Origin of the sequence: Pseudescherichia sp., assembly GCF_031979925.1 — a bacterium.
GTDB lineage: Bacteria > Pseudomonadota > Gammaproteobacteria > Enterobacterales > Enterobacteriaceae > Pseudescherichia.
Map to the genome: position 1 here is coordinate 169,946 of NZ_DALZFB010000003.1, position 112,445 is coordinate 282,390.

Here is a 112,445-nt window from a genome sequence, read left to right on the forward strand (position 1 = left end):
GTCTATGACAATTTTAATCATTATGTTTATGAATAATTGTTGAATATTGAAGAAAAGCACGCTCTGACACAAAAAAAGCGATTGGCAGGAGATTAGCGCAGTGAGCGCCTTGCAGGTGTTATGGAATGGGCAATGCAGGCGGCCAAAGTTTGCCTTTGGCCGCCCTGGAATCAGGCTTTATGGCGATTATCGGGCAGGAATATAGTTAACATCCCTAAAAGCGGCAGAAAAGCACAGATTTTATAGACTACGAATATATTAGTATGGTCGGCAACCAGCCCCAGCACGGCTGCGCCAAGCCCGCCCATGCCAAAAGCGAAGCCAAAAAAGAGTCCGGAAACCATGCCGATACGCCCCGGCAGCAGCTCCTGGGCATAGACCAGAATGGCGGAAAAGGCCGAAGCAAGGATAAACCCAATGATTGCGGTTAAAATTCCGGTCCAGTAGAGGGATGCGTAGGGTAAAACCAGCGTAAAAGGGGCAACGCCGAGGATAGAGCCCCAAATAACATATTTACGGCCAATCTTATCGCCAACGGGGCCGCCAATCACGGTTCCCGCCGCGACCGCCAGCAGGAACGCAAACAGATGAAACTGGGCGTTTTGCACCGATAAGTGGAATTTTTCCATTAAATAAAAGGTGTAATAGCTGCTGATGCTCGCCATATAGAAGTATTTTGAGAAAATCAGCATTAGCAGGATGCCTACCGCCAGCACCACTTTATTACGCGGCAGCGAACTGCGCTCAATAACGGCTTTTTGCCCCTTATTCACCCGATGCTGGGCAGCATACCAGCGGCTGACCTGCGCCAGCACCACGATAGCCAGCAGCGCGGCCAGAACAAACCAGCCCACGTTACCCTTGCCGTAGGGGGCGATAATCAGGGCCGCCAGCAGCGGCCCGAGAGAGCTACCAAAGTTACCCCCGACCTGAAAGATGGACTGCGCCAGACCATGACGACCGCCGGAGGCCATGCGCGCTACGCGGGAGGACTCCGGGTGGAACACAGAGGATCCGGTCCCTACCAGTCCCGCCGCCAGCAGCACCATGCCGAAGCTGCTCGCCAGCGCCAGCAGCACCAGGCCGAAGAGGGTAAAGCACATGCCGATAGGTAGCGACCACGGCATCGGATGCTTATCGGTGTAGTAGCCCACCACCGGCTGTAAGAGCGAAGAGGCGAGCTGAAAGGTGAGGGTGATCATACCGATCTGCACAAAGCTCAGCGAGAAGTCAGCTTGCAGCAGCGGATAGAGGGCGAGGATCAGCGACTGCAACATATCGTTGAGCAGATGCGAGAGGCTGATCGCTCCCAAAATACCGAACGCAGTACGCGGCGGCGATGCGGTAGCGCCGGAAAGCGCGCCGGTGGATTGATTTATTGCCATAAAATGTCACTTTTTGTCTTTTATTGGAGTGCAGGAGTTGTGAAAACGTCCTGATTATTAGCAAACTAACATACGCGTCCCGACTCTTTGAGGGAAGTCGCAGACATAAAATCCTATTTGTTTATTCTCTGTCCCCGCGCTACTTTTGCGTGTGTTATGTCATCAGGGAGAGAGAAATGAATATGTTAAAGCAGGGCGTTGCGCTGGCGCTTCTCGCCGCGTGGGGGCTCACCAGTCTGCCTGCCCAGGCCTGGGAACAGGATAAAACCTATAAAATAACCATCCTGCACACTAACGATCACCACGGCCACTTCTGGCGCAGCGAAGACCGCGAATATGGTCTGGCAGCACAGAAAACGCTGGTGGACAGCGTCCGCAAAGAGGTGGCTGCCGAAGGGGGCAGCGTACTGGTACTCTCCGGCGGCGATATCAACACTGGCGTGCCGGAGTCCGATCTCCTGGATGCCGAGCCGGATTTCCGCGGTATGAACCTCATCGGCTACGACGCGATGGCGGTCGGCAACCATGAGTTTGATAATCCTATGGAGGTGCTGCGCCAGCAGGAGAAGTGGGCTAAGTTCCCCTTCCTGTCAGCCAATATCTATCAGAAGAGTACCGGCGAGCGTCTCTTTAAGCCGTGGGCTATCTTCAAGCGCCAGGATCTGAAAATCGGCGTAATCGGTCTGACCACCGATGACACCGCCAAAATTGGCAATCCGGAGTTCTTCACCGACATTGAGTTCCGCAAGCCCGCCGACGAGGCGAAGCTGGTGATTCAGGAGCTGAATGGTCTGGATGAAAAAGAGCGGCCGGACATCCTGATTGCCACCACCCATATGGGACACTACGATAACGGCGAGCACGGCTCTAACGCGCCGGGCGATGTCGAAATGGCACGCAGCCTGCCTGCGGGGTCGCTGGCGATGATTGTTGGCGGCCATTCACAAAACCCGGTCTGTATGGCGGCGGAGAATAAAAAGCAGGTAGATTATGTACCGGGCACACCCTGCGCACCGGACCGGCAGAACGGTATCTGGATCGTTCAGGCTCACGAGTGGGGCAAATACGTCGGCCGCGCCGACTTTGAGTTCCGCAACGGTGAGATGAAGCTGGTGCACTATCAGCTGATCCCCATTAACCTGAAGAAAAAGGTCGTTTACGATAACGGCGAGAGCGAACGCGTGCTCTATGCGCCAGAGATCCCTGAGAACGCTCAGATGCTCTCTCTACTGACACCCTTCCAGAATAAAGGCAAGGCTCAGCTGGCGGTGAAAATTGGTTCGGTCAATGCGCCTCTTGAAGGCGATCGCAGCAAGGTGCGCTTTGTGCAGACCAACCTTGGGCACCTGATCCTCGCCGCGCAGATGGCACGTACCGGAGCCAACTTTGCCGTGATGAGCGGCGGCGGGATCCGCGACAGCATTGCCGCAGGGGATATCACCTACAAAGACGTGCTGAAAGTGCAGCCGTTCGGCAACGTCGTGGTCTATGCCGATATGACCGGGAAAGAGGTGGTGGACTACCTCACCGCTGTGGCGCAGATGAAGCCCAACTCAGGGGCCTATCCGCAGTTTAGCCATGTCAGCTTTACGATGGCGAACGGCACGCTTAACGATCTGAAGATCAACGGTGAGCCGGTGGATCTCGCTAAAACCTACCGTATGGCAACCCTCAGCTTTAACGCCACCGGCGGCGACGGCTATCCGCGTCTGGACGATAAGCCCGGCTACGTTAACACCGGCTTTATTGATGCCGAGGTGCTCAAGCAGTACATTCAGCAGAATTCACCGCTGGATGCCGCAACCCTTGAGCCGCAGGGCGAGGTGAACTGGCAGTAACGTTACAACGCCGGGTGAGCACGGCCTGTCTTTTGTAGGCCTGATAAGGCGTCAGCCGCCATCAGGCGTATGTGGGATGCTGAACGCCGGATGGCGACGCAAGCGCGTCTGATCCGGCCTACAACGAGCTAATCCCGGCGGGCGATATCGGCAAATTTTGCGTCCAGCATCTTCGCCAGGTCGCCTGCCGCCAGCTCAATATCCAGCCCGCGTCTGCCGCCAGAGATATAGATCGTCGCGAATCCCTGAGCGGGAGCGTCGATAAGCGTCGGCAGGCGCTTTTTTTGCCCCAGCGGGCTGATACCGCCCACCAGATAGCCGGTGGTGCGTTGGGCAATAGCGGGATCGGCCATATCGACCTTCTTCGCCCCCAGCGCCTTCGCCACCTTTTTCAGATCCAGCTGACCAGCCACCGGCGTCACTGCGACCGCCAGCTGCTTCATATCACCGTTTACCGCCACCAGCAGCGTCTTGTAGACCTGGTCGGCGTTCAGGCCGAGCTTACGCACGACCTCATCGCCAAAGTTAGTTTCATGGGGATCGTGATCGTAGCTATGCAGCTGAAAAGGGATCTTATTCTTTTCGAGTAACTTTACGGCGGGAGTCATAAAAATCCTTCTTACCACAGATGAGCGAGCTATCAGCATACGCCTGACGGCGCTCGCAAAAATAGTACCATCTTGCCGTTTATTGTGGAGAGACGATCGATTCTGTCATGACCCGTTATTGTATGGATAAGCGTCAGCTAACGTTTATATGGCGTTTAAACACAGCAGGGGCACCGGCAAACAGTGTATTTTCCGGAATATGAGATGTGACAACACTATTAGCTGCAATGACGCTGTTATCACCAATAGTGACACCCGGAAGAATAACGACACTTGCACCGATCCAAACGTTATTACCGACGGTTACGGCCTCGGAGACGGTTTCTTTTCGATTTGGTGAGTCCACGGGATGAGTAACGGTACAAATAGTTACGTTAGGTCCCAGTATCGTTTTTTCGCCAATCGTAATCGTTTCGTTGTCCAGCATCGTGCAGTTATAATTAACGAAAGAACCGTTGCCAAGACGTATATTGCCACAGTTGTAAAAGAATGGAGCGTTAATTACTGACTTTCCTAGAAAAACTACGCCTGATTTACGTAACGCTAAATTCCGGTTTTTGCGGGAAAGATTTGAGTTATTAAAAATCCATGTCGCTGTTTTTATTGATAGTTTGGTACCAAAAAATAACTTTAAATAGCTCAGCATGCTTAATTTATCTTGCGGTTGAATTAGTCAAGAGGATAATTTGTAACTTTAAACAATGCAAGTGTTAAAGAGTTTTGGTCAATTCAGGACAATCTTAATAAGACTATTTTTTCGTTGTTTATCCCAGCGTTAAATGCAAAACAGGCTGGGAAATCTCGGTATGCGACATTATACGCTCATTTTCTGCCGCAGAAGCGTTGGTAAATTTCCTTCGCCATAGAGGTGCAGTGCGCCCGCAGCCACCACATAGTGGCCCGGCGGCAGCGCCAGCAGCCGTTTGCACCAGGCCTGGTTGCGCTGATGCATTAGCACATCGTAAAGCGGCTGGCTAAACGTAGAGGGGAGGGGCTGCGACGCCTCGGCAGGGGGACTGTTGAGCCACCAGCTGAGCATCACCTGTAACAGACGGGCATTGGTGTGCCAGTGGGTGAGGGTATCCAGCAGCAGCGCTTTACCATCCTCCGGTAGCTGACAGAGCAGGTTAACCTGATCCGCCGTTCCCTCCAGCTCAATCACTTGCATCTGCCTGTTGTGGGCAGCCTGCAGCATCTGATAGTCGATACCGTAGTCGGGGCGCAGCCCTAAGCGCTGGGCCTGGGTTGCCTGCAATACCAGGGCGATCTTCCATGCGGGTTGCCGATCAAAGCTCTCCAGCGGCAGTGCCAGCTCGTTCAGCACCCGGGATAACTCGGCAAGCTGGGCGGGATCCAGCCGCTCCGCCAGCGGCGGGCGCGGAGGAAGCTCGGAGAAAGGCGAGCCGCTAACGGAGACGTCGGCCTCAACGATCAGGGCGTCGGCCTGCTTAAGCTTGCGCAGCAGCCCGTCCGGCAGGGGAGACATATCGCGGGTGCCCATGTGGATACTGCCGACCAGGTGCAGGTAGCGTCCACCCGGCAGGGTGACATCCAGCGCGGGCCACGAATAGGTGCGGCTGTACAGCGCACCCAACAGCATTTTTAAACGGTTAAACAGGCCCATAGGCTCTCCCGGCTGAAAAGTTCATGCTAGCGCGAGCCGGGAGAAGGTGCAAATCGCTACTCTTTTGGGGTAAAGCGCAGCAGACGGTTAGCGTTGCTCACTACCGTAATGGAGGAGAGCGCCATCGCCGCCCCGGCCACCACCGGATTGAGCAGCGTTCCGGTCAGCGGCCAGAGGATCCCGGCGGCAATCGGAATGCCCAGCGAGTTATAGATAAACGCCCCCACCAGGTTCTGCTTCATATTGCGCAGCGTGGCGCGAGAGATAGCCAGCGCATCGGCAACGCCCATCAGGCTGTGGCGCATCAGGGTGATAGCGGCGGTCTCAATCGCTACATCGCTGCCACCGCCCATGGCGATACCGACTTCGGCCTGGGCCAGCGCCGGGGCATCGTTGATGCCGTCCCCCACCATGGCGACCTGACGACCCTGGCGTTGCAGATCCTGAATTGCGGCGGCTTTGCCATCGGGGAGCACCCCGGCAATGACCTCATCGAGACCGGCCTCTTTGGCGATAGCGTTGGCGGTCACGGCGTTGTCACCGGTCAGCATTACCAGCCGGTAGCCAGCCCGGTGCAGGCGCTGCAACGCCGCCACGCTATCCTCACGCAGCGGATCGCGAATGGCAAACAGCGCTGCCGCCTTGCCGTCTACCGCCAGCAGCACTGGCGTCGCGCCCGTGGCTGCCTGGGCAGCGATATCGCTCTCCAGCGCGGCGGTATCAATACCCTGTTCGTTCAGCAGCGCCTGGTTGCCCAGCAACAGGCGTCGACCTTCGCATTCACCGCTCAGGCCCAGCCCGCGCAGGGTACGAAAGTTAATCACCTCTGCTAATGGTTCTGTTCCGGCCTTATCGATAATCGCCCGGGCCAGCGGGTGACTGGAACCCTGCTCCAGCGCGGCGGCCAGGCGCAGCGCCTGCTCTCGGGAGAGATCGCTGTAGGTCATGACCGACGCTACCTGTGGGCGGCCCTCGGTGAGGGTGCCGGTCTTATCAAACACCAGCGTATCGAGCTGGCTGGCGCGCTGGAGCGCATCGGCATCGCGCACCAGCACGCCAAACTCGGCGGCGCGGCCGACACCGGAGATAATCGACATCGGCGTGGCCAGGCCCAGCGCACAGGGGCAGGCAATAATCAGCACCGTGGTGGCGATCACCAGGGTATAGACGATCTGCGGGGCAGGGCCAAAGAGGTACCAGATCGCCCCGCTCACGAGGGCAATCGCGACCACCACCGGCACGAAGACCGCGGAGATCCTGTCCGCCAGCTGGCCGATCTCCGGCTTGCTGCTCTGGGCCTGGCGCACCAGGCGGACGATCCGCGAGAGGGTCGTATGACTGCCGGTGCGGCTGGCGCGAAACAGCACGCTGCCGTCGGAGACCACCGTTCCCGCATGAATAGTATCGTCACGCTGTTTCTGCTGCGGAACAGGTTCGCCGGTCAGCATCGCCTCATCAAGCCAGGCTTCGCCCTGAACAATCTCCCCGTCAACCGGAACGCGATCCCCGGTGGTCAGGCGCAGCGTCATGCCCGGATGAACCTCGGCAAGGGGAACGGTCTCTTCCCCGGCATCGGTCACCACTCTGGCGGTAGGCGGGGTCAGGTCGAGCAGGCGTTCCAGCGCTTTCGATGAACGCTGGCGGGCGCGAGCCTCCAGCATATGGCCAAGGTTAATCAGGCCGATAATCATCGCGCTGGCTTCATAGTAAAGGTGGCGCGCCTCCATCGGGAACCAGGTCGGCCAGAGGTTGACGCTCATCGAGTAGAGCCAGGCGGCTCCGGTACCCAGTGCCACCAGGGTGTCCATGGTGGCAGTACGGTTCAGCAGGCTCTTCCACGCGCTGCGGTAGAAGTGGCCTCCAGCAAAAATCATCACCCCAAGAGTGATCAGGCCGATGACCAGCCAAAGGCTGCGATTGGCGTCGGTGACCATCATGTTGTCACCCGCCATGCCCCAGATCATCACCGGGATACCCACCAGCAGGGCAACAATCGCCTGCCAGCGGAAGCGTTTCATGGTAGCAACGGCGGTCTCCTGCTGGCGTTCGCGGCGGGTGGCGTCATCGTCAATCGCCTCCGCACCGTAGCCCGCTTTCTCCACCGCGCTCACTAATTCAGCGGCGGAGGCGCTGCCCATCACCAGCGCAGAGCGCTCCGCCAGATTGACCCGTGCCTGGGTTACGCCGGGTACCGCCTGCAAGGCTTTCTGCACTCGGGTAACGCAGCTGGCGCAGCTCATGCCACTCAACAGCAGCTGCTGGCTGTCGTCAGTGTCATCCGCTGCCGGAAGCTCAGTTTCGGCCGCTGTCAGTGCTTCCGACGGAGGTGATGACTCTGCCAGCGGATCAGCCTTTGGGTGGCTAAGCGTCGCCCCGTATCCGGCCTGTTTGACGGTATCGATCAGGGCATCCGCATCGGCGCTGCCGGTCACTTCCGCCCGGTCGATGCTAACTTCGGCGCGTTCCACGTCGGGACGCTGTTCAAGGCTCTCTTTCACCCGTTTGACGCAGTGGCCGCAGGAGAGACCCTCCAGCGCCAGTTCAATTGTTTGGGACATCATCATACTCCTGTGCATTAAGGATTGACTGAGCCGCTGTTTTGGCTAACTGTACATAAGCTTAAACCTTCCATTAAGGGGAAGGTCAAGGGGGAATCATGAACATTAGCGACGTAGCAAAAAAGACAGGCCTAACCAGCAAGGCGATCCGCTTCTATGAGGAGAAGGGGCTGGTGACGCCGCCGCTGCGCAGTGAGAATGGCTACCGCAGCTACACGCAGCAGCATCTGGATGAGCTAACCCTGCTGCGCCAGGCGCGGCAGGTGGGCTTCAATCTGGAGGAGTGCGGCGAGCTGGTCACCCTGTTTAACGATCCGGCCCGGCACAGCGCCGACGTGAAGGCGTACACCCTGCAAAAGGTGGCGGAGATCGAGCGTCACATTGTTGAGCTACAGGCGATGCGCGATCAGCTGCTGAGCCTGGCGAACGCCTGTCCGGGTGATGACGGGGCTGACTGTCCGATTATCGATAACCTCTCCGGCTGCTGTCATCGGCATTCAGCTAAAGAGAGCTAGCGCGCCTTAATGCGTAGGGTAATGCCTTCAACCGCCACCACCTCCACCGGCGTACCGGCGGGCAGATCGTCGTCGGCGCTCACCGGCCAGGTGCTGTCGCCGACGCGCATATGGCCGCGGCCGTTAACGAGAGGGGCGTCGAGGGTAAAGTGTTTGCCCACCAGCTGCATGCCGCGCTGGTTAAGTGCCGCATCAGCGGGCTTCTGCTCGCGCACGCGGCGGGCCAGCCAGCGCCACCACAGCCACGCCGCCAGCAGGGTGAGCAGGGCAAACAGCGCCCCCTGCCACTCCCAGCCAAACGGCAGCAGCCAGACCAGCAGGCCGGTCACCACCGCCGCCACGCCGCTCCAGAGCAGATAGCCGTTGCCGCCCAACATCTCGGCTGCCAGCAGCAGGCCGCCAAGGCTGAGCCAGAAGAGGTGCAGGTGCTGGAGCAGGGAGTCGATCATAGGCCTTTCCGTTCGCTGGCGCTCTCTTTCACCAGCTCGGCGATGCCAGCGATAGAGCCCATCAGGCTGCTGGCCTCCAGCGGCATCAGTACGACTTTGCTGTTGGTTGACGAACCAATGTGCTGGAGCGCCTCGGTGTATTTCTGCGCCACGAAGTAGTTCACCGCCTGAATATCCCCGGCGGCAATCGCCTCGGAGACCATCTGGGTAGCGCGGGCCTCTGCCTCGGCCGAACGTTCACGGGCTTCGGCCTGTAAAAACGCCGACTGCCGCTCGCCCTCGGCCTTGAGGATCTTCGACTGCTTCTCCCCCTCAGCTTTGACGATCTGCGCCTGGCGGATCCCTTCCGCCTCCAGAATGTAGGCGCGCTTGGTTCGCTCGGCCTTCATCTGGGCGTTCATAGAGGAGATAAGCTCGGCGGGCGGACGCACGTCGCGGATCTCAATGCGCGTCACCTTGATGCCCCAGGGATTGGTCGCCTCATCAACAATGTGCAGCAGGCGGGTGTTGATGTTGTCGCGCTGGGAGAGCATCTCGTCCAGCTCCATCGAACCCAGCACGGTACGGATGTTGGTCATTGTCAGGTTAATGATCGCCAGCTCAAGGTTGCTCACCTCGTAGGCCGCCTTCGGGGCGTCGATCACCTGGATAAAGCAGACCGCATCGATGGTGACGTTAGCGTTATCCTTGGAAATGACCTCCTGAGAAGGGATATCCAATACCTGTTCCATCATATTGATTTTACGGCCAATCCTGTCCATAAACGGCACAACCAGGCTCAGGCCTGGCTGTAACGATTTGGTATAACGCCCGAAGCGTTCGACGGTCCATTGATAGCCCTGCGGCACAATCTTTACGCCCGCGCCGACAATCACCAGCGCGACGAAAATCAGTACCGGGATGACGATAAGCATTTACACCCTCCCTGCCGCAATAGCGGTCAATCAATAAAGCAGTGAATAGAGCTTGCGGCGATAGGATGTAGCCAGCGCATCACCGGTCCCCAGCGCGGCGAGGATCTCCTGCAGCATTTTACGCGCCTCGCCGTTAGCGGCAGTGAGATCCTTGCGCAGATGGCTAAACAGCAGCTCCAGCGCCTCTTCGTTGCGCCCAACCTGATGCAGCTGCAACGCCAGCTGCGTCGCCAGCTCGGCGTTCTCCGGCGACTGCTCAACCTGCTGTTGCAGAAGCTGGATCTCTGGAGTATCGGCGGCCTTTTTCAGCAGCTCGATCTGCGCCACCAGGCCCTGGTAGCGGGTATCCTGATCCTGTAGCGGAATGGTTTTCAGCACCGCTTCCGCTTCGTCGGCGCGGTTAAGAACGATCAGCGTCTCGGCCAGCAGCAGACCGAATTCGCCGTTCTGGTTTGAGAGCTGCCAGGCCTCTTTCGCCAGCGGCAGCGCCTCGGCATAGTTGCCTTCCTGAGCCAGGGCCATCGCCTGCTGGGCTTTCAGCTCCTCAGGGCGGGGCAGAACCTTCTCCAGCAGAGCGCGGATCGCCTCTTCCGGCTGTGGCCCCTGGAAGCCGTCCACCGGCTGGCCGTTCTGGAACAGATAGACGGTTGGGATCGCCCGCAGGCCAAACTGCGAGGCCACCATCTGCTCAGCGTCGCAGTCTACCTTCGCCAGAATAAACTGCCCGCTATACTGCGCGGCCAGCGACTCCAGCACCGGGGTCAGCTGCTGGCAGTGCTGGCTACGATCGGACCAGAAATAGAAAAGCACCGGCAGGTTAACCGACTGCTCTAGCGTCTGTTGGAGGTTCGCTTCGGTAATAGTGACAATATTCTGTACGGACATGGCTAATTCTCTGTTTTCACGTTTATCTTTACATGGGGTTGAGAGGCGTGACCTTCAACTCACCCGCGCAAAATTTTATCCATCGCCCGTCCCGGCAGCAGGCGCTTCAGCCAGCAGACGGCGTGGGTGACCAGCGTCACCGGATAGCGCAGCTTTGGACGCTTGCTCTCAAAAGCATGGCGCACTTTTGCCACCACCGCCTCCGGGCCAAGGGTAAACCGTGCGGCAATGCCAGGATTTTCTACCGGGTTATCCTGCTGGGTCTGGTTAACGTTTTTGGTGAAGCGCGTGCGGATGGGGCCGGGCTCGATCAGGCTCACCTGAATGCCGCTGTGGCGCAGCTCCATGCGCAGGGCATCCGACCACGCCTCAAGGGCATATTTACTCGCCGCGTAGGCCCCGCGTCCCGCCGTGGAGATCAGCCCCATTACCGAGGAGGTCATCACGATACGTCCTTCGCCGTAGGGGAGCATTGCGGGTAGCAGGCGCATGGTCAGCTGATGCGCCCCAAAAAAGTTGGCGGAGAACTGCTGCTCCATCTGCTCGCGGCTAATGGTGGCCAGCGGGCCGTAGACCCCGTAGCCCGCGTTATTAAAGATACCGTAGAGACGGTTGTCGGTCCGCGCGATAATCTCATCGGCGGCGCGATCGACGCTCTCCGGGAGGTCGAGATCCAGCAGGATGCCGGTAAAGCCCATCCCATTCATGCGTGAGACGTCATCAGGCTTGCGGCAGGCGGCGAGGATATGAAACCCCTGGCGCTTTAGCTCTACCGCTGCTTCCAGACCGATTCCGCTGGAACATCCTGTTATTAAGACCGATTTTTGCATAACTTTACCCGTAGGCGTCCCCGATTGTTTATGAGTCATGGTTAACTGTCATGGTTAACTAAAGGTGCGAGGCGCGTGGCCATCCAGTCGGTGATAAACGGCTGGGCATCCAGATTGGGGTGAATGCCATCCTCCTGCATCCACTGCGGCTTGAGGTAGACCTCCTCCATAAAGAAGGGGAGCAACGGCACGTCGAACTCTTTCGCCAGCGTGGGGTAGATTGCGCTAAAGGTCTCCGTATAGCGACGGCCATAGTTGGCCGGCAGGCGGATCTGCATCAGCAGCGGCTGTGCGTTAGCGTCCTTAATGGTCTGCAAAATTTTACGCAGGGTCTGCTCGGTCTGCTGTGGCGCAAAGCCGCGCAGGCCGTCGTTGCCCCCCAGCTCTACCAGCACCCAGCGCGGCTGGTGCTGCTTCAGCAGCGCGGGCAGGCGAGAAAGCCCCTGCTGTGAGGTATCGCCGCTTATACTGGCATTAACCACCGGCGGCGTCTGCTGCCATTTATTATTCAGCAGCGCAGGCCAGGCCGAGCTGGCCGCCATGCGGTACCCGGCGCTCAGGCTGTCACCGAGAACCAACAGCGTGTCAGCGGCTGCGGCACGGAAGGTAAACAGAAGCATAAACAGGAAGGGCAAATGCCAGCGGAAAACATTGTTGAAGTTCATCATCTTAAGAAGTCCGTCGGTCAGGGGGAACATGAGCTTTCCATCCTCACCGGAGTTGAGCTGGTTGTCAAACCGGCGCAGACGATTGCCCTGATCGGCGAGTCGGGTTCCGGCAAGTCAACCCTGCTGGCGATCCTTGCCGGGCTTGACGACGGTAGCAGCGGCGAGGTTAACCTGCTGGGCCAGCCTCTGCATACCATGGATGAGGAGGCGCGGGCGGCGCTGCGGGCGCAGAACGTCGGCTTTGTCTTCCAGTCCTTTATGCTTATCCCCACCCTGAACGCGCTGGAGAACGTCGAGCTACCGGCGCTGCTGCGCGGTGAGAACGGTCGCCAGAGTCGCGAGAACGCCAGAACGCTGCTGACCGATCTTGGCTTGGGCAAGCGGCTGGATCATCTTTCCGCTCAGCTCTCCGGCGGTGAGCAGCAGCGCGTGGCGCTGGCCCGCGCCTTCAACGGTCGCCCCGGCGTGCTCTTTGCCGACGAGCCGACCGGTAACCTCGACCGGCAGACCGGGGATAAGATCGCCGATCTGCTCTTCTCGATGAACCAGCAGTATGGCACCACGCTGATTCTGGTCACGCACGATCCGCAGCTGGCGGCCCGCTGCGATCGTCGTCTGCGGCTGGTCAACGGCGAACTGCGGGAGGAAGCATGATTGCCCGCTGGTTCTGGCGCGAATGGCGTTCGCCGTCGCTGCTGATCGTCTGGCTGGCCCTCAGCCTGGCGGTGGCCTGCGTGCTGGCGCTGGGCAACATCAGCGATCGCATGGAGAAGGGCCTTAGCCAGCAGAGCCGCGACTTTATGGCGGGCGACCGGGCGCTGCGCAGCTCCCGTGAAATCCCTCCGGCGTGGCTGGAGGAGGCACGCAAGCGAGGCCTGAAGGTGGGCGAGCAGCTCACTTTCGCCACCATGACCTTTGCCGGGGATACGCCGCAGCTGGCTAACGTCAAGGCCGTGGACGCTATCTACCCTATGTATGGCGAGCTGCAAACCAATCCGCCGGGACTCAAGCCGCAGGCGGGGACGGTGCTGCTCGCTCCGCGCCTGATGGCGCTGCTGAGCCTTAAGCCCGGCGACTATATCGACGTGGGTGACGCCCGGCTGCGCATTGCCGGGGAGGTGGTGCAGGAGCCGGACGCCGGGTTTAACCCCTTCCAGATGGCCCCGCGTCTGATGATGAACCTTGCCGACGTGGCGGCGACCGACGCGGTACAGCCCGGCAGCCGCGTAATGTGGCGCATCAAGTTTGGCGGCACGCCGCAGCAGCTCGAAGATTACGAAAAGTGGCTCCTGCCGCAGCTTAAGCCGGAGCAGCGCTGGTATGGCCTGGAGCAGGACGAAGGGGCGTTGGGGAAATCCCTTGAGCGCTCCCAGCAGTTCCTGCTGCTGTCGGCCCTGCTGACCCTGCTGCTGGCGATCGCCGCCGTAGCGGTGGCGATGAACCACTACTGCCGCAGTCGCTACGATCTGGTCGCCATTCTGAAAACGCTAGGGGCAGGGCGCGCCCAGCTGCAAAAGCTGATTGTCGGCCAGTGGCTGCTGGTGCTGGCCCTCGCCACCATCACCGGGGGCGCTATAGGCCTGCTGTTTGAGCAGGTATTGATGATCCTGCTCAAGCCGGTGCTGCCCGCCGCACTGCCGCCTGCCAGCCTCTGGCCGTGGCTGTGGGCGACAGGGGCGATGCTGGTGATCTCTCTGCTGGTGGGGCTGCGACCCTATCGTCTGCTGCTGGCGACCGCGCCGATCCGCGTCCTGCGCCGCGATGCGGTAGCTAACGTCTGGCCGCTGAAGCTCTACCTGCCGATTGTCGCCGCCGTTGCGGTGGCGCTGCTGGCGTGGCTGATGGGCGGCAGCATGCTGCTGTGGGCGGTACTGGCGGGCGCGGTAGTGCTGGCGCTGCTCTGCGGGCTGCTCGGCTGGATGCTGCTCAACGTCCTCAAGCGGCTGACCCTGAAATCGCTGGCGATGCGGCTGGCAGTAAACAGGCTGCTGCGCCAGCCCTGGTCGACTCTGAGCCAGCTCTCGGCATTCTCTCTGTCGTTCATGCTGCTGGCGATGCTGCTGGTGCTGCGCGGCGATCTGCTCGATCGCTGGCAGCAGCAGCTCCCGCCGGAAAGCCCTAACTACTTCCTGATTAATATCGCTCCCGAGCAGGTGACGCCGCTGAAGGCGTTTCTTGCCGAGCACCAGATCGTTCCCGAATCTTTTTACCCGATTGTGCGTGCCCGTCTGACGCAAATTAACGGTCAGAGTACCGAGGGGAACAAGGACGAGGCGCTCAACCGGGAGCTGAACCTCACCTGGCAGGCGAATCAGCCGGATCACAATCCGCTCACCGCGGGTAGCTGGCCACCGAAGGCGGGGGAGGTCTCAATGGAGGAGGGGCTGGCGGAGCGGCTCAATATTCGCCTGGGGGACAGCGTGACCTTTATGGGCGATACCCAGGACTTCACTGCCAAAGTGACCAGCCTGCGTAAGGTAGACTGGGAGAGCCTGCGGCCGAACTTCTTCTTTATCTTCCCTACCGGCGCGCTGGATAACCAACCCCAGAGCTGGCTAACCAGCTTCCGTTGGGAGAGCAGCAACGGCATGCTAACCCAGCTTAACCGGGAGTTTCCTACCGTCAGCCTGCTGGATATTGGGGCGATCCTCAAGCAGGTCGGCCAGGTGCTGGGGCAGGTGAGCCGGGCGCTGGAGGTGATGGTGGTGCTGGTGACCCTCTGCGGTATCCTGTTGCTGCTGGCTCAGGTGCAGGTCGGGATGCGTCAGCGGCATCAGGAGCTGGTGGTCTACCGTACGCTGGGAGCCGGCAAGCGCCTGCTGCGCACGACGCTGTGGTGTGAGTTTGCGCTGCTGGGCTTTGTCGCCGGACTGGTAGCGGCCATCGGCGCGGAGACCGCGCTGGCGGTGCTCCAGACTCGGGTGTTTGATTTCCCGTGGCAGCCTGACTGGCGGCTGTGGATCACGCTACCGCTCTGCGGGGCGCTCTTGCTCTCAATCTGCGGCGGCTGGCTGGGTACCCGGTTACTGAAGGGCAAAGCGCTGTTCCGCCAGTTCGTAGGTTAATCTCACCTCTCATGCGCGCCGGGGATTGTCCCGGTGCGCAACTTTTCCCCTCGATGATTATTCAGTAAATCCATGCTTTAGCAGCACAAAACAGTAAAAAAGCGCCACCACGGCCATATTAATAAAAGATATTATTTGCGCGCTAAATAGTTAGCTGTCTATTCATCAAGGAAATGGCTCCATGGCAATAAAAATAACAGCGCTGGCGATGACGATCGGCGCAGCAGTGGCAGTGACATCTTTTACTACTCAGGCGGAAATTACGCTCTTAAAGCAGGACCCGACCGCAGGCGATGCGCTAAGCCGCCTCAACTTTGCCGTCGGCGGCAGTATTCGTCCGCAGTTCAACAATATGACCGGCGATGGCGATAAAGGCTCATACAAACGCAACGGTTTTGACGGCGGCACGCGTTTCCGTTTCGCGGCCGATTACTACCTGTTTGATGACATCAACTGGACCAACTACTACGAAGTTGGCGTCAATATTCCGGCAGTTTTTGACTGGGATAATCACTACGCCAAAGGCGCGAATGACACCAGCCGCCGGATGCTCTATACCGGCTTCAAAAGTAAAACCTGGGGTGTGCTGACCTTTGGCCAACAGAATAGCGTCTACTACGATGTGATCGGGGCCAAAACCGATATCTGGGATTACGATATGATCGGTCAGGCACCGGGCAACGGTATCAACGGCGACTATGACGGCTCCTACCGTTCACGCAAAATGCTGAAGTATAAGAAGACCGTAGGCGATGCTGATATCTACGCCTCTTATCTGTTTAAGGACAACTACAACCCGATGAACGGCCTGCGCTATGAGCGTACCGGCGGCGGCTCGTTGGGTCTCGACTACCGCCTCACCTCCGATCTTACATGGGGTACGGCGTGGAACTATACCCGGGCAAAAATCTACAATCCGCGCAGCAACGACAGTAAAACCTGGGATCAAAACATACTTGGCACGGCGCTGAGCTGGTCTCCGGATCGCTGGACGATCTCGGTAGGCGGCGGCTGGTATCAGAACTTTATGACCACTAAAAAAGTCTCTATCGACCACTACTTCGCTGGCGATGCGTGGGGTATTGAGTACTATGCGGGCTATAAAATTCCGGTGGGCCAGTACGCGCTTAAATCCGTGCAGCCGTACGTGATGGGCGATCGTATTGAGTATTTGAACGGTCGCAGCTACCAGCGCACCGACAACGGTGTTGGGGTGACCTTCCAGCTCGATTACGGTTTCCGTGTTGATTACGAGCATGTCTTCACGTCCAGCACCGATAATCTGGGCGATATGAATCTGGTACGTCTGCGCTACGATTTCTAATCTGAGTGCTCCCCGGCGGCGCAGGCGTTTGCCGGGGCATCATTATCTATATGAAATATTTTCAATTACCGCCGCGTCGGGTTTATGCCATCTTAACGCTCTGCGTTATGCATAAATTGTCAAAAAAGCGCGCTGCTTAGTCCGGCGCGTCATACAGCAAACACAATATACTTTGGGAGAATTTATGGGACGTCGTCTCAGCTTTCGTGCCAGCGTTGCTGCACTGCTTCTGGCCTGTGGCCTGCCGTTTGCCCACGCCAGCGATCCGCAAACTATTACTTTCGGCGTTGCGCCGGGTCCCTACGGTGATATGGTAAAGCAGGCCATTGCCCCTTCGCTGAAAGAGAAGGGCTATAAGGTGGTGGTGCGCGAATTTAGCGACTACGTGCAGCCAAACATGGCCCTCGCTAACGGCAGTATCGACGCCAACCTGTTCCAGCACTCGCTCTACTTAGACAAGTTCGCCGCCGATAAGGGACTGAAGCTCACTAAGCTCATTGTCGTTCCGACGGCGGGCATGGGCCTCTACTCTCGCAAGGTCACCAGCGTCGATCAGCTGAAGAAGGGCGATATCGTTACCCTGTCCAACGATCCCACTAACCTGGCGCGCGGCCTGCGTTTCCTCCAGGCAATGCAGCTGATCACCATCAAAGAGAATATCGATCCGACCAAAGCCTCCGAGCGCGATATTGCCAGCAACCCGAAAGGGCTGGTATTTAAACCGTTGGAAGCGGCGCAGCTGCCGCGTACGCTGGACAGCGCCAGCGCCGCGCTGGTGAACGGCAACTTTGCCATTGCCGCTGGCCTCAAGCTCTCCTCCGCCCTTAAGCAGGAGCAGCTGGATGAGAACCTGAAAAACGTCATCGCGGTGCGCACCGAAGATGCCGATAAGCCGTTCGCTAAAGATATCTTGGCGGCGGTGCAGTCTCCGGCCTACCGGGCGGTGATTGACGATCCGCAGAACATCTTCAACGCGTTCCAGAAACCAGAGTGGATGCATGATTGAGCTAACTAACGTCTGCGTCGATTTTCCCGCAGGCAAGGGACCCACGACCCGAGCGGTAGACGATGTCAGCCTGCATATTACGGCAGGGGAGATTTTTGGCATCGTCGGCACCAGCGGCGCGGGGAAAAGTACCCTGCTACGCACCCTGAATGCTCTTCAGCGCCCTAGCCAGGGCGAAGTAAAGGTCAACGGCGTGGCGATCTCCGCCCTGGAAGGCGTTACGCTGCGCAAGGCACGCCAGCGCATCGGCATGATCTTCCAGCACTTTAACCTGATGCACACCCGCACCGTGGCGCAGAACGTCGCCTTCAGCCTGAAGGCTGCGGGCTGGGCCAGCAGCGAAATTGCGCCCCGGGTTAAAGAGATTTTGGAATTAGTGGGCCTTGCCGATAAAGCAGGCCGCTTTCCGGCGCAGCTGAGCGGCGGGCAGAAGCAGCGGGTGGGTATCGCCCGCGCGATTGCTAACCATCCTGACGTGCTGCTCTGCGACGAGCCAACCTCGGCGCTGGATCTGGAGACCTCCGCGACGATCCTTGCCCTGCTGAAAGAGATCAACGTCCGGCTAGGGATCACCATCGTGCTGATCACCCATGAGATGAACGTGATCAAATCGATCTGCGATCGGGTGGCGGTGATGTCCGCAGGCAAGGTCGTTGAGCTGGGCGAGGTGTTTGATATCTTTGCCCATCCGCAGCATCCGTTCACCCAGCAGTTGGTCTCGCACACCCTGAACCTGACTCTGCCGGAGCGGCTACAGCAGGATCTGCCGGGGCAGCTGGTGAAAATTCTGTTTATCGGTGATTCAGCCGAGCAGCCGGTGCTCTCTGAGGTAGCGGTGATGTTTGGCGTGGCGGTCAATATTTTGCATGGCAAAATTGAGTATCTCGGCGAGCGGGCGCTGGGGATCCTGGTGGTGCGCTTAACCGCCGCCGATAATTCGTCAGCGGTCGAGGCCGCCGTCGATCACATCCGTCAGCGTACAGCCCAGGTGGAGGTGCTTCGTGGATGATTTACTGGCCGATCTGAGTCTGGCCTTTGGTGAAACCTTCCAGATGCTGAGCATCTCTACGGTGCTGGCTATCGTTGGTGGCCTGCCGCTCGGCTTTCTGATCTTCGTGACCGACAGGCATCTCTTCTGGCAGAACCGTGCGGTCTATCTCATCAGCTCCGTGCTGGTGAACATTATCCGCTCCGTGCCCTTTGTGATCCTGCTGGTGCTGCTTCTGCCGCTAACCCAGTTCCTGCTCGGCAACACCATCGGACCAATCGCTGCCTCGGTACCGCTCTCGGTGGCCGCTATCGCCTTCTATGCCCGGCTGGTGGACAGTGCGTTGCGTGAGGTGGACAAGGGGATTATCGAGGCTGCCGAAGCCTTTGGTGCCAGCCCGCTGCGTATCATCTGCACCGTGCTGCTACCTGAGGCCAGCGCGGGTCTGCTGCGCGGTCTCACTATCACCCTGGTGAGCCTGATCGGCTACTCGGCAATGGCCGGGATCGTGGGCGGCGGCGGGGTAGGGGATCTGGCGATCCGCTACGGTTACTACCGCTATGAGACGCAGGTGATGGTCGTCACCGTGGTGGCGCTGATTATTCTGGTGCAGGTGGTGCAGATGCTGGGGGACTGGCTGGCGAAGCGCGCCGACAAGCGCGATCGCCATTGATATCGTGGATACGGTAGATTTTGTAGGCCCGGTAAGCGTAGCGCCACCGGGCGGTTACCTGTCTACAATTTCGCACACGCCCATGCGATACCGCTGGCATACTCTGGCGGTAGCAGCGGCACGATCGCTTCCAGCGTTGCGCTCAGGCGGTCGGTGTCGCTGTCGTTGAGGTTCAGATGCCCTACCTTGCGGCCAGCCCGTACCTCTTTGTCATACCAGTGCAGATGCACCAGCGGCAGCTTCAGCCAGTCGTAGTTCAGGTCGCTGCCGATCAGGTTGATCATTACCGACGGGGCATTCACCACCGGCGGCGGCAGCGGCAGTCCAGTAATGGCGCGCAGGTGCAGCTCAAACTGACTAATCGACGCGCCGTTTTGCGTCCAGTGGCCGCTGTTGTGTACCCGCGGAGCCAGCTCGTTAATCAGCAGGCCGCCGGGAGTCACAAAGCACTCCATTGCCATCACGCCAACGTAGCCCAGCTCGCTCATGATCGCGCCCAGCATCGCTTCGGCCTGCGCCTGCTGATCTGCATCAGCCTGCGGGAAAGCCACGCTGGTGCGCAGAATGCCGTCCTGATGCAGGTTATGGGTCAGCGGATAAAATACGGTGCTGCCGTCGTGGCCGCGTGCGCCCACTAGCGATACTTCGCCGCTAAAGTTAATGCCCTGCTCGACGATACACTCCCCGTAACACTCCTCAGGTAGCGTATCAGTCTCACCGGCGCGCAGACGCCACTGGCCGCGGCCGTCGTAGCCGCCGACACGGCGCTTAACGATCGCCAGCTCGCCCAGGGCGTTAAATACGGCAGGCCACTCGTCGGCGCTGGCCAGCAGCTGCCACGGGGCGGTCGCCAGAGAAAGGCGATCGAAAAGCTGCTTCTGGGTCAGACGGTCGGCAATAATCGGGAAGACGTCGCGATTAACAAACGCCGGATGGCGCGCCAGCTCGCGGGTCAGGGCCGTCTCTGGCCAGCGCTCAATCTCGGCGGTGATCACGCTCTGCGCAAAGGGCACGGCTTCCGGCTCGGCATCCAGCCCCACCGGCCAGACGGCGATGCCCAGCGGCTCACCGGCCTGACGCAGCATCCGGCCCAGCTGGCCGTTGCCGAGGACGCATACCTGCTTCATGCCGCACCTCGCGGGTCCGGGTTATCCAGCACCTCGTCGGTCTGGGTTTTACGCCACTCTGCCAGGCGCTGATGCAGTTCGCGGTCATGGGTGGCAAGGATCTGCGCCGCCAGCAGCGCCGCGTTGGCGGCCCCGGCTTTACCGATCGCCAGCGTTCCCACCGGAATACCCCGCGGCATCTGGACGATAGAGTAGAGGCTGTCAACGCCGCTCAGCGCTGCGCTCTGTACCGGCACGCCCAGCACGGGCACCAGGGTTTTGGCTGCGATCATGCCCGGCAGGTGCGCCGCGCCGCCTGCACCGGCAATAATCACCTGATAGCCATTCTGCTCTGCGCCTTCGGCGAAGCTAAACAGTTTATCCGGGGTGCGGTGGGCAGAAACGACTTCAACATGGTGGGGAACGTGCAGGATATCGAGGACTTCAGCGGCGAACTGCATGGTTGCCCAGTCGCTTTTGGACCCCATCACGATGGCGATACGTACCGGATTATTGCTCGAAGACATGCGTCTAAAAACTCCTGTGGGTGTGCGGCATAACGCGTAACAGGGCACAGAGAATAGCATGGAAATCGGGCAAGGAAAACGGTTGCGCGGCTAACCTTACGGGCAAATTGTTAAACGATTAAAACGGAAAAGCGATGAGTTCGACCTGCTGCGGGGTGACTTCAATCATTGAACCTTCGCTATGCCAGGCTCCCAACACGCAGCGAAACGCCGGTTCGCCGTTGGCGGTCAGCTCATGCACGGCAGGGCGATGGGTATGGCCGTGGATAAGCCACTGTACGCTATGGCGTTCCAGGGCATCACTCACTGCCTGTGGGTTCACATCCATAATGGTAAGAGATTTACTGCTGTTGGCGGCTTTGCTATCGGCACGCATCCTGGCTGCCACCTTATGGCGGATGAATAGCGGCAGGGCGAGAAACAGCTTTTGCAGCCAGGGCTGATGAACCTTAGCGCGAAACGCCTGATAGCCCGCGTCGTCAGTACAGAGGGTATCGCCGTGCATAATCAGCACCCGACGACCGTAGAGGTCGAGCACCACCTCTTCCGTCAGCAGGGTCATGCCGCTCTCGCAGGCGAAGCGCTTACCCAGCAGGAAGTCGCGGTTACCATGAATAAAGTAGCAGGGGACGCCGCTGTCGCTCAGCGCCTTCAGGGCGGCGGCAATCTGCTGATGCAGGGGATTGGGGTCATCGTCGCCAATCCAGGCTTCAAAAAGATCGCCAAGAATATAGAGCGCGTCGGCTTCCCGCGCCGTACCGGCCAGAAAACGCAGAAAACCGGCGGTGATCGCCGGTTCTTCTGTACACAGATGCAGATCTGCGATGAAAAGCGTCGCCACGATTACTCGCTGACGGTCACGTTTTCGATAATTACGTCTTCTTTAGGAACGTCCTGGTGCATGCCGCTGCGACCGGTAGAGACCGCTTTGATTTTGTCAACTACGTCCATGCCTTCAACTACTTCGGCGAACACACAGTAGCCCCAGCCCTGCATGTTTTCACCGCTGAAGTTCAGGAAGTCGTTGTCTGCCACGTTGATGAAGAACTGCGCGGTTGCCGAGTGCGGGGCCTGGGTACGGGCCATCGCCAGCGTGCCACGGGTGTTTTTCAGGCCGTTGTTCGCTTCGTTTTTGATCGCGTCTTTGGTCGCTTTCTGATTCATGCCCGGCTCAAAGCCGCCGCCCTGGATCATAAAGCCATTGATAACACGGTGGAAAATGGTGTTGTTGTAGAAACCTTCGCGGCAGTAGTCCAGGAAGTTCTTAACAGTTTCAGGCGCTTTGTCATCAAAAGTTTTGATTACGATATCGCCGTGATTAGTGTGGAAAGTAACCATTTTTGCATCCTGTTCCGGTAGTGTAGAGCATCGACCCTGCTGTGGGTCACGTATAGTCGCTTGTTATAGCATAACCGCAAGGTTCGATCACCTTGCAAAGGGTGCTGCTTCGGTTATCAATTATGGGTATCATACCTCCTTCATTCTCCACACACGTCTTAACGGAACCTTTGATGCTAAAAATTTTTAATACGCTGACGCGCCAAAAAGAGGAATTCAAACCTATTCATGCCGGGAAAGTGGGCATGTACGTGTGTGGTATCACCGTTTACGATCTCTGTCATATTGGCCACGGCCGGACCTTCGTCTCCTTTGACGTGGTATCGCGCTACCTGCGTTTCCTCGGCTATGAGCTGAAGTATGTGCGCAACATCACCGATATCGACGACAAAATCATCAAACGCGCCAATGAAAATGGCGAGAGTTTTGTCGCGCTGGTGGATCGCATGATCGGCGAAATGCACGCTGATTTTGACGCCCTGAACATTTTGCGTCCGGACAGCGAGCCGCGTGCTACCCACCATATTCACGAAATCATCGAGATCACCGAGCGCCTGATCGAGCGCGGTCACGCCTACGTGGCTGATAACGGCGACGTGATGTTCTCCGTGCCGACCGATCCCAACTACGGCAAACTGTCGCGCCAGGATCTGGAGCAGCTGCAGGCCGGGGCACGCGTTGAAGTTGCGGAGATCAAGCGCAACCCGATGGATTTCGTGCTGTGGAAGATGTCCAAGCCGGGCGAGCCGAGCTGGCCGTCACCGTGGGGCGAGGGCCGTCCGGGCTGGCACATCGAGTGCTCGGCGATGAACTGCAAGCAGCTGGGTAACCACTTCGATATTCACGGCGGCGGCTCAGACCTGATGTTTCCGCACCACGAAAACGAAATTGCCCAGTCTACCTGTGCCCACGACGGCGAGTATGTGAACTACTGGATGCACTCCGGGATGGTGATGGTTGACCGCGAGAAGATGTCGAAATCACTGGGTAACTTCTTTACCGTGCGCGATGTGCTGAAGTATTACGATGCGGAGACCATCCGTTACTTCCTGATGTCCGGTCACTACCGCAGCCAGCTCAACTACAGCGAAGAGAACCTCAAGCAGGCGCGTTCGGCGCTGGAGCGTCTCTACACCGCCCTGCGCGGCACCGACAAATCCGTTGCCGCCGCGGGCGGTGACGCCTTCGAAGCGCGCTTTGTCGAGGCGATGGACGACGACTTCAACACCCCGGAAGCCTACTCGGTGCTGTTTGATATGGCCCGTGAGGTTAACCGTCTGAAAAGCGAAGACATGCAGGCGGCGAACGCGCTGGCATCCCATCTTCGTAAGCTGTCTGCCGTACTCGGCCTGCTGGAGCAGGAGCCGGAGGCCTTCCTGCAGAGCGGTGCCCAGGCGGACGACGGTGAAGTGGCGGAAATTGAAGCCCTGATCCAGCAGCGTCTTGACGCGCGTAAAGCCAAAGACTGGGCGGCGGCGGATGCGGCGCGTGACCGTCTGAATGAGATGGGGATCGTGCTGGAAGATGGCCCCCAAGGGACCACCTGGCGTCGTAAGTAACGCACAGGACTTATAGCTTTGTAGGCCGGGCAAACGCAGTGCCGCCCGGCATTACAGAGTCAGCATATCAACGCCCGGTGGCGCTGCGCTTACCGGGCCTACAGGGTCTGCAATCCCTCTATCTTATGCTGATTATGCTGACTCGCGCGTCACCAGCTGTCCGGAGAGGGTGATGCGCTGGGTCAGCAGATCCGGCTCTTTGATTTTGCGGATCATCAGCGACGCCGCCTGGCGTCCGGTCTCTTCGCTTGCTGACGACACGTAAGTAAACGAGGGCGACGTTAAGTTCACGTGCAGCATATCCTCGAAGCCCACCAGCGCCACCTGCTGCGTCAGAAATACATCTTTCCCTACCGTACGCCCTACCTGGTGAATACCGGAGAGCGAGCCGATCATCGCATCAGGCGAATGGCAGAGCAGGGCGGTGATGGTGTTATTCTTCTCCAGCAGCTGTCGGGTAGCGTGGCTGGCCGCGTGGGTACCCTCCATGCAGGCCGGCGTGGACTCCTCCCGGGTCACCAGTCCGTACTGGGTCAGCGCGCTGCGAAACCCGGCCAGCCGCTGCTGGCGGATCAGACTACCTTCCGTACCGCCAATGTAGGCAATACTGCGGTGGCCGCGCTCGATCAGGTAGCGGGTGGCGAGGCTGGCGGCCTGGCGGTTGTCGCGCATCACCAGGTTGCACTCCTCCTCCAGTAGGGATTGCGATACCACAACCAGCGGCAGGGGACAGGTGCAGATGAGCTTGGGCAGGTGTGAGGTGGTAGCATCGGAGGCGAGGTAGATCACCCCGGCCACGCCCTGCTGCTTAAACGAGAGCAGGCAGCGTTCAAGGCTGTCGCTATCGTTGAGGGGCTGGCTGAGAAAAACCATGTAGCCCTGCTTCTCCAGCTCCAGTACGGTGCTGGCCATGACCTTTACCGAGAAGCTGTCGCTAAAGTCGCGCAGGATCAGGCCAATCAGGTTAGAGGTGTTGGCGCGGAGATTTGCTGCTGCCACATTGTGAACGTAGCCGAGCGTGTCGATCGCCTGCTGCACCTTTTCAATCGTGGCGGTCGATATTTTCCCTTTCTGGCGAAGCACCAGCGAAACGGTCGAGACAGAGACCCCCGCCAGCTTCGCGACATCAATAATGCTGACCTTCTTCAAATCCACTCCCTGAACTTAACGGCTATGCAGTCAACGATGAAAAGTCTCCTGTAAGATACAGGAGACCTAATCACCTTAACAGCTTCAGGTTACTTGCCTATCATCCCCGACATGGTCTGGGCGATAAACTGTGCGCGTGCGCCGAAAATCACCTGGATGCCGTTATCGCCAACGAACACCACGCCACGCGCGCCGACGCCGTTGAGGCCATCTTTGTCCACCAGATCGCTCTTCGCCACTTCAAGACGCAGGCGGGTGATGCATGAGCCTACCGAGCTGATATTCTGCGCGCCGCCCAGCAGGGCAACGATCTCGGTCGCCAGCTCGTCATCGGTTTTATCGTTAACGTTAGCGGTGACTTCCGTGCGGCCCGGCGTTTTCACGTCAAAGCGGCGGATCACAAAGCGGAAGGTGAAGTAGTAGATCAGCCCCATCGGGATGCCGACGATAATCGCATTCAGGAAGTTGGTCTGGTAGCCGTTAAACGACGGCAGAATACCGAACGAGATGTAGTCGATCAGGCCCGCCGAGAAAGATTTCGCGATGTGTGCATGCAGCAGATACATGCACATATACGACAGCCCGGCCATGATGGCATTGAAGACATAGAGCACCGGCGCAACGAAGATAAAGGTAAACTCAACCGGCTCGGTGATCCCGGTCAGGAAGCAGGTCAGCGCGGCGGAGAAGAGGATACCGGAAGCGATCTTTTTGTTACGGGTATGCGCTTCATGGTACATCGCCAGACAGGCGGCAGGCAGCGCAAAGAGCATCAGTGGGAACTCGCCCTGCATGAACTTACCGGCGTTCTGGTAGGTGTCGCTGCTGAACGATTTAGTGCCTTCTTCCAGCATTTTGAACCAGATGGTCTGGTCGCCGTGGATCACCTGGCCCGCCTGGGTGGTGTAGTCGCCAAACGAGTACCAGAACGACGGATACCAGATGTGGTGCAGGCCGAGCGGGATCAGCGCACGTTCCACCAGTCCGAAAATAAAGGTCGAGGCGGCCTGGTTATCACCGTTCACTACCACCGAGAGCGCATCGATGCCCGCCTGGATATGCTGCCAGATATAGGGCAGCACCAGCCCGAGCAGGAACGACAGGAAGGCGGTGGCAATCGCTACAAAGCGTTTTCCGGAGAAGAAGCCGAGGAATTCCGGCAGCTGCATAGTGTGGAAGCGGTTATAGCACCATGCGGCCAGGATGCCGCAGATCAGGCCGCCAAAAACGCCCATCTGCAACGTTGGGATGCCGACGACCATAGCGTACTTCCCGCCCTGAGAGGCCATCTCTGGGGTAATCGACAGCACCGTGCCGATGGTCATATTGGTAATAAATACCGAGACCGCCGCAGAGAGAGCAGCGATGCCGGATTCCGAGGCCAGCCCTACCGCAGAGCCGATGGCAAACAGCAGCGGCAGGTTATCAAAGATAACCCCACCGGCGTTCATCATCAGTGGCAGGTGAAACTTGTCACCAAACGCCAACAGCAGGCCGGCGGCAGGCAGCAGTGAGATTGGCAGCATTAACGCGCGGCCAATCATAGATAACTTCGAGAGCGATTTTACGAACCCCGACAGCAGACTCATGCGGTTTTCCCCCAATTATAGAAACCTTGGTGATGGCGTAATTGTTGTAAGTAGAACGTTTTAGTAGAACGTTTTACTTATCGTGATTTAAGCGATTGCGGGCCGCAACAGAAATCTGCTGGGGAGACAGACGAATTTGTTATTCTTTGACGTGGATCGAGCAATGGCCCTTATGGGTTAAGGGCCATTAAGGCGGGATTAATCAGTTACAGTGATACTTTGACCATCAAACGTGACCGTTTGTCCTGCGACGATTTTGCAGCGCTTGCGGGTTTCCACCGCGCCATCGACGCTGACCAGGCCATCGGCAATAAAATTCTTCGCCTGCGCGCCGCTTTCGCTCCAGCCTTCCAGCTTCAGCAGATCGCACAGTTCAACGTGCGGATGTTTACCTAAAGAGAACGTTGCCATTCTTATGCTTCCTCTACGTCGTGATACTCTTCACACGCCTGCAATGTATTCTGAATCAGCGTTGCGACGGTCATCGGGCCTACGCCGCCCGGTACGGGGGTGATATAAGCGGCACGTGAGGCGGCGTCTTCATACACCACGTCACCGACCACTTTGCCGCTCTCAAGACGGTTGATGCCAACGTCAATGACGATCGCCCCCTCTTTGATCCACTCTCCAGGAATAAAGCCCGGCTTGCCCACGGCGACGATCAGCAGATCGGCGTTCTCAACGTGCTGGCGCAGGTTTTTAGTGAAACGGTGGGTGACAGTGGTGGTGCAGCCTGCCAGCAGCAGCTCCATGCTCATCGGGCGACCGACGATGTTGGATGCGCCGATCACTACGGCGTTCAGTCCGTAGGTGTCGATATTGTAGCGCTCCAGCAGGGTAACGATCCCACGCGGCGTGCAGGGACGCAGACGCGGCGCACGCTGGCACAGACGGCCCACGTTGTAGGGGTGGAAGCCATCAACGTCTTTATCCGGCGCGATACGTTCCAGCACCTTCACGTTATCGATGCCTGCCGGAAGCGGCAGCTGAACCAGAATTCCGTCAATCTCGCGGTCGGCGTTGAGCGTGTCGATCAGGGTCAGCAGTTCGGCTTCGCTGGTGGTTTCTGGCAGATCGTAAGAGCGGGAGATAAAGCCCACTTCTTCACACGCTTTGCGTTTGCTGCCAACGTAGATCTGCGACGCAGGGTTGCTGCCTACCAGCACCACGGCCAGCCCAGGAGCGCGTTTCCCTGCTGAAATGCGGGCCTTCACTTTTTCCGCAACCTCAGAGCGCACCTGCTGCGCAATCGTTTTACCATCAATAATCTTTGCGACCATCAGAGAGAAGATTCCATCTGTAAATTGAAGTAGAGGGGATGGTGTATAGTGTGTCAGAAGCGCGCCGCGCTGTCAGTTAACGTTTGCATTATTCATGCGAGAGAGGGGCCTAAAGTGCAGCTCGATGCTCATTTCAACAGCATCTGACGCCAAAGCCATTGACTCACCGAGCGTTGACCGTATAATCCCAGGCGTTTCCACCGTTTAAGTGGAGCATCCCGCGCAATGCGCCCTTAGCTCAGCTGGATAGAGCAACGGCCTTCTAAGCCGTAGGTCACAGGTTCGAATCCTGTAGGGCGTGCCATTTAGAATCAAGCATTACACACGTTTTAAACCTGCCGACTCTCTTTCCTGCATCATGCTTTATACCATGGTAAATACTGTCCTATTTAAGACTTTCTTATAAATTGAAAAGGCAAAGGGCCAAATTTAAACTACAACTATTCCCCTCGAACTTTTTAAGTTCATTAACGTAGAGTGTATTACTGTCAATACGTTTAGCCATAGCACAGGGGGGCAAATATACCTTCAGAGGGGATATTCAATGACGTTTAAATTTACCCAGGGCCCGGAGATTGGCAAAGCAACCAATATACTTAAAGGTATGATGGGGGCAAAGGAGATTTTAGATACGAAAGTCGGACAGGATTATCTTGAAAAGGTAAGACTGTGGGCGTTACAAAAATCTGCCACAGCCCAAAGAATCCTTAAAACTATCGATCGGTTTCCTCATCCGGTTTACGTAGTAGCAATGAAGGGGGGATTCACCTGCTTCGATAATGAACCTGGCCCCGGCGGCGTAATTTATATGGACGTAGATATTGACGTTAGCGTAAGGCCAGGTGGCGCTCGGGGTATTTACGGTGAATTTCAGAAACAGCATCCCTATATCTCATTTCTTCATGAGTGCGGCCATGCCGTTCAAAATATAGAGACTCCTTTACAGTTTGACAACTCCACCAAAGGCCCACGCTTTGCGCTTACCTCTGATATCATGGATGCTGCGCGGAAATACGGTGAACGAAACTTTGGCTCGCGGCCCTACTCAGAGCGCCGGGGGTGGTTTGCCCCTAACGGCTCAGTAACTGGACAACCCTGGAGCGTCCGGCTTGAATACGATAATATCTATCGTCATGAACGCCCTATTTGTCTGGAGGCGGGCGAACCCATCCGCGACCATTATTGTGACATCCGCCAGGGTTGAATAAGCATATTCGTGGATAACCTGGAGCAGGGCAGTTAGCTATCCATCTTCGCTAGCAGCGGCCCTGCACAGCTTTCCGGCGCCGTCATCGCGCGCTGCTTCTCCGCATCGCTAAGCCGTTCCCAGGCATGAAGCATGTCCTTGCCCAGCGACGAAGAGAAGTAAGTTTTCTTCAACGCATAATCCGAATTACCACCTTCTACCATCTGTTCCATCTCGGTCAGTCCACCCGTAGGCGAGCTGCTTTTCACCGTGCAGAGTACGGAGGCGTAGTAGGCTTTATCCTCTTCGCTATGGTGGGGAGTCAGCCACCAGGCCAGCAGCATAACAAGGACAATAAGCAGGATAACAGTGCGGGGTTTAACTCTTTTCATAGCAATAATGGCAGCCTTAACAAATGTGTCGCTAGTATAGCGCTTTTGCTTAAACAGAAGGACTACGGTAATGCCTGCTACACTCGCATAAGGTTATCTTGTGGAGGACACATGAAATTAGGCTTCGCTTGTAAGTTTCTGGACCCGGATTTGAAGCAGCGTTTCCCCTTTAAAGCCACCACCCGTACGCGATTTTTGAGTCTGGAGAGCGAAGAGCGATCAAAGCTGATCTACACGCTGTCAGCGACCAATCTGACCAACCTCTATCTGCTTTTTCAGGAGCTGGCGCAGCTACCACCCGACCTGCGGATGATGCGCATCGGCAGCGATCTGCTGCCGCTCTACACCGTACCCGAGGCTACGGCGTTGTATAAAGAGTTTTTGCCGGAGCTCTATCCGCTGTTCATCAAGTGCGGTGATTTCGCCCGTGCCAACGATATCCGTCTCTCCTTTCACCCTGGGCAGTACTCGGTTCTCGCCTCGGACAATGTGCTGGTGGTAGAGCGCGCGCTGGAGGACGTGGAGTATCACGCCCTCTGCGCGACGCTGATGGGCTACGGCAAAAGCTTCCAGGATTTCAAAATCAATATTCATATGAATGGCAAGGCAGGCTTTGCCGGGTTTAAAAGCGCATTCGGCAAGCTTAGCCCGGAGGCCAGGCGGATGTTGACCGTTGAGAACGATGAAATCTCCTGCTCGCTGGATGATGTCCTGCAGGCGAAAGAGCTCTGCCCGATCGTGGTAGATATTCACCATCACTGGGTAAAAGAGGGGGAGTTTATCCAGCCCAGCGATCCGCGTATCGCGCAGGTTAAGGCATCCTGGCGGGGCGTAAGGCCGGTGATGCACTACTCCATTTCGCAGGAGGGGATTATCCCCGAGCAGGGTTTCCCGGATCAGGGCAGCCTTGGCGTGCCAAAAACCAAGCTCAGGGCGCACTCCGACTTCTTCTTCAACCCAACGTTAAACTATTGGGCGCTGTCGTTTGCGGATTTTGACATCATGTGTGAAGTGAAGATGAAAAACCTCGCCCGCGACCGGCTCTATGAATATGCGATGTCAGGGGCGGAGTAATGTTATAGGGGGAGATTATTCCCCCTCCATCCCTTCGCCGCTTTCGCCTTTCTCCCAGGCCACCCGGCGGTGGAACATTCTTTTCAGGGCGCGACCGACGGTATTAAACCAGCCGGTCGGACGCGGGTCGGCGAGCATGCTCAGGGCGCGGGCATAGTCGAGCACCAGTCCTGGCGTCCAGGCCATCGTCTCTGCACGCTTGCGCAGCTGGAGCGCCACCCACAGCTCCGGGGTAGACATCAGCTTCCCCATCGCCATCCAGAAACCGCGTGCCTGCCACAGCCTGCCAACGGATCCCTCTAGCGCGGCCTCCAGCGCCCTGGCCACGGTGCTGGAGCAGTTACGGTGTGTCAGATTGTAGGACTCATCCTGACGATAGCGCTCCCAGAATGTCGCCAGCCGCGTCTCGCTGTAGTTGCGGATGCGAACCTTGCGCGTTGAGGGACACCACTGCACGGACTCGGTGGCATAGTCTGGCTGAAACTGCCCCGGCACGTCGTTCTCTGACGTTGCGCGCAGAGTCCGGGCAAAGGCATCCGGTGAGCGGTCGATCTGCACGGCGGGGTAGAGGCTGATATAGATGCCGCCGGGAGACTCCAGCGCGGCGTGACCGGTGGAGATGACGCCGTTGCGATCGACGGCAGCAATATAGCGGCTGATGACCGGGCGAGGTACGGCCTCGCTCGCCGCGGAGCCTACCGGCGTCCAGACGTGAACCGTCAGGGCTTTTTCATCGTCGTCCGGCGGCCCATCCCACTCCACGACGGCGGGGGGAGGGATCTCCGTCTCCTCCATAAACTCTTCGCCTTTCAGACCAGGATTAGCCGCGGCCCGCTTGACGCGATTAGCAAGGATAAACAGGTTCCAACCGGCAAAGGCCAGCACCAGACCCAGGCAATAGGGGACGGTGCCCGCATAATTGGAGGGCCAGGGCTGGAAGAAAAACAGGGCCAGCACAATCTCGACAATCCCGCCCCATAGCGCTGGCCGCCAGCGTTGATAACGAACAACAACCGCAGAGGCGATCTGCAGCGCGCCGTCAAACAGGAAGAGCAGACCAAAGATCATCGATAGCAGAAAGTTACCATCGTGGTTCCCGGCGAGGATCAGCACCGCAGCAAGAGAGAACGCCGCGCCCTTTACGTAACGCAGAATACGCTGGCCGCCCATGCCGCTGTGGGCCACCATCAGCGTCGCGCTGCCTTCGAACAGCAGCAGCGAAGCGAATAGCTCAATAGGAAAGAACAGCGCGCCGTCCAGCGCGTCGATAAACAGCACGACACCCGCCGTAAGCGTTACCCAGCCGAAACGACGCAGCCCGCGCCAGTGCGAGCGTAGAAAATCTATGCCAAGCAGGATCATGATTAGCCGCATCATAGGAGAATATCCGCAATAATCTCTCCCTATTTATAACCTGGCCGTTGGCAGCACGCGCTATGAATTGTCTATTTTGTAGCCTTCTCTGGAGGCGACATCACGCTCCTGTCACCCGCTGCGGAAAGCGCTCCAGTAGCCAGTCGATAAACACGCGCAGCCGGTGCGTAACGTGACGGCTCTGCGGATAGACCACATGGAAAGGGTAGGGGGCGGGCCGCCATTCGTTAAGGATCTCTACCAGCGTGCCGTTGCGCAGCGCCTCAGCCGTCGAATAGCTAAAGGTCTGGATAATCCCCAGTCCCGCCAGGCCCGCAGCCAGATGGGCGTTGCTCTCGTTAACCCCGATACGGTGATCGACCTTAATATCCGTTTTTTCGCCGTTACGCTCGAAGCGAAAAGGGAAAGCCCTGCCGTTTTGCGGGGAGAGATAGCTCACCAGCCGGTGGCCATTTTTTAGCTCGTCCGGGTAGGCGGGCGTGCCGAAGGCTTTCAGGTACTCCGGCGTCGCACAGGTGATGAGCGTTGCCGAGCCAATATGGCGGGCAATAAGGGATGAGCTTTCCAGCGGGCCGCCACGGATCACACAGTCTACGTTATCGCTAATCAGATCGACGGCGCGATCGGATACCCCCAGATCGATGCGGATATCCGGATAGCGCATCATAAACTCGGGAAGGAGAGGGATAAGCACGTCGCGGGCGGTAGAGCCGCCGATATCTATCCGCAGCAGCCCACGCGGCTTGCTGCGTACTGCGCTAAAGGAGGTGTCGATATCCTCCAGATCGCGCAGGATTCGGGCGCTCTTTTCATAGTAGTCGCGCCCCTCTGGGGTGACCGTGACGCGCCGGGTGGTGCGCTGAAGCAGGCGCACGCCGAGGTGCGCCTCAAGCTCCTGAATCAGCTTGCTGACCGTGGCATTGGGCATCTCCAGCGAATCCGCTGCTCGGGTAAAGTTGCCTGCCTCTACTACCCGGGCAAAGGCCCGTATCGCCACCAGCTGATCCATTTATAATCCCCGTCTCTAATATTACGGCTGATTATATACGGTTCGTCGCTTCATCCTCATCCGCAATTAACACTACCTTGCCGATATGCGTCCCCTCATCCAGCAGTCGGTGGGCATCAGCGGCTTCTGCCAGCGGGAAGGTTTTGTAGATCTGTGGCTTCAGTTTTCCGGCCTCAATCAGCGGCCAGACGTGGTCGTTAAGCTCTTCAATCAGTTCAGCTTTTGCGGCAGGCGAGCGCGAGCGCAGGGTAGAGCCGATATGCATTAGCTGTTTAGTCAGCATGGGGAACAGGTTTAACTCTTTAGCGGGACCTGCAAGCACGCTAATTTGTACGATGCGCCCGTGCATCGCCGCTGCTTCATAGTTTCGCGCAACATAGTCACCCGCAATAATATCAAGGATAATATCTGCGCCGTGGCCGTCGGTTACCTGTTTGGTGATCTCGACAAAATCTTCCTCTTTATAGAGTACCGCGACGTCTGCGCCGAGCTTGAGGCTGGCCTGGCGGTGCTCGTCGGAACCCACGGTCGTGATGATTTTGGCTGCGCCAAAGGCCTTTGCCAGCATGGTCGCGGTAGTACCAATGCCGGACGCGCCGCCGTGGATCAGGATGATGTCGCCCGCTTTAAACTGACCGCGCTGGAACATATTCAGCCAGACCGTCATAAAGGTCTCCGGCAGCGCTGCCGCTTCGACAAAGTTAAGCCCGGGCGGCAGCGGCAGGGTGTTACTCTCATGAGCAGTGCAATATTCGGCATAGCCGCCGCCGGTAATCAGGGCCGCAACGCGATCTCCCGGCGCAAAACTCTGCACCTCAGCGCCAACGGCAACCACCACGCCCGATACCTCCAGGCCAGGGATGTCAGACGCCCCTGGCGGCGGTGCATACTGCCCTTTGCGTTGCAATACATCAGGCCCGTTCACCCCTGCGGCCACGGTGCGGATCAGCACCTCGTTCTCTTTAGGTTGTGGCATCGGGCGCGTCGTTGCTTGCAATACCTCGGGGCCGCCGGGCTGGGTAATGTCAATCGCGGTCATGGTGTCAGGGAGGGTATAGGCTTGTTCGGACATCGTTTTCTCCTGTGGTCTTTTACCTCATTATGGTTCAAGAACCACAGGTGAGTTTGTTATCGCTTGCTCTTAATCGTAATCCACCACGACTTTGACCCTGCTCTGGACTCTGCCAGCAAACACCTTATTACCATAGCGGGCATAGCGGAGCTGTAGATTGAGCGGGTAAACCGTATTGGTTAGCAAAGCACTTCCCCGACTGGCGAGAGTAAATTTCTCGCTGGAGGGAAAATTAATGGCTTTGTTGTTATTCGTTAGCTCAAATCCCACCTCTCCTGCGCTTCCCTGCTGCGTTTCTAAATCGTTCTTTAAAATGTCGCCCTGGGTGGCGCTGATGGATTCAAAGTGATAATGGATATTGCTGGTCGCGACGCCAGTAATGCTGCTGCACTGTAACTCTGGCTGTTTGGGTCTCGGTGCAGTAAAGCCGTTACTATCAATTTCGTGATAGCTAATATCCGGGGCTGAAATTTCCTGATTTTTAAAGGTGCAGGTGGTGGGAGTGAATTTAACAATTATCGGCACTTCATTAACATATTGCTGCCCACTATTGTCATTGTCATATATGCACCCTATAAAACTACAGGAGGCTGGCTTTAAAATTAATTTATCGGTGAGCAAAGAAGTCTGGTTAACATCTATAGTATTTTTAACGTTACCCGTGTGATTAAATTTGAGGCTATATTTTATTTTGTATTTTAGTTGGTTGTCTAGTTCCGTTGCAGCATAAGCTTTACCTCCCGAAAAGTTGGAACCTCCAGTGAAGTTAGAAGTTTTGGATTTTTCACTAACCAAAGATATTCCAATCACTAAGTTATGAATGTTATTATTTATAGAATAGTATTGTTCCTCACCATTACCCAAGGTCTATAAAGTAAAGATGTTTGAGCTCAAAATGTTGTAGTAACATTTAAACTCAGGAGTGCCGCTAACAAAAGTAATGGGTATCTCTCGGTTGCTGTTAGCTATATCAAGATCAATTTCGATAGGGTTTGCTTTTCTTATTGGCGCCTTGTCATTGCCAGAAATATAACAATACGCCTGTGCCTGAAAAACTGCAAAAACCGTAATAAGTGCCATTAAAATACGCATAGTCATCCCTTCTAGCGGCAAGTATAAACTTTGCTTTCGTCAATTGTTTTACCGAACGTGATAGTACAGGAGAGACCCTGCTGCTTATCTGTGGCGACATGCACAGACTGCGGTACGTTATCGGTACGAATAAACAGCTGGCTGCCCTGTGCGACCACGCCGACGTTCTGGCCCGCCTCATCTTCCACTTCATAGCCAAAGGTGAGCGGTGAACCGTCCGGGCGTCTGGCCTTGAAAAGCCACGGCTTACGACTGTCGGTATCAAACTTAGCCAGCACTACCGCGCCGCGATAGGGCACAACGCCTTTACGGTTGCCGTTTAGCGCCACGTTGCTATCGGTGTGCGCCGTATCGAGCATCAGCGTATTTTCGCGATAAGGCGTTAAGCTACCGGAAATGGCATGACCCTTCCTGTCGGTCGTGTTGTATCTGTTTCCCTGAACGGTAGCTCCCTCCAGCCCCGGCGCATCAATGATGGCAAAGGTCTCGGTAAGGGAGTTGGTCAGATTGACGCCGCCCCTCCACGCGACCACGCCGCCCTGTATGCTGCCGCTGGCCTGATGGTAGCGGTTAGACTGGCTATAGCTGCCGTCCAGAGTAGCAAAGGGAGCGTGCCAGGCAAGGTTCCCACCCGCAGCGGTTTCGTGATCCTCTCGCTGGTGGCTCAGGTTCACGCCGTAGTTAAATTGATCCTTGTCGCCCGCGATGCCGTTAATATTGGTGTTATTTGACTGGTAGCCATCATCATCAAAGGTGGTGCTATTCGAGACGTACAGGTCACGCCTTGGTGTAGCGATACCATCACCCCACGAGAAAGGAATCGAGAAGTAGATATTAAACCGTTTATCCTCCCGGTCATCCTCATCGTAGGACTGGCTGGCTGAGAGGGTATAGGTCACGCGTGACCAGCTGTTCGAATAGCTTAGCTGGACGTCGTTGCGGGTTCCTCCCCGCTGCCAGTAGTCGCGCCATAGGGCGCTGCCGGAGAGCGAGCCCCACCCCGTAGGCAGTGCCTGGTTAACGGCCAGCGAAAAGCTGTTTTTACGGCCAAAGTCGTTTTGATAGTAGTCGGCAATGTCATACACATCGTCATCGTCGCGATGGTAGCTATTTTTACTGTTTGCCCAGACGTGATCGTTAAAGGTACGGTAGTCTTTGGAGGAGTAGCGCCAGGCGGCCATCGATAGCTGGGTGCCGGTGGGTGATAAATACTTACTCCAGGCAAGCTGGTAGCTCTGCCCATCATATGTTGCGCCATCATCCTGGCTGCTGTGGGAGCGGGTAACATCCACAGAGAACGCGCCAAGACGGGTATTCCAGCCGCTCCCGAGCAGAAAGGCATTGTAATTATTCGACAGCATCGTGCCGGTGTAGAGCGTGATTAAATTATTTACGCCATACTGCCAGCTCCCCTGCATAAAATCCGCCTGTTCGCTGGCACCCTCAATATGGCTGCGCCCGGCGGCAACGTCATATTTTACTACGCCCGGCTGGAGCATTTTGGGCACGGAAGAGAAGGGAACCAGATAGTGTGTCGTGGTGCCATCTGCCTCTTTCACCGTAACGTCCAGGTCAGCTCCGCCGCCTGCCAGCTGGAGATCGTCAATGGCAAACGGGCCGGGTGGCACGTCGCTCTGATAGACCACAAAGCCGTTCTGCTCGATGGTGACCAGGGCATTACTCTGTGCGATCCCTCTCACCACCGGGGTGAAATTCTGTTTGGAGTTGGGCAGCATCTGCATATCGCGCCACAGCCTGACGCCCTTAAAGCGAACGGAATCAAACAGCTCACTGTCGGTATACATATCGCCCGCTCGGGCGGTGCTCATAATTTCAGGAATGCCGCGCTCCAGATAGAGCGTATTGCTCTTCCATTTACCCTGGCTATCGTCGGATTTAGTGTAGTTAGCGCTAGAGTGCAGCTGGAAACCCAGCAGGTTCAGGCCGCTGTTGAAATTCACATAGCTGTTCTTACTCGTGCCGTTCTGTTTGTAGTCGCTATAGTATTGGCTGGCATAGTAAGAGGTATAGAAGGCGTTAATCCCGCGATCCCAGGTTTCCGGCGGCATATAGCCGCGCTCATGCGTGGTCACCCAGGCCTGGGGAACGGTGAGTTTGAGCGCAAGCTGGCTTATATCGTAATCGACGCTGCCACCCTGCACGGCGTCATTTAGCGTGAGGCACTGCTCCGTCGATGCATCTTTAAATGCGTCGGTTTTAATACCTATCTGCTGTAGTTGGGAGATGGGTAGGCAGGTTTTATCAGCATCGTCCGCCACAATTACACTATAGCGTCCACGCCATTCATCATTAAGGTATATGTCCAGGTCGTATGCACCGGGCAGGGGTTTATCGCCGTCAAGCTGTAGGTTAGATGTCTTCGTTCCTTTTAATCCACCATGTAAAAAATGGGTATCAAACGTTTCCGCCCTGGCAGAAAGAATATGCAAAAGCAAAGAGGAGACTATCCCCATCGTAATGAGGTTAAGTTTATGCATAGTGGCTTCCCTGACTATTAATTACTTTTGATATTGTCGTGCAGATAATTTCCGTAATCGTCAATAAGCGTGACGGCGTATTTTCCGGTATGAGGTGCGCCAGGTAATTTCAGATTTGCGCGCGGGGCCAGTACCAGCGTCTCTTTATTGATTTTAGCTGCGCCTTTAATTTCTGTGATGGTCAACCAGTTTGCGGAATTATTTTCAACGGTTAGGCCATCACTAGCGCGTTTTATATGTAGTCTGGAGAATGTCTCTTTGTTTACGCTCTTTATGCTGGCAGGGCGATAAATGAGTTTGATTCTGTTTTGTAAGGCGAATTTTAATTTGTTATTTTCACTGTCATGGATTTCATTGGGTGGAATATCAAGCACGTTAAGATAGAAAAGCGACTCACGATCCTGAGGTAAATTCGCCTTTGTAAATTTAATTTTGAGCTGCTGGCCGGTATTACCTTTGACCTTAACCACAGGGGGCGTCAGAAGGAAGGGCACATCCAGCTTCTCCGGTGGCGTCTGCGTATCACCATCGTCAATCCAGGCCTGCACCAGCGAGCTGCGATCGCCCTGGTTCATCAGCTGAACGGTAACCTCTTTTTGCGCTGCCGGGTAGATAACCCGTGTTCCATAGATATAAACGCCGCTCCAGGCGGGCAGTGATGTTACGGCTAGCAGAGCCGCAAAAATCCTTTTCATTTTTCCTGTCTCCGCAAAAAAACCGGCAGTAGCCTGCCGGAAATCTTAATCAGTCTGCTACTACGGTAAGGGTAACAGTAGAATCTACGGCACCTGCTTTTAACGCTTCGTCGGACGCACGAGCGTACTGAGCGGAGATATCAAAAGTATATTCGCCTTCATCATTTTTAGACGTGGCGATTGTCGTATTCCCATTGGTATCAATGCGCTTGCCGTTTATTAATAGCGCATAGCCAACGCCTGTAGCTTTACCCTCACCTTGCTCAATTTTAGTCACGCTATCTTCGCCTTTTACTGCAAACTGATCGGCAAGAAATTTAAGTTTTGGAATCTCAGTGCCGGGCGCGCATTTAACTTTAAAAGATGTAGTGGTTTTATTTTGATAGCCATCGTAGGCTTTGCCTGGAGTAAGATCATCCATTGCATCAAGACCTATTTGATTCATAGGAATGTGCGCCGTCTGGGCAGTGGAAAGAAAATGGCAAGTTGTACCTTTGATTAAGCCATTAATAGTTAAAGTGCCCATATCAGTATCCGCAGCAAAGACAGCAGGCGCGGCAATAGACGTAGCTAAAACTGCGGTAACAATAAGCAATTTTTTCATTTTAATTTCCTTGGCAAGTTAAGATTAAATAAATATGGATTTCCTTTTGTTGATCTTACAATTGCACATGGATTGGCGTGCATCAATAAAAACAGCATATTTTATTGATGCAAAGCAATTTATAGTGCTTATTATATTTGGTGTGATTATATTATTGAGGAGATATTCATTCATTTAATAAATGACAGGAATTAACTGATGAATATATTAAGCGGGCTGGCTGAATTCAGCCCGGCAGGAGAGGTAACGTGCCAATGCAGGGTTAATCCCAGGCCGTGATGATAATCTGCCGATTGTCATCGCCGGGCAAGTTAACCGTTTGAGTAGAGACGCTATGCTGTATAACGCGCTGGCCATCAGGCATAACGGTAAAGCCAGAATCGACAACCTTACCCGAGATAGAGAGCGTCCCGGTATCTGAAGCCTGAGCGTTAAGCGCGTAGGCAAGGAGTGCAGAGGCAACTACAGTCAGAGCTATTTTCATAAAATGTGGGACCACATCAGAAGGCAGGGAATTCCAAAATAGAGCGTTTTTTGTTCCAGGTCAATCTATGCTGAAAAGTGGCAAAACTTATTACGGCCAGGGCAAGCCTGGCCGTAGCGAGCACTTAAGATTCAGGCGGCAACCGCCCCTCCTCGATAAACTCATCGTCCAGTTCGTCGGCGTTGCCCTGGTGATCTTTCCCGGAGAGCAGATTCCAGCAGGCCAGGAACAGCGCGGCGATCAGCGGCCCAATCACAAAGCCGTTAATGCCGTAGATCTCAAGCCCGCCAAGGGTAGAAATAAGCACCAGGTAGTCAGGCATCTTGGTGTCCTTACCGACCAGCACCGGGCGCAGCAGGTTATCCACCAGCCCCACGACAATCACAAAGAAGCCGACGATGAAAAAGCCCTGCCACATCTGATTAGTAGCAAAAAGGAAGATGGCCGCGGGTACCCAAATGATGGCAGAGCCTACCGCTGGGATCAGCGACAGGAAGGCCATCAGCGCACCCCAAAGCACGCTGCCGTCAATGCCAACAAAGTAGAAGCCGATGCCGCCCAGCAGCCCCTGTAATGCACCGATCACCACCGTACCCTTTACCGTCGCACGGGAAACCCCGGCGAATTTTGCAAACAGATGATGCTTTACATAGCGCGATAGAGGCAGCGACTCCAGCGCCTGATTAACGATGTAGGGGCCATCCTTAAGCAGGAAGAAGAGCAGGTAGAGCATGACGCCAAAGCTAATGGTAAAGCTGAAGGTGCTCTTACTAATAAGAAAGGCGCTGCCGGCAAGGTACTGTCCGCTCTTCAGCGCCACCTGCGACAGCTGCTGCTGGATCTGCGTAGCGTTATTTAGGTCGTGATCGGCCAGAAACTGCTGCGCCCAGTCGGGCAGATGCGCGACCAGATCGGCAACCACCACCGGGAACTGGGTATTGTTATCCTGGAGCTTGCTGTAAACCGTATTCGCCTCAAAGGCCAGAGACGAGAGAATGATCGCCAGCGGCGTAAAAACAATAAGGCAGATAATGAGCACCGTCAGGAGAGAGGCAATGCCGTTGCGTCCGGCGATCCTGTCCCGCAGCCGGTTTTTGAGCGGCTGGAATATCACCGCCAGTATTGCTGCCCATAAAATAGCCGAGTAGTAGGGCGTCATGATGTCAAAAAACGCCAGCGTAACGACCAGCAATATCAGGATAAAAAAGCCTTTTGTTAATCCCTTAAATCTCATATTTACTTCTCCGGTATGTGATGCACTTCTCGAAATATAGAAGGTACTGACAAGATTACCATTTTCACTGGTGGAAAGCGGACGTTACGCCCGGCGCAGGCATGCTTCTGGCATCGAATGGCATAAGTGGCTACGCTAAAATAACCACTTCTTTTCTGGAAGAGAGACTATGGCGGACGCAACCGACTCCACCTCTGTTCTGTTACTGGCCGCGAATGATTGGGTGCCGAATAACCCGCATCTGCCCGTCATTCTCTACCGCCAGGTTTTTACCCCTGGTGAGAACGCGGTCGACACGGCGCAGCAGCTGTTTGAAAAAAATGGCTGGCCTGCGCAGTGGGTAGATGGCATCTACCCTTATCACCATTACCACAGCAATGCCCATGAGGTACTGGCCTTTGCTCGGGGTGAAGCGCTGCTTGTGCTTGGCGGCCCGGAGGGGCAGCAGGTGATTGTGCGTGCTGGAGACGTGGTATTACTGCCAGCGGGAACGGGACACTGTAATATTCGCAGCAGCGATGATTTTACCGTGGTAGGAGCATACCCCCCTGGCCAGGAGTTTGATCTCTGTCGCGGGGCACCCACACCGGAGATGCTGGAAGCGATTGCCATGGCCCCTTTCCCGCATCGCGATCCGGTTTTTGGAGGGCAGGGGCCGCTTATCGATAATTGGTTATAAAATTAAGCAGCGCTACGGCAGGATTAAGACATATTTTAATGTCTAAAAAATGTGCTGAGTTTCCTGGTGTTGTTTTTGCTAATAAAATCACAAAAATCATCTCAATAGTTAATATTAAGCGCTTTACAAGTGTAAAACTGTGTAATTATCGCGCGGTCGTAGTCGATATAATCTGAAAATAATGTCGTTTACTGTTTAATACGCTATAACAGGTAGGTGATATATAAGTTCTCATAACAAAGTATGATAGCCAGAGGCCTATATGCAGATAATCTATTTCAAAGTGGAATGCCTATTCCCGGAACTTTTGCCGACCTCAAAAGTTACTCTTAAAGAGGTAGTAATAACAAGAGAGAACGAAGTTATATCAACTTTTTCTAACTTAAAAATTAATAGCTTACCCTTTTATAGCTTCCATTTAGTGCCTGTAGGGTTCAGAAAAATTGAACATGTTATTAAGGGCGAGCCGGGTAAGCATTTACAGTTCTCCTCAGGCTACCTGCCGTCTGGAGAGTATCGGGTTGACACGCCTGCTGGCGAGAAAACCCTTGGCTATGATACGCTTACTGCACTCTGGCGTCTGGTCGATGACAAAGATGAAGAGCGCTATCTGACGACAAATGAATTTGTTTCGCGTGACTTCACAATTATTCGACCCGTAAAATTAGTCTATCGCAATCGCCGGGATATTATTTGCTGAGCAAAATTAAGTCTGCGCTGAAATATAATATATCTTGCCTGCGGGCTATACCGCACGCAGGCTCTCAGCTAACGGTAAAACAGCGGCTAACTTAAGTTCAGAACGAAATAGTGACTCATGTAAAGCAACTTGATTACGTCCACGCTTTTTTGCCGTATAAAGCGCGACGTCGGCTGCGCTATATAAGGCTTCAAAATCGCTGTGCCGAGCGCCAAGGCTAACGCCAAAGCTGGCCGTGACATATTGCTGGGGCAGACAGTCCAGCGGCGATGCATTAAGCGACGCGTGAATATATCTCGCAATAATTATCGCCTCTTCCAGCCGGGCATCAGGCAACAGAATAGTAAACTCTTCGCCGCCTACGCGACCAATGGATGCTGACGAGGGGAGGGCATGACGTATGCGTGAGACCAGAGAGCAGATAACCTTATCGCCCATCGGGTGACCGTATTCGTCATTGATGCGCTTAAAGTGATCGATATCCAGCAGGATCAGCGCCACGTTGCCCTGGGTCAGAGAACGATTGATCTGGTTGATGATTGCGCTGCGGTTGTAGACGGCAGTAAGCGGATCGTGGGTTGCTTCATACTCAAGGCGGGCCGCCAGCTTCTGTAGCTCATCGTTTATGCGCGTTAATTCTCGCTCGGCACGATCGCTGCGCGAGATGAGGCGGTAAGACTGACGAATGAGCCGCTGATAATGTTTCGCCACCGTCCATAGCTTTTCACGACACTCTTCGGCAGGCAGCTGCGCATCGGCGGCGGCTACCCGGGCGTCTTCCAGAATGGCGTACTCCTCCTGGAATAGCTCGTTGATATCTAGCATGCGTTAAGATCCGGCGTTAAAAAGACGGCAAGCGCAGGGAAATCAAGGCGGACCTCCTGACCAAACTCTTCAGAGATATCGTCCTCTGCATCGTAATACCAGTGCAGCTCGCAGATTTTGCCCTGTTTCGCGAAGCCGTTGAGCGACTCGAAAAACTCAAACAGCAGCTTGGTGCTGGAGCTGTTGAAATAGCTCAGCGCAACGTGCAGCTGCAGCGGGGATGAACCCGCAGGCGTCTCCTGCAGCCAGCTCTCAGTGGCCTGTAGCAGCGGGCGGAAGAAGGCCGCTGCGTTCTCCGGATAGGCTTCACCCTTTAACACCAGATGATGCGCCGCAAAATCAAAGTTCACTTCCGGTGTGGCAGAGGTCGCTGCAAGCATAATCGCGGCAGGCAGTGTGGTATCAGTCATGGCAAAAGGTAGCCTTTAAGTGGAAAGCGGACAGCGAGCTGGCCGCCAGAGGATGAATGCGATACTCCAGTGGTTCGCTGGTATCTCGCGCCATGGTCAACAGCCCGATATTGGCCCCTTTACTGGTGGCGGGCGCTTCACTGCGTAAGTTCTGTTTCCAGGCCTGCTTGATTTCGGCCTGGGTCATGGTGCGTAGCACGTCGAGGTTGTTTTGCAGCAGGGAGGACTCTTCGTTACCCACCAGATTAGCGGCTTCGAGATAGTAGTTGGCATGATCGGTATGCAGGCAGAGCGAACCAAAGCGCAGCTCCTCTTTATCCGTGCCGATGTAGCGCTCGTCGCTGGAGTAGCGCACTATGTTCTGGCCCATCTCAATAAATACAGAGAAGAGCCGACGGCGCAGCGGCAGCGAAGATTCATGCTTATCGAGCCAGGCCCGCACCACGTCACCCATTGCCACAATATGCTGCTGCGAGAAATAGCCGGTATAGAACAGCTCTACCGCGCTCTGCCTCTGTAGCGTAATTAGCGGTAGCAGGACCGCTTCCTTGACCTGCAGGTCATTCAATTTCATTTTGTTTCTCACCAGCGAAAACCAAACCACGTCATGTCATCACGCGACGCTTCCTTGCCTTGCCAGGCCTGAAGCCCCTCCTGCAGCGCACCGGAGAGGGCGCTCATCGGCAGAGTACGGTTCTGTAATAACAGGGACTGAATACGTTTCTTACCAAACATAATGCCGCGCTCGCCGCCGATCTGATCCGTCACGCCGTCGGTAACAATCATCACCTTGTCACCAGAGCGCAACGGTCGCTGATAGCGTCGCCACTGCTGATCCGCGGGCGTATCGGTATAGCCGAGGCCTTTTCTGTCGGACTCCAGCACGCTAACCTCGTCATCCTCCGTGCCCAGCATAAAGGCGTGCATCCGGGCGTTAGCCCAGATCAGCTGCTCGTTGGCGTTATCGGCATAAAGGGCAATGGCATCGCAACCATCATTAGACTGGTTGAGGTCGTCGCTGGGATGGAGCTGGCTCAGGGTCTGCTTAATGTGGCGATTGACGATCGCCAGCAGACGATCCGGCTCATGCGCCGGGGCCTGGGAGAGCGCCTTCTCCAGCGCAGAGGCGAAGATAAAGGTCATAAATGCGCCGGGAACGCCGTGTCCGGTGCAGTCAGCAATCACCGCCAGCCAGCCATTTTCGTCGCGCTGAAAAGCGTAGATGTCGCCGCCCACGCAGTCTCTTGGCTGCCAGTAGAGGCACCAGTCTCGCAGGCTCTCCTCAATGCCCTGCCGCGAGCGGCTCAGCATCGACTCCTGGATCACCCGTGCATATTCAATGCTCTGCATGATCTGAAAATGCTGCTTGGCCTGTAGGTCGGAGACCGTCTTGATCAGATCGATGCCCAGGCCAATCCCCAGGTACTGCCCCGCATCGGTGAGGATGAAGCCCTCGGTCACCGCCTTATCGCCGGTTTCGATTACCCGCTCGGCGAGGTACTCCAGCCCGGCGCTGGCCTCAACAATCAGCGGCGTCTTATCCATAAAAGCGATGCAGCTCTTTTGATCGTAGAGTTCGTGAAAGAAGGGGCGGCTCATCTGGGAGAGAAAGATGTGGCGGTTAATCATGCCGAGCGGGCGATTATTGTCCAACACCGGCAGGCCTATCAGCGTCTTATGTTCGCTAAAAAGGGCCATCACCTGCTGATTATTGGAGTCGGGAGTCACATGCGGTACAGCGATGCGTAACATGCCTGCGTTTAACTGGCGCGAGGAGAGTGGTATTTCCATAATGACCGGCGTTTTCGCAACAAGTAAGATTTATCCTAGAATAAATCCGTAATATGACGCTTTTATTTCAATGACTTGCCGAAGGTTACAACGCTATTTTATCGAGCCTAAAGGCAAACTTTAGCGATAACCCTCGCCTATCCGCAGGTGAAAAAAAAGCCCGCGCAGGGCGGGCAGTAAATACTGGAAGCAATGTGAGCAATGTCGTACTGAATACCTGAGTTATTTACTCAACTATTTAGTGATGAGAAAGATAATCTTTATCATCTTAACTTGCAACCCCATCTTTAATGTGGGCGATTTTGTCCATCATTCACGGTGCCGCTGGCGGGCAAAGCTGGCCGAGAGGCGATCCAGCAGGATAGCCATCAGCACGACGACCAGGCCGCTTTGTAGCCCCAGGCCAATTTCAAGCTGCTGGATGCTGCTGAGGATGTCGTTACCCAGGCCGCCTGCGCCCACCATCGAAGCGATAATTACCATCGACATCGCCATCATAATGGTCTGGTTAACGCCCGCCATAATGGACGGCTGAGCCGCTGGCAGCTGCACTTTCCATAGTAGCTGCCACGGCGTACAGCCGAAGGCGATGCCGGCTTCAATACGCGCACTGTTCACCTGGCGAATACCGAGATCGGTCAGGCGTACTACCGGCGGCATGGAGAAGAGAATAGTAGCGAAAATGCCCGGCGGGCGTCCAAGGCCAAACAGAATGGTGGCCGGGATCAGATAGACAAACGCAGGCATGGTCTGCATAAAGTCGAGCAGGGTACGCACCACGCTGCCAACCCGCGCCCGTCTGGCGCTCCAGATCCCAAGCGGGATACCGATCAGCAGGCTGAAAAAAGTAGAGGAGAGGGTAAGGGCCAGGGTCACGGCGGCGTGATCGCTGTAGCCGCTGTAAATAATATAGAGGGTGGCGAGTAGCGCAAACAGGGCGAAGCCTTTACCAATGCGCCACGCGCTCAGCCCCACGGCCAGGATTACCAGCCCCCACGGATTCAGCGCCCCGATCAGCTGCTCAAGGCCGCCGGCAAAGGCATCCACCACCCGGGCAAAGCCATCGAAAAATCCGCCCGCGTGGGCCAGCAAGGTGTGTACCGCGTCGTCGATCTGGCGGCTAAAGTCTAAGGGATAGCTCATGTTACTCCTTACTGCGTCCAGACATCGGCATAGGTTTCCGCCAGCTGCCAGCGCGAAACGTCCACGCCGGAGAAGAAGTGGCGCACGTAGGCGGTGGCGGGGGCGTTGATAAGCTCCTCCGGCTTGCCTACTTGTACCAGCTCGCCTTTCTCCATAATCGCAATGCGTGTGCCAAGGCGCAGCGCCTCCTCCATATCGTGAGTGACAAATACGATGGTGCGTCGGGACTCCGCCTGCAACGTTAGCAGCAACAACTGCATCTCCCGGCGAATGATCGGATCCAGCGCGGAGAAGGCTTCATCCATTAGCAGCACGGTGGGGTTAACCACCAGCGCTCGAGCAAGGCCCACGCGCTGCTGCATCCCACCGGAGAGCTGATGAGGATAGCTGTCGGCAACGTCACCCAGACCAACCTTCTCCAGTATGGCGCGCGCCTGCTGATGGCGAAGCGGACGGGCAGCGCCCGCTACCTCCAGGCCAAACGCCACGTTGTCCAGCACGCTGCGCTCTTCAAACAGAGCGAACGACTGGAAAACCATACCGATATGCTGGCGGCGCATGGCAATCAGCCCTGCTGGTGGCAGGGTGGCCAGCGCCTGGCCCTGAAAAATCACCTCGCCGGAGCTGGCCGGAATGAGGTGATTCAGGGTACGCAGCAGAGTCGATTTGCCCGATCCGGAGAGACCGACAATGACAAAAATCTCACCGGCAAAAATCTCTAAATTAATATTGTTCAGCGCGTTAACGCCGGACGTTTGCGGACGGCGAGAAAAAAGGCGCTTGCCGCCGCCAGGATAATAGTTCTTATTAACCGCTTTGAGCTGAAATATAGGCTGTGACATAGTTTCATCTTAATATTTATAATCCACTACACATTAACGTAATCGCCAGAGAGGCGAAAATCTATTTTGTTTTATTGGATATACATAATAAGCATTAGCTTAGATAATTTCTGGCAAAGCTTTTTCCATGAAATGAAAACTCCATGCCTCATCTAATAACCAGGCTTTTACTTTTTCATGCTGGGCAGTGGTGGACTTGCCGCTGGCAGAAATAAGATAGTAGCCGCGCTCGGTACGCAGCTGCGGCCCGCACTGCACCAGCTGATTGGCCGCAAGGAACGGCGCGATAAGTGGCTGCCAGCCGAGGGCGATCCCCTGGCCCTCAAGCGCCGCCTGGATCACCAGCGAGTAGGCGTTAAAAGTACGCGAGGCAGCATGGCTCTGGCCGTAAACATGGTGCTGGCGGAACCACTCTTCCCACGTCATCCAGCGCTGAGGGCGGGTATCCGGCAGCTTGAGCAGTGGGAATGCCAGCAGGGCTTCAGGCCGTTTATCCTGCTGAAGTTGCTGCATAATTTTCTGGTTGCACACCGGAAAGACCGTCTCGGGAAAGAGCCGCTGGGTCTGGGTTCCCGCCCAGTTTCCGTGACCAAAATAGATAGCCAGATCGGCATTGCTGTCGCGAAAGCTATAGTCATTTGGCGAGGTAGCGATCTGCACCTCTACGCCGGGAATAAGCTGCTGAAGCCGCTCCATGCGCGGCAGTAGCCAGTAGCTGGCGAAGCCCATATCGGTATCGATACGCAGCACGCTGCGCTGGTGGCGGGTTCGCTCCAACTGCTCGCTGATCTCGTTCAGGCTATTACGCACAATCAGGTAGAGACTGTTGCCCGCCTCGGTGAGCTGTACGCCCCGGTGGCGTCGCTCAAAAAGAGAGGCATTGACGACGTTTTCCAGCGCCTGAATACGCTGGCTCACCGCCGGCTGGGAAAGTCCCAGCTCGTGCCCGGCCGCGGTAAAATTACCCAAACGTGCCGCCGCTTCAAATACTACCAGCGCCTGGAGAGGCGGAAGCTGTAATTTTCCTGCCATTAGCCCACCTTATGTCATGATAATGAAATAACCCCTTCACAGGGGTAAATAAGCGTGAGATAAACCTAACACGTTTTTCTTTTTTATTTTATTTTTGGACGCTTTACGCTTATGAATAAACCGAATATCGTTATTCTTATGGCCGATCAGTTAACGGCCAGCGCCCTCAGAACATATGGTAATAAGGTTAGTCTGACACCGAATATCGATAAGTTAGCACGCGAAGGGGTGGTATTTGAATCTGCCTACTGTAATAGCCCGCTTTGCGCGCCGTCGCGTGCGTCGCTGATGACCGGACAGTTTATTTCACGCAATGCGGTATTTGATAACGCTGCCGAATTCCATGCTGATTCGCCCACTTTTTGCCACTATCTGCGCGAGCAGGGCTACAGGACCTGGCTCTCCGGCAAGATGCACTTCTGCGGCCCGGATCAGCTTCACGGTTTCGATGAGCGTCTGACCACCGATATCTACCCGGCGGATTTTGGCTGGACGCCGGACTGGCACCACCCGGAGCGCCGGCTGGACTGGTTCCACAATATGAGCTCGGTGCTGGAGGCGGGGGAGTGCGTGCGTACTAACCAGCTCGACTTTGACGATGACGCACTCTTCCAGGCGCGCCAGCGGCTCTATGATGCAGCGCGGCGGCCCGACGAGCAGCCGTTTATGCTGCTGCTCTCCCTGACCCATCCGCACGATCCCTTTGCCATTCCGAAGCGCTATCTTGACCGTTTTAACGAAGCGGATATCGACATGCCGAAAACACGCAGAGGGGACGTGGAGGACGACGCCCACTCCGCCCGCCTGCGGGCCATGTACCAGCTGGAAGAAGGGATGATCACCGACGAGCATATTCGTCGCGCGCGTCACGCCTACTATGGCGCGATGGCCTACGTCGATGACTGCTTTGGTGAAGTGGTGCGCACTCTGGAGGAGACCGGGCTGGCGGAGAATACCGTGGTGATGGTCATCGCCGACCACGGGGAGATGCTTGGCGAGCGTGACCTCTGGTACAAGATGACCTTCTTTGAAAACGCCGTGCGCATTCCCTTTATTGTGCATAACCCTAAACGTTTCGCACCGCGTCGGGTAAGCCAGAGCGTCTCGCTGGTCGACGTGCTGCCTACTCTGGTGGAGCTGGCCTCCGGCGAAGATCGTAAAACGCAGGCGATTTCTCCCCTCGACGGCAGCAGCGTAGTGCCACATTTGAAAGGCGAATCGGGGCCTGACGATGCGGTGAGTGAATACCTTGCCGAAGGAGCGCTTGGCCCGATGCTGATGATCCGCCGTGGCAGCTGGAAATACATTCACTCCTTTAGCGAAGCGCCGCAGCTCTTTAACCTCGCTGAGGATCCCCATGAGCGCGTCAATCTGGCGAGCCATGCGCGTTACCAGGATCAGGCTCACTCTTTTGCCAGCGAGGTGCGCTCCCGCTGGGATCTGGAGGCGCTCCATAAGCAGGTGCTGGCCAGCCAGCAGAAGCGGCTCTTCCTGACCCGTATCGCCGGGCGCGACGCTATTCCGAAGTGGGACTATCAGCCGTTCCTGGCGGCATCGGAACGCTATATCCGTAATCACCAGACGCTGGATGAACAAGAGGCCTTTGCCCGCTATCCGCGTCCTTTTCAACAACCGGCAGGAAAATAAAATGAAAATGAAGACACTCACGCAATTCGTTCTGCTGGCTGCGGCTGGCTGGCTTCCTCTGAGCAGCATTGCCGCAGAAGAGGCGCGCTGTGACACCATCACCCAGTCCGATCCGGGCTGGACGGACATCGCTGCCACCAACGCACTCTCTGGCGTGGTGCTGAACGCGCTGGGCTATCAGCAGAAGGTGCAGAACCTCTCGGTAGCGCTGGCCTATCAGGGGCTGAAAACCGGTCAGGTGGATGTTTTCTTAGGCAACTGGATGCCTGCCCAGGAGCCGGTTATCAGCAAGTTTACCGCCGACGGCTCGGTCAAGGTGCTGGGGGCTAACCTGCCCGCGGCCCGTTTTACTCTCGCGGTGCCGGACTACGTGGCCGCTGCGGGCGTGAAAGACTTTGCCGACCTGCAAAAGTACGCCGACAAGTTTAATCATAAAATTTACGGCATCGCCCCCGGCGCGCCGGCCAACCAGAACCTGAAGAAGATGCTCGACAAGCACGATTTTGCCCTGCAGGACTGGAATCTGGTGGAGTCGAGCGAGAGCGGGATGCTGGCGCAGGTGACGCGGGCGGTGGAGCGGAAGGAGTGGATCGTCTTCCTCGGCTGGGAGCCGCATGCCATGAACACCCGCTTTAAGCTGGCCTACCTGAGCGGGGGCGATGCTTACTTTGGCGCTAACTACGGCAGCGCAACGGTCAACACCGTCACGCGTAAGGATTTTGCCACCCAATGCCCGAACGCTAACCGCTTCTTCAGCCAGCTGAAGTTTGACGTCCCGCTGGAGAACGCCGTTATCACCCGCGTGCTGGACGATAAGCAGAGCGCCCAGGAGGCTGCCCGCGCCGAGCTGGCTAAGCGCCCGGAACTGCTGGACAGCTGGCTCGCTGGCGTCACCACCCGCACCGGGGAACCGGCGAAGCCAGCGGTGTTAAAAACCCTGGGTCTGTAAGCGATAACGGCAACACTAAAATCCTGTTAAAAACCACGTAACTTTTATGAGGCGAAGCTGCGTGGTTTTTTCTCAACTTTTCAAGGTAATTATTCTTGATTGCATACTCATAATGAGTATAGTTCTCATTCTCTTTAGCGTTTGGTCAGGCCGCTTTTGGCTGGCGCGCTACCTTCCTGATGAATGACTTTGAACGGTTAAGGATGCTCCTGATGAAAATGAAAACCTCTGCCCTGGCCCTCTGCGTGGCAATGGTGCTGAGCGGCTGCAATACCACCCAGTCCGCCAGCGCAAAACCGGCCGCCGAGGCGCAAAAACCGCAGGCAGCGGCAGCGCAGCAGACTAACGTCGTGAAGCGCGAACTGGCGGAGGGCGTCTATGAGCTGGCGTTAAGCCCGGCGGGTGACGCGCTATACGTGGCCAGCGCAGAAGGATTTAAAGATGTGCAGGGCGGGGTGGTCTACAAGCTCGATCCTAAAACCTTAAAAACGATCGGATCGACCCATACCGATCTGAAAAACTTCGGTATGGATATCGCCCCGGACGGTAAAACTGTTTACGTCACCAACTCGCTGGACGCGGGCATCAGCGCCATCAACACCGCAGACGGCAAGGTACTGGCGCGGGCGATCTTCCCGGAGCGTAATAAAGAGGGCTTCCCGTACGGTGCGCGTCAGGTGCTACTGCATAACGGCCTGCTCTACATCGGCGCGGTAGCCGACCCGGCGCTGATGTGGGTGGTGGATGCGAAAACCATGAAGCTGAAAACGCGCATCAAAAACACCGGTAAATGGATGACCGGCCTGCACTACTCCGAGCAGACCCAGCGCATCTATGCTGCCAACGGCGGCGGTGAGATCCTGGTCATTAACCCGCGCACTAACCGTGTGGAAAAACGCTGGAAGCCGCTGGGCGAAAAAGAGGCCCTGCTGCTTAACTTCGCAGAGGACAGTGCCACCGGCCGCCTGTTCGTGACCGATAACTCAAAGGCAAAAACCACCCTGGTGCTGGATATCCATACCGGCAAGGTGATCAAGCAGCTTGACGTCGGTGACTCTCTGTCGGTGAAGTTCAACCCGAAACGCAACGAGATCTACATCAGCCAGCGTGAGTCCGGCAAGCTGCTGAGCCTCGACGGCACCACCTACGCGGTTAAACAGTCGTGGGATCTGCCGCCGAACCCGAACAGCCTGCTGGTCTCTGCCGACGGCCAGACCCTCTATGTCACCGTCAAGCAGGCCTTCAATAAAGATCACTCGACCAACGGTCCGGACAGCGTTGTCCGCATCGCCCTGAATCAGTAATCCAACCGGCCCGGCAACGGGCCATTTTTTTAACCACGCTCTCGTATGAGTTAATGATGCAACCTATAAAAAATAACGCTCTCACTTTGCGCAAGTCCTTGCTTGCGCTGGCTATCGGCGCGGTAGCCCATTCAGCGCAGGCTGAAGCCGCTGACACCAGCAAGACCAATCAGGAAGATACCATTGTGGTGCAGGCAGCACCGGTCAGCGAGTTTACGCCCGGCGGTGATGTGCCGGTTCCTGCTTATCTGGACGGTCAGGTAGCCCATGGCGGCCGTCTGGGGATGCTCGGCGAGCAGAAGGCGATGGACGTGCCCTTTAACGTCATCGGCTATACCGCCAAAGCGGTAGAGGATCTGCAGGCCAAAACCATTGCCGACGTGGTGCGCAACGATGCAGGCGTCCAGCCGGTGCAGGGCTACGGCAACTCCGCCGAAACCTACCGCATTCGTGGCTTTAAGCTCGATGGCGACGACATGACCATGAGCGGCCTGCCGGGCGTGGTACCGCGTCAGGTAGTGGATACCCAGATGATCGAGCGTGTCGAGATCTTCAAAGGTGCCAACGGTCTGCTGAACGGCGCGGCGGGCAGCGGTGTGGGTGGGATGATCAACCTTGAGCCTAAGCATGCGGAAGATACCCCCACGACCCGCGTGGGCGTCGACTACACCAGCCAGGCGATGGTCGGCGGCTCGCTGGATCTGGGGCGTCGTTTTGGCGATAACAACCAGTTTGGCACGCGCATTAACCTGCTGCATCGCGAGGGTGAAGCCCCGCTGGATCACGATCGCCGCCGTACCACGCTGGCCTCGATCGGCCTCGACTACCGGGGCGATCGCCTGCGCACCTCGCTGGATGCGGCCTACCAGAAGAAGACCTTCCACGGCAGCGGCATGGGCGTCAATATTACCGGCGTAGATTTCATTCCCGACGTGCCGGATCCCAGCACGAACTACAGCCAGACGTGGAGCTACAACGACATCGACAACCAGTTTGGTGTGGCCCGCGCCGAGTATGATCTGACCGACGCCTGGACCGCCTATGCCGCTGCGGGTGCGCAACAGGCCCATGAAATTGGAACCTACAGCTCGCCGAAGCTGCTCAACGCCAACGGTGATGCGACGGCAAGCCGTCTGGATACCAACCGCTATATCGATGCTAACAGCGGCATGCTGGGCCTGCGCGGTAATCTCGATACCGGCTTTGTCTCGCATAAAATTAACGTTGGCTATTCGGCGCTGATCAAACGCGACAGAACCGCATGGCGGATGTCCTCCGCTGCTGCCAACCCGACCATCAACATCTACCATCCGAGCGATGTGGCAATGCCGCCTGTGACGAGCTTTGGCGGCAACTATGGCGATCCGCGTACCACCAGCCGGAACCGTACTCAGGGCTGGCTGCTGAGCGATACCCTGGGCGTGCTGGATGACAGCCTGCTCTTCACCGTTGGCGCGCGTAACCAGAAGGTAGTGGTGCGCAACTACAACAACGCCACGGGAGCGGAACAGAGTGACTCCCGCTATGAAGAGAGCCGCTGGATGCCAACCTACGGCGTGGTCTATAAGCCGTGGGAAGAGCTGTCGCTCTACGCCAACCATACCGAAGCCTTGCAGCCGGGCGCCGTCGCTCCGAGAAGCGCCTCTAACTTCGGTCAGAGCACCGGCATTGCCCACTCGAAGCAGAATGAGGTCGGGGTGAAGATCGACTACGGTCGCATCGGCGGTACCCTGGCGCTGTTTGAGATCAAAAAACCCTCTGCCATTCAGTACGGTACGGATGGTCCCTACAAGCTTGACGGTGAGCAGCGTAACCGCGGCCTGGAGCTGAACGTCTTTGGCGAGCCGGTGCTCGGCCTGCGCCTGAACGGCAGCGCCACCTGGGTCAACGCGGAGATGACCAAAACGCAGAACGGACTCAACGACGGCAAAGATGCTATCGGTGTCCCGAGCGTCTTTATGGTGTTTGGCGCAGAGTACGACATTAAGCCGGTAGAGGGCCTGACGGCAACAGCGCGCGTGAACCACTCCGGCTCGCAATATGCCAACGCCGCCAACACCAAAAAGCTGGATGACTACACCACGCTGGATCTGGGCGTTCGCTACCGGACCCGCCTGAATCAGGATGCCAACGAGATGGTGTGGCGCGTGGGCGTGGATAACGTGACCAACGAGAAGTACTGGTCCGGCGTCGAAGATCTGGGCACCTACATCTTCCGGGGCGATCCGCGCACGCTGAAGGTCTCCATGAGCTACGACTTCTAGGTAAAGGAGTCTGCATTGGCGGCGCAAATATGAAGGAATTAAGGATATTCAGGTAAGAAATAAGAAGATTGCGCCGCCATATACAAAATAATAATAGTTATCATTATCATGCTCATTCTCAAAATATGGCAAAAAAATGGAGAAGAGTGGCATGGTTGTAAGTAACCTTTTCAAAAAGCGTCCGCTGGCGCTGGTATTATCCTCCTGTCTGAGCGTTAGCGCCTGGGCGGTAGACGATGTAGCGGTGGACGACGGTGAAGAGATGGTGGTACATGCCACCGCAGAGCAGGAGCTTAAGCAGCAACCCGGCGTGTCGATCATCACCGCCGAGGATATTAAAAAAGAGCCGCCGGTGAACGACCTGTCGGCCATCATCCGTAAAATGCCGGGGGTTAACCTGACCGGCAACAGCGCCTCCGGTAGCCGGGGCAACAATCGACAGATCGATATTCGCGGCATGGGTCCGGAGAACACCCTAATCCTGATCGACGGGGTGCCGGTAACCTCCCGCAACGCCGTGCGCTACAGCTGGCGCGGCGAGCGCGATACCCGTGGCGACAGTAACTGGGTGCCGGCGGAGCTGGTGGAGCGCATCGAAGTGATCCGTGGCCCGGCAGCGGCGCGCTACGGCTCCGGCGCAGCGGGCGGCGTGGTGAACATCATCACCAAACGACCCACCAACGACTGGCACGGCGCGCTCTCCCTCTACACTAACCAGCCAGAGAACGACAAAGAGGGGGCAACCAAACGCGCCAACTTCGATCTCAGCGGGCCGCTGGCAGGCGATGCGCTGACCATGCGCCTCTACGGCAACCTCAATAAAACCGACGCCGATGCCCAGGATATCAATACCGCCCAGAACGGCTCCTACGCCGCCGGACGAGAAGGGGTGCGTAACAAAGATATTAACGGCCAGCTATCATGGAAAATCACCCCCACGCAGATCCTTGATTTCGACTATGGCTACAGCCGTCAGGGTAATATCTACGCCGGTGATACCCAGTACAGCAACGGTAACCTCAGCCCCAACGGGCTGGTTAATACGCTCTACGGCGACGAAACCAACCGCATGTACCGCCAGAACTATGGCCTGACCCATAACGGCATCTGGGAGTGGGGCCAGTCGAAGGTCGGCGTCTACTACGAAAAAACCAACAACACTCGCCTGCAAGAGGGATCTACTGGCCGCGTCGAAGGGATGATCAACAGCGACACCTATGACACCAGCCGTCTTGAGACCTGGCGCAGCACCGGCGAGGTAAACATTCCCGTCACGCTGTGGGTCGATCAGACCGTGACGCTGGGGGCAGAGTGGGAGCGCGAGGCGCTGAACGATCCGGCCTCAATGTCCGCCACCGACGCAACGGGGATCGCAATCGGCAACGTTGCGGGCAACCCGGCCGATCGCGACAGCAAAAACAGCGCCGAGACCACCGCCGTCTACTTCGAGGACAATATCGAAGCCGCGCCGGGGACCTTTATCATTCCAGGCATCCGTCTCGACTACCACAATAAGTTTGGTACTAACTGGAGTCCGTCGCTGAACGTCTCTCAGGATCTGGGGGAAGACTTCAAGCTGAAGGCGGGGATCGCCCGGGCCTATAAAGCGCCGAACCTCTACCAGTCCAGCGAGGGCTATCTGCTCTCGACGCGCGGCAATGGCTGTCCGAATAACATCGCCACCGGCAGCTGTTATCTGCTGGGCAACAACGATCTCGACCCGGAAACCAGCGTTAATAAAGAGATTGGCCTTGAGTTCAGCCGCAGCGGCTACGTAGCGGGTATCACGTACTTCCGTAACGACTATAAAAACAAGATCGTTGCCGGGACGGACGTACTGGGTTACGCCTCTAACGGTTACAACATCCTGCAGTGGGAAAACGGTGGCAAAGCGGTAGTAGAAGGGCTGGAGGGCAACCTGAGCATTCCGCTGGTTGAGGATACGCTGACCTGGCGTACCAACGGCACCTACATGATCCAGTCGGAAAACAAAGATACCGGTAACCCGCTCTCGGTGATCCCGGAGTACACCGTCAATACCATGCTTGACTGGCAGGTCACTGACAAGCTCTCTACCAACGTTAACTGGACGATGTATGGTCGCCAGAAGCCGCGTGAATACGCGGAGATTCGCACTGAGACCGGCACGCTGGCCACCAACGAGGTGGGCGCGTACTCCATCGTCGGCCTGAACGCCAACTACCAGTTGACGAAAAGCCTGCTGCTCAACGGCGGGATCAATAACCTGTTTGATAAGCGTCTCTATCGTGAGAACGAAGGCGCATCGACCTATAACGAGCCGGGCCGCGCCTACTATGCTGGCGTCACTCTGTCGTTCTGATAGCGAGGGCTGGCGGCAACGCCAGCCTTTTCGTCTGCTTGCTACCGGTAACGCTAAGTGTTAAAAGATGCCCCTTTATTAAAATAGACAGGGGTAGGGCGTGAAAAACGCGTCAATCGCATCTGGCCAACAACAGGCAGATGGCGCGTCGGGAAGTGGGCCGACGCTGCAACGGGGTTTGCAAAACCGTCATATTCAACTTATCGCGCTGGGCGGTGCTATCGGTACCGGGCTGTTTTTGGGCATCGGGCCTGCGATTCAGATGGCCGGGCCAGCGGTACTGCTGGGCTACGGCATTGCCGGGATTATCGCCTTTCTGATTATGCGCCAGCTGGGCGAGATGGTGGTCGAGGAGCCGGTCTCCGGTTCATTCTCACACTTTGCCTGGAAATACTGGGGTCCCTTCGCGGGCTTCCTCTCCGGCTGGAACTACTGGGTGATGTTTGTGCTGGTGGGCATGGCCGAGTTGACCGCAGCGGGCATCTATATGCAGTACTGGCTGCCGGACGTGCCGACGTGGGTCTGGGCCGCCGTGTTCTTTATCATCATCAACGCTGCCAACCTGGTTAACGTCCGCCTCTACGGCGAGATGGAGTTCTGGTTTGCGCTGATCAAGGTGCTGGCGATTATCGCGATGATCGGCTTTGGCCTGTGGCTGCTCTTCTCCGGCCACGGCGGCGAACGCGCTACCTTCGATAACCTCTGGCAGCATGGCGGCTTCCTCGCCACCGGCTGGCATGGACTGATTATGTCCCTGGCGGTGATCATGTTCTCCTTCGGCGGCCTGGAGCTGATCGGCATTACCGCCGCCGAGGCGCGCGATCCGCAGACCACGATTCCGAAAGCGGTTAACCAGGTAGTCTACCGTATCCTGATCTTCTATATCGGCTCGCTGGTGGTGCTGCTGGCGCTCTATCCGTGGGTGGATGTCAAAGCCGACAGCAGCCCGTTCGTGATGATTTTCCACGAGCTGGACAGCAACGTCGTCGCCTCGGCGCTGAACTTTATCATCCTGGTGGCCTCGCTCTCGGTGTTTAACAGCGGCGTCTACTCCAACAGCCGGATGCTGTTTGGCCTCTCGGTGCAGGGCAACGCCCCGGCGTTTTTAACCCGCGTTAACGCGCGTGGCGTGCCGGTAAACTCGCTGTTTCTCTCCGCAGGCATTACCTCGCTGGTGATCCTGATTAACTACCTGCTGCCGAAAGAGGCCTTTGGCCTGCTGATGGCGCTGGTGGTCGCAACGCTGCTGCTGAACTGGATCATGATCTGCCTCGCGCACCTCAAGTTCCGCGCGGCGATGCGTCGTCAGGGCCGTGAGACTCAGTTTAAAGCGCTGCTCTATCCGGCGAGCAACTATATCTGCATCGCCTTTTTAGTGCTGATTCTCGGCCTGATGTGCACCATCGACGGCATGCGGATGTCCGCCATCCTGCTGCCGGTGTGGATCGCTTTCCTGTTTATTGCCTTTAAACTGCTGCGCCGCAAGGCACGCTAATCTTCTGCCCGGCTACATAGCGCGCGGTTCTGCCTTTGTAGGCCGGATAAGCGTCAGCGCCACCCGGCGCACCGCTATTGCCCGGCGGCGCTCCGCCTGCCGGGCCTACACATTGCACGGTCTGCCGTTGTAGGCCGGGTAAGCATCAGCGCCACCCGGCGTTCTGGATATAATTTATCGTGACCCCTCTCCCAGATCTCATTTAACCCGCAGGCAAACTGTTTTGTAATCGATTACTTTTCTATTGACCGCTTTTTGTAATCGATTACTTTTCACAGGTGAGGCGATAAAATGGTGTCTACAACCGAAAGTAGCGGAAAAGGGCAGGTGCAGTATCGACTGCTCGTACCCAGACTGTCCCTGATGATGTTTCTCCAGTTCTTTATCTGGGGAAGCTGGTCCGTCACGCTGGGTCTCGTCATGACCCAGCACAATATGGCTCTGCTGATTGGCGACGCCTTTTCAGCCGGGCCTATCGCCTCGATTCTCTCGCCGTTTGTGCTGGGGATGCTGGTGGATCGCTTCTTCGCCTCGCAGAAGGTGATGGCGGTGATGCACCTCGCCGGGGCGGCTATTCTCTGGTTTGTTCCGCAGGCGCTGATTGCCCAGAACGGCGCGCTGCTGATTGGCCTGCTGTTTGGCTATACGCTCTGCTATATGCCAACCCTGGCGCTAACCAATAACATTGCCTTCCATAGTCTGGCGAACGTCGATAAGACCTTCCCGGTGGTGCGCGTGTTTGGCACCATCGGCTGGATCGTGGCGGGGATATTTATCGGCGTCACCGGCATCGCGGCGAGCGTCAACATCTTTATGGTAGCAGCTGCCTGTTCGGTGTTGCTGGCGCTCTATAGCCTGACGCTACCGCATACCCCTGCACCCGCTAAAGGTCTGCCGGTAGCGGTACGCGATCTCTTCTGCGCCGATGCCTTCGCCCTGTTAAAAACGCGCCACTTTTTTGTTTTCTCGCTCTGCGCCATGCTCATCTCCGTGCCGCTCGGTACCTACTACGCCTATACCGCCTCATACCTTGCGGACGCCGGGATAGGGGATGTCAGCACCGCGATGTCCTTCGGCCAGATGTCCGAGATCGTCTTTATGCTGGTCATCCCGCTGCTGTTCCGCCGTCTTGGCGTGAAGTACATGCTGCTGATCGGTATGTTTGCCTGGTTCGTGCGCTACGCCTTCTTCGCCCTCGGGGTAAGTGAAGAGACGCGCTTCCTGCTCTATCTCGGTATTTTGCTGCACGGCATCTGCTACGACTTCTTCTTTGTCGTAGGCTTTATCTATACCGACCGCGTGGCAGGAGCAAAGGTTAAAGGCCAGGCGCAAAGCATGATCGTTATGTTCACCTACGGTATCGGGATGCTGCTTGGTTCGCAGATCTCCGGCGCGCTCTATAACCGGCTGGTGGCTGGGCAGGCCGTGCCCGAGGCGTGGGTGACCTTCTGGTGGATCCCGGCCGTCGCCGCTGCCGCTATCGCGCTGGTATTCCTGTTTACATTCAAATATGACGACAACGAGCGGGCTTAATGGTGGAGGATGGTATGAAAACAGTTCAGGGACCGGGGATTTTTCTGTCGCAGTTTATCGGAGAAGAGGCACCCTTTAATACCCTGGAGGGGTTGGCGGAGTGGGCAGCACGGCTGGGTTACAAGGCGCTGCAAATTCCCTGCAACCATCCGCATATTTTTGATCTTGCGCTGGCCGCACAGAGCCAGACTTACTGCGATGAGATTAGCGGCACGCTGGCGACATACGGACTGGTGATTAGCGAGCTTTCAACGCATCTTGAGGGCCAACTGGTGGCCGTGCATCCGGCCTATGACGCCGCCTTCGACAACTTTGCTCCTGAGCATCTGCGGGGCAATCCCACGGCGCGCCAGGCGTGGGCGGTAGAGAAGGTGACCCAGGCGGCAGTGGCCTCGCAAAAGCTGGGCCTGCGCAGTCACGCCACCTTCTCGGGAGCGCTGGCCTGGCCTTACTTCTACCCGTGGCCACCGCACAATTCCCTGCTGCTCGACGAAGCCTTTGCCGAGCTGGCTCGCCGCTGGCGGCCTATTCTGGATCGTTTCGATCGCTGCGGGGTCGATCTCTGCTTTGAGATCCATCCGGGAGAAGATCTGCACGACGGGATGACCTTCGAGCGCTTCCTTGCCGCCGTGGATAACCATTCGCGCTGCAATATTCTCTACGATCCCAGCCATCTTCTGCTCCAGCAGATAGATTACCTGGCCTTTATCGACATCTACCACGCTCGCATTAAAGCCTTCCACGTTAAGGATGCAGAGTTCCGTATCAACGGACGCAGCGGCGTTTACGGCGGCTATCAGCCATGGGTGGATCGTGCCGGGCGTTTCCGCTCACCGGGGGATGGACAGATAGACTTCGGAGCGATCTTTAGCAAGCTGACGCAGTACGGCTACGATGGCTGGGCAGTGCTGGAGTGGGAGTGCTGTCTGAAGCAGGGCGACGCCGGGGCGCGCGAGGGCAGCGAGTTTATTCGCCGCCACATTATCCCGGTAGCCGATCGGGCGTTTGATGATTTTGCCGCAGGCGGCGGCGATCGGGCCAGCGTACGGGCCATGCTGGGATTAGGAGATGCATCATGATCGGCGTAGGTATTGTTGGCAGCGGTTTTATTGGTCCGGCGCACATTGAAGCTCTGCGCCGTCTGGGGGACGTACAGGTCGTGGCGCTCTGCGACCACTCCCTGGAGTCAGCCCAGCAGAAGGCCGCCGCACTCAACGTGCCTTTTGCTTTTGGCGACATTGACGCCATGCTGGCCCATCCCGGCATCGATGTGGTGCATAACTGTACCCCAAACCATCTTCATGCCGATATCAACAGGCAAATTTTACGCGCCGGTAAGCACGTCTTCTCAGAGAAGCCGCTCTGCATGACGCCGGAGGAGGCAACGGAGCTGGTGGCGCTGGCGGAGCAGGCGGGCGTGGTGCATGGCGTTAGCTTCGTCTATCGTCAGTTTGCCATGGTCCAGCAGGCGGCGAGCCTGCAACGCCACGGCAGACTCGGGCGACTCTTCTCGGTTTACGGCAGCTACCTTCAGGACTGGATGCTGCTGGAAACGGATTACAACTGGCGGGTGGATGCCGCGCTGGGCGGCGCGTCGCGGGCGGTGTCCGATATCGGCTCGCACTGGTGCGATACGTTGCAGTTTGTCACCGGGCAAAGAATTGTCGAGGTGATGGCCGATCTGGCGATCGTCTGGCCGACCCGCAAGGCGCGGCTGGAGGGCGGGGCGACCTTCAGCGCGGGCGGAGACGAGGCGCAGTATGAGGATCGCCCGGTTACTACTGAAGACGGCGGCTCGGTGCTGGTGCGCTTCGCCGACGGCAGCAAAGGCTGCTTCAGCGTCTCGCAGGTCAGCGCGGGGCGGAAAAACCGCCTCAGCTTTGAGATTAACGGCAGCAGCTGCTCGCTGGGCTGGGATCAGGAGATCCCTCAGCAGCTGTGGATTGGGCACCGTCAGCGTCCCAACGAAATCCTTACCGACGATCCGGGCCTGATGATGCCCGATGTCGCCAGCAGCGCGCACTTTCCCGGTGGGCATATAGAGGGCTGGCCCGACGCCTTTAAGAACATGATGGCTAACTTCTACCAGGCGGTGCGGGCAGGAACGATGCCGGAGGCCAGCGCCAGTTCGTTTGCCTCTTTTTATGACGGCGCCGACGTGATGTTCATCATTGATGCCATTATAAAAAGCCATCAGCAGCAGCGCTGGGTGCGGGTGGCCCGCTAAGCCGCTGCCGGTTCGCCGGACAGCGGTTTTATGGTAGCCTGCTGTAATAAGCGTTAACCGCAGGATGTGTCGTCGTTATGTCAATTCAAAAAATCGCTCGCCTGGCAGGAGTGTCGGTAGCGACGGTCTCCCGGGTCATCAACCACAGCGGGTCCGTGAAGCCGCAAAATCGCGAGCGCGTGCTGGCGGCGATTGAAGAGAGCAACTACCAGCCGAATCTGCTGGCCCGCCAGCTCCGCACCGCCCGGAGCTATATGATCCTCGTGCTGGTATCGAATATCGCTAACCCCTTTTGCGCCGAGGTGGTTAAAGGTATTGAAGAGGAGGCGGAGAAGAACGGCTACCGCATCCTGCTGTGCAATTCCGGCTCGGACATGGCGCGCTCCCGCTCGGCGCTGACTCTGCTGTCGGGAAAAATCGTCGATGGCATCATCACCATGGACGCTTTCTCTAAGCTGCCGGAACTGACGACTATGATCGGTCAGGCTCCCTGGGTACAGTGCGCTGAGTATGCCGATGAGGGAAGCGTCTCCTGCGTCGGGATTAACGATATTGACGCCTCCCAGTTCGTGATCCAGCACCTGATCAACCGGGGCCGCCAGCGCATTGCGCTGATCAACCACGACCTGAGCTATAAATACGCCCGCCTGCGCGAGCGGGGCTATAAGAGCGTGCTGGAGCAAAACGGCCGCAGCTGGACGGCGGTGGAGTACGCCAGCGAGCTGAGCTTTAACGCAGGCAGAGCGGCGATGGAGACGCTGCTGCGTGCCGATGAGCGCCCGGATGCGGTGTTTGCCGTCTCCGATACCCTGGCGGCTGGCGCGCTGCTGGCAATAGCTCAGGCAGGGCTGACGATGCCAGACGACATCGCCGTGGTGGGCTTTGACGGCACGCCGCTGGCGGAGATGGTCTCGCCCCAGCTCAGCACCGTGGCGCAACCTTCCCAAGAGATTGGCCGTAAAGCCGTGGCCCTGCTGCTGAATAAAATCGACAACCCCGAGACCCCGGCAGAAAGAGTGATGATGGACTGGCGCTTTATTGAACGCGCCAGCGCCTGAGATCATGACGTCGCGATTGCCGGGCTGCGGTTCAGATGGTGGCGCAGGCCAATGGCCATCGCCGCCAGCAGCAGCATCATCACCGCCTCAACGCCGAGGAAACCGATCATCGCCTGAGGATAACTGCCGTGATGGTGACGCACCAGCACCAACAGCAGCGAGCCGAACACTGCCGGGCCAAGGCCCAGCGTCGCCTGCTGCAGGGTGCTGAGCAGGGCGCTGCCCGCCCCGGCATCGTTGGCAGTGATATCACGCATTCCCACCCGATAGAAGCAGTTGACGATCAGCGCCTGGCCGTAACCAATCAGCGCGGTTGACGGTACCAGCGCCAGGGGGGTTGTGGCCTGGTCGTAGTAATGGAAGGTCTCCATCAGCAGCAGCAGGCCGCCGATCTGTACCGCCAGGCCAGAGAGCAGGATCCGTCCCATGCTATGGCGGGCAATCAACTTCGGCGCATACATGGCCGAGAGGAAGTAGGCCACGCCGAGGGCAATAAAGCTGTTGCCCGATTGCCACGGGGCCATCCCCAGACCGGACTGCATGGTCAGCGCCATACAGAACATAAACCCGGACCAGGCGCTAAAAAATAGCAGGGCGATCACCATGCCGAAGCGAATGCTGGCGAGCTGCAACAGGCGCGGCGGCAGCAGCGGATGTTCGCCACGTCGTTGCTTGCCCAGCGCGCTGGCCCGCATCCATACCAACAGTGGAAGCGTCGCCAGCAGCATCAGCTGCATCGACCACGGCCAGTGCAGCTCCGGCCCCAGCGCCATGGGAAACAGCAGGCAGCAGAGGATCAGGGCAAGGATAAATGTGCCCTGCCAGTCGATGGGCGAATGCGTATCGCGCCGGGTCTCCGGCACGTAGCGATAGCTGAAGGCCAGCACCAGCAGGCCAATCGGCACGTTGATGAAAAAGGCGTTACGCCAGCCCAGCCCGGCGATATCTGCCGACACCAGCCAGCCGCCGCACATCTGTCCGACAATAAATGCGATACCACCAATGCCGCCGTAGAGGCTGATAGCCCGCGCGTGAGCCGTGCCTTTCAGGGTGACGTGCAGGGTCGCAAGGATCTGCGGGACGATCAGCGCCGCCCCTGCACCCTGCAAGGTACGAGCCGCCAGCAGGGCGGTAATTGAGTTAGCCATGCCGCACAGCAGCGAGGCGAAGCTAAACACCGCCACGCCCCACATAAACAGACGGCGGCGACCATAGTTATCCCCCAGCTTGCTGCCCATCGCCAGGCAGACGGCGAAGGCTACGCCATACAGGGCGACGATAAGCTCCAGCTGGGTGGCGCTGGCGTGCAGCGATGCGGTAATTGAGTCGAGGGCGACGTTAGTGATCGAGGTGTCGATCAGGGGCAGCATCTGGCCGGTCAGCAGCAGGAATAGCCCCGCACGACCGGGTGAAACAGGTGACGTTTTCATGGTAGCTCCATTGCGTCATTCAGCGAATGGACGTAGCATCGCTGATTGAATAAACGGGTACCAGTTCCTGATTATACTGGTACTGACACTACCATGCTGAAGAGAGGCCGGAGAGACCATGAGCCTGATGAGCCACAGCGAGCTGGACGTCGCGCAGATACGCCAGGACGATCGCCGTAAACAGCTGGGCGCTTTTCTGCGGGCGCGGCGGGAGAGCCTGGATCCGCAGCGGCTCGGACTTCCGCGCAGCGGTCGGCGACGCACGCCGGGCCTGCGTCGGGAGGAGGTCGCGATGCTGGCTGACGTCGGCGTGACCTGGTATACCTGGCTTGAGCAGGGCAGGGAGGTCAATCCTTCAGCGGTGGTGATGCAGGCGGTGGCCGATGCGCTCCAGTGCAGCCCGCTGGAGACGCGGCATCTGTTCCTGCTGGCGGGTCTGCCGCCGGTTGAGTCGGCAAACGTCACGCCGTGCGAGGGGATCAGTCCCGGCACGCGACGGATGCTGGACAGCCTGCTGCCGCAGCCGGCCAGCATTCAGAAACCCAATTTCGATATCGTGGCGTGGAACGACGCCTTCTGTCGACTAATGGGCGTTGATTTTGCCACGCTACCGGAAGACGATCGCAACTGCATTTATCTCTATCTGACCCATCCGGGCTGGCGTAGCCGGCTGGCAAACCGGGACGTACTGCCGACATTTGTCTCCTATTTCCGCGCGGCGATGGCGGAGCACCGCGGCGAAGCGGCGTGGGAGAACAAGCTGGCGCGCTTTTTCGCCGCCTCCGAGGAGTTCGAGGCGCTCTGGCATCAGCGCTATGAGGTGCGCGGCGTCGAGAACCAGATAAAAACCTTCCATCATCCTGATTTAGGCGAATTTCAGCTTCAGCAGATGTACTGGTACTCCGCGCCGCGTAACGGTTCGCGGCTGCTGGTCTATTTACCGATCGATGAAGCGGGCGAGCAGGTGCTGGCAAGGTTGTAACGTCAAGTTATTGCTCATGCCGGGCGGCGCTACGCTTGCCCAGCCTACAAAAAATGCAAAACTGTAGGCCCGCGCAAGCGCAGCGCCGCCGGGTAGTAGGCTGAAATCTGATTAGATCTCAGTGACCACGGTCTCTTCTGGCAGGCGGGATTTCGGCAGTGCCTTGTTGAAATCTTCCACGCTGTGGTGGCCAACCGGGACGACCACCAGGCTGGTGAAGCCTTTCTCTTTCAGGCCAAATTCAGCATCCAGCACGTCGGCATCAAAACCTTCGATCGGTACCGCATCGAGGCCCATCGCACCCACGCCCAGCAGGAAGTTACCGACGTTCAGGTAGACCTGACGCGCCATCCACTCATGGTCATCCTGGCGATCCTTACGGTGCAGGTCGGCAAAGAAGGTGCGGCCCTTGTGGTTAGCGGCTTTTGCTTCCGGGGTGGCAAAGCGGCCGTCGGCGTCTTCCTGATCCACCACCTTCTCCAGCCAGCTGTCGTCCATCGCGGTTTTCGCGCAGAACACCACGACATGGGAGGCATCCAGCATTTTGCGTTCGTTGAATGAGTAGCCGCCCGCTGCAGATTTTGCTACCCGCGCTTTACCCTCTTCGCTGCTGGCAACGATAAAGTGCCACGGCTGTGAGTTGGTGCTGGACGGGCTATAACGCAGCAGGGTTTTGATCTTCTCTGCTTCGTCGGCGGTCAGTTTTTTGCTGGCGTCAAAAGCCTTGGTTGAGTAGCGCTGCAAGGCGATGGAAACGATATCCATAAATGCTCCTGATAATTTTTTGGGATAAGTTGGGCTGCGCTGTAGCCTACAGATTCAGCGAAGAAAAAATAAGTGAAAAACGTGCGCTTTAGCTGCCGCTGCTGTCCGCCAGGGCGCGCCACATCGCCTCAAAGCCGTGGGCTTTAAAATCGGCTGCCTTCTCGGGTTCGCGGCTGGCGAACTCAATGGTGGTTTCGGCAAGGGAGAGGAACAGCGCATCGCCAAAGGCGTGGAAAGCCTCGGTGAGAAAAATCGGCAGCACCGAGCGACGGCACAGGGTGTGGAGATCCGGGAATAGCTCATCCACATTTTGCTGGGTGGCGCAGGTGATCTTGCCCGACACCGCCAGCTGACGGATCGCCCGGTGACCGACGGGGTGCAGAATACCCCAGTCGATATAGCTGTTCCAGATATAGCGAGTCAGCGCTTTGGCTTCGCTGACGGAGCGATCGAGGCCGTCGAGCATGGCGTGGCAGAGATCGGTTTTAAGCGCGAGATAAACTGCATTAAGCAGGTCGTCTTTGGTGGCGAAGTAGCGAAAGAGGGTGCCTTCCGCAACGCCCGCGTTACGGGCTATCAGGGCGGTGGAGGCGGTGATCCCCGACTGGGCAAACGCTTCGGTTGCCGCTTCCAGTAACGCCTGTTTTTTATCTTCACTCTTCGGACGAGCCACTACACTTTACCTCACACGCTGTTAAACCCTGATTGAAACATGACATCTGCCGCTCCGCAACGGCCTGTGTCAAAGATCGAAAATCATCTTGACGACTTTCTGCCTCTTTCTATAATGAGTGCTTACTCACTCATAATCAAGTTTCAGCGCTTAAAGAGCAGAGAGGAACCACGTATGACCATTTCCGCTCAGGTTATCGATACGATTGTCGAGTGGATCGACGACAATTTGCATCAGCCGCTGCGCATTGAAGAGATTGCGCGTCACGCGGGCTACTCCAAATGGCATCTTCAGCGGCTGTTTATGCAATACAAAGGCGAGAGCCTGGGGCGCTACATTCGCGAGCGTAAGCTGCGGCTGGCGGCTCAGGAGCTGCGTGATACCGATCAGAAGGTGTTTGATATCTGCGTTAAGTACGGCTTTGATTCCCAGCAGACCTTCACGCGCATTTTTACCCGCACCTTTAACCAGCCGCCGGGGGCCTACCGCAAGGAGAATCACGGCCAGGCGCGGCATTAAGCTTCTGTTGGCCCGGCAGGCCTGCGCTGCCGGGCGGTATCACATCTTACCAGGCGTAGCTGACCGTGGCGGTGGCGGTACGTCCGATGCCCCAGAAGCAGGCGCTGTCGCTGGCGCATGACGCAACGTACTTGGTATCGGCCACGTTATTGACGTTAAGCTGCACCGTAGCGCCTTTCAGGCTGCTGCTCGCCTCTCCCAGATCGTAGCTCAGCATTGCATCGTAGAGATCCACCGCCGGAACCTTAAAGGTGTTGCGTGCGTCGCCGTAGCTGGTGCCGAGATAGCGCATGCCAACGCCTGCGGTGAGGCTTTTGAGCGGGCCGGACGGCAGCGTGTAGCTGGCAAAAGCCGAGGCTATATGGGTTGGGATCCGCGCCGGGGTCTTGCCCTGGGTGCCTGCCACGGTGGTGCTGGCGGTCTCCGCGTCGGTATAGGTGTAGGAGCCGATCAGGTTCAGGCTATCAAACAGGGTGGAGTGGATCTCCGTTTCAACCCCCTTCGAGTGCACTTCTCCGGCGTTTTCAAACCAGCCCAGCGAGCTGTTGTAAGTCGGGACGTTGCTCTGCTTGAGATCGTAGACCGCCAGCGTCATCAGGGTGCTCTCCACCGGCTGATACTTCACGCCCACCTCGGTCTGCTTGCCGGTTGTGGGCTTGAACGGGGCCAGGCCCGGTGCGCGGTTGGTTTGCAGGTTCGGCTCAAACGAGGTGCTGTAGCTGATATAGGGCGAGAGGCCGAAATCAAAGGCGTAGAGCAGGCCGGTACGCCAGGTGAACTTATTATCGTTCTGCTGCACGCTGCCGTCATCGGAGGTAAAGTCGCTGGTGCGTACCTCATCCCAGTCGTAGCGGCCGGAGAGCAGCAGCTCCCAGTTGTTCCAGCTCAGCTGATCCTGCAGATAGAGACCCATCTGATCCAGATCCTGCTGCTCGTCGCTGGCGGTGCTGAAGGTGCTCTCATCGACGTTGATACCATAGACCGGATTTAGCCAGTTCAGGTTGTACTGCGCACCCATGCCGCGCTTCAGACTCTGAGCGTCCCGGCTGGATTTGTAATCCAGGCCGCCAAGCAGGGTATGGTTCACCTCTGCGGTGGTGAACTGCGCCTCCAGCTGATTATCGATGCCGAACTCGTCGGTCTGGCGCTCTTCGTGCTGGGCGCGACGGGTCAGCAGCGTGCTGTTCGGTGCGCTGGAGGCATAAACGAGATAGCGGTACTTCTGCTTGATGGTGGCGTAGCGCGCATTCTGGCGGAAGGTAAAGACGTCATCGAACTGATGCTCGAACTCATAGCCCACCATCGTCTGCTCACGCCAGGACTGGTTATAGTTCGGATCGCTGACGTTGAAGTCTAGCGGAATGTGCTGCCCGTCGGCGCTCCGCACCGTGCCGTAGGCGGGCAGGAAGTTGCGATAGCCTGCGTCCGGATCCTTCTGGTAGCTGGTGAGCAGGGTAAAACGCGTCTCATCGTTAGGGTACCAGGTCAGGGCCGGAGCGATGGCCATGCGCTCCTCTTTATAGTCTTTGACCTGGCTGTGCTGGGTGCGGGCGATACCGTTCAGGCGATAGAGCAGGCGGCCATCGTCGCTCAGCTGGCCACCGAAATCGAACGCTCCCTCTGCCAGCTCATCGTTACCGGTGCGGAACTGAACGCGGTGGATCGCTTCGCTGGTGGGGCGCTTGCTGGTCATGCCGATCAGGCCGCCTGGGTTGACCTGGCCGAAGAGCACCGAGGCGGGGCCGCGTACCAGCTCCACGCGCTCCAGCAGCCAGGGATCAACGGTGCCGGTTTGCGACGAGGCGGTTGCCCCGAAGCTCAGACCGTCGAGAAATTTCGGCACGTAGCTGAAGCCGCGCACGAACACCTCATCGTTACGGTTCGAGGAGCCACGATACTCGGTAAAGACCCCGGCGGAGTAGCGCAGCGCCTGCGAGACCGAGGTAACGTCCAGGGCCTGCATCTGATCGCGGGTAATCACCGATACCGACTGCGGAGTCTTCACCAGCTCGGCTGAGGTTTTGGTTGCCGACAGCGTTTTGGTCGCCACCATCCCTTTCAGCGGCGCGGTAGGATCCTCCGCCGCGCCCGTTGTCACTACCAGCGTCTCCTCATTGGCTAGCGCAGGCGTCGCCGCCCCCACAGCCGCTAAACTCAGTAACCACGTCTGCATTATCTTGTTATTTTTAAGCATTATTACCTGTTCCCTTGCCTGTTTGAGATCCCTGCCAGCAGAGCAGAGAGGCTATCATTAACGGCGCGAATGATATTGCAAATTATTACCATTTGCATTAGCGTTGTTGGCAAATTCTGGTAGGGAAACGTGAACAATGAAGATGGCGGTAGGCGGTTTATTGATGGGGCTAAGCGCATTACCTGCGATGGCGGCGACCTGTAATACACCAGCGATGCAGGGCGAGCAGCAGGGGAAATTTGATGCCAGCGGCGAGGTCTGTTTTCAGCTGCCGCGGCTGGAGGAGAACTACGTTGCCGCCACGCTCTATGGTGTAACCGATGCCCGCCTGCTGGATGGCAACAATCGCCGCCTGCGCACGCTGCTGGAGGATGGTCCCCCGGACGGCGAGCAGTCGCTGCTTTTCGCCCTGCCGGTACAGCAGCCTTCGTCGCTGGTGCTGCACGGGGAAGAGGGGATGCGCTGGCGCTTTAACTGGCAGATGCATGAGACCACGCCGCTGCGCCGCGCGCAGGTGCTGGATCCGGTCAGCCCGGCACTCCAGCGGCTGGCGGCCCAGCTTGCAGCCGGAGGCTCCAGCGAGAACTTCTGGCAGGCGCGACAGCTGGCAGGGACGCCGCTGATCGAGCCGGTGGACGGCAGCCATAAGCGCGTGACCTTCCTGTGGCGCGGCGCGCGCAGTAACGTCTTCATCCTCGGCTCACCGGGAGGCAATCACGATCCGCTCTTCCGGCTGGGCAACTCTGACGTCTGGTTCCGCAGCTATGTGGTGCCAAACGATACGGTGATGCAGTATAAGCTGGCGCCGGATGTGCCTCAGCTCGCGGGCAGCGCCGTGCCGCAGCGGCGTGCTATTCTGGTGAGCGCCCAGGCCGATCCCCTCAACCCACAGACCCTTAGCGAGCCGCACAGCGATCGCTGGAAACGCGCCTCGCTGCTCGATCTTACTTCTGCCCGCTACTTCAGCAACGCGGCGATGGCTCAGCCGGTGCGCCACGGCACGCTAACCCGTCACCGTCTGCACAGCGAGTTGCTAAACAACAGCCGGGAGATAACCCTCTACCGACCGCGCACGGCGCAGCCCGCACGCTGGACGCTGATCCTGTTTGATGGCAAAACCTGGCAGGGGGATTATCACACTGCCAGCGTGCTGGACGCGCTGATCGCCCGCCACACGCTGCCGCCGGTTAATGTGGTATTTGTTGACAGCCTTGATGCGGCGCGGCGCGGCAAGGAGCTGCCGCCTAACCCGGCCTTCGCCGACTTTATGGCTCACGAGCTGCTGCCGTGGCTGCGCCAGCGCGGCGTGGCGCTGACGCGAAGCAAGACGGTGGTAGGCGGAGCAAGCTATGGCGGGCTGGCCTCCTCCTGGGTGGCGCTGCGCTATCCGCGCCTGTTTGGCAACGTGCTGAGCCTATCCGGCTCCTACTGGTGGTCGCCGAAAGGGGAAGCTCCCGGCTGGCTGACGCGCCAGTATCAGCAGTCGCCGCGCTACCCGGTGCGCTTCTGGGTAGAGGCCGGACGGTTTGAGACGCAAGGTAAAGGAGGCGGGATCTACCGCGACAGCGCGGAGTTTGCCCGGGTGCTGGACGACAAGGGGTACAGCGTCAGCTTCCACCCCTGGTCAAGCGGCCATGATTATGCCGCCTGGACCGAGGCGCTGGTCTATGGCCTGCGCGACCTAACGGGAGGAGTGGTTCAGTGAGAACCAGCGCCGCCAGATAAAGCGCAGCACGTAGTACTCTATGGTCCCGAGCAGCAGGAACCAGGCGCAAAACAGCAGGGTATAGAGCTGCCCGGCGTCCACCAGATGAAAGGTAGCGATAAGCTGCTGCGTCAGCGCGCCACCCGGCGAAGGGACGGGCAGCAGCAGGCAGGAGAGGAAGGCCAGCAGTAAGATACCTGCGGCCGTCATCAGGGATTCAAGCGGGTGCGTCATGGTGATGTTAATCGTCAGTTAAAACGATATTGTCAGCCATTTGCTATAGGGGCGCAACATCAAGCGGCCTAATTGGCTGCCCAGATCTCCGCGTGCTTCTGCACCAGCCCAATCAGCGAGCCGCCGTCGGCAACGAAATCGCGCATCAGCTGATCCTCACTTTTACCACGCCGTACAAACTGCGCCAGCGCTTCCAGGGCGCTGCTGCCGTTCAGCTTATCGGCGTAGGGGGCAATTTTATCCAGCAGGCGCTGAATATCTTCGCCAATGGTAATCTGCTCACCGGTATGCACGTCGGTCAGCACGCCTGCAAAGCCGTAGCGGCAGGCCTGGAAGCGGTTGAACTTATAGAGCAGATAGTCACGCTCCTGCATCTTGAACGGCCGCTCGGCCAGCAGCCAGTGGGAGATCGCCTGGATAAACCCGGCAATGTTCACCGCATGGCCGAGGGTCAGCGGGGTATCCATCACCCGCACCTCAACCGTACCAAAGTGCGGGCTGGGGCGAATATCCCAGTGCAGATCTTTGATGCTGTCGATCATGCTGGTGTAGCTCAGGCGGCGGAACAGCCCCTCAAACTCTGACCAGTTACTGACCCAGGGAGCGTGACCGTTATCCGGAAACGCAGAGAAGATGTTAAGCCGCGACGAGGCGAAGCGGGTGTCGGTGCCCTGGATATAGGGTGAAGCCGCGCCAAGGGCAATAAAGTGGGGCACGAAGCGCGACAGGCCATGCATCAGATAGATGGCATCGTCGCCGCTCGGGCAGCCTACGTGAACGTGCTGGCCGAACACCGTCGCCTGCTGCACCAGATAGCCAAACATCTCCAGCGTGCGTGCGTAGCGTTCGTCATCGCACACCTCCTGACGCTGCCACGTCTGGAACGGGTGTGTGCCGCCGCCACAAATTTGCAGATGGTGTTCGCTGGCGGCGCGCAGGATGGTCTGCTGCATGGCGGAGAACTGTCCGGCAGCCTGGTGGATATCCCCGCAGACGCCGGTGGCGATCTCCAGCATGCTTTCAGTAATGTCGTGCTTCACCTCGCCACCTTTGACTTCGGCTTTGACGGCGTCAATCAACGTGGAGGAGTCCTGGCTGAGGTCGTATCCTGGCGGGTTAACCACCTGTAGCTCCAGTTCAATCCCCAGGGTAAAGGCATCAGATCGATGAAAGTCAGGTAGAGGCATAGGTAAACTCGCTGTTGTCTGTTTTTATTCAGTATAGAGCGGGTTTGACCCTAACCGAGGCGGTAGCGGGGCAACAGGCGATAAATCAGACAATTACAGCTGCTGTAGCTGCCTCTGTAGCACCTCGACGCCCGGCGCGATAGCCTCAGGGTTAATGGCGTGAAAGCCCATGCGAAAGAAGTTGTCAGGCGGCGCAGTATCCAGGAAATGGCGTGCGCCCGGCTCAATCAGCACCCCTGCGTGGGCCGCTCGCCACGTCAGCTGCTGGGTATTCACCGATGCCGGGGTTCGCAGCCAAAAGGCGTTAGCGTGCTCGCTTCCTGCCATTAGCGAGCACTCCGGCAGAGAGGTGCGCAGCGCAGCTGCCAGCGTCTCCCAACGACGGGCAGAGTCGTCGTGGTAGCGGCGCAAATGGGTTTCGTAGTAGCCCTGAGCAAGAAAGTGCGCCATCTGATACTGAATATTGGCCGGTGGATGGCGGTACATCAGACGCCTGAGTGCGCGCGCCTCGTCAATGAGATCCGGGTCGGCCACCATAAAGCCCAGCCGCAGGCCAGGGGAGAGCGCCTTCGACAGGCTGCTGACATAGATTACCCGCCCGCTGCGATCGTTGGCCTTCAGCGCCGGCAGCGGGTTCTGCATAAAGTTACTCTCTGAATCATAGTCGTCTTCGATAATCACCGCGTCGTGACGAGCAGCGTGAGTCAGCAGCTGTGTGCGGCGGGCGCTGCTCATCGTCACTCCCGTAGGCACCTGATGGCCGGGCGTCACGTAGTAGTAGTCGCAGGGCGCGTCGCCGAGTACCAGCCCCTCTTCGTCTACCGGGTGCGGCACAATACTGGCATCACTGAGTAAAAAGGTGTTGATTGCTTCACGAAAGCCGGGGTTTTCTACCGCCACCCGCGTCTGCCGTGACATCAGCAGGCGGGTCAGCAGATAGAGGGCATTTTGCGATCCAAGGGTAATCAGGATCTCATCTGGGGCGGCAACGATGCCGCGTTTAGGCAGCACGCGGGTGCGGATCTGCTCAATCAGCATCGGCACATCCTGATCGATATGGTCGACCACCCAGGCCGGATCGCGTACGCCGCCGTGCAGCCAGTTTGCCGCCGCACGCCACGTAGTAAGCGGGAAGCGATGGGTGTCCGGCTGGCCGTAGATAAAGGGGTAGCGATAGTGCATCCAGCCGGCGGGCTTGAAAATCGACTCCTGCTGGCTGGGCTGCATCTTCAGCCTTTCGCCCCAGCGTGGTGCATTTTTTACACATTCCGGTGCAGGCGGCTCCAGCTCTCGCGCCGACGTTCCGGGCTGCGGGGCGTGGTAGTCCGGGTGTAGATAGTAGCCGCTGCGCGGGCGACTGATCAGATAGCCCTCGTTGACTAACCCCTCGAAAACCAGCGCCGTGGTATTGCGGGAGACGTTGAGCTGCGCGGCCAGCGCCCGGCAGGAGGGCAGCGGCGCATCAAGCGGGAAAATGCCGCTCAGAATGGCGTCGATTAGCAACTCACGCACCTGCTCCTGCAAACCGCGCTGACTGTCGAAATTAATATGCAGTAAGTGACGAATCATAGTGCGCTCCTTCAGACTCTTTAATGCCATGCAGCAAGTTTTGTACCAGCTTATTTCGTGCTGACACGGACACGTGCCGGAACTGGCTCTATTCAGAATGCCTAAAGCCTCCCTATTGTAAAAACGCATCCCAAGCAACCGGGCGTTACGTTAATTCGGCACGGTTATTGCAGCAACATAAACGTCGCGGCGGTAATCGCCTGGCATATAAATTTAAGGTGGAACGATGAAAAAATTTATCGGCAAATATTGTCTTGCAGCAATCCTGGTGATGGCATTTTCCCACCATGCGGTAGCCAGAGATTTACCTGAAATTGAAAAGTCCGGAACGTTTAAAGTCGCTACCGAAGATGATTATGCGCCGTTTAACTTTATGACCGACGGTAAGAGCGACGGCTTTAACAAGGACATGCTCGACGAGCTGAAAAAATATGCCAAATTCAATATCGACCAGAGTATTTTGCCGTGGACCGGCCTGCTGGCCGCCGTCTCTACTGGGCAATATGATATGGCGCTGACCGGAGCGGTAATTACCGATGAGCGCCTTAACGTATTTAATTTCACGCCGCCGTGGGCTTCTGCCCAGCACTATTTTGTTAAGCGTGCGGGTGACGATAGGCTGAATTCTATTAAAGATCTCAGCGGCAAAAAAGTGGGCGTACAGGCCGGAAGCGCGCTGCTTGCCCGTCTGCCCGAGCTGAAGACGATGCTGGAGAAAGAGGGCGGCAAGCTCGGCCCGGTAGTGGAGTATCCCTCCTACCCGGAAGCCTATGCCGATCTGGCGAACAAACGCCTCGACTACGTGATCAACGTGGTGATCTCGGTGAATGACCTGGTGAAGGCCAAGCCAAAGGTCTTCGCCAAAGGGCTGGCGGTATCTGGCCCAGGTTATATGGCCTGGCCTATCCCGAAAAACTCGCCGGAGCTTTTGGTTTACATGACCAAATTTATCAATCACCTGCGGGAAAGCGGCAGATTGAAAGAGTTACAGATGAAGTGGTTTGGCGAAACCTACGACGATCTGCCTAACGAGCCGATCACCAGCGCTGAGCAGTTCCATAAGCTAGCCGGATCATAAGCGCGTAACTTAACGGAGGAGGGCAACATGGATTCAATGGCATGGCAGTTACTGATTGAAGGCGCATGGACGACCCTCTGGATCTCAGGCCTGGCAATCGTCTTTGGCGTCGTGACAGGTCTGGTCATCGCCTTTATCAGAATGATGAAGATCCCCATCGTCGATCAGATTCTGGTGACCTACATCAGCCTGGCCCGCGCCACGCCGTTGGTGACGCTGGTGCTGTTTCTGTTCCTGTCGCTGCCGACGCTGGGCATTAACATGGATAAAACCCTGGCGGCGATTGTTGCCCTGACCCTCAACACCTCGGCGTTTAACGCCGAGATCTGGCGCAACGCCTTCCGCAATTTTCCCCGCGCCCAGCGGGAGGCCGCCGAGTCGGTGGGGATGCGGCGCTGGACCTACTTTCGTTACATTATGCTGCCGCAGATGTGGATTGAGAGCCTGCCCGCGCTGGTTAACGAGATGTCCTTTTTGATTAAAGGCAGTCCGGCGATTGCGGTCATCGGCGTGGTCGATCTGACCCGTGTCACCAACCGTATCTCATCGGTTACCTACGAGCCGCTGTCGCCGATCCTCGCCGCCGGTCTGCTCTACGTGGTGATTATCGGCCTGCTGCTGAAGTTGCAGAGCATGGCGGAACGCAAAGCTAAACGTCTGGCGCGTTAACAGCAGGAGGATCTATGGATCAGTGGAGTATCGTATGGTCGGCGCGGGAAAGTTTTTTTAACGGCCTGCTGGCGACGCTGGAGCTATTTATTATCGCCGCCGTGGTTGGCCTGGCGATAGGTACTGCGCTCTGCTACGTCATGGAGCATCAGAATCGCGTTGTCGATCGACTTATTATCGGTTTCGTCAGCCTGATGCGCGCCATCCCTTTTTTAATCCTCGCCTACCTGCTCTATTATGGCTTGCCGGAGCTGGGCATCAGCATGGAGGCCTGGAGCGCAGGGCTGCTGGCGCTGGTTATTTATCACGGAGCCTACTTCTTTGAAATATTGCGCAGCCAGCGGCGCATATTCTCTGCTGGCTATATTGAGGCGGCGATCTCTCAGGGCTTCTCCCGCTATAAAATATTCCGCCGTATTATTTTACCCAACATATTTTCATCGTCGCTGCCGCTAATGGGCAATCAGCTGATTATCTGCCTCAAGGATACGGCGTTCCTGAGCATTATTACCGTGCAGGAAATTACCGCGGCGGCTAACGGCGTGCAGTCGACCTATTTTATTCCGTTTAATGCATTTATTGTCGCGATTGGTCTCTACTGGGCCATCAGCATCTTGCTGGAACTGCTGATTAAGCGACTGAGCGTCTACGGTGCCAGAAGAGGAATGACCCATGCATGAGACAACGGCGGTAAGCGTAAAGAATCTCTCCAAGCAGTTTGATAACGTGGAGGTGCTGCGGGATATCAACCTGACGGTGGAGAAGGGCACGGTGGTGAGCATTCTCGGCTCCTCCGGCTCCGGCAAATCGACCCTGCTGCGCTGCATGAACTGGCTGGAGCAGCCGGATCGCGGCGAGGTGCGCATCAGCGGCCAGCGCATCGGCGTGGACGAGCAGAGCGGCAGGGCGATGTCGCACCGGGAGCTGTCGCGCATTCGCGAGCGTGTCGGCATGGTATTTCAGAGCTTTAACCTCTGGCCACACCTGACCGTGCAGCAGAATGTTACCGAGGCGCTGCTGCATGTGAAGGGGATGAGACGCGACGAGGCTAACGAGATTGCCCGCCAGCAGCTGGAGAAGGTGGGGATGGGGCATAAGGCAGATGTTTACCCGATCACCCTTTCCGGCGGGCAGAAGCAGCGCGTGGCCATCGCCCGCTCGCTGGCGATGTCGCCGGAGGTGATCCTCTTTGATGAGCCAACCTCGGCGCTCGATCCGGAGCTGGTCAGTGAGGTGCTGGGGGTGATGAAATCCCTCGCTGCCGAGGGCTATACCATGGTGGTGGTGACTCACGAAATGGAGTTTGCCCGCCAGGTCTCTAACGAGGTGGTGTTTCTGGAGAAAGGTCTGCTGATCGAGAAGGCCTCGCCGGAGAAGTTCTTTACCGATCCGGACTCCGAGCGGGTACGCAAATTTTTGCAGACTAGCCGTTAAATGTACTGTACCCCCGGTAAGTGCAGCGCTACCGGGGTGTCCCATCAATTCAATCCCGGTCAATCGCAAACGGCTGCCAGGCCTGACGCACCGGCATTACCTCTATCCGATTAATATTCATATGGTCCGGCAGGGTCGCGATAGAGAACATCTGCTCGGCAATATCCTGCGCCGTGAGCGGTGTGGTGCCGCCGTAGAGCTTGTCCGAGGCGGCCTGGTCGCCTTTGGTGCGCACCAGGGTAAACTCGGTTTCGGCTATGCCCGGCGCGAGATCGGTCACCCGCACGCCGGTACCAAGTAGATCGCAGCGCAGGTTGTAGCTGAACTGCTTCACGAAGGCTTTGGTCGCGCCGTAGACGTGGCTACCGGGATAGGGCCACTGCCCGGCAATGGAGCCGATGTTAATTATGCTCGCCCCTGCGCCGTGGGCGATCAGCGTTGGCAGCAGGGCGTGGGTGACGTTAACCAGCCCGGTAACATTGGTGTCGATCATCGTCTGCCAGTCCTGCAATTCGACGGCCTGGGCAGGCTGTGGGGCGAGCGCCAGCCCGGCGTTATTAATCAGCGCGGTAATATCCCGGAACGGCTCCGGCAGGCTCGCGACGGCCGCCTTCACCGCCGCATTATCGCGCACGTCCAGCTCAATGATATGTACCGGCACATGCGCCACCAACTCGGCTTTCAGCGCCTCCAGCCGGGCCATACGTCGTCCGCTTAATACCACGCCCCAACCCGCGCGGGCAAACACATGCGCTGCGGCCGCGCCAAAGCCTGATGTTGCCCCGGTAATAAACGCCACTTTCGTTGCTGTTGTCATCTCGTTCTCCTGTTCGGTTCAGGATCCCACTATAGAAACAGCGGCTGGCCCGACACAGGGCCAGTTTTGCCTGCATTTTGTGACACCCTTGTCACAGCGTGATAAGCGGACTGGCTCTATCTGCCCGCTGCGTGTCCGCCGCATGATGAACCCAACGACAACGGTATTAAAGGAGCAGGGCATGAAACTGGCACTTCAGAACGAGATGGCGCTAACGAATAATGACGATGTACGTCAGATGGACCGTTCGTATGTATTTCACTCCTGGTCAACTCAGGGCAACCTCAATCCGCTGGTCATCGCCGGGGCAGAGGGGTGCGAGCTGTGGGACTACGACGGCAACAGCTGGCTCGACTTCAGCAGCCAGCTGGTCAACGTCAACATCGGCTATCAACATCCACGCGTGCTGGCGGCAATGAAGGCCCAGCTGGAATCGCTGGTCACCATCGCCCCGGCGACCGCCAATCTGATGCGTGGCGAAGCGGCAAAGCGTATCGTTGAGCTGGCCCCTGAAGGGTTCAGTAAGGTGTTCTTTACCAACGCCGGAGCGGATGCCAATGAGAACGCCATTCGCATGGCCCGGCTCTATACCGGACGGGATAAAATTTTCTCCGCCTACCGCTCGTACCATGGCAATACCGGCAGCGCTATTGCCGCTACCGGCGACTGGCGGCGCGTGCCGAACGAGTACTCCCGCGGCCACGTCCACTTCTTTAACCCCTACCTCTACCGCAGCGAGTTCAACGCCGCCACGGAAGAGGAGGAGTGCGAGCGAGCGTTGGCCCACCTACGTCGGATGATTGAAGTGGAAGGCCCCTCCTCGATTGCCGCTATTCTGCTGGAGTCAATCCCCGGCACGGCAGGTATTCTGGTACCGCCGAAGGGCTATATGCAGGGAGTACGCGCGCTGGCAGACGAGTTCGGTATTATTCTCATCATTGATGAGGTCATGGCGGGTTTTGGCCGCACCGGGCGCTGGTTTGGCTTTGAACATGACGGCATCGTGCCGGACCTCATCACCTTCGCCAAGGGGGTGAATTCAGGCTACGTCCCGGCGGGTGGGGTTCTGATTTCTGAACCCATCTCCCGCTACTTTGACGACCACTTTTTTGCCGGAGGATTAACCTACTCCGGCCATCCGCTGGCGATGGCAGCGATTGTCGCCACCCTCGACGCCATGAAAGAGGAGAGGGTGGTGGAGAACGCGGCAGAAATGGGTGACGGCGTGCTGCAACCTGGCCTGCTGGCGCTGGCGGAGAAGCATGCTCTGATTGGTCACGTGCGCGGCCGGGGGCTGTTCCAGGCCATCGAGCTGGTAACCGAACGTCAGCGCAAGACGCCGGTGGCCGCCGCTGACATGGGCGCTATCAAGCAGGCGCTGATCGACGGCGGGCTGCTGCCCTTTGTGGTAGAGAACCGTATTCACGTGGTACCGCCGTGCACCATCAATGCGGAGCAGATCCAGCAGGGGCTGGCGATTTTCGATCGCGTGCTGGGGCAGTTTAGCGGTCTGGCGAAGTAATAGTGCGGGCGTCGAGCGCTGACGCCCTGAATCCTCTTTTCATCCCCGCAAAAAAAATTTTCCCGCCTGTTTAATTTTTTCCGATGTGCGCCGCTTTAGTTCTGTACTCAACTGAGATCCATGCATTCAAGGAGCAGAACGATGTTATCTATTAATACCAACGCCGCCTCTATGGCGGCAGTCAACGCCATCAACAAAAGCAACGCCTCACTGAGCCAGTCCATGGAGCGCCTGGCAACCGGCAACCGTATCAACTCTTCAGCGGACGATGCCGCAGGGAAGCAGATTGCTAACCGTATGCAGACCCAGTCGGACGGTATGGCCATGGCGCAGCGTAATATCGCCGATGCTACCGCCATGCTGCAAACCGCAGACGGCATGTTTGACGAGATGAACGATATTCTGGGACGCATGGACGAACTCGCGACCCAGGCATCGAACGGAACGTACAGCGATGATGACCGTGCAGCCATGCAGTCGGAGTTCGACGAGCTGGGACAGGAGATGTCCGACATGCTGCAGAACACCACCAACGGCGGCACTAACCTGTTCAATAAGTCAGAAAACGGCCTGTTCACTAGCGCGTCTGGCGTGACCTTCCAGGTCGGCTCTCAGTCTTCCGATCAGATCACCATTAATATCTCCTCGCAGGTCAGCCAGCTGGCAACGGATCTGGGCAGCCTTAGCGCGGCCTTTAGCAGCGATTATGGTACGGATGGCGCAGGCGGCACCGCCACAGCGGGTACCGAACTGATGACGCTGGATTCGGCAAATGCCACCATCAGCTCGGTGCAGGGCGTCATGGATGAAGTTGGCAGCATTCAGTCAACCCTCGGTGCCACCATGAACCGTCTGAGCAGCACGTCCACCAACCTGCAAAGCATGCAGGACAACACCGAAGTGGCGATCGGTAACATTATGGATACCGACTATGCCACGGAGGCTTCAAACATGTCGAAACAGCAGGTGCTGATGCAGACCGGCATCACCATGCTGAAACAGGCCAACAGCATGTCCGGAATGGTCTCCAGCCTGCTGCAATAAGCGAATACGTTTACTCAACCACACCGCTTTCAGGCGGTGTGGTTGTTTTGCCTGCTATGGCTCCAGGGGAAATAGTCTTTCCCCTACCTGCGGAAGCATTACTTCCCTTTCTGATTAATTAATCTATTAAATTCATGTAGATAAAGTTGGCACTGTTATTGCTAAGCCTGATTGCAACTAAATGGAGCGACGATGATAAATCCGCAAACAATGGCTAAACAATTTGCCCTAATGGATATCTCCACCCGGGCGAGCCAGCTGCAACGCCAGCAAACCGACCTGGACACCGAAAGCTCCGCGCTATCGACGCTGGATAGCGCCCTGACGTCGTTCCAGTCGGCGGTAGATGCGTTGAACAGCGATACCAGCGGCCCGGTGGTGAATACGGTTAAGGCAAACAACGACGCTGCCACGGCGACAGCGAATTCCGAAGCGCAGGCGGGCACCTATACGTTTTATGTGCAGCAGCTGGCGACCGCTCAGCAGAGCACCTTCAATATCGCCAACGGCGATATCCCCAGCAGCGGTACGTTCACGATTACCATGGGCGACAGCGAGATGGATATCGATCTCGCCCAGGCAGACGGCAACGCTGACGGCAGCGTGTCGGTGAGTGAACTCTGCGATGCGATTAATGATTCGGAAGATAATCCTGGCGTGACCGCCACGCTGGTTAACACCGGTGATTCGACAACATTGATGCTTACCGCCGATGAAACCGGGCAAGACCATGCTTTTACGGTCTCTACCAGCGGCATCGATCCCAGCTCGGCCTTTGCCGCCGATATGAGCGCCCAGAAAGATCTCTCTGCTGCGCAGGACTCTGTCATTTATCTCGGTAGCACGCCGGAGGATGGGGTAGAGATCACCAGCGGATCTAACACCTATACCGACCTTATTCCCGGCGTCTCGATCACCTTTGCTGAAACCTCAGAAGCGGATGGTCCCATCACCTTTACCGTAGCGAACGACGCGTCGGCCTCGCAGGAGAAGGTACAGACCTTTGTCGATGCCTACAACACACTGGTGGATACCCTCGATTCGTTAACCACTTTTGGCAGTAACGGCCAGGCGGCGGGGCCCTTTGCTGGCGATGCGGGTATCTCCTCGCTTGAGCGCCAGATCCAGAGCATCACTCATGCCACCTATAACGGCGTCTCAATGCTCGATTACGGCATCGCGCTTGACGCAGAGGGCCACCTGCAGATTGATTCCGAACAGTTTAGCGCGGCGATGGCGGAGAACCCGGAGGGGCTGAATTCGCTGTTCGTTGGCGACGACAGCATGACCGCTCAGCTCGATAGCGTGATGGAGACGTATCTCGACGATAACAGCGGCATCATCATTCAGCGCCAGGACGCTATTAGTGAAGAGCAGGACAAGCTCACCCGCGAAGTTGATCAGGTAAAGGAGACCTACAACGCCTCCTACGAGCGCTATCTGGCGGAGTACACCTCCACGATGGTTGAAATCTACTCGATGCAGGTCAGCATGGCGGCATTTGCCTGAGCAATACGGAAAAGGAGGACTTCACGCTATGTATGCATCCGAAAACGGCTATGGCCACTATAAAGAGATCGATCTCGCCTCCCGCACGGCCTCGGCATCACCGCTGGATCTCGTGCTGGTGCTCTACACCGGACTGCTGGAGGAGCTGGAGCGTGCCAAAAGTCATATTACGCATAAACGCTACGACCGCAAAGCCAAAAGCATTAACAAGTGCATCGACATCCTTAATGCGCTGACCAGCTCGCTGGAGTTTGAAAACGGCGGCGAGCTCGTGCTGAATCTGGCGCGGCTTTATGACCACTGTGTCTATCGCCTCTATGAAGCCAGCAGCGAACTCAATACGCAAAAAATAGACGAGGTTGTGCTGATTTTGAACAACCTGCATGAGGGCTGGCAGGGGCTGGCGAAAAAGCTGGGTTAACCGATGGAAACGCAAACCGTAAATAAGCAGATTGCTGAGCTGCTGGAGGCGATGAACGAAGCGCTGAATAAACAGCGCTGGCGCAGGATGCCTGCACTGCATACCCGCCTGATGACGCTGTTCAATGCGTACTGCGCGAGCCAGCCGCCGGAGGCGGAGCTGGAGGCGCTTAAGGCACGGCTGCGCCAGGCCTACGGCGAGATCATCGCCCGGCGAAGCGAACGGGCAGCGTTGTTGCAGGCGCGGATGGAAAAACATCGCCAGCAGCGTGAAGGCGTGCTGGCCTACTCGCTGGTCAATATCCTGTCGGAGCAGCCATGAATACGCTGAGCTTAATCACCGGTGCGCTGGCCCAGCGTCTCGCATCGGCGTCCATTCAGCCGCGCGAGGAGGGAAGCCCGCAGGCTCAGCTCTTCACGCTACCGGAAGCGGTGCAAAATGCGCTTCGGGAGCGGCTGCAAACGCGGGGCGATGACGCAGAAGAGCATATGCCTGGCGAAAAGCAGACTAAACATGCCCAGAAAGATGAGACGGTACCCCATGCACTGGAGACCCTAATGACCGTGCTGCTGATGCCCGAAAGACCCGCCGCGATAGAGAAGCTGCCGCAGGCGGCGCAGTGGGCACAGCCTGAGGTATCAAAGCAGTTAGCACAAGTCGCACTGCCAACGCAGGCCGCTGCTGTAACCCCGAAGCAGCTAGCGGAGCAGGTCCGTTTGACCGCCGATAATTTACCCGCGATAGCCTCGTTAGGCCGCCAGGCTGAGTCTCCCCGGCCAGAGCGGCCCGCTGCGCTGCACCATGCGCCAGGTGAAAAACGTAGCCATGACAGAGTAGAGCCCGCTTCGCTGGCGGCCCATACCCGCTTTATCGCCGACGATGTGCGCTTTCTACCGGGTAAGATGCAGCCGGAGCGTATGATCCATGTGGATACCCGTGCCGCGCAGTGGGGTGAGGCGCTTGTCCACATGCTTAAAGAGAACATCCATTTTCAGCTCGGTCAGCAGCAGCAGATCTCAACCATCCGTCTCGATCCGCCGTCGCTGGGCAAGCTGGAGATCGCCATTCAGCTCGACGCAGGCAAATTGACGGTGCATATCGGCGCGTCACAGGCGGACGTCTGCCGCACGCTACAGCAGTGCGGTGATGCGCTGCGGGCCCAGCTCACCCAGCAGAACTTTGTGCAGGTAGAGGTACAGGTCTCCCCTGATGGTCAGTCGCAGTCTCAGTCGCAACGGCAGCGCGATAACCAGCAATCTCCCACGCAGATAATCTCCGCCGTCGAGCTGGAGACTGAAGAGGCCGGTTTGAAATCGAGCGACTCCGTATTAATTAAAGTGTGATAAGTGAATGAAAAAAATAGTTTTGGCCAGCCTTGTTGGCGCGGTGCTTTTTATTATCGTGGGCGGTGGTGCGGCATGGATCGTTTTTAATTATATGCAGACGCACAAGCCCGCTGTTGAAAGCCCCGTAGAAAAGAGAGCGACGGAAAAGAAAAAGCAGCATGAAGACGATATTTTCGTTTCATTAAAAGAGTCAGTCATTACGCTTAGCGATGCTGCTGGAGAGGATCACTATATGCTGTTGGCGTTAACAATGGTGGCAGAGAGTGAGGAGGCATCCAAAAAAATCCTTGCCGATGAGCCGCTTTACCAGAGCATTATTTTAACCACGCTGGCGGATATCAAGTATGAGCAGGTACGTGCGCTTAAAATCAGTGAAATAAAATCTCTGCTTGTTACTGCGTTAAATCGTGAACTGAAGAAGAGAGCTACCCCTGGACGCTATACTGATATATTAATTAATAAATTGGTTTTCCAGTAATGAGTGGCATAAACCGGAAAAAAGACCATGCCAGCCGCCTATGAGATGCAGGCGTTTCAGCCCCTGCCACCGCTAACGGCATCCCAGGAGAGCCACTATTTGCAGGCCTATCTGCCGCTGGTTCGTAAGGTCGTCAGACAGCTTGCGCCGCAGTGCAGCTGCGTCATGGAGAGAGAGGACATGCAGCAGATCGCGCTTATCGGCCTGCTGGATGCCCTGCGCCGCTATGGTAAGCCTGATGAGGGGTTTGGCGGCTACGCCGTGCAGCGTATTCGCGGTTCAGTGCTGGATGCACTAAGACGCCTTGACTGGCGCCCGCGGCAGCTTCGGCAAAAGTTTTATCACATTAAAGATCTGATCCGTGAGCGGCGAAAAGTTTTGGGGCGCGAGCCGGAGCCTGCCGAGCTGGAAGCTGACGGCGTAAGCGCTGAAGAGTATCAGGAGTATCTTGCGCTGGAGGGTGCCGACGTGCTGGAGAGCCTGGATGAGCTGCTAAGTGACGGGCATAGCGAACTGCCGCTGCAGGGAAAAGGGCTGGAGGATCACGTTATTACCCAGCATATGTTGAGCCGGGCGTTGCAAACTCTGTCATCGAAAGAGCAGCAGATCCTCTTTTTATATTATCAACAGGATATGAATTTAAAAGAGATTGCCCTGGTGCTTAACCTGACCGAAGCCAGAATTTGTCAGCTCAATAAAAAGATAGCGCAGAAGCTACGCGATTATTTCTTCTCTCATTAACCGTTGCGGAACATTCATGCAAAAAATATTAGGATTATTAATCATATTGGGCTGCGTTTTTGGCGGCTATTTTGTTGAGGGTGGTCAGCTGGTGGCGATCTGGCAGCCTGCAGAAATTATGATCATTATCGGGGCGGGCATCGGATCGATGATTATTGCCAACCCGCTACACGTGCTGCGTGAAATAGCTCACCAGATAAAAGGCGTCATTAGCAAGAAAAAACTCGGCGCTGAATTCCAGCGTCAGCTTTTAATGTGCCTGTATGAACTGCTCGAAATGGTACAAACCGGTGGGCTACGCATGCTTGACCAGCATATTGAGCAGCCGGAGGAGAGTACGATATTCCAGAAATTCCCGCTGATATTAAAACAAAAACGGCTGGTGATGTTTATTGCCGATAACTTTCGTCTGATGGCGATGGGGAAGATTGATGCCCATGAGCTGGAGGGGATCCTTGACCAGGAGCTGGAGACAATTGAGGAGGAGCTGCTGACGCCCTCGCGCTCGCTGCAGCGTACGGCTGAGGCGATGCCCGGGTTTGGTATCTGCGCGGCGGTGCTGGGGATCATCATCACTATGCAGTCCATCGACGGCTCGATTGCGCTAATCGGCCTCAAGGTAGCGGCTGCGCTGGTGGGCACCTTTCTGGGTGTCTTCTTCTGCTACTGCTTTATGGATCCGCTGGCGAATGCGATGGAGCAGCAGGCGCGAGCCGAGCACTCCCTGCTCGAGTGCGTACGCACCGTACTGGTGGCGCAGGCCGGGGGCAAGCCAACGCTGCTGGCGGTGGATGCCGGCCGCAAGCTGCTGCACCTGGCGTCGAAGCCCACCTTTGCCAACCTTGATGCCTGGGTGAACGCCATGCTGGAGGAGGAGGAGTAATGGCGACCGCAAACCGACGCGATCGCGGAAAAAAGACCACGATTATTCGTCGGCAGATCAAAAAGAGCCATGCCGGTCACCACGGCGGTGCCTGGAAAGTGGCCTTTGCCGATTTTACCCTTGCCATGATGGCGCTCTTTATGACCCTGTGGATTGTTAACAGCGTCAGCCAGACCGATCGGGAAGAGATTGTGGCTGCGCTGCATGGACAGTCCATCTTTTTTGGCGGCGGTATGGCCCCGCTCAGTCATCTTCCCCGGAAGGTCGCCACCCTGGCCACCGGTAGCCACGGTAGCGAACAGGCGCGAGAGAGCGATAAAGATCGGCCAGCCCGCAGCGATGAAAATCAGCGGGAAAAAATGCGCGAGGCCAGCAATGCGGCAATGCGTATGAAGCAAAAATCGGCGCGGGAGCTGGGGGAGCTGGCCAACAGCATCAACGAGATTGCTCTGAAGGCCCATATGGAGAGCAATCTTGAGATGGAGATCGTTCCGCAGGGGCTGCGTATTTTGATTAAGGATAACCAGAAGCGCAGCATGTTTGAACGCGGCAGCGCCACTATAATGCCGTTCTTCCGCTCGCTATTGACCGAGCTGACGCCGGTGTTCAACTCGCTCGATAACAAGCTGATTATTACCGGCCATACCGATGCGATGCGCTACAAGGGTGCGGGGTACAACAACTGGAACCTCTCCGGGGATCGTGCCCTTTCTGCCCGGAGGGTCATGGAGCAGGCGGGGATGCCGGAGGATAAAGTGATGCAGGTCAGCGCGATGGCCGATCGTATGCTGCTGGATGCCCATAATCCACAGGGAGCGGACAACCGGCGGATAGAGATTATGGTTCTAACCCACTCGGCTTCCGATACGCTCTATCAATTCTTCGGCGCACAGGGCGAGAAGATCGTTAAGCCGCTGGCCAGCAAGCTGGAACAGGTCTCCCCTCTACGGGCAATGCATGTGCCTGACTAAGCCGCTGCTGGCTGGGCTACTTATCACCGCTATCGTCGCGGCTTCGTTACCGCCGGGTGCAGCAGCCAAAACGACCCCTCGCCAGCGCATGCAGAACCGCCTGTTGTTGGCGAAGGTAAAGGCGAAACGTCCTGCGCCAACGCCGGTGATCCGCGGCGGCAGTGAGGCAAAAGCCGCACTGCGTGCGCAGAACCGTGCCATTTTACAACGCCACCCCGAGTGGTTTGCCACACCGTTTCCAGCAGGCTCCCTGCATCTTCAGTCGGTAGTTGAAAAAGCGATACGCCGTTTACAGGCGCAGCTTGGCAAGCCCTACGTCTGGGGGGGCGAAACGCCGGAGGAGGGCTTTGATTGCAGTGGACTGATCTTCTACGCCTTTAACCCGCTGCTGGCGGCCAGGCTGCCGCGGACCGCCAACGAAATGTATCACTACCGGCAGGCACGGGATGTAGCGGACAACGATCTCAAACGCGGCGATCTGCTCTTTTTTGGTATTCACTCCCGTGATAAAGCCGATCATGTTGGTGTCTATCTCGGCAACAACCGCTTTATCGAGTCGCCGCGCACCGGGGAGCAGATCCACATTAGCGACCTGTCAGACGCGTTCTGGCAGTCGCGCTTCTTAGGTGGGAAGCGCATCCTGCTGAACAGCACCGTCCGTACGCCTGGTTAACTCAGCGTACCGAGAATTTTTAACTCCAGTTCATCCGGTACTTCGTTATAGGAGAGCACCTGCAGGCCGCTGGTAAACAGACGCGCATAACGGGCCAGCAGCGGACGCAACTGTGGAGCAACCAGCAGCACCGGCTCTCTGCCTGCCGCCTTCATCTGCTCATGAACCTGAGGCATATTTTGCTGGAACTGGCTTAGCATATTGGGATCGAGCGGTACGCTGTCGAGCATGACTTTTCCGCTCTGCTGCGCCTGATTAACGACCCCGATCAGCAGATTCTCCAGATCGTTATTTAGCGTATAGACCGCCAGCTCCTCATTACGCACCAGTCCGTGAGTGATGCTGCGGCGCAGGGCGAGGCGCACGTCCGAGACCAGCAAAATCGGATCCTTAGTTACCGCGCTGCTGGCAACCAGCACGGTGGCGATGGTCACAATATCGCGCAGCGAGACGCGCTCGGTAAGCAGCGCCCGGTAGACTTTTAGCACCTGGCTATAGTTCAGGGCACTGGCCAGGTCCTCCGCCAGCTTGGGTGCCAGCGAGGCAAGGCGGTTGTGCAGCTGCGTCACGTCGTCATAGTTAAACAGGTCGGGGATAAAGCGGGTCACAACCTTATTGAGATGGGTGGCGATAATGCTCGCCGAGTCGATAACCTGATAGCCCAGATTGAGCGCTTTGGTTTTTTGTCCTGCGGTAATCCAGGTGACGGGCATTCCATAGGCCGGATCGGCTCCCGGCGCGCCGTCAATTTCGCCATAGGTTTCCGCCGAGGGCAGCGCCATCAGCCTGTCTGCGGGAATATCGCCGCTGTCGGCTTTAATGCCGTTGATATAGATAGCGTACTGGGTCGGCTTGAGGCGGAAATTCTCACGAATACGGATCTCCGGCACCAGCAAGCCGTTGCTCTCGGAGAGCGCCTGGCGTAGGCCGCGTATGCGCTGGGTCAGCGGGCTGCCGTTGGCTTTGTCCAGCAGCGAGACCAGACGGTAGCCAAGGCTCAGGCTGACCGGCTCAATCAGCGGGATCGTCTCCCAGCTAACCTGCTGCTCGTAGGTTTCCGTCAGCGCCTTGCTCAGCGTAGCAAGGCTCTTCTCGTCCGTTTGCGCCGCCTGCGGCCGTTTGCTCTGTCGCCAGCCGGTAAATATCAGCAGGGCGGAGAAGAGCAGAAAGGGGAGATGCGGCATCCCTGGCACGATGGCCAGTACGAACATTACGCCACCGGCGGTGTAGATTGTGGCCGGCGAGGCCAGCAGCTGCGCTTTAACGGCGCTGGAGATATCTCCGCTGTCGCTAACGCGGGTAACGATAATCGCCGCCGCCGTCGACAGGAGCAGGGAGGGGATCTGCGCAACCAGGCCATCGCCGATGGTCATCAGCACATACTGCTGGAAAGCGGACTCGGCGCTCAGATCGTATTTAAAAATGCCGATGCAGACGCCGCCAATCAGGTTGATGGCCAGGATCAGCATCCCGGCGATGGCGTCACCGCGCACAAACTTTGACGCACCGTCCATTGCGCCATAGAAATCCGCCTCGCTGGTCACCTCCTTACGCCGGGTCTGCGCCTGGGTCTGGTTAATCAGCCCGGCGTTGAGATCGGCGTCGATTGCCATCTGTTTACCCGGCATGGCATCCAGGGTAAAGCGCGCCGATACCTCAGAGATACGTTCTGCCCCTTTGGTCACCACGATAAAATTGATGATCATCAGGATGATAAACACCACGAACCCGACCACAAAGTTACCGCCGATGACCACCTGGCCAAAGGACTCAATGACTTTGCCCGCCGCGCCGATCCCCTCGTGGCCATACAGCAGCACCACGCGGGTCGACGCGACGTTGAGGGTCAGACGCATCAGGGTAGTAATGAGCAGCACCGTCGGGAACAGACTAAAGTCGAGCGGCCTCTTCGTTGAGACGCTGACCAGCAGCACCAGCACTGCCAGCACAATGTTAAAGGTGAAGAGCGTATCCAGCAGCATGGGCGGCAGCGGTAGGATCACCATCGCCAGAATAGCCAGTAAAAGTAACGGAACGCCGGGCCGACTGCTGCGCAGCGCCGTGAGCACGTGTTTAATCTGTTTCTGCATCCTGCTTCAGGACCTCTTTCGGAATGGAAATATGACGGTTGAGCACTGGTCGCTCCTGCATGCCTGCCCGCCAGGATTTAAGCTGCAGGACGTAGGTCAGGACGTGAGCGATCGCACGAAAAAGCTGATAAGGGATCTGCTGGTTAATCTGGGTGGTGTAATAGACCGCGCGGGCCAGCTTCGGAAACTCCACCACCTCGATGTGATGCTCTCGGGCTACCTCGCGAATGTAGCGCGCCACCTCGTCGGTGCCTTTGGCCACCACAAACGGGGCCGCCGCCCGCGCCTGGTCATACTGCAACGCCACCGCGAAGTGGGTGGGGTTAGCTATCACCACATCGGCTTGCGGTACCACGCGGCGGATCTGCCCCAGCGCCATCTGCCGTTGTAGTCGGCGTACTCTGGCTTTGATCTCCGGACTGCCCTCCTGGTTTTTGTACTCATCCTTCACCTCCTGCTTCGTCATCTTCAATCCTTTGGTAAACATATGCTTAGCCAGCGGGACATCGAGCAGGGCAAACAGGATAAACAGCATCACGACGTTCAGCATGACGTCCCTATAGAGCGATAGCCCTTCGCTAACCGCAGGCGCAAAGTAGCGGCTTTGCAGATCGAGAAAAGCGGTGAAGTGATGGCGAAGGCTGACCGCCAGCAGCAGCAGAACCAGCAGGCTTTTGAGCATCATCTTGCCAACATCGATAATCTGCTCGCTAGCGAAGAGGCGGCCTATGCCCTTCAGCGGGCTGATTTTGCTGAGATCGGGAAAGATCTTTTTTAGCGAAAAGATCCAGCCGCCCGGTATCAACGAGGCGAAAAGCGCCGCCAGCGGCATGGGCGTAAGGGTAAGAATGAACTTAAGCAGGATCAGCAAATTGTGCTGTAAAAACTGGCCCAGAATCTCTGGCTCACCGATATGCTGTCCATACTGGTGCACGGTCAGAAAAGCTTCATAGACGAAGTCGCGATACCAGGGAAAGCTGTTGCTGACGACGATAAAGGCCGCCAGCAGGCTGGCAGCAAGACCCATATCCTTTGAGCGAGGGATCTGCCCCTCTTCCCGCGCCTTACGCCGCTTCAGCGCCGAGGGTTTTTCTGTCTTCTCGTCACTTGCCGCGTCAGCCATGCGTCCCCCGCAGGGCATCAAACTCTGACAGCACCCGATTAACCAGCTGTAGATAGTGATCGGGCAGCGTAGAGAGCAGAGCGGCAAAGCAGAGAAGCCCGGCCAGCATCGCGATGGGAAAGCCCAGCGAATAGAGATTAAGCGCAGGGGAGATACGATTAAGCAGGCCAAAGCCGCCCTGGACGATCAGCATAATAAAGGTCGCTGGCAGCGCCAGCAGCGTCGCGGAGGCAAATACCCAGCCCAGGGCGAGCGAGACGCTGCGCAGCGTTTGCGGCAGCAGCGCATTGCCTGGCGGCCAGTAGATAAAACCTTTGTAGAAGATGCTCACCAGCAGCAGATGACCATCTACGGCAAAGAAAAGGAGCGCCGCGTAGATGTAGATGAACTCTGCCAGCACGGTGGTTGATGCCCCGCTGTTGGGATCGTTCATCACCGCCATGCTCATACCCATATTGAAAGAGAGGATCTGCCCGGCGAGCTGGAGCGTAAGGTAGATAAACTGCATCATTAAGCCAAACAGCACCCCCCACAGGATCTGCTCGACGGTGAGGATAATCGTGTGCAGGTTCAGCAGCCCCTGGGGCACGGGCGGGTGCACCAGCGGGGTCAGGATAACGGCCAGCGCCAGCGCGATGATAATACGGATGCGCACGCTAAAGGCTTTACTGTCGAATATCGGCCCATACTGGAGAAAGGCCATGATCCGCACAAAGGGATACCATAGCCCCAGCGCCAGGTGGCTGAACTGGATGACGTCAAGCTGGCTCATCTTAGCCCACCATCAGCGCGGCCTGGGCGAAGAGATGGGTACAGAGATCGCTCAGCTGTACGATCATCCACTTTCCGCAGACGCCAAGTACGATCAGCGTAACGATAAGCCGCGGCAGAAAGCTGAGCGTCTGTTCGTTAATCTGGGTCACGGCCTGGAAGATACTGACGCACAAGCCCACTAACAGGCTGGGAATGACCAGCACGCAGACTAGCATAATCACAACCTTAATGCCGCTGGCGACGAGATCGGCAGCGGTATCGACAGTCAACATGGCAGTACCTCGTTCATTATCCCAGCCCCAGCCCGCGAATGCTGTCCGTCAGCGTGCCGATGGTCAGTGACCAGCCGTCAATGAGCACGAAAACCATCAGCTTAAATGGCAGAGAGACGATCAGCGGCGAGAGCATCATCATCCCCATCGCCATCAGCACACTGGCGACAATCAGATCGATAACCAGGAACGGGATGTAGATCATAAAGCCAATCTGAAAGGCGGTTTTGAGCTCGCTAAGCATGTAGGCGGGCACGATGATAGAGAGATCCTGCTGCTGCGCCTCACCCCGGGCGTTAGCAATGGTCATAATCTGTGCCATCGCCTTTTTATTGGTCTGCGCCAGCATAAAGCGTTTGAGCGGCGCACTGGCGGTCTCCAACGCCTGGGGCAGCGTTATCTCATCCTGCTCAAAAGGCACGACCGCTTGCTCGTAGATAGTCAGCCAGATGGGACGCATCACCAGCATGGTTAACACCAGTGCGATGCCGATTAAAATACGGTTCGGTGGCGTCTGCTGCAGGCCCAGCGCCTGACGCAGCAGCGAGAGCACAATGATAAACCGCGTAAAACAGGTCATCATCAGAAGTAGGGTCGGCAGCAGGCCAACCAGGGTCATCAGGATCAGGATCTGGATTTTGACGCTGTACTCCTGCGTATCGCCGTGGTTGACGACGTGCAGCAGTGAAATATCGCCCCCCTGAGCCAAAACGGCAGGGGAGAGGACCAGCAGAGCGCTTCCGGCCAGCAGCAGGCGGACAGGACGTATCATGATGTCAGTTCGTTAATATCACGGGTATTAAACTCAATCACCCGCAGACCATATTTTTCATTGACCACCACCACTTCGGCCTTGCCCAGCAGGATATTGTTAACCTTAATATCCAGCGGCTCTCCGGCCAGCTTGTTAAGTTCAATGACCGTGTCGTCATCAATATTCAGCAGATCGGCAAGCATCACCTCAACGGAGGAGACCTCCAGCGTCAGCGTGACGGGAATACGTTTGAGCAGCGCCATAGAGTCAGTTAACGCTGGCGCGTTATGGGCAGGAGCCGCATCGGATGGTACGGCACTCTCAGGGGCTAGTTCAAAGCCCTGGTCAAGGGGATCGGCATGGTTATTCATAGGACTTCTCAGGAACAGTAGGCGTAATATCAGACAGATAGAGTCTGTCGTTCTCTTCAACAATCAGCGCATTAAACAGCGGTGATTGCCCGATAAATACCGGGAAGGTATCGGGTAGGGTAAGCGGGAAAATATCTCCGGCTCTGATAGCGGTCAGCGAAGCAACGTCCATGCTCAGTGCGGCAATTTTGACATTGAGGCTCAGAGGTAGGGTTTCAATCAGTTTACTTACCACGGCCCGATTGCTGTTTTTTCGGTCAACGGGGCTGGTATCTGTATGAGGTCGCTCTTTTTGGCGCAGCATGTCAAGGAAACAGTCGGTATGAGCGTTATCCAGCAGAATGTGAAAGCCGCTGTGTTCGTCGTCGCCAAGGGTAAAGGTGAGCTGGTAGGCCCACTGGCTAATAATGGTGCTGTTATCTGCTTTGACGGTTAGCGGGAGGCCCCATGTCTCCTGATGAAACAGAATATGGCAGAGATCGAGCGCCAGCCGGGTGCGGAGACGCCCCTCGGTTTTTGTCGGTAGTCGGGCGCGATGACTGCTCTCATCTTCCTGGCTATCAAGACCGTAGAAATTATTAAGGATCGTTAACAGAAGCGGTCGGTCTATATCGAAAGCCAGATGACCCATGCCTGATACCAGCAGATCGGCACTCTTATTATTGATATCGACCGCACACGCTATTTTTTTTAGCGTTAAATTCGAGCGGTGCTTTTTTAGAAAGTAGTTACCTATACGCGACTCCAGAATGTCAAATTTGCTCATAAACAGGCTGGGCAAGCGGTGGTAAGGACGGCCAAGGCGGTGGCTATCAAGATTAGCTATTGCAGCGGTTTGGCTGTACTTCAGCATGGAAACTATTCTCTGTCGTGAATACCGAATGACCGCCAGGCCACTTTGCTTTTTTAAAGCAGGGGCCAGGCAAGAAAAAGTCATTGTTATTTAAGTTATGCACTAAAGTTGTCGCTATCCAGTAATTGGATGGCATGATTATTAGTTCTGCAATATGCGCGCTGTTATTTAAGCAAAGATGTATTTATCATACAATGGAGGCGCCTGATATAACTATTATTAAACAGTTATTTTTGTCTTAACTGCTGTTTTATTATTTTTTGAAATTCTTGATTAATTTTTATAAGTGATTGATTTTAATGATTTAATTATTTTTTATTTTGTTTATTATAAAATAAGTTTAAGCACGGTGTTAAGTTCGCATGGAGATGACATTCGTAACTGCGAGAAACTCATGCCGAACTTTATTGCCCAGGCGCCTGCCAGCATTAAAACATTCTCTTTAGCCAGGCGCGTTGCCCGCTTTAATATTCCAGTGCTGCTTCTTGGTGAAACGGGAGCGGGTAAAGAGTGCGTCGCGAAATATATCCACGCGATGGCATTTGGCGAGGATCGTACCGCGCCTTTTATTGGCATTAACTGTGCCGCTATTCCAGAGTCGATGCTTGAATCAACGTTATTTGGCTATGAGAAAGGGGCCTTTACCGGTGCGGTTAACGCCGTGGCAGGGAAGTTTGAGATGGCAAATAATGGCACGCTGCTGCTGGATGAAATCGGTGATATGACGCTGGCCTTGCAGGCAAAGCTTCTCCGCGTATTGCAGGAGCGTCAGGTCGAACGCCTGGGCAGCCACCGTGCTATAAAGCTCAACTTTCGCCTTATTGCCAGCACCAATAAAAACCTTGAATCCGAGGTGGCCGCAGGGCGCTTTCGCGAAGATCTCTTTTATCGCATTTCCGTTGTACCTATTACCGTTCCGCCATTACGCGAGCGGCCTGAGGATATATTGCCGCTAGCTGACTCTTTTTTAAAAAAATATGCCCACACGATTGGCAAAAATATCCGCCTGTCGGAAACCGCAAAAACAGCGCTGATGAAATACCCCTGGCCTGGCAACGTGCGCCAGCTCGAAAACGTGATGCAGCGTGGCATGATTTTAAACCAGGACGGCATTATCCACGCCAGTGTACTGGGACTCCCCTTTACGCCAGGCGCAGAGACCGTTGGCAGCCCGGCGGCAGCTAGCCTGCACCTGCCTGCCAGCGCCAGCCGGGAAGATTTACAGCGGCACGGGCGCATCGCGCAATATCACTACATTGCCGACCTGATACGCAAATACCAGGGCAATCGAACACAAATTGCGGACTGTTTAGGCATTACGCCGCGCGCGCTGCGCTACCGGCTCGCCTCAATGCGCAAGCATGGTATAGAGATAACACTCTGAATTGCCAAATCTATTTTTTAAGATAATGAGTACGAGATGAAAACTACCCTTAATCCCTCTCTCTCCCTGATGCAGCAGGAGATGAGCCAGATGAGGCACCTTGCCGCTGCGTCACCTCTTTCCGCTCAAACCATCGCCAATGGTGCGCCGAACGGTGGATCACTCTCCGACATAAGCTTCCATCAGGTGATGCGTAATGCGCTTGAGCGCGTTGATAGCCTGCAGCAGGCTGCCAGCGCCCGGCAGAATGCGGTCAGCAGCGGCCAGAGCGACGATCTGGTAGGCGCAATGCTGGCCAGCCAGCAGGCGTCCCTCTCGTTTTCGGCACTCGTCCAGGTCAGAAATAAAGTGGCGAGCGGCGTTAACGATCTTATGAATATGTCCATATAAGCGATGAAAAAGAAACTGTTTGCCTCTGTGAGTGAGGCTTTCACGGCGCTGCCGTCTCTACTGCCTGGAAATCGTAAATGGATCGCCCTGGCGGGGGGCGCACTTCTGCTCACCGCTGCCATTGTTGGCGGCCTGTGGCATAGCAGCGGCGGCTATACCGCGCTGTTCGGTTCCCAGGAGCATCTGCCGCTTTCACAGGTCATCACGGTGCTGGACGGTGAGAAGATTGCCTACCGCATCGATCCAGACAGCGGGCAGATTCTGGTCCCGAAAGCCCAGCTCTCCAGTATCCGGATGACGCTGGCGGGTAAAGGCGTGCAGGCGATAAGCCCGGCGGGCTATGAGCTGATGGATAAAGACGAGGTGCTCGGCAGCAGCCAGTTCGTGCAAAACATTCGCTATAAGCGCAGCCTGGAAGGCGAAATGGCACAGAGCATCATGTCGCTGGATGCCGTCGAAACGGCGCGTGTTCATCTGGCGCTGAATGAAGAGAGCTCGTTTGTTATTAGCGACACACCCAAAAATAGCGCCTCGGTCATGGTGCGCCTGCATTACGGCAGTCGCTTAAGCCGGGAGCAGGTCAACGCCATTATTCACCTGGTCAGCGGCAGCGTACCAGGGCTAATGCCAGCGCAGGTCAGCATTGTTGACCAGGCGGGAAATCTGCTTTCAGAAGGGATCGCGGACAGCGCCAACCCAGCGGCCGGCAGCCGCAAAGAGAGTGAATTACTCAGCGGCATTCAGGATAAAACCCGTGCCAGCCTGGCCAACGTGCTGACCACGCTGGTGGGTAAAAATAATTTTCGCATTAGCGTTATGCCCGAACTGGATCTTAGCCTCGTCGAAGAGACCCGAGAGCGGTTTGGCGATTCGCCAAAGGTGAACCGGGAGCAAAGCTCAGAGGATAAAAGCAGCGATCGTCTCGCCATCGGCATTCCCGGCTCGCTCAGTAACCGGCCACCGGAAGCTACCCCGGCGCAAACGCCGGACGCCAGGGCGGAGAAGACGCCCGACGCCCTGTCGACACATACGGAGAGCCAGCGAGACTACAGCTATGACCGTACCGTTGCGCATATCCAGCATCCTGGCTTTGAGCTTAAGCGTTTAAACGTTGCCGTCGTACTTAATCAGGATGCCGCCGCCGTTAAAACGTGGAAAGCAGAGCAGACGGCACAGGTTACCGCCATGCTGAACAACGCCGCCGGTATTGATGAGCGCCGGGGCGACAAGCTGTCGCTCTCGCTGATGCATTTCGTGCCGGAAGAGAGAGCCGTGCTGCCGCCAGTGAAATGGTGGCAGAACAGCGACATTCTGGCGTGGTGCCGCCTCGGCGGTACTGGCGTGCTGCTGCTATTGATTCTGCTGCTCGTTGTGCGTCCGCTGGTGAAACACCTTATCGCCACGCGTAAAGCGCAGCCAGCACCGGTAGCGGCCACAGGCGGCAGTGAATCCGCGCTTTCAGCGACGCAGGACGACGAAGAGCGCAGAGGCGTAGAGCTACCCTCCTTCTCCGGCGACGATGCGCTGCCAGCCCAGAGCTCTGGTCTCGAAACCAAGCTGGAGTTCCTTAAAAAACTGGCGATTAGCGATACCGATCGCGTCGCCGAAGTGATCAGACAGTGGATTACCAGCAATGAGCGAATTGACAGTAAGTAAAAGCCCGGGCAGCGCCACCTATCTTGAGCAGGCCGCTATCCTGCTGCTGTGCCTTGGCGAAGAGGCGGCGGCAACGGTGATGCAAAAGCTGAGCCGCGAAGAGGTGGTGCGCCTGAGCGAATATATGGCGCGCCTCTCCGGCGTGAAAACCAGCCAGGCGAGAAAGGTGATCAACAACTTTTTCGACGAATTCCGTGAGCAGAGCGGGATCAATGGCGCATCGCGCGTGATGCTGCAGGGGATCCTCAATAAGGCACTCGGCGGTGAAATTGCCAGCAGCGTGATCAACGGCATCTACGGGGATGAGATCCGCTCGCGTATGGCACGCCTGCAGTGGGTAGATGCTCGTCAGCTGGCGGTGCTGATCGCCGAGGAGCATCTTCAATTGCAGGCCGTTTTTCTGGCCTTTTTAACCCCGGAGATCGCCGCCACGGTGCTGACCTATATGAGCGATGCCGTGCAGAACGAAATTCTCTATCGCATTGCCAGACTCAGCGACGTAAATCGTGACGTGGTTGATGAGCTGGATCGTCTGATTGAGCGCGGCCTGTCGGTGCTCTCCGAGCACGGGTCGAAAGTAAAAGGCATTAAGCAGGCGGCGGATATCGTCAACCGCTTTCAGGGCAACCAGCAGCAGATCCTCGATCGGCTGCGTGAGCTGGATGCGAGCGTGCTGGAGCAGCTTCAGGATGAGATGTACGACTTCTTTATTCTGAGCCGGCAGAGCGAAGAGGTGCGCCGTCGTCTGCTCGACGAGATACCCATGGAGGAGTGGGCCGTAGCCTTGAAAGGCACCGAGCCACCGCTGCGGCGCGCTATTTTTGCAGTGATGCCAAAACGTCAGGCACAGCAGCTGGAAACTATTACCGCGCGCCTGGGGCCCGTTCCCATCAGTCGAATTGAGCAAGTCCGTCGTGAAATCATGGCCGCCGCCCGGGAGCTAGAGGAGGCGGGAGAGATCCAGCTTCAGCTCTTCGCCGAGCAGACGGCGGAGTAAGGGAGAATAACCAATGCAGACACTACGTGGTCGTTACCGGGTCCACCGCTTTCCGCCGCGGCACGCCGCATTATCGGGCGCAAGCACGGGAAGCGCCGACTTTCAGCGCCAGCTTATGGACGGCTATCAGCAGGGGCTGGAGAAGGGGTTCGCAGAAGGCGTAAGCGAAGGGCAGGAGACCGGTTTTCGGGAGGGGCAGGCTAAAGGGCAGGCGGAGGGCTACCGACAAGGCTATGCCGAGGGCAGCCTCGTAGGGCAGCAGGCTGGTCTGGCGGAGTTTACCCAGGCCGCACAACCGCTGGAGGCGATTGCTGACAGGCTAAACGACTACCTTGCCCACATTCAGCGCAAGCAGCGTGAGGACCTATTGCAGCTGGTGGAGAAAGTGACCCGCCAGGTGATCCGTTGCGAGCTGGCATTACAGCCAACCCAGCTGCTTGCGCTGGTGGAAGAGGCGATCGCTGCCATGCCCAGCGTGCCGGAGCCGCTGAAGGTCTGCCTGAGCGTAGAGGAGTTTAACCGCATTCAGAGCGTGGCTCCGGAGAAGGTGACCGCATGGGGGCTGGTGGCCTCAGCGGATCTCTCTACGGGCGAGTGCCGTATTGTGACCGAGGCATCCGAGCTGGATATTGGCTGTGGGCATCGGCTGGAGCAGTGCATGACGGTTCTTAAAGAGACGCTGACCCCGGGTGAGAGCGATGAACAACCCGCACCCCTTTGATAACGCGCTGCGTTCCATTGAGTCGATCCCCCTGGTCCGGGTGGCGGGCAGGCTGGTACGCATGAACGGCGTTTTGCTGGAGAGCGTGGGGTGTCAGCTGGCGACGGGGCAGTTCTGCCGCATTGAAAGCGCGGAGTGTGGATTTATTGATGCCCAGGCGGTTGGCTTCGATCGCGAGGTAACCTATCTGATGCCGTTCAGGCAGCCTGGCGGGCTAATGGCTGGCGCACGCGTCTTTCCTCAAGAGAAGGCCCGACACCTGCTGGTCGGTGAGAGCTGGCTTGGCCGGGTAGTTAATGGACTGGGCGAGCCAATTGATGGCAAAGGCAGGCTGGGCGGCACACAGACGCTGCCTCCCGTTGCGCCGACGGTCAACCCGTTGACCCGCCGCCCCGTAGCCGAGCCGCTGGACGTTGGCGTAAAGGCGATCAACGGCGTGCTGACTATCGGCAAAGGCCAGCGGGTCGGCCTGATGGCAGGCAGCGGCGTCGGCAAGAGCGTGCTGCTCGGTATGATCACCCGCCAGACCAAAGCGCAAATTGTGGTCGTTGGGCTGATTGGTGAGCGAGGCCGCGAAGTAAAAGAGTTTATCGATCGGTCGTTGGGCCATGAAGGGTTGGCTAAGTCTGTCGTCGTTGTCGCACCAGCAGATGAGTCGCCTCTGATGCGTCTGAAGGCGACCGAACTATGCCATACGCTTGCCGCCTGGTTTCGCGACCAGGGTTTTGACGTACTGCTGCTGGTAGATTCGTTAACCCGTTACGCGATGGCCCAGCGTGAAATCGCCCTGTCGTTAGGTGAGCCACCGGCCACCAAAGGTTATCCACCTTCGGCGTTTGGCATGATCCCCCGGCTGGTAGAGAGCGCGGGCAACAGTGACAGCAGCGGATCGATGACCGCCATCTATACCGTGCTGGCGGAGGGGGACGATCAGCAGGATCCCATCGTTGACTGCGCGCGGGCGGTACTGGACGGCCATATCGTCCTGACCCGCAGGCTTGCCGAGGCCGGACACTACCCGGCTATTGATATAGGCCAGTCGATCAGCCGCTGCATGACGCAAATCACCCCCGGCTGGCATCAGCAGGCTGTTAGCCTGCTCAAGCGATACTATGCCGCCTATATGGAGATTAAACCTCTTATTCCGCTCGGCGGTTACGTCGAGGGCGCCGATCCGCAGGTCGATAAAGCCGTGAAATGTTTTCCGGCCATTGAACGTTTTCTGCGCCAGCAGGTAGAGGAGCCAGCCGACATGGCGCAGGTACAGGCGCAAATTGCCGCGCTATTCCCCTCTCTTCAGGTCATGAAGGATAAGTCATGAAGCAGGAAATTAAGACGCTTGTCCAGCTTCAGCGCCTGCGTGACAGCATTGTGAAGAGCACCACGGTAGCGCTGGCCCAGCAGCGGCAGGTCGCTACCCGGCACGAGAACAACATTAAAGCGCTGGGGCAGCTAATGCAGAAGACCCGTACCGAGGAGTTACCCCATTTTTGCACCCAGACGCTGAGCAATATGGCGGGCTATAAAGGCAGCCTGCTGCGCGTCGTGAAGTGGCAGGAGCAGGAGAAAGCGCTGGCAGACATTAAAGCCCAGCAGATACAAAAGAAGCTTATGCAGGCAGCCTGTCAGGAGAAGATTGTCGCGCTGACTCTTGATACCCAGCGGGAGAGCGTTGCCAGCGAGCAGGCCAGCCGTGAACAAAAAGGGGGGGATGACATCGCCACGCAAAGCTGGCTACGTATGCGTCGCCTGAAGGAATAAGGACATGACAACGGTAATTACCTTTGGCACGTTTGACCTTTTTCACATTGGTCATCTGAATATTCTCAACCGAGCCAGCGAGCTTGGCCAACATCTGGTTGTGGGCGTCTCCTCCGATAAGCTTAATGCCCATAAAAAGGGGCGTCTTCCGCTCTATCCTCAAACGGACCGTATGAAGATAATTCAAAGCCTTAAGTGTGTGGATACGGTTTTTCTGGAGGAGTCGCTGGCGTTAAAAACGGATTATATCCTGCGCTACAGCGCGGATATTCTGGTCATGGGCAGCGACTGGCAGGGCCGCTTCGATCACTTCTCATCGCTATGCCAGGTGATCTATTTCCCCCGGACTCCCTCGGTCTCGACGACGGCAATTGTTGAAACGATAAAAGGGACATAATATGCAAATATTTATTGATTCCAGTAAGGTTACATTTGCACGGCAAATGGTCTCTTTTCTTGGCTCAACAGATAGCCGTGATAATACTGCTGTTCTGCTGTTGCAGGAGAGCCAGGTTAATACGGCGTGGTTAAAAAGCCGGGGCGTTACCGTTATTCCCTGTCACTCGGGCCGGCTACCGGCTGCGCTCGATCAGTTGGCAAACATTATTAACACTCGTGCGGTTGAGTCGGTTGATATACATCTCAGCCTGGGCCAAAGCGGTAAGTTACTGATCCCCTTTCTGCAAAAAACAGGCGACAGGCTATCAGGCATGCATCTTCATCTCTATGAGGAGGGGGTGGCAGAGCTGACCGTCTGGCAGCTGTTTGATACGCTTTCGCCTGTGATGCTCGAAAAACTGCTTTTTACCTTTGGTCAGACGCTTAAATCCGCTTTGCACCCGCAAGCAAAGATCCCCCACGAAATACAAACCTTCTATGGCTGGCACCATGTATTAAAAACGGCCTACTATCGCCAACCGAATAACCGCGGTCGATTTCCCGAAAATATGCAGGTGGTGAATATCACCCCGTTAACCGAAGCCAAAAGAGAGGGGTATCTGACGCTTTTTAACTTGCAGGAGCGACTCTTTGCCCAGTTAAAAGCGATAGTGGAGAGCAGCAGCACGCTGCTTTTTCTTGCCTCTCCACCCCTCTTTTCCTGCACCGACGCTGTTCACCAAACGCGTTTCGCAGATGTTCTTGCCACTATTAACATGAGTGATACTGCCCGTATCGTGCTGCGGGAGAGTAAAGGCTCCAATAAAGCTGAGGCGATGCTGGCCGCCACCGGTAAGCCAGTCACCACGATCCCCGACTGCTTTTCCCTGCCGCTGTTATCCGCGCTGGGAGTACTGCCTGCCAGGGTAGCCGGTGACTTTTCAGACGAGCTGATCCAGACGCCGGGGAGTAACATCGCTTTTTCACTGATGGCGTTTAACGCAGACGAGATGAGAAAGAGCGTAGAGGTGATGAAGTACCACCAGCTGCTTAGCGATGAGCGCATCTACTACCTCGATGATCTTACGCTCTTTATGGCAGACAGACCCACGGCCCGCATTTTTTACTGCCCTGCCTCGATGGGGGATATGATCTATGCGCTCGGCTGTATGAATGCGGTACGTTCACAGTTTACCGAGCCGTTTACGCTAGTTGCGCATGGGTTATACACCGACCTGGCAAATGCCAGCCCGGTAGTCGATCGCTTCTGGAACATTAACAGCCTCAGCGAAGAGCACATTAATGAAATTGAGCGGGCGAAGCGAGAGGGGCGTTTTCATCATCTGGGAGCGTGGGAGCATATCGTTAGCGACGATCACATGACCGATGCCTTTATCAAAGAGGTCACCGGCAAGACGCTAAGCGACAACAGACATGCCGTCGTTGACCTTAATACACTAGATGGCGCTCGCGTTGAGGCATTTATTAAAAAATATGCGCTTTCAACGGCTAACGTTGTCCTGCTGCATGCTAACTACGGCGCGCCTAACCGGACCTGGAGCGAGCAGGCCTGGGAGCAGCTGGCAGACTATTTTCTTGCGGCGGGCTGGAAGGTGGTGCTTATCGGCAGTGACAACAATAAGTGCCGGTCTAAAAAAGCGATGCCGGTTGCACAGACCGGGGTGATTGACGCCGTAAACATCTTTTCCGTTTTAGAGACGGTGTATCTGATGCAACGCTGTCAACTGCTGGTTGCCTGTGACTCCGGGCCAGTAGGACTGGCGGGATTAACCGATATAGCCATCTGTGCTCTCTACTCCATGATCCCGGCCCGGTACCGTCTGCCATACCGCCACGGCAAAGCGGGCTGGAACGCCTGCGGTATTAATCTGTCATGCGAATTTGGACAGTGCGGCCATCTCATCATGGATGAAGGATTTTTTACCAAAACGCTGCGTAAACCGTGGTCGCCTCCGACCGGGGAAGAGTTCGCGGCCTGGTGCCCGGCGAGAAAAAGCTATAAATGTATGAAACGGTTTGGGGCCAGTCAGTGCTGGCAAAAAATTCAGGCGTTTTTACGTCATAACCCCAACGTGTAATGCCGGGCAGCACGCGCTGCCCGGAAAAGTTAAAACAGCTTGCTCTGCAGGCTATGCAGAAGCGTATTGGCTTGAGGGTCTACCGGCTTGTCCAGCGCGCGCATAATCAGCTCTGCCGCTCGTTTACCGGCAAAGCCATCCTGAAACGCATCGCAGTAGTAATGACGAACCGCGTTCATCTCCTCCTCTATGGGCTGCCAGTCGTAATCCGCCGCCAGACAGTGACGTAGCTGGGCCATATCGCGCACCACGGGAAGCGTGCTGCGTATCTGCTGCTCCGGGCTGGAAGGCGTGCTGAAGGTTCTGTTGTTCTCCAGTAGCGCCGCCATTCCCTCCCACTCAAGGAGGATCGTCCTTTTGCCAGCATGAATAGCATCGAAGATAAACCCGCTGTTATCAGTCAGGACATAATCAGCCTGATGCAGCAGCGGCAGCGACATATCGTGGCGGGTAACGCGCTTTTTAAAATAACGCTGGACGTCAGCCAGCATGGCGGCCTCTTCTGGACGATGCTGGGTACCGTGATGCAGCTTAATAATCAAGTTGTAGTCACGGCTCAGCCGCGACAGCGAGGCGGCCCAGGCGGGAATCGAGCTAAGATCGCCAAAGGTTGGCGCATAGAGCAGGGTCGGTTTTTTAGTATCCAGCTTGAGCGATGCCAGCGCTGAGAGATCCACCTGCTGGCGATGCCATTTATCAAAGCGAGGGTTACCTACCACCGTCGCATTGCCGTTGATATTGAGCGCCTGCTGGCTGTAGTGGCTGTAACAGAGAATGTGGTGGTAAAAGACATTCCACCAGGCATGGTTCCACGATGCTTTTGCCAGCCCGTACATGGCGCGGATCTGCACCCGGGCAAGGCCGTTAAGCGCCGGGGTATAGTAAGGACTAACTAAACAGCCGTAACGCTGCTTACGGTTTTTCGCCTCACTGAGGCGCGAGCCGCTCAGCCTGGGATCGTTAATATCGACCAGCAGCTGGCTCATCTCTTTCAGCAGCGCTTTCGGGACGGCGTCGCTAATCAGCAGATCGCAGCGGTAGCCCGCCTCCAGCAGCCAGTGCAGTATCGGCTGGTAGAGCTGGTAATGAAAGGCCGTCTCCAGATAAAACCCTATCGTGTTGGCAAACAGGTTCGCCACCGGCTGCTGCGCTTGCCGCTGCTGCTCTTGCCTGTGGCTAAGGGTCATCTTGCTGAAGTAGAAACGGATGTGGTCAGCATCCTGACGCTCGATATCGCTGAAGCCTGCCCGCTGGTAGCTGATATTGGGGTAGAAGGCGAGCCATTTGCCCTGCATCTGCATTGTGCGCCAGCGCGACTCCAGCAGGCTGGCCGGATCGCTCTGCATCTGCTGGATCAGCGCCGGGTAGCTGGGAGCGTTGACCAGGTAAGCGCACACTTTTTCACAGTCGACGGCGTGGATCAGCCCCGGCAGGCTCTTCAGCGGCTGGCCGTTGTTGACCCGCGCGCCGAGCAGCACCACCTCCCAGGGGAGATGATCTAGCGAGGCAAGCAGTCGGTTGAAGGCGGTAACGTGCTTCGCCTGGGTGAGCAGCAGGGCATCATCCTCCAGCACCAGACAGTTGCGCCAGCCTTGCTGCCGCGCCAGGGTCAGGGCCTGAAGGTGGGAGAGCGTGCGGCCCAGCGCGCCGTTCTCATGCTCGCAGCCGCTCATTCGCATAACGTTCTCTTCCGGCACGCCGAGCTGGTGTAGCGTCTCCTGCATCTGTTGCCATCTGTCGGGACGCCTGTCCAGATTGATAACCAGCACTTTTGCCACATGCTGCCACTGAATAGGCTGCTGGCCGGTGCTGTTATGCAGGCGCTGATACCAGGCGAGCAGCGTGGGATCGCGAACGATATCGGCCAGCGCCGTGGGGGTCGGTTCACAGCTGCCGAGCACGAAATCTTTATCAAAAGTGTTATCGCTGTGGGAGACGCACAGGATAGTGCGCTCGCCGGGCAGCTGCAGTGGCTTCACGGTAAAGTTATTAGTAAATGCCTGCTCCTCGCCGAGCTGGCACTCATCGTCGTAGCGATGTTTTTTCAGGTAGTTACGGTGATAGCAGAAGGTACCGTTAAGAATATGCTGCTTGCCGAAACGGCGGGTTTTAAACACCCGATCGATATGGCTATACCAGACGGGGATCCGATCGGAGCCGGAGATCAGCGCCCCGTGCCGCTGCATCATCTCAATAGTGTATGAGAGCTTATCGGCAGGGTAGAAGTCGTCGTCATCCATACAGACGATGTACTCGCCCCTGGCCAGCGCATTAAGCATATTGCGCTTTCTACCCAGCTTTAGCCGCTCAGGGTGGTGAATGTAGCGAATATTATAGCGCTCCGGCTGGTTATCGGTCAGGGCATTAATTATTGACAGGCTGCTGGTGGGGGAGTCATCCAGAACGATCAGCTCTCGCCGCTCTGCCGGATAGTCCTGGTAGCGAAACATATAGATCAGATAAGGCAAAAAGGCGGCGCGCTGCCAGGTTGGCGTCACCACGCTAACAAAGGGTTTTTCTGAGTTGTAACGCTTAAGCATAGCTCATGATGATCTCTTGTTTGGTCGCCAGCGGAAAGGCGGCGGAAGATTGTTTTCCGCTATGGAAAGGGCCAGTTAGGGGTGATAGATAAAATGAGTTTCGTGACCCAAAAACGTCTGTATAAACTCATGCTGCCGGGTCAGTAGCTCACCGTTTTTCTCGTTGTAGCGCTTGCATGCCGCTATGTTTTCCTCCAGCTGCCGCCACGCCTGGCGGGCCGCCGTTTTTTGTACGGCGGGCAGCCAGCTAAAGACCTGAGCGATGCCGACGCTATCCCCCGTGACGCCTAAAGAGAGCAGTGTCTCCCGGCGGACACGGGCGTTCAGGCTCAGAGCCAGATAGAGTTGATCGATTTGCGCGTTAGCGGTGAGCAGCGCGTCGCTGGCACGGCGTATCATGCATAAACGCTGCGTCTTCAGCAGGTTATGCAGCTGACGACAGCTATCGTTATCGGTACGGATCCCGCGCAGCAGCAGCTTAACCTGTTCAAGTTTGACGCTCACTACGCGCCCCTTGTTTTGAAAAATTCCAGCATTGAGGAGGCTAGTGCGTCAGCGTCAATTGAAAACTGCGGCGACGCCAGCAGCGTCTGCATCTGGTTGACCTTTTCAACGTCGATGGCAGGGGCAGGGTCATCCGTCAGGCTACGCTGGGCTGCCTGTACACCCTGCTGGGTAATGTCGTCGGCACAGGGAGAGGGAGTCGTTGCCGCCTCCGCTTTTGCCACCTCCGGCTGCGTCGGCAAGAGCGACGACACATCGCGGGTGGTGAGCTGTCCAGGTGTCATTCCAGGAGTCGTGATAGCCATAGGTTTCTCATCAGAGGACGTTTTTTAACGATTACGTATGAAAAGCGGCAGCGGAAAGTAAAAACTTAAGCAGCGGTGAAAAAATTATTGCGCCCCGACGCTCACCTGCCCGGGGCCGACGACGATGGCATCAATCACCCGTTCGCTGCTGCTGTTCTGCACCTTGATAGTGTCGTGCTGGCGGCCATCTTTCAGCGCCACGCCTGCGGTTTGCGCACGGATCTCACCCGTCTGGGACATGATTGTTACCGCCTGGCCACGCTTTACCCGCAGCGGCTGCTCAAGCTGCGTGCGCAGTATCGGTTTCCACGGACGCAGGGTACGTTTCGCTGTTAATCCCGTTGTGGCCTCGCGGCTCAGCAACGGCTCACCGCGCAGGTTGCTGATGTTATACCTCTTCATTACCAGCGCATCGGGGGTAATTACCTCCCCGCGCGCAATCTCACTGGCTGCCATTACCACCGGCAGGTAGACGTCGGCCTTGACGGTGACGGCACTCTGCCACGGCTTTCCGCTGCCGCATGCCACTCGGTAATTTTGCCGGGCAAGGTTTTTCAGCTGGAGCGGTGCGCCGCTGATGCGCAGCGGCTGGCTGCAGGCGGGGAGAGCGGCAACGTTACCGGGCATAAACACGTTAAGGGTGTAGCGGTAGTCGTGCCACCCCGAACGCTGCGCTAAAGCCGCGATGGCTTTGCCGGCCTCCTCGATAACCTGGGCGTTAATCTGCTGGCGAGCGGCGGGCAAAGCCGGGTGAGCGGTAACAAGCAAGGGGGCGGCAAGCAGGAGGCTAGCCAGGAAACGGAAGCTAGCTTTCCGCCTGGCGAAGAGAGAAAACATAACATTATACCTTTCAATAACTTAAAAATTGGCACGATTATTGCCTATCAGGCACGCACATCAGTTATTTGAAAGGAGTGCTACGCACAATGGGGATCAGTTTTCAGAAAGCACTGGGTGTACACCCACAGGCGGTGAAGCTACGTCTTGCGAGGACCGAGCTGCTTACCGCCAATCTGGCAAACGTCGATACGCCAAATTTCAAAGCTAAAGATATTGATTTCGCCCGCGAGATGCAACGGGCAACTCAAGGAAGCGGGCTACATAACACACAGGTGCTCTATCGCCTGCCGATGCAGCCAACTCAGGATGGCAATACGGTAGAGCTACATAGCGAACAGACGCGATTTTCACAAAACAGCCTCGACTATCAGAGCAGCCTGACCTTTTTAAATATGTCCATCAACGGCCTGAGAACGGCCATCGAAGGAAAATAACCATGTCATTTTCTGATATCTATCAGATCTCCGGTTCGGCGATGACCGCCCAGACGGTGCGGCTCAACATCGTCGCCAGCAATCTGGCCAACGCGGACTCACCCGCCCCGAGCGAGGCGGCAGCCTACAAGGCACGCAGCCCGGTTTTTGCCTCGGTCTACCACAACAGCCTGGTGCAGGCGGGGCATCACGACCTCACCGGGGCCAGCGTGCGCGTGCAGGACGTGGTGGACAGCGGTGGTGCCGTGCGCCGCTATGAGCCGCATCATCCGCTGGCCGACCGGGATGGCTACGTCTGGTATCCGGACGTCAACGTGGTCGAGCAGATGGCCGACATGATGGCAGCCTCGCAAAACTTTGCGACCGACGTTGAGGTGCTGAACAACGTGAAGAGCATGCAGCAGAGCCTGCTGAAGCTGGGAGAGAGCGCATGAGCTCCACCGTATCGCTGAATGCGTCTTATAGCGGATCGGCGACAGACAGCACAGTATCCACAACGACCAGCACGTCGACCTCCATGGCCGACACGTTTCTGACCCTGCTGGTGGCGGAGATCCAGAATCAGGATCCCACTGACCCGACCGATCCCACCGAGTACGTTACCCAGCTCTCCTCTATGGCGCAGGTGGCGATGGCAGAGGAGGTGGCGACGGAGATGAACACCAACGCCATCCTGATGAGCAACCTCCAGGTAATGGCCCTGGGCAAGATGGTGGGCGATCCGATCATGGTGCAGACCACCACCCTTGAGGTTGACGATGGCGCTATTCAGGGCCGCATCGACCTGGATGATGCCTGTACGCGTGTCGATATCCACATCACCGACGAAGCCGGCAATGATTACGACATTCCGCTGACGGGGAGTTCGTTTGGACCGGGGGCGGTGAGCTTTAGCATCGATCCTGCGGACTACGGTATTCCTCCTGGGGACTACTCCGTGTCGGTGGTCACTGACACTGGTGAAGAGGAGGTGCCGGTCGAGGTAGCAGGCGTCGTAACCGACGTGCGTATTCCGCTGGATGGCGGCACGCCGCTGCTCAACGTCAGCGGCGTAGGAGAGGTCCCCTTCACCATGATCAGCCAGTTTGGCGTGCCGGATGATGCGCCTGCTCAGGATATAGTTTGACTATTTTAAAGGAACAGTAAGTTATGAGTTACAGCATTGCAGCCAGCGGCCTGAACGCGGTCAATGAACAGTTGGATGGCATCAGTAATAACATCGCCAACGCCGGAACGGTGGGCTACAAGTCCATGACTACCGAGTTCTCCGCCATGTATGCAGGCACCCAGGCGATGGGGGTTAGCGTGGACGGAACGGCCCAGAGCATCTCACGTGGCGGCTCCATGGTCTCAACCGGGAACGCGCTGGATATGGCGATTAACGACGATGGTTTCTTCGTGCTTCGCGACAGCGCGGGCAACGTCTCCTATACGCGGGCCGGGTCATTCAACACGGATAAGGACGGCTACATCGTCAATGCCTCCGGTGACTATCTGCAGGGTTATCCGGTGGATGAAAACGGTGCGCTGCAAACCGGCACGGTGACGGATCTGCAGATTAAGACCGGATCGCTGCCGGCCCAGGCGACAAGCTCCCTGACCTTTAGCGCTAACTTCAATGCCGCTGATGCGACCATCGATACAACCGCAGTTCCGTTCGATCCCACCAACGCTGCCTCGTATAACAGCACCTACACCACCACGGTGTATGACTCGCTGGGTAATGAACATGCGGTCAGCCAGTACTTTACCAAAACGGCGGATAACAGCTGGGAGGTGCACTACACCTTCGACGGCACCGCGCAGTCCACCACTACGGCGCTAACCTTCGACGACCAGGGGAAGCTGGTGAGTCCCACCTCCGCCGTGCCGATGACCTTTAGCGCGCCGGGTGCGGCCCCCATAGCGATGACCTTCGACTACGCCGCCTGTACCCAGTATGGCTCTGACTTTACCGTCACCACTAACGTTGCCGACGGCTACGCCTCCGCCCAGCAAAACGGCGTTCAGGTGGACGGCGACGGCAAAGTGTATGCGACCTACAGCAACGGTGAGCGGATGCTGCAGGGGCAGGTGGTGCTGGCTACTTTCCCGGACGAGAATGGTCTGCAGGCCGTCAGCGGCACCGCGTGGGTGGAGACCGGCGAATCCGGTACGCCGCTGATGGGTGCGCCCGGCAGCGGTACCTTCGGCGCGCTCTCCACGGGGATGCTGGAGAGTTCCAACGTCGACATTACCAGCGAGCTGGTGGATCTGATGACCGCGCAGCGTAACTACCAGGCCAATACCAAGGTGATCTCGGCCAGTAGCGAACTGGATCAGGCGCTGTTCCAGGCGATGTAACGGAGAAGGGCACAACAGTGGATCGTTTACTTTTTACTGCTCTCAGCGGGGCCAGCCACACCCTGATGGCGCAGCAGATCGCAGCCAATAACCTGGCAAACGTCAACACCAGCGGTTTTCGTGGCGACATGGCGTTGTCGCAGGGGGAGCCGGTTCAGGGAGAGGGGTTTGCTACCCGCTTTATGGCCCAGCAGCGCGCCAGCGGCGTTGATGCCAGCACGGCCGCCGCAGAGAAGACCGGCCGGCCGCTGGACGTGGCGATCCAGGGGGAGGGCTATATCGCCGTACAGGCTAGCGACGGCCGCGAAGTCTACACCCGCAACGGCAATATGGTGCAGAACGACGCGGGTCAGCTGACCATTAACGGCTATCCGGTGCTGGGAGATAACGGTCCTATCGTGCTGCCGCCCAACGCCATTGCCTCTTTTGGTCGCGACGGCACGCTGTCGATTACGCCGGACGATGGCGACGTTACCGCCACCATGGATATCGATCGCCTGAAGCTGGTGACCATTCCAGCGGAGAATCTGGCTAAAAATGCCCAGGGGATGATCGTCACGGCAGACGGCAGCAACGCGCAGCCGGACGAGAACGTTAACGTCAGCGGCGGCTATCTGGAGGGCAGCAACGTGACGGCGGTCTCTGAGATGCTGGCCTCTATTTCGCTCAATCGTCAGTTTGAAGCCCAAATCAAAATGATGAAGGCGGCCCAGGATCTCAGCGAGGCGGGTAATCGCCTGCTCCGTGGCGCCTGATCGTCGTTATTAAGGATAATCTTTCATGAACGCAGCACTATGGATCAGTAAGACTGGCCTCTCGGCAGAAGATGCCGAGATGAGCGCTATCGCCAACAACATTGCCAACGTCAATACCAACGGTTTCAAGCGTGACCGGGTGATGTTTCAGGATCTCTTCTATCAGAACCAGCGCGCCCCTGGCGCAATGCTGGATCAGAACAACATTGCGCCCACCGGTATTCAGTACGGCAGCGGCGTGCGCATCGTGGGAACGCAGAAAACCTTTACCGAAGGCAATATCGAGACCACCGACAACCCGCTCAACGTTGCCATCATGGGGCAGGGCTTTTTTCAGGTACAGAAGACCAACGGCGATATCGCCTATAGCCGCGACGGCAATCTGCAGGTTAACGCCGACGGCGTGTTGACCAACGCCCAGGGGCTGCCGCTGCAGCCGGAGATTGACGTGCCCGCCAACGCCACCAATATCACCGTCGGTGAAGACGGTACGGTGATGGCCACCATGCCGGGCGACAGCGATCCCACCGAGCTTGGGCAGATCACCCTGGTTAACTTTACTAACCCGGCGGGCCTGCTGGCGGAGGGGGATAACCTCTATCTCGAAACGGCGGCCAGCGGCCAGCCCACGGAAGGGACGCCGGGTGAGGATGCGTTAGGCACGCTGAAAGGCGGCGCGCTTGAAGGCTCCAACGTCGACATCGTCAACGAGATGGTGGCGATGATCACCGTCCAGCGCGCCTATGAGATGAACGCCAAAATGGTCTCTGCCGCCGACGAGATGCTGCAGTACATCAATCAGAATTTGTAATGAGAACACGTGTGAAACGATATCTGTGGTTAATGGCGCTGGTGCCCTGGCTGGCAGGGTGTGAATCCCCGGCGCTGCTGGTTAAAAAGGACGATCAGGCCTATGCGCCGCCAAAAATGGAGGCACAGCCGACACCGGAGGGGCGGGCCGGGGGCGTCTTTGAGACAGGCTACAGCTGGTCATTAACCGCCGATCGGCGCGCTTACCGGGTGGGCGATATTCTGACGGTGATTCTGGAAGAGTCGACCCAGTCCAGCAAGCAGGCTAAAACCAACTTTGGCAAGGAGAGCAGTCTCGACGTTGGCGTGCCTACGGTGTTTGGCAAAACCAAAGACAAGCTGGCCAGCTCTGCCGAAGCCTCGCGGGACTTCGACGGCAACGCCAGCTCCCAGCAGCAGAACAGCCTGCATGGGTCAATCACCGTCTCCGTTCATCAGGTGCTGCCCAACGGCGTAATGGAGATCCGCGGCGAGAAGTGGCTGACCCTGAATCAGGGCGATGAGTACCTGCGTCTGAGCGGGCTGGTACGTGCCGACGATATCGGCAACGACAACACGGTCTCCTCCCAGCGTATCGGTAACGCCCGTATCTCCTATGCCGGGCGCGGCGCGCTC

The 112,445-nt window shown here is 57.0% G+C and carries 112 protein-coding genes and 1 tRNA gene (1 of these 113 cut by a window edge); 58 read left to right on the forward strand and 55 right to left on the reverse strand.

The annotated features are described in order from the left end of the window. Nucleotides 1–170: 170 nt before the first annotated feature. Nucleotides 171–1,385, reverse strand: a complete 1,215-nt coding sequence (locus RTM13_RS07065) for an MFS transporter (RefSeq protein WP_312211255.1) — start codon at nt 1,383–1,385, stop codon at nt 171–173. A gap of 176 nt (nt 1,386–1,561) precedes the next feature. Between RTM13_RS07065 and ushA the strand changes: the two genes are divergently transcribed. Next, a complete protein-coding gene (gene ushA / locus RTM13_RS07070; RefSeq protein WP_312211257.1) occupies nt 1,562–3,223 on the forward strand; it encodes a bifunctional UDP-sugar hydrolase/5'-nucleotidase UshA in 1,662 nt (553 codons plus the stop codon). A gap of 128 nt (nt 3,224–3,351) precedes the next feature. Here the strand turns inward: ushA and ybaK are convergent, their stop codons facing one another. The 4 genes from ybaK to copA all read right to left on the reverse strand — a co-directional run bounded on the left by ybaK (nt 3,352) and on the right by copA (nt 8,013). After that, nucleotides 3,352–3,831, reverse strand: coding sequence for a Cys-tRNA(Pro)/Cys-tRNA(Cys) deacylase YbaK (gene ybaK / locus RTM13_RS07075; RefSeq protein WP_312211259.1), 480 nt, complete (start codon nt 3,829–3,831; stop codon nt 3,352–3,354). A gap of 133 nt (nt 3,832–3,964) precedes the next feature. Further along, on the reverse strand, nt 3,965–4,477 hold the full coding sequence (locus RTM13_RS07080) for a DapH/DapD/GlmU-related protein (RefSeq protein ID WP_312211261.1): 513 nt from the start codon (nt 4,475–4,477) through the stop codon (nt 3,965–3,967). Between the two features lie 168 nt (nt 4,478–4,645). Further along, the gene (locus tag RTM13_RS07085) at nt 4,646–5,455 is read right to left on the reverse strand and encodes a TraB/GumN family protein (protein ID WP_312211263.1); all 810 of its coding nucleotides are present in this window, start codon (nt 5,453–5,455) and stop codon (nt 4,646–4,648) included. Nucleotides 5,456–5,511: 56 nt separating this feature from the next. After that, on the reverse strand, nt 5,512–8,013 hold the full coding sequence (gene copA, locus RTM13_RS07090; protein WP_312211265.1) for a copper-exporting P-type ATPase CopA: 2,502 nt from the start codon (nt 8,011–8,013) through the stop codon (nt 5,512–5,514). 98 nt (nt 8,014–8,111) lie between these two features. Here copA and cueR point away from each other — a divergent pair, with 98 nt between their 5' ends. Next, entirely contained in the window at nt 8,112–8,528 is a 417-nt protein-coding gene (gene cueR, locus RTM13_RS07095) for a Cu(I)-responsive transcriptional regulator (protein WP_154057423.1), read from the forward strand. Here cueR and RTM13_RS07100 read toward each other — a convergent pair. Genes RTM13_RS07100 through tesA form a run of 5 tightly spaced genes read right to left on the reverse strand, consistent with a single transcriptional unit; the run spans nt 8,525 to nt 12,271 of the window. Beyond that, on the reverse strand, nt 8,525–8,977 hold the full coding sequence (locus RTM13_RS07100) for an NfeD family protein (RefSeq protein ID WP_312211268.1): 453 nt from the start codon (nt 8,975–8,977) through the stop codon (nt 8,525–8,527). The two genes, cueR and RTM13_RS07100, sit on opposite strands and share 4 nt — an antisense overlap. Further along, nucleotides 8,974–9,891, reverse strand: a complete 918-nt coding sequence (locus tag RTM13_RS07105) for an SPFH domain-containing protein (protein ID WP_312211269.1) — start codon at nt 9,889–9,891, stop codon at nt 8,974–8,976. The genes RTM13_RS07100 and RTM13_RS07105 overlap by 4 nt, the downstream gene beginning before the upstream one ends. 30 nt (nt 9,892–9,921) lie before the next feature. Continuing rightward, nucleotides 9,922–10,776, reverse strand: a complete 855-nt coding sequence (locus RTM13_RS07110; protein WP_312211270.1) for a co-chaperone YbbN — start codon at nt 10,774–10,776, stop codon at nt 9,922–9,924. A gap of 59 nt (nt 10,777–10,835) precedes the next feature. Further along, entirely contained in the window at nt 10,836–11,645 is an 810-nt protein-coding gene (locus RTM13_RS07115; RefSeq protein WP_312211271.1) for an SDR family oxidoreductase, read from the reverse strand. 2 nt (nt 11,646–11,647) lie between these two features. Then, the gene (tesA, locus tag RTM13_RS07120) at nt 11,648–12,271 is read right to left on the reverse strand and encodes a multifunctional acyl-CoA thioesterase I/protease I/lysophospholipase L1 (RefSeq protein ID WP_312211613.1); all 624 of its coding nucleotides are present in this window, start codon (nt 12,269–12,271) and stop codon (nt 11,648–11,650) included. On the opposite strand from tesA, the gene ybbA reads away from it, so the two are divergent. The 6 genes from ybbA to RTM13_RS07150 all read left to right on the forward strand — a co-directional run bounded on the left by ybbA (nt 12,242) and on the right by RTM13_RS07150 (nt 19,330). Next, the gene (gene ybbA, locus RTM13_RS07125) at nt 12,242–12,928 is read left to right on the forward strand and encodes a putative ABC transporter ATP-binding protein YbbA (RefSeq protein WP_312211273.1); all 687 of its coding nucleotides are present in this window, start codon (nt 12,242–12,244) and stop codon (nt 12,926–12,928) included. The genes tesA and ybbA overlap by 30 nt on opposite strands. Further along, nucleotides 12,925–15,339 carry a putative ABC transporter permease subunit YbbP gene (ybbP, locus tag RTM13_RS07130; protein ID WP_312211275.1) on the forward strand — a complete coding sequence of 805 codons (2,415 nt, stop codon included), beginning with the start codon at nt 12,925–12,927 and terminating at the stop codon, nt 15,337–15,339. Before ybbA ends, ybbP begins: the two co-directional genes overlap by 4 nt. Before the next feature lie 181 nt (nt 15,340–15,520). Next, on the forward strand, nt 15,521–16,663 hold the full coding sequence (locus RTM13_RS07135) for an autotransporter domain-containing protein (RefSeq protein ID WP_312211277.1): 1,143 nt from the start codon (nt 15,521–15,523) through the stop codon (nt 16,661–16,663). A 184-nt stretch (nt 16,664–16,847) separates the two neighbouring features. Then, on the forward strand, nt 16,848–17,669 hold the full coding sequence (locus RTM13_RS07140; protein WP_312211278.1) for a MetQ/NlpA family ABC transporter substrate-binding protein: 822 nt from the start codon (nt 16,848–16,850) through the stop codon (nt 17,667–17,669). After that, a complete protein-coding gene (gene sfbB, locus RTM13_RS07145) occupies nt 17,662–18,678 on the forward strand; it encodes a virulence-associated ABC transporter ATP-binding protein SfbB (protein WP_312211280.1) in 1,017 nt (338 codons plus the stop codon). Before RTM13_RS07140 ends, sfbB begins: the two co-directional genes overlap by 8 nt. Then, the gene (locus RTM13_RS07150) at nt 18,671–19,330 is read left to right on the forward strand and encodes a methionine ABC transporter permease (protein ID WP_238083475.1); all 660 of its coding nucleotides are present in this window, start codon (nt 18,671–18,673) and stop codon (nt 19,328–19,330) included. Before sfbB ends, RTM13_RS07150 begins: the two co-directional genes overlap by 8 nt. Before the next feature lie 62 nt (nt 19,331–19,392). On the opposite strand, the gene purK is transcribed toward RTM13_RS07150, so the two are convergent. The 4 genes from purK to ppiB form a co-directional block, all read right to left on the reverse strand. Further along, the gene (gene purK / locus RTM13_RS07155; protein WP_312211283.1) at nt 19,393–20,457 is read right to left on the reverse strand and encodes a 5-(carboxyamino)imidazole ribonucleotide synthase; all 1,065 of its coding nucleotides are present in this window, start codon (nt 20,455–20,457) and stop codon (nt 19,393–19,395) included. Further along, entirely contained in the window at nt 20,454–20,963 is a 510-nt protein-coding gene (gene purE / locus RTM13_RS07160) for a 5-(carboxyamino)imidazole ribonucleotide mutase (RefSeq protein ID WP_312211285.1), read from the reverse strand. The genes purK and purE overlap by 4 nt, the downstream gene beginning before the upstream one ends. A gap of 118 nt (nt 20,964–21,081) precedes the next feature. Continuing rightward, entirely contained in the window at nt 21,082–21,804 is a 723-nt protein-coding gene (lpxH, locus tag RTM13_RS07165) for a UDP-2,3-diacylglucosamine diphosphatase (protein ID WP_312211286.1), read from the reverse strand. Nucleotides 21,805–21,806: 2 nt separating this feature from the next. After that, on the reverse strand, nt 21,807–22,301 hold the full coding sequence (gene ppiB, locus RTM13_RS07170; protein ID WP_042391734.1) for a peptidylprolyl isomerase B: 495 nt from the start codon (nt 22,299–22,301) through the stop codon (nt 21,807–21,809). Nucleotides 22,302–22,474: 173 nt separating this feature from the next. Here ppiB and cysS point away from each other — a divergent pair, with 173 nt between their 5' ends. Beyond that, nucleotides 22,475–23,860, forward strand: a complete 1,386-nt coding sequence (gene cysS, locus RTM13_RS07175) for a cysteine--tRNA ligase (RefSeq protein ID WP_312211287.1) — start codon at nt 22,475–22,477, stop codon at nt 23,858–23,860. Nucleotides 23,861–23,992: 132 nt separating this feature from the next. Here the strand turns inward: cysS and malI are convergent, their stop codons facing one another. From malI to folD, 4 genes are all read right to left on the reverse strand, one after another. Then, nucleotides 23,993–25,009 (reverse strand): Mal regulon transcriptional regulator MalI, encoded by a 1,017-nt coding sequence (gene malI / locus RTM13_RS07180; protein WP_312211289.1) that lies wholly within the window; start codon nt 25,007–25,009, stop codon nt 23,993–23,995. An 89-nt stretch (nt 25,010–25,098) separates the two neighbouring features. Next, nucleotides 25,099–26,598: a PTS transporter subunit EIIC gene (locus RTM13_RS07185; RefSeq protein WP_312211291.1), complete on the reverse strand. Its 1,500-nt coding sequence runs from the start codon at nt 26,596–26,598 to the stop codon at nt 25,099–25,101. Between the two features lie 198 nt (nt 26,599–26,796). Beyond that, a complete protein-coding gene (gene ybcJ / locus RTM13_RS07190) occupies nt 26,797–27,009 on the reverse strand; it encodes a ribosome-associated protein YbcJ (protein ID WP_238083487.1) in 213 nt (70 codons plus the stop codon). A gap of 2 nt (nt 27,010–27,011) precedes the next feature. Continuing rightward, the gene (folD, locus tag RTM13_RS07195; RefSeq protein ID WP_312211294.1) at nt 27,012–27,878 is read right to left on the reverse strand and encodes a bifunctional methylenetetrahydrofolate dehydrogenase/methenyltetrahydrofolate cyclohydrolase FolD; all 867 of its coding nucleotides are present in this window, start codon (nt 27,876–27,878) and stop codon (nt 27,012–27,014) included. A 227-nt stretch (nt 27,879–28,105) separates the two neighbouring features. Between folD and RTM13_RS07200 the strand changes: the two genes are divergently transcribed. Beyond that, nucleotides 28,106–28,182 (forward strand) — tRNA-Arg (locus RTM13_RS07200). Nucleotides 28,183–28,422: 240 nt separating this feature from the next. Next, nucleotides 28,423–29,082 (forward strand): hypothetical protein, encoded by a 660-nt coding sequence (locus RTM13_RS07205; protein ID WP_312211296.1) that lies wholly within the window; start codon nt 28,423–28,425, stop codon nt 29,080–29,082. A 35-nt stretch (nt 29,083–29,117) separates the two neighbouring features. On the opposite strand, the gene RTM13_RS07210 is transcribed toward RTM13_RS07205, so the two are convergent. After that, the gene (locus RTM13_RS07210) at nt 29,118–29,456 is read right to left on the reverse strand and encodes a hypothetical protein (RefSeq protein ID WP_312211298.1); all 339 of its coding nucleotides are present in this window, start codon (nt 29,454–29,456) and stop codon (nt 29,118–29,120) included. Nucleotides 29,457–29,567: 111 nt separating this feature from the next. On the opposite strand from RTM13_RS07210, the gene RTM13_RS07215 reads away from it, so the two are divergent. Further along, nucleotides 29,568–30,530: a UV damage endonuclease UvsE gene (locus RTM13_RS07215; protein ID WP_312211300.1), complete on the forward strand. Its 963-nt coding sequence runs from the start codon at nt 29,568–29,570 to the stop codon at nt 30,528–30,530. 15 nt (nt 30,531–30,545) lie between these two features. On the opposite strand, the gene RTM13_RS07220 is transcribed toward RTM13_RS07215, so the two are convergent. From RTM13_RS07220 to RTM13_RS07265, 10 genes are all read right to left on the reverse strand, one after another. Next, on the reverse strand, nt 30,546–31,907 hold the full coding sequence (locus tag RTM13_RS07220; RefSeq protein ID WP_312211302.1) for a DUF308 domain-containing protein: 1,362 nt from the start codon (nt 31,905–31,907) through the stop codon (nt 30,546–30,548). Between the two features lie 97 nt (nt 31,908–32,004). After that, complete coding sequence (locus RTM13_RS07225) at nt 32,005–32,913, reverse strand: LysR family transcriptional regulator (RefSeq protein ID WP_312211303.1); 909 nt, start codon at nt 32,911–32,913, stop codon at nt 32,005–32,007. A gap of 31 nt (nt 32,914–32,944) precedes the next feature. Next, entirely contained in the window at nt 32,945–33,985 is a 1,041-nt protein-coding gene (locus tag RTM13_RS07230; protein WP_312211304.1) for an NAD(P)H-quinone oxidoreductase, read from the reverse strand. Nucleotides 33,986–34,054: 69 nt separating this feature from the next. After that, nucleotides 34,055–34,780, reverse strand: a complete 726-nt coding sequence (locus tag RTM13_RS07235) for a fimbrial protein (protein WP_312211306.1) — start codon at nt 34,778–34,780, stop codon at nt 34,055–34,057. A 72-nt stretch (nt 34,781–34,852) separates the two neighbouring features. Beyond that, on the reverse strand, nt 34,853–35,077 hold the full coding sequence (locus RTM13_RS07240; protein WP_312211308.1) for a hypothetical protein: 225 nt from the start codon (nt 35,075–35,077) through the stop codon (nt 34,853–34,855). A gap of 11 nt (nt 35,078–35,088) precedes the next feature. Then, entirely contained in the window at nt 35,089–37,575 is a 2,487-nt protein-coding gene (locus RTM13_RS07245) for a fimbrial biogenesis outer membrane usher protein (protein ID WP_312211310.1), read from the reverse strand. 17 nt (nt 37,576–37,592) lie between these two features. Beyond that, nucleotides 37,593–38,270 (reverse strand): fimbria/pilus periplasmic chaperone, encoded by a 678-nt coding sequence (locus tag RTM13_RS07250; protein WP_312211312.1) that lies wholly within the window; start codon nt 38,268–38,270, stop codon nt 37,593–37,595. A gap of 49 nt (nt 38,271–38,319) precedes the next feature. Beyond that, on the reverse strand, nt 38,320–38,874 hold the full coding sequence (yehD, locus tag RTM13_RS07255) for a fimbrial protein YehD (protein ID WP_312211314.1): 555 nt from the start codon (nt 38,872–38,874) through the stop codon (nt 38,320–38,322). 262 nt (nt 38,875–39,136) lie between these two features. After that, nucleotides 39,137–39,358, reverse strand: a complete 222-nt coding sequence (locus RTM13_RS07260; protein WP_312211316.1) for a hypothetical protein — start codon at nt 39,356–39,358, stop codon at nt 39,137–39,139. A 124-nt stretch (nt 39,359–39,482) separates the two neighbouring features. Continuing rightward, on the reverse strand, nt 39,483–40,592 hold the full coding sequence (locus RTM13_RS07265; protein WP_312211318.1) for an AI-2E family transporter: 1,110 nt from the start codon (nt 40,590–40,592) through the stop codon (nt 39,483–39,485). A gap of 169 nt (nt 40,593–40,761) precedes the next feature. Between RTM13_RS07265 and RTM13_RS07270 the strand changes: the two genes are divergently transcribed. Both RTM13_RS07270 and RTM13_RS07275 read left to right on the forward strand, forming a co-directional pair. Then, nucleotides 40,762–41,271 (forward strand): cupin domain-containing protein, encoded by a 510-nt coding sequence (locus RTM13_RS07270; RefSeq protein ID WP_312211320.1) that lies wholly within the window; start codon nt 40,762–40,764, stop codon nt 41,269–41,271. A 262-nt stretch (nt 41,272–41,533) separates the two neighbouring features. Beyond that, a complete protein-coding gene (locus tag RTM13_RS07275) occupies nt 41,534–41,971 on the forward strand; it encodes a hypothetical protein (protein ID WP_312211322.1) in 438 nt (145 codons plus the stop codon). Nucleotides 41,972–42,016: 45 nt separating this feature from the next. Here RTM13_RS07275 and RTM13_RS07280 read toward each other — a convergent pair whose 3' ends face one another. From RTM13_RS07280 to RTM13_RS07310, 7 genes are all read right to left on the reverse strand, one after another. Beyond that, the gene (locus RTM13_RS07280; protein ID WP_312211324.1) at nt 42,017–42,796 is read right to left on the reverse strand and encodes a GGDEF domain-containing protein; all 780 of its coding nucleotides are present in this window, start codon (nt 42,794–42,796) and stop codon (nt 42,017–42,019) included. Continuing rightward, entirely contained in the window at nt 42,790–43,206 is a 417-nt protein-coding gene (locus RTM13_RS07285) for a DUF1987 domain-containing protein (protein ID WP_312211325.1), read from the reverse strand. Before RTM13_RS07285 ends, RTM13_RS07280 begins: the two co-directional genes overlap by 7 nt. Continuing rightward, nucleotides 43,199–43,780: a SiaB family protein kinase gene (locus RTM13_RS07290; protein ID WP_312211326.1), complete on the reverse strand. Its 582-nt coding sequence runs from the start codon at nt 43,778–43,780 to the stop codon at nt 43,199–43,201. Before RTM13_RS07290 ends, RTM13_RS07285 begins: the two co-directional genes overlap by 8 nt. 8 nt (nt 43,781–43,788) lie before the next feature. Further along, nucleotides 43,789–44,997 carry a SpoIIE family protein phosphatase gene (locus RTM13_RS07295; RefSeq protein WP_312211327.1) on the reverse strand — a complete coding sequence of 403 codons (1,209 nt, stop codon included), beginning with the start codon at nt 44,995–44,997 and terminating at the stop codon, nt 43,789–43,791. Between the two features lie 309 nt (nt 44,998–45,306). Then, nucleotides 45,307–46,140: a proline/glycine betaine ABC transporter permease gene (locus RTM13_RS07300; protein ID WP_312211329.1), complete on the reverse strand. Its 834-nt coding sequence runs from the start codon at nt 46,138–46,140 to the stop codon at nt 45,307–45,309. An 8-nt stretch (nt 46,141–46,148) separates the two neighbouring features. Continuing rightward, entirely contained in the window at nt 46,149–46,982 is an 834-nt protein-coding gene (locus RTM13_RS07305) for an ATP-binding cassette domain-containing protein (protein WP_312211331.1), read from the reverse strand. Nucleotides 46,983–47,081: 99 nt separating this feature from the next. Continuing rightward, nucleotides 47,082–48,014: a LysR substrate-binding domain-containing protein gene (locus RTM13_RS07310; protein WP_312211332.1), complete on the reverse strand. Its 933-nt coding sequence runs from the start codon at nt 48,012–48,014 to the stop codon at nt 47,082–47,084. Nucleotides 48,015–48,125: 111 nt separating this feature from the next. Here RTM13_RS07310 and betC point away from each other — a divergent pair, with 111 nt between their 5' ends. The 10 genes from betC to RTM13_RS07360 all read left to right on the forward strand — a co-directional run bounded on the left by betC (nt 48,126) and on the right by RTM13_RS07360 (nt 62,832). Beyond that, nucleotides 48,126–49,661, forward strand: a complete 1,536-nt coding sequence (betC, locus tag RTM13_RS07315; RefSeq protein ID WP_312211333.1) for a choline-sulfatase — start codon at nt 48,126–48,128, stop codon at nt 49,659–49,661. A gap of 1 nt (nt 49,662) precedes the next feature. Beyond that, the gene (gene choX / locus RTM13_RS07320) at nt 49,663–50,610 is read left to right on the forward strand and encodes a choline ABC transporter substrate-binding protein (protein WP_312211335.1); all 948 of its coding nucleotides are present in this window, start codon (nt 49,663–49,665) and stop codon (nt 50,608–50,610) included. A 212-nt stretch (nt 50,611–50,822) separates the two neighbouring features. Beyond that, entirely contained in the window at nt 50,823–51,914 is a 1,092-nt protein-coding gene (locus RTM13_RS07325; protein WP_312211337.1) for a YncE family protein, read from the forward strand. 56 nt (nt 51,915–51,970) lie between these two features. After that, the gene (locus RTM13_RS07330; RefSeq protein ID WP_409456031.1) at nt 51,971–54,178 is read left to right on the forward strand and encodes a TonB-dependent receptor; all 2,208 of its coding nucleotides are present in this window, start codon (nt 51,971–51,973) and stop codon (nt 54,176–54,178) included. Nucleotides 54,179–54,329: 151 nt separating this feature from the next. Then, nucleotides 54,330–56,519 (forward strand): TonB-dependent siderophore receptor, encoded by a 2,190-nt coding sequence (locus tag RTM13_RS07335; RefSeq protein WP_312211341.1) that lies wholly within the window; start codon nt 54,330–54,332, stop codon nt 56,517–56,519. 100 nt (nt 56,520–56,619) lie between these two features. Continuing rightward, nucleotides 56,620–58,014: a phenylalanine transporter gene (gene pheP / locus RTM13_RS07340; RefSeq protein ID WP_312211342.1), complete on the forward strand. Its 1,395-nt coding sequence runs from the start codon at nt 56,620–56,622 to the stop codon at nt 58,012–58,014. 291 nt (nt 58,015–58,305) lie between these two features. Continuing rightward, complete coding sequence (locus tag RTM13_RS07345) at nt 58,306–59,547, forward strand: MFS transporter (protein ID WP_312211344.1); 1,242 nt, start codon at nt 58,306–58,308, stop codon at nt 59,545–59,547. A gap of 14 nt (nt 59,548–59,561) precedes the next feature. Further along, nucleotides 59,562–60,626, forward strand: coding sequence for a sugar phosphate isomerase/epimerase (locus tag RTM13_RS07350; protein ID WP_312211345.1), 1,065 nt, complete (start codon nt 59,562–59,564; stop codon nt 60,624–60,626). Further along, nucleotides 60,623–61,774 carry a Gfo/Idh/MocA family oxidoreductase gene (locus RTM13_RS07355; RefSeq protein ID WP_312211347.1) on the forward strand — a complete coding sequence of 384 codons (1,152 nt, stop codon included), beginning with the start codon at nt 60,623–60,625 and terminating at the stop codon, nt 61,772–61,774. Before RTM13_RS07350 ends, RTM13_RS07355 begins: the two co-directional genes overlap by 4 nt. 77 nt (nt 61,775–61,851) lie before the next feature. Next, nucleotides 61,852–62,832: a LacI family DNA-binding transcriptional regulator gene (locus RTM13_RS07360; RefSeq protein ID WP_312211349.1), complete on the forward strand. Its 981-nt coding sequence runs from the start codon at nt 61,852–61,854 to the stop codon at nt 62,830–62,832. Between the two features lie 2 nt (nt 62,833–62,834). Here the strand turns inward: RTM13_RS07360 and RTM13_RS07365 are convergent, their stop codons facing one another. Further along, a complete protein-coding gene (locus RTM13_RS07365; protein WP_312211351.1) occupies nt 62,835–64,262 on the reverse strand; it encodes an MFS transporter in 1,428 nt (475 codons plus the stop codon). A 127-nt stretch (nt 64,263–64,389) separates the two neighbouring features. On the opposite strand from RTM13_RS07365, the gene RTM13_RS07370 reads away from it, so the two are divergent. Next, nucleotides 64,390–65,244, forward strand: coding sequence for a helix-turn-helix transcriptional regulator (locus RTM13_RS07370; protein ID WP_312211614.1), 855 nt, complete (start codon nt 64,390–64,392; stop codon nt 65,242–65,244). A gap of 111 nt (nt 65,245–65,355) precedes the next feature. Here the strand turns inward: RTM13_RS07370 and nfsB are convergent, their stop codons facing one another. Continuing rightward, nucleotides 65,356–66,009 (reverse strand): oxygen-insensitive NAD(P)H nitroreductase, encoded by a 654-nt coding sequence (gene nfsB, locus RTM13_RS07375; RefSeq protein ID WP_312211353.1) that lies wholly within the window; start codon nt 66,007–66,009, stop codon nt 65,356–65,358. Between the two features lie 88 nt (nt 66,010–66,097). Further along, nucleotides 66,098–66,682 carry a TetR/AcrR family transcriptional regulator gene (locus tag RTM13_RS07380; RefSeq protein WP_312211354.1) on the reverse strand — a complete coding sequence of 195 codons (585 nt, stop codon included), beginning with the start codon at nt 66,680–66,682 and terminating at the stop codon, nt 66,098–66,100. Between the two features lie 174 nt (nt 66,683–66,856). Here RTM13_RS07380 and RTM13_RS07385 point away from each other — a divergent pair, with 174 nt between their 5' ends. Beyond that, on the forward strand, nt 66,857–67,201 hold the full coding sequence (locus RTM13_RS07385) for a RamA family antibiotic efflux transcriptional regulator (protein ID WP_312211355.1): 345 nt from the start codon (nt 66,857–66,859) through the stop codon (nt 67,199–67,201). Between the two features lie 46 nt (nt 67,202–67,247). Here the strand turns inward: RTM13_RS07385 and RTM13_RS07390 are convergent, their stop codons facing one another. Next, complete coding sequence (locus RTM13_RS07390; RefSeq protein WP_409456030.1) at nt 67,248–69,395, reverse strand: TonB-dependent siderophore receptor; 2,148 nt, start codon at nt 69,393–69,395, stop codon at nt 67,248–67,250. A 136-nt stretch (nt 69,396–69,531) separates the two neighbouring features. Between RTM13_RS07390 and RTM13_RS07395 the strand changes: the two genes are divergently transcribed. Next, the gene (locus tag RTM13_RS07395) at nt 69,532–71,100 is read left to right on the forward strand and encodes an alpha/beta hydrolase-fold protein (protein ID WP_312211356.1); all 1,569 of its coding nucleotides are present in this window, start codon (nt 69,532–69,534) and stop codon (nt 71,098–71,100) included. Here the strand turns inward: RTM13_RS07395 and RTM13_RS07400 are convergent. The 3 genes from RTM13_RS07400 to RTM13_RS07410 all read right to left on the reverse strand — a co-directional run bounded on the left by RTM13_RS07400 (nt 71,077) and on the right by RTM13_RS07410 (nt 74,090). Next, a complete protein-coding gene (locus RTM13_RS07400) occupies nt 71,077–71,334 on the reverse strand; it encodes a DUF1158 domain-containing protein (protein ID WP_312211358.1) in 258 nt (85 codons plus the stop codon). The genes RTM13_RS07395 and RTM13_RS07400 overlap by 24 nt on opposite strands. 68 nt (nt 71,335–71,402) lie before the next feature. After that, nucleotides 71,403–72,521 carry a YbdK family carboxylate-amine ligase gene (locus RTM13_RS07405; protein ID WP_312211360.1) on the reverse strand — a complete coding sequence of 373 codons (1,119 nt, stop codon included), beginning with the start codon at nt 72,519–72,521 and terminating at the stop codon, nt 71,403–71,405. A gap of 93 nt (nt 72,522–72,614) precedes the next feature. Next, the gene (locus RTM13_RS07410; protein ID WP_312211362.1) at nt 72,615–74,090 is read right to left on the reverse strand and encodes a PLP-dependent aminotransferase family protein; all 1,476 of its coding nucleotides are present in this window, start codon (nt 74,088–74,090) and stop codon (nt 72,615–72,617) included. Nucleotides 74,091–74,316: 226 nt separating this feature from the next. Between RTM13_RS07410 and RTM13_RS07415 the strand changes: the two genes are divergently transcribed. Genes RTM13_RS07415 through RTM13_RS07430 form a run of 4 tightly spaced genes read left to right on the forward strand, consistent with a single transcriptional unit; the run spans nt 74,317 to nt 77,271 of the window. Continuing rightward, nucleotides 74,317–75,168 carry a transporter substrate-binding domain-containing protein gene (locus RTM13_RS07415; RefSeq protein ID WP_312211365.1) on the forward strand — a complete coding sequence of 284 codons (852 nt, stop codon included), beginning with the start codon at nt 74,317–74,319 and terminating at the stop codon, nt 75,166–75,168. A gap of 27 nt (nt 75,169–75,195) precedes the next feature. Continuing rightward, nucleotides 75,196–75,837 (forward strand): amino acid ABC transporter permease, encoded by a 642-nt coding sequence (locus RTM13_RS07420; RefSeq protein WP_312211367.1) that lies wholly within the window; start codon nt 75,196–75,198, stop codon nt 75,835–75,837. Between the two features lie 14 nt (nt 75,838–75,851). Further along, nucleotides 75,852–76,517 (forward strand): ABC transporter permease subunit, encoded by a 666-nt coding sequence (locus tag RTM13_RS07425; protein WP_312211369.1) that lies wholly within the window; start codon nt 75,852–75,854, stop codon nt 76,515–76,517. Beyond that, complete coding sequence (locus RTM13_RS07430) at nt 76,510–77,271, forward strand: amino acid ABC transporter ATP-binding protein (RefSeq protein ID WP_312211371.1); 762 nt, start codon at nt 76,510–76,512, stop codon at nt 77,269–77,271. Before RTM13_RS07425 ends, RTM13_RS07430 begins: the two co-directional genes overlap by 8 nt. Before the next feature lie 49 nt (nt 77,272–77,320). On the opposite strand, the gene RTM13_RS07435 is transcribed toward RTM13_RS07430, so the two are convergent. Continuing rightward, nucleotides 77,321–78,088: an SDR family NAD(P)-dependent oxidoreductase gene (locus RTM13_RS07435; protein WP_312211373.1), complete on the reverse strand. Its 768-nt coding sequence runs from the start codon at nt 78,086–78,088 to the stop codon at nt 77,321–77,323. Between the two features lie 181 nt (nt 78,089–78,269). Between RTM13_RS07435 and RTM13_RS07440 the strand changes: the two genes are divergently transcribed. The 11 genes from RTM13_RS07440 (at nt 78,270) to RTM13_RS07490 (ending at nt 87,676) form a co-directional block, all read left to right on the forward strand. After that, nucleotides 78,270–79,610, forward strand: a complete 1,341-nt coding sequence (locus RTM13_RS07440) for an aspartate aminotransferase family protein (protein ID WP_312211374.1) — start codon at nt 78,270–78,272, stop codon at nt 79,608–79,610. Nucleotides 79,611–79,751: 141 nt separating this feature from the next. Continuing rightward, a complete protein-coding gene (locus RTM13_RS07445; RefSeq protein ID WP_312211375.1) occupies nt 79,752–80,654 on the forward strand; it encodes a flagellin in 903 nt (300 codons plus the stop codon). Between the two features lie 192 nt (nt 80,655–80,846). Then, entirely contained in the window at nt 80,847–82,163 is a 1,317-nt protein-coding gene (gene fliD / locus RTM13_RS07450; protein WP_312211376.1) for a flagellar filament capping protein FliD, read from the forward strand. Nucleotides 82,164–82,191: 28 nt separating this feature from the next. Then, nucleotides 82,192–82,584, forward strand: a complete 393-nt coding sequence (gene fliS / locus RTM13_RS07455) for a flagellar export chaperone FliS (protein WP_312211378.1) — start codon at nt 82,192–82,194, stop codon at nt 82,582–82,584. A gap of 3 nt (nt 82,585–82,587) precedes the next feature. Next, entirely contained in the window at nt 82,588–82,905 is a 318-nt protein-coding gene (locus RTM13_RS07460; RefSeq protein ID WP_312211380.1) for a flagellar protein FliT, read from the forward strand. Then, nucleotides 82,902–83,927, forward strand: a complete 1,026-nt coding sequence (locus RTM13_RS07465; protein ID WP_312211382.1) for a flagellar hook-length control protein FliK — start codon at nt 82,902–82,904, stop codon at nt 83,925–83,927. Before RTM13_RS07460 ends, RTM13_RS07465 begins: the two co-directional genes overlap by 4 nt. Before the next feature lie 7 nt (nt 83,928–83,934). Then, the gene (fliL, locus tag RTM13_RS07470; RefSeq protein WP_312211383.1) at nt 83,935–84,408 is read left to right on the forward strand and encodes a flagellar basal body-associated FliL family protein; all 474 of its coding nucleotides are present in this window, start codon (nt 83,935–83,937) and stop codon (nt 84,406–84,408) included. Between the two features lie 27 nt (nt 84,409–84,435). After that, complete coding sequence (locus RTM13_RS07475; RefSeq protein WP_312211385.1) at nt 84,436–85,149, forward strand: FliA/WhiG family RNA polymerase sigma factor; 714 nt, start codon at nt 84,436–84,438, stop codon at nt 85,147–85,149. A gap of 16 nt (nt 85,150–85,165) precedes the next feature. Beyond that, nucleotides 85,166–86,032 carry a flagellar motor stator protein MotA gene (gene motA / locus RTM13_RS07480; RefSeq protein WP_312211388.1) on the forward strand — a complete coding sequence of 289 codons (867 nt, stop codon included), beginning with the start codon at nt 85,166–85,168 and terminating at the stop codon, nt 86,030–86,032. Further along, nucleotides 86,032–87,003 (forward strand): putative lateral flagellar export/assembly protein LafU, encoded by a 972-nt coding sequence (gene lafU, locus RTM13_RS07485; protein WP_312211390.1) that lies wholly within the window; start codon nt 86,032–86,034, stop codon nt 87,001–87,003. Before motA ends, lafU begins: the two co-directional genes overlap by 1 nt. Further along, nucleotides 86,990–87,676 (forward strand): C40 family peptidase, encoded by a 687-nt coding sequence (locus tag RTM13_RS07490; protein WP_312211392.1) that lies wholly within the window; start codon nt 86,990–86,992, stop codon nt 87,674–87,676. The genes lafU and RTM13_RS07490 overlap by 14 nt, the downstream gene beginning before the upstream one ends. Here RTM13_RS07490 and flhA read toward each other — a convergent pair. From flhA to RTM13_RS07525, 7 genes are read right to left on the reverse strand one after another with little or no spacing between them, the layout of a single operon-like run. Continuing rightward, nucleotides 87,673–89,766, reverse strand: coding sequence for a flagellar biosynthesis protein FlhA (gene flhA / locus RTM13_RS07495; protein WP_312211393.1), 2,094 nt, complete (start codon nt 89,764–89,766; stop codon nt 87,673–87,675). The genes RTM13_RS07490 and flhA overlap by 4 nt on opposite strands. Further along, nucleotides 89,750–90,889, reverse strand: coding sequence for a flagellar type III secretion system protein FlhB (locus RTM13_RS07500; protein ID WP_312211394.1), 1,140 nt, complete (start codon nt 90,887–90,889; stop codon nt 89,750–89,752). Before RTM13_RS07500 ends, flhA begins: the two co-directional genes overlap by 17 nt. Next, nucleotides 90,882–91,661 carry a flagellar biosynthetic protein FliR gene (gene fliR / locus RTM13_RS07505; RefSeq protein ID WP_312211395.1) on the reverse strand — a complete coding sequence of 260 codons (780 nt, stop codon included), beginning with the start codon at nt 91,659–91,661 and terminating at the stop codon, nt 90,882–90,884. Before fliR ends, RTM13_RS07500 begins: the two co-directional genes overlap by 8 nt. 1 nt (nt 91,662) lies before the next feature. Then, the gene (locus RTM13_RS07510; protein WP_312211397.1) at nt 91,663–91,935 is read right to left on the reverse strand and encodes a flagellar biosynthetic protein FliQ; all 273 of its coding nucleotides are present in this window, start codon (nt 91,933–91,935) and stop codon (nt 91,663–91,665) included. A gap of 16 nt (nt 91,936–91,951) precedes the next feature. Next, nucleotides 91,952–92,707 carry a flagellar type III secretion system pore protein FliP gene (gene fliP / locus RTM13_RS07515; RefSeq protein WP_312211399.1) on the reverse strand — a complete coding sequence of 252 codons (756 nt, stop codon included), beginning with the start codon at nt 92,705–92,707 and terminating at the stop codon, nt 91,952–91,954. After that, nucleotides 92,704–93,060, reverse strand: a complete 357-nt coding sequence (locus RTM13_RS07520; protein WP_312211401.1) for a FliM/FliN family flagellar motor switch protein — start codon at nt 93,058–93,060, stop codon at nt 92,704–92,706. Before RTM13_RS07520 ends, fliP begins: the two co-directional genes overlap by 4 nt. Beyond that, a complete protein-coding gene (locus tag RTM13_RS07525; RefSeq protein WP_312211403.1) occupies nt 93,053–93,913 on the reverse strand; it encodes a FliM/FliN family flagellar motor switch protein in 861 nt (286 codons plus the stop codon). Before RTM13_RS07525 ends, RTM13_RS07520 begins: the two co-directional genes overlap by 8 nt. A 394-nt stretch (nt 93,914–94,307) precedes the next feature. Between RTM13_RS07525 and RTM13_RS07530 the strand changes: the two genes are divergently transcribed. Genes RTM13_RS07530 through RTM13_RS07570 form a run of 9 tightly spaced genes read left to right on the forward strand, consistent with a single transcriptional unit; the run spans nt 94,308 to nt 103,299 of the window. Next, on the forward strand, nt 94,308–95,297 hold the full coding sequence (locus tag RTM13_RS07530) for a sigma-54 dependent transcriptional regulator (RefSeq protein ID WP_312211404.1): 990 nt from the start codon (nt 94,308–94,310) through the stop codon (nt 95,295–95,297). Between the two features lie 36 nt (nt 95,298–95,333). Next, nucleotides 95,334–95,687 (forward strand): flagellar hook-basal body complex protein FliE, encoded by a 354-nt coding sequence (locus RTM13_RS07535; protein WP_312211406.1) that lies wholly within the window; start codon nt 95,334–95,336, stop codon nt 95,685–95,687. A gap of 3 nt (nt 95,688–95,690) precedes the next feature. Continuing rightward, nucleotides 95,691–97,343, forward strand: coding sequence for a flagellar basal-body MS-ring/collar protein FliF (gene fliF, locus RTM13_RS07540; protein WP_312211407.1), 1,653 nt, complete (start codon nt 95,691–95,693; stop codon nt 97,341–97,343). Next, nucleotides 97,321–98,340, forward strand: coding sequence for a flagellar motor switch protein FliG (locus RTM13_RS07545; RefSeq protein ID WP_312211408.1), 1,020 nt, complete (start codon nt 97,321–97,323; stop codon nt 98,338–98,340). The genes fliF and RTM13_RS07545 overlap by 23 nt, the downstream gene beginning before the upstream one ends. A gap of 13 nt (nt 98,341–98,353) precedes the next feature. Next, the gene (gene fliH, locus RTM13_RS07550; RefSeq protein WP_312211410.1) at nt 98,354–99,061 is read left to right on the forward strand and encodes a flagellar assembly protein FliH; all 708 of its coding nucleotides are present in this window, start codon (nt 98,354–98,356) and stop codon (nt 99,059–99,061) included. Continuing rightward, nucleotides 99,039–100,382 carry a flagellar protein export ATPase FliI gene (gene fliI, locus RTM13_RS07555; RefSeq protein WP_312211412.1) on the forward strand — a complete coding sequence of 448 codons (1,344 nt, stop codon included), beginning with the start codon at nt 99,039–99,041 and terminating at the stop codon, nt 100,380–100,382. The genes fliH and fliI overlap by 23 nt, the downstream gene beginning before the upstream one ends. Next, nucleotides 100,379–100,822, forward strand: coding sequence for a flagellar FliJ family protein (locus RTM13_RS07560; protein WP_312211413.1), 444 nt, complete (start codon nt 100,379–100,381; stop codon nt 100,820–100,822). Before fliI ends, RTM13_RS07560 begins: the two co-directional genes overlap by 4 nt. A gap of 4 nt (nt 100,823–100,826) precedes the next feature. Then, a complete protein-coding gene (locus RTM13_RS07565; RefSeq protein ID WP_312211414.1) occupies nt 100,827–101,219 on the forward strand; it encodes an adenylyltransferase/cytidyltransferase family protein in 393 nt (130 codons plus the stop codon). 1 nt (nt 101,220) lies between these two features. Further along, the gene (locus RTM13_RS07570; protein WP_312211416.1) at nt 101,221–103,299 is read left to right on the forward strand and encodes a glycosyltransferase family 9 protein; all 2,079 of its coding nucleotides are present in this window, start codon (nt 101,221–101,223) and stop codon (nt 103,297–103,299) included. 29 nt (nt 103,300–103,328) lie between these two features. On the opposite strand, the gene RTM13_RS07575 is transcribed toward RTM13_RS07570, so the two are convergent. From RTM13_RS07575 to flgA, 4 genes are all read right to left on the reverse strand, one after another. Next, nucleotides 103,329–105,839 (reverse strand): glycosyltransferase, encoded by a 2,511-nt coding sequence (locus RTM13_RS07575; protein ID WP_312211417.1) that lies wholly within the window; start codon nt 105,837–105,839, stop codon nt 103,329–103,331. 75 nt (nt 105,840–105,914) lie between these two features. Then, entirely contained in the window at nt 105,915–106,343 is a 429-nt protein-coding gene (locus RTM13_RS07580) for a flagellar protein FlgN (RefSeq protein WP_312211418.1), read from the reverse strand. Next, the gene (locus RTM13_RS07585; protein ID WP_312211420.1) at nt 106,343–106,648 is read right to left on the reverse strand and encodes a flagellar biosynthesis anti-sigma factor FlgM; all 306 of its coding nucleotides are present in this window, start codon (nt 106,646–106,648) and stop codon (nt 106,343–106,345) included. The genes RTM13_RS07580 and RTM13_RS07585 overlap by 1 nt, the downstream gene beginning before the upstream one ends. A gap of 84 nt (nt 106,649–106,732) precedes the next feature. Next, nucleotides 106,733–107,485, reverse strand: a complete 753-nt coding sequence (flgA, locus tag RTM13_RS07590) for a flagellar basal body P-ring formation chaperone FlgA (protein WP_312211422.1) — start codon at nt 107,483–107,485, stop codon at nt 106,733–106,735. A gap of 89 nt (nt 107,486–107,574) precedes the next feature. On the opposite strand from flgA, the gene RTM13_RS07595 reads away from it, so the two are divergent. The 7 genes in view from RTM13_RS07595 to flgH are tightly spaced (at most 25 nt apart) and all read left to right on the forward strand, a layout consistent with a single transcriptional unit that may run on beyond the window. Next, nucleotides 107,575–107,922, forward strand: coding sequence for a flagellar basal body protein (locus tag RTM13_RS07595; RefSeq protein WP_312211424.1), 348 nt, complete (start codon nt 107,575–107,577; stop codon nt 107,920–107,922). A gap of 2 nt (nt 107,923–107,924) precedes the next feature. Next, entirely contained in the window at nt 107,925–108,356 is a 432-nt protein-coding gene (gene flgC / locus RTM13_RS07600) for a flagellar basal body rod protein FlgC (RefSeq protein WP_312211426.1), read from the forward strand. Continuing rightward, nucleotides 108,353–109,048 carry a flagellar hook capping FlgD N-terminal domain-containing protein gene (locus RTM13_RS07605; protein ID WP_312211428.1) on the forward strand — a complete coding sequence of 232 codons (696 nt, stop codon included), beginning with the start codon at nt 108,353–108,355 and terminating at the stop codon, nt 109,046–109,048. The genes flgC and RTM13_RS07605 overlap by 4 nt, the downstream gene beginning before the upstream one ends. 23 nt (nt 109,049–109,071) lie before the next feature. After that, nucleotides 109,072–110,265: a flagellar hook protein FlgE gene (flgE, locus tag RTM13_RS07610; RefSeq protein ID WP_312211430.1), complete on the forward strand. Its 1,194-nt coding sequence runs from the start codon at nt 109,072–109,074 to the stop codon at nt 110,263–110,265. A 17-nt stretch (nt 110,266–110,282) separates the two neighbouring features. Continuing rightward, nucleotides 110,283–111,020: a flagellar basal body rod protein FlgF gene (locus RTM13_RS07615; RefSeq protein ID WP_312211432.1), complete on the forward strand. Its 738-nt coding sequence runs from the start codon at nt 110,283–110,285 to the stop codon at nt 111,018–111,020. 25 nt (nt 111,021–111,045) lie between these two features. Then, nucleotides 111,046–111,831: a flagellar basal-body rod protein FlgG gene (gene flgG, locus RTM13_RS07620; RefSeq protein WP_312211434.1), complete on the forward strand. Its 786-nt coding sequence runs from the start codon at nt 111,046–111,048 to the stop codon at nt 111,829–111,831. An 11-nt stretch (nt 111,832–111,842) separates the two neighbouring features. Next, on the forward strand, nt 111,843–112,445 hold the 5' portion of the coding sequence (flgH, locus tag RTM13_RS07625) for a flagellar basal body L-ring protein FlgH (RefSeq protein WP_312211436.1). It continues 63 nt past the right edge of the window; only the first 603 of its 666 coding nucleotides appear in the window; its start codon is at nt 111,843–111,845; its stop codon lies beyond the right edge, outside the window.

What these genes read in the sequence shown, in the direction of transcription:
- fliS (WP_312211378.1), top strand. Translation starts at nt 82,192, where the DNA reads ATGTATGCATCCGAAAACGGCTATGGCCACTATAAAGAGATCGATCTC.
- RTM13_RS07605 (WP_312211428.1), top strand. Translation starts at nt 108,353, where the DNA reads ATGAGCTCCACCGTATCGCTGAATGCGTCTTATAGCGGATCGGCGACA.
- RTM13_RS07275 (WP_312211322.1), top strand. Translation starts at nt 41,534, where the DNA reads ATGCAGATAATCTATTTCAAAGTGGAATGCCTATTCCCGGAACTTTTG.
- copA (WP_312211265.1), bottom strand. Translation starts at nt 8,013, where the DNA reads ATGTCCCAAACAATTGAACTGGCGCTGGAGGGTCTCTCCTGCGGCCAC.
- RTM13_RS07260 (WP_312211316.1), bottom strand. Translation starts at nt 39,358, where the DNA reads ATGAAAATAGCTCTGACTGTAGTTGCCTCTGCACTCCTTGCCTACGCG.
- RTM13_RS07535 (WP_312211406.1), top strand. Translation starts at nt 95,334, where the DNA reads ATGAAAACTACCCTTAATCCCTCTCTCTCCCTGATGCAGCAGGAGATG.
- fliP (WP_312211399.1), bottom strand. Translation starts at nt 92,707, where the DNA reads ATGATACGTCCTGTCCGCCTGCTGCTGGCCGGAAGCGCTCTGCTGGTC.
- RTM13_RS07500 (WP_312211394.1), bottom strand. Translation starts at nt 90,889, where the DNA reads ATGGCTGACGCGGCAAGTGACGAGAAGACAGAAAAACCCTCGGCGCTG.
- lafU (WP_312211390.1), top strand. Translation starts at nt 86,032, where the DNA reads ATGGCGACCGCAAACCGACGCGATCGCGGAAAAAAGACCACGATTATT.
- RTM13_RS07310 (WP_312211332.1), bottom strand. Translation starts at nt 48,014, where the DNA reads ATGGCAGGAAAATTACAGCTTCCGCCTCTCCAGGCGCTGGTAGTATTT.
- flgA (WP_312211422.1), bottom strand. Translation starts at nt 107,485, where the DNA reads ATGTTTTCTCTCTTCGCCAGGCGGAAAGCTAGCTTCCGTTTCCTGGCT.
- motA (WP_312211388.1), top strand. Translation starts at nt 85,166, where the DNA reads ATGCAAAAAATATTAGGATTATTAATCATATTGGGCTGCGTTTTTGGC.
- RTM13_RS07245 (WP_312211310.1), bottom strand. Translation starts at nt 37,575, where the DNA reads ATGCATAAACTTAACCTCATTACGATGGGGATAGTCTCCTCTTTGCTT.
- cysS (WP_312211287.1), top strand. Translation starts at nt 22,475, where the DNA reads ATGCTAAAAATTTTTAATACGCTGACGCGCCAAAAAGAGGAATTCAAA.
- fliL (WP_312211383.1), top strand. Translation starts at nt 83,935, where the DNA reads ATGAAAAAAATAGTTTTGGCCAGCCTTGTTGGCGCGGTGCTTTTTATT.
- RTM13_RS07545 (WP_312211408.1), top strand. Translation starts at nt 97,321, where the DNA reads ATGAGCGAATTGACAGTAAGTAAAAGCCCGGGCAGCGCCACCTATCTT.
- ushA (WP_312211257.1), top strand. Translation starts at nt 1,562, where the DNA reads ATGAATATGTTAAAGCAGGGCGTTGCGCTGGCGCTTCTCGCCGCGTGG.
- RTM13_RS07595 (WP_312211424.1), top strand. Translation starts at nt 107,575, where the DNA reads ATGGGGATCAGTTTTCAGAAAGCACTGGGTGTACACCCACAGGCGGTG.
- RTM13_RS07570 (WP_312211416.1), top strand. Translation starts at nt 101,221, where the DNA reads ATGCAAATATTTATTGATTCCAGTAAGGTTACATTTGCACGGCAAATG.
- RTM13_RS07295 (WP_312211327.1), bottom strand. Translation starts at nt 44,997, where the DNA reads ATGGAAATACCACTCTCCTCGCGCCAGTTAAACGCAGGCATGTTACGC.
- RTM13_RS07585 (WP_312211420.1), bottom strand. Translation starts at nt 106,648, where the DNA reads ATGGCTATCACGACTCCTGGAATGACACCTGGACAGCTCACCACCCGC.
- RTM13_RS07240 (WP_312211308.1), bottom strand. Translation starts at nt 35,077, where the DNA reads ATGCGTATTTTAATGGCACTTATTACGGTTTTTGCAGTTTTTCAGGCA.
- RTM13_RS07445 (WP_312211375.1), top strand. Translation starts at nt 79,752, where the DNA reads ATGTTATCTATTAATACCAACGCCGCCTCTATGGCGGCAGTCAACGCC.
- RTM13_RS07285 (WP_312211325.1), bottom strand. Translation starts at nt 43,206, where the DNA reads ATGACTGATACCACACTGCCTGCCGCGATTATGCTTGCAGCGACCTCT.
- folD (WP_312211294.1), bottom strand. Translation starts at nt 27,878, where the DNA reads ATGGTCGCAAAGATTATTGATGGTAAAACGATTGCGCAGCAGGTGCGC.
- RTM13_RS07345 (WP_312211344.1), top strand. Translation starts at nt 58,306, where the DNA reads ATGGTGTCTACAACCGAAAGTAGCGGAAAAGGGCAGGTGCAGTATCGA.
- yehD (WP_312211314.1), bottom strand. Translation starts at nt 38,874, where the DNA reads ATGAAAAAATTGCTTATTGTTACCGCAGTTTTAGCTACGTCTATTGCC.
- ybcJ (WP_238083487.1), bottom strand. Translation starts at nt 27,009, where the DNA reads ATGGCAACGTTCTCTTTAGGTAAACATCCGCACGTTGAACTGTGCGAT.
- RTM13_RS07205 (WP_312211296.1), top strand. Translation starts at nt 28,423, where the DNA reads ATGACGTTTAAATTTACCCAGGGCCCGGAGATTGGCAAAGCAACCAAT.
- RTM13_RS07085 (WP_312211263.1), bottom strand. Translation starts at nt 5,455, where the DNA reads ATGGGCCTGTTTAACCGTTTAAAAATGCTGTTGGGTGCGCTGTACAGC.
- RTM13_RS07140 (WP_312211278.1), top strand. Translation starts at nt 16,848, where the DNA reads ATGGGACGTCGTCTCAGCTTTCGTGCCAGCGTTGCTGCACTGCTTCTG.
- RTM13_RS07510 (WP_312211397.1), bottom strand. Translation starts at nt 91,935, where the DNA reads ATGTTGACTGTCGATACCGCTGCCGATCTCGTCGCCAGCGGCATTAAG.
- RTM13_RS07575 (WP_312211417.1), bottom strand. Translation starts at nt 105,839, where the DNA reads ATGCTTAAGCGTTACAACTCAGAAAAACCCTTTGTTAGCGTGGTGACG.
- RTM13_RS07325 (WP_312211337.1), top strand. Translation starts at nt 50,823, where the DNA reads ATGAAAATGAAAACCTCTGCCCTGGCCCTCTGCGTGGCAATGGTGCTG.
- RTM13_RS07410 (WP_312211362.1), bottom strand. Translation starts at nt 74,090, where the DNA reads ATGATTCGTCACTTACTGCATATTAATTTCGACAGTCAGCGCGGTTTG.
- RTM13_RS07420 (WP_312211367.1), top strand. Translation starts at nt 75,196, where the DNA reads ATGGATTCAATGGCATGGCAGTTACTGATTGAAGGCGCATGGACGACC.
- fliR (WP_312211395.1), bottom strand. Translation starts at nt 91,661, where the DNA reads ATGAGCCAGCTTGACGTCATCCAGTTCAGCCACCTGGCGCTGGGGCTA.
- RTM13_RS07490 (WP_312211392.1), top strand. Translation starts at nt 86,990, where the DNA reads ATGTGCCTGACTAAGCCGCTGCTGGCTGGGCTACTTATCACCGCTATC.
- RTM13_RS07520 (WP_312211401.1), bottom strand. Translation starts at nt 93,060, where the DNA reads ATGAATAACCATGCCGATCCCCTTGACCAGGGCTTTGAACTAGCCCCT.
- RTM13_RS07065 (WP_312211255.1), bottom strand. Translation starts at nt 1,385, where the DNA reads ATGGCAATAAATCAATCCACCGGCGCGCTTTCCGGCGCTACCGCATCG.
- cueR (WP_154057423.1), top strand. Translation starts at nt 8,112, where the DNA reads ATGAACATTAGCGACGTAGCAAAAAAGACAGGCCTAACCAGCAAGGCG.
- fliF (WP_312211407.1), top strand. Translation starts at nt 95,691, where the DNA reads ATGAAAAAGAAACTGTTTGCCTCTGTGAGTGAGGCTTTCACGGCGCTG.
- RTM13_RS07530 (WP_312211404.1), top strand. Translation starts at nt 94,308, where the DNA reads ATGCCGAACTTTATTGCCCAGGCGCCTGCCAGCATTAAAACATTCTCT.
- RTM13_RS07330 (WP_409456031.1), top strand. Translation starts at nt 51,971, where the DNA reads ATGCAACCTATAAAAAATAACGCTCTCACTTTGCGCAAGTCCTTGCTT.
- RTM13_RS07270 (WP_312211320.1), top strand. Translation starts at nt 40,762, where the DNA reads ATGGCGGACGCAACCGACTCCACCTCTGTTCTGTTACTGGCCGCGAAT.
- RTM13_RS07415 (WP_312211365.1), top strand. Translation starts at nt 74,317, where the DNA reads ATGAAAAAATTTATCGGCAAATATTGTCTTGCAGCAATCCTGGTGATG.
- fliH (WP_312211410.1), top strand. Translation starts at nt 98,354, where the DNA reads ATGCAGACACTACGTGGTCGTTACCGGGTCCACCGCTTTCCGCCGCGG.
- RTM13_RS07430 (WP_312211371.1), top strand. Translation starts at nt 76,510, where the DNA reads ATGCATGAGACAACGGCGGTAAGCGTAAAGAATCTCTCCAAGCAGTTT.
- RTM13_RS07370 (WP_312211614.1), top strand. Translation starts at nt 64,390, where the DNA reads ATGAGCCACAGCGAGCTGGACGTCGCGCAGATACGCCAGGACGATCGC.
- RTM13_RS07105 (WP_312211269.1), bottom strand. Translation starts at nt 9,891, where the DNA reads ATGCTTATCGTCATCCCGGTACTGATTTTCGTCGCGCTGGTGATTGTC.
- RTM13_RS07390 (WP_409456030.1), bottom strand. Translation starts at nt 69,395, where the DNA reads ATGCTTAAAAATAACAAGATAATGCAGACGTGGTTACTGAGTTTAGCG.
- RTM13_RS07290 (WP_312211326.1), bottom strand. Translation starts at nt 43,780, where the DNA reads ATGAAATTGAATGACCTGCAGGTCAAGGAAGCGGTCCTGCTACCGCTA.
- RTM13_RS07525 (WP_312211403.1), bottom strand. Translation starts at nt 93,913, where the DNA reads ATGCTGAAGTACAGCCAAACCGCTGCAATAGCTAATCTTGATAGCCAC.
- RTM13_RS07220 (WP_312211302.1), bottom strand. Translation starts at nt 31,907, where the DNA reads ATGATGCGGCTAATCATGATCCTGCTTGGCATAGATTTTCTACGCTCG.
- purE (WP_312211285.1), bottom strand. Translation starts at nt 20,963, where the DNA reads ATGTCTTCGAGCAATAATCCGGTACGTATCGCCATCGTGATGGGGTCC.
- ybaK (WP_312211259.1), bottom strand. Translation starts at nt 3,831, where the DNA reads ATGACTCCCGCCGTAAAGTTACTCGAAAAGAATAAGATCCCTTTTCAG.
- RTM13_RS07135 (WP_312211277.1), top strand. Translation starts at nt 15,521, where the DNA reads ATGGCAATAAAAATAACAGCGCTGGCGATGACGATCGGCGCAGCAGTG.
- RTM13_RS07265 (WP_312211318.1), bottom strand. Translation starts at nt 40,592, where the DNA reads ATGAGATTTAAGGGATTAACAAAAGGCTTTTTTATCCTGATATTGCTG.
- RTM13_RS07100 (WP_312211268.1), bottom strand. Translation starts at nt 8,977, where the DNA reads ATGATCGACTCCCTGCTCCAGCACCTGCACCTCTTCTGGCTCAGCCTT.
- tesA (WP_312211613.1), bottom strand. Translation starts at nt 12,271, where the DNA reads ATGAACTTCAACAATGTTTTCCGCTGGCATTTGCCCTTCCTGTTTATG.
- RTM13_RS07425 (WP_312211369.1), top strand. Translation starts at nt 75,852, where the DNA reads ATGGATCAGTGGAGTATCGTATGGTCGGCGCGGGAAAGTTTTTTTAAC.
- RTM13_RS07115 (WP_312211271.1), bottom strand. Translation starts at nt 11,645, where the DNA reads ATGACTCATAAACAATCGGGGACGCCTACGGGTAAAGTTATGCAAAAA.
- RTM13_RS07335 (WP_312211341.1), top strand. Translation starts at nt 54,330, where the DNA reads ATGGTTGTAAGTAACCTTTTCAAAAAGCGTCCGCTGGCGCTGGTATTA.
- RTM13_RS07400 (WP_312211358.1), bottom strand. Translation starts at nt 71,334, where the DNA reads ATGACGCACCCGCTTGAATCCCTGATGACGGCCGCAGGTATCTTACTG.
- RTM13_RS07215 (WP_312211300.1), top strand. Translation starts at nt 29,568, where the DNA reads ATGAAATTAGGCTTCGCTTGTAAGTTTCTGGACCCGGATTTGAAGCAG.
- purK (WP_312211283.1), bottom strand. Translation starts at nt 20,457, where the DNA reads ATGAAGCAGGTATGCGTCCTCGGCAACGGCCAGCTGGGCCGGATGCTG.
- RTM13_RS07225 (WP_312211303.1), bottom strand. Translation starts at nt 32,913, where the DNA reads ATGGATCAGCTGGTGGCGATACGGGCCTTTGCCCGGGTAGTAGAGGCA.
- RTM13_RS07385 (WP_312211355.1), top strand. Translation starts at nt 66,857, where the DNA reads ATGACCATTTCCGCTCAGGTTATCGATACGATTGTCGAGTGGATCGAC.
- RTM13_RS07475 (WP_312211385.1), top strand. Translation starts at nt 84,436, where the DNA reads ATGCCAGCCGCCTATGAGATGCAGGCGTTTCAGCCCCTGCCACCGCTA.
- flgC (WP_312211426.1), top strand. Translation starts at nt 107,925, where the DNA reads ATGTCATTTTCTGATATCTATCAGATCTCCGGTTCGGCGATGACCGCC.
- ybbA (WP_312211273.1), top strand. Translation starts at nt 12,242, where the DNA reads ATGCCAGCGGAAAACATTGTTGAAGTTCATCATCTTAAGAAGTCCGTC.
- flgE (WP_312211430.1), top strand. Translation starts at nt 109,072, where the DNA reads ATGAGTTACAGCATTGCAGCCAGCGGCCTGAACGCGGTCAATGAACAG.
- RTM13_RS07080 (WP_312211261.1), bottom strand. Translation starts at nt 4,477, where the DNA reads ATGCTGAGCTATTTAAAGTTATTTTTTGGTACCAAACTATCAATAAAA.
- RTM13_RS07305 (WP_312211331.1), bottom strand. Translation starts at nt 46,982, where the DNA reads ATGTCACAGCCTATATTTCAGCTCAAAGCGGTTAATAAGAACTATTAT.
- RTM13_RS07395 (WP_312211356.1), top strand. Translation starts at nt 69,532, where the DNA reads ATGAAGATGGCGGTAGGCGGTTTATTGATGGGGCTAAGCGCATTACCT.
- fliD (WP_312211376.1), top strand. Translation starts at nt 80,847, where the DNA reads ATGATAAATCCGCAAACAATGGCTAAACAATTTGCCCTAATGGATATC.
- RTM13_RS07460 (WP_312211380.1), top strand. Translation starts at nt 82,588, where the DNA reads ATGGAAACGCAAACCGTAAATAAGCAGATTGCTGAGCTGCTGGAGGCG.
- flhA (WP_312211393.1), bottom strand. Translation starts at nt 89,766, where the DNA reads ATGCAGAAACAGATTAAACACGTGCTCACGGCGCTGCGCAGCAGTCGG.
- RTM13_RS07560 (WP_312211413.1), top strand. Translation starts at nt 100,379, where the DNA reads ATGAAGCAGGAAATTAAGACGCTTGTCCAGCTTCAGCGCCTGCGTGAC.
- RTM13_RS07365 (WP_312211351.1), bottom strand. Translation starts at nt 64,262, where the DNA reads ATGAAAACGTCACCTGTTTCACCCGGTCGTGCGGGGCTATTCCTGCTG.
- RTM13_RS07300 (WP_312211329.1), bottom strand. Translation starts at nt 46,140, where the DNA reads ATGAGCTATCCCTTAGACTTTAGCCGCCAGATCGACGACGCGGTACAC.
- RTM13_RS07565 (WP_312211414.1), top strand. Translation starts at nt 100,827, where the DNA reads ATGACAACGGTAATTACCTTTGGCACGTTTGACCTTTTTCACATTGGT.
- RTM13_RS07440 (WP_312211374.1), top strand. Translation starts at nt 78,270, where the DNA reads ATGAAACTGGCACTTCAGAACGAGATGGCGCTAACGAATAATGACGAT.
- RTM13_RS07185 (WP_312211291.1), bottom strand. Translation starts at nt 26,598, where the DNA reads ATGAGTCTGCTGTCGGGGTTCGTAAAATCGCTCTCGAAGTTATCTATG.
- RTM13_RS07250 (WP_312211312.1), bottom strand. Translation starts at nt 38,270, where the DNA reads ATGAAAAGGATTTTTGCGGCTCTGCTAGCCGTAACATCACTGCCCGCC.
- RTM13_RS07110 (WP_312211270.1), bottom strand. Translation starts at nt 10,776, where the DNA reads ATGTCCGTACAGAATATTGTCACTATTACCGAAGCGAACCTCCAACAG.
- choX (WP_312211335.1), top strand. Translation starts at nt 49,663, where the DNA reads ATGAAAATGAAGACACTCACGCAATTCGTTCTGCTGGCTGCGGCTGGC.
- RTM13_RS07350 (WP_312211345.1), top strand. Translation starts at nt 59,562, where the DNA reads ATGAAAACAGTTCAGGGACCGGGGATTTTTCTGTCGCAGTTTATCGGA.
- ppiB (WP_042391734.1), bottom strand. Translation starts at nt 22,301, where the DNA reads ATGGTTACTTTCCACACTAATCACGGCGATATCGTAATCAAAACTTTT.
- fliI (WP_312211412.1), top strand. Translation starts at nt 99,039, where the DNA reads ATGAACAACCCGCACCCCTTTGATAACGCGCTGCGTTCCATTGAGTCG.
- betC (WP_312211333.1), top strand. Translation starts at nt 48,126, where the DNA reads ATGAATAAACCGAATATCGTTATTCTTATGGCCGATCAGTTAACGGCC.
- RTM13_RS07280 (WP_312211324.1), bottom strand. Translation starts at nt 42,796, where the DNA reads ATGCTAGATATCAACGAGCTATTCCAGGAGGAGTACGCCATTCTGGAA.
- flgG (WP_312211434.1), top strand. Translation starts at nt 111,046, where the DNA reads ATGAACGCAGCACTATGGATCAGTAAGACTGGCCTCTCGGCAGAAGAT.
- RTM13_RS07355 (WP_312211347.1), top strand. Translation starts at nt 60,623, where the DNA reads ATGATCGGCGTAGGTATTGTTGGCAGCGGTTTTATTGGTCCGGCGCAC.
- RTM13_RS07360 (WP_312211349.1), top strand. Translation starts at nt 61,852, where the DNA reads ATGTCAATTCAAAAAATCGCTCGCCTGGCAGGAGTGTCGGTAGCGACG.
- RTM13_RS07405 (WP_312211360.1), bottom strand. Translation starts at nt 72,521, where the DNA reads ATGCCTCTACCTGACTTTCATCGATCTGATGCCTTTACCCTGGGGATT.
- sfbB (WP_312211280.1), top strand. Translation starts at nt 17,662, where the DNA reads ATGATTGAGCTAACTAACGTCTGCGTCGATTTTCCCGCAGGCAAGGGA.
- nfsB (WP_312211353.1), bottom strand. Translation starts at nt 66,009, where the DNA reads ATGGATATCGTTTCCATCGCCTTGCAGCGCTACTCAACCAAGGCTTTT.
- RTM13_RS07230 (WP_312211304.1), bottom strand. Translation starts at nt 33,985, where the DNA reads ATGTCCGAACAAGCCTATACCCTCCCTGACACCATGACCGCGATTGAC.
- RTM13_RS07465 (WP_312211382.1), top strand. Translation starts at nt 82,902, where the DNA reads ATGAATACGCTGAGCTTAATCACCGGTGCGCTGGCCCAGCGTCTCGCA.
- RTM13_RS07435 (WP_312211373.1), bottom strand. Translation starts at nt 78,088, where the DNA reads ATGACAACAGCAACGAAAGTGGCGTTTATTACCGGGGCAACATCAGGC.
- RTM13_RS07210 (WP_312211298.1), bottom strand. Translation starts at nt 29,456, where the DNA reads ATGAAAAGAGTTAAACCCCGCACTGTTATCCTGCTTATTGTCCTTGTT.
- ybbP (WP_312211275.1), top strand. Translation starts at nt 12,925, where the DNA reads ATGATTGCCCGCTGGTTCTGGCGCGAATGGCGTTCGCCGTCGCTGCTG.